Here is a 113864-nt window from a genome sequence, read left to right on the forward strand (position 1 = left end):
GGGGGGGGGGGGGGGGGGGGTCGGCGCGGGTGTGTTGGTCCGCGCCGCCCCTTCGCGTCTGCTCAGCGGCCGAGCGCGCGCCGGCCGCGGCCCTGGGAGAGGACCGGCAGATTGCGCGACGGCGCCTGCCCGCGCGTGTCCTCCTCGATGCGCAGGGCGAGCGCCGGGCAGCGGCGCACCGCGCGCAGCGCCTTGGCCTCCGCGTAGCGCGGCACCTGTGCCTGGGCGACGGTCGGGAAGCCGTCGGCACCGAGCTCGAACACCTCCGGGAGGATGTCCGCGCACAGCCCGTGGCCCCGGCACAGTGTCCAGTCGACGTAGATCTTCTGGCGGCTGGCGCCGGTCTCCGCGGGCTCTCCGCCGCCCGGGACGCCCGTAGGGGCCCTGCCTCCCTCGAAGAGCGGCAGAACGCCCTCCACGGGCCGTCCGCAGCCGTTGCCGAGGACGTGCGCGGCCAGGTCGTCGGTGAACGCCTTGATGGTCGACTCCAGGAACATCGCCGAGCCGTCCGGGTGCGAACACGCCCCGCGCCGCTTCACGTTCTTCGCGACCTGCTTCAGCGCCTCAAGGGCGGCCGGTCCGCCGCCGTTCAGGATGTCCTCCATCCCGCGCGCGGCGGCGGGCAGTCCCAGGTAGCACGGCCCGCACTGGCCCGCGCTCTCCTCGGCCAGCCACTGGGCGACCCGCAGCGACTCACCCAGCGGGCACGTCTCCTGGCTGATCGGCAGGATCGCGCCCGCGCCCAGCGAACCGCCCACCGCGTCCAGCGAGTTACGGGAGACGATCGCCTCGTTGACGGTCGCCGCGTCGATCCACTTGCCGTGATAGCCGCCGGTCAGCACGCCCTGCGGCACCGGCGGGGCGCCGGCCAGCTGCAACACGTAGCGCAGCGGCACACCCGTGGGGACCTCGATCACCATCGGGCGGGCGACCGCGCCGGACACCGTGAGCATCACGGTGCCCGGTTCGTCGTACAGGCCGGTGTTGCCGTAGCGCTCCGGGCCGATGCGGGCGGCGATGGCCAGTTGCGCGAACGTCTCCGCGTTCGACAGCAGCGTGGGCGCGCCGCCGACGCCGCTCTGCGAGGCGCTGATCTTGCGGCCGGGCGGGATCCCCGGGCCGCCGTCGACGGAGCGGATCAGCGAGGCGGCGGCGCCGGTGACCATGCGCACCGGATTGCGCTGCACCCACGCGCGCAGCGCCGATCTACGGCTGTTGCTCAGCCCCCGTTCGGCGAGCGCGGCCTCCATGGAGCGTTGCGTGGACTCACGGGTGACGCCGATGACGAGCGTGCGCGCCCCGAGCGCCTCGGCGCACAGCAGCGCGCCGTCGAGGATGAGGTGCGGGGCACGGTTGATCAGCACCGTGTCCTTGCGGCAGGCCGGTTCGTCCTCGCTGCCGTTGACCACGACGACCGGCCGCACCCCGCGCTTGATCGCCGACTCGGCGACCGAACGCAGCTTCTTGTGGAAGGGGAAGCCGGCGCCGCCGCGGCCCCTGAGGTTGATGCGTTCGGCGAGCTGGGCGAGCTGTTCGCCGCCCAGCGGGTCGAGCGGCCCGTGCACCTTCAGATGCATGGCCAGATCGAGCCGCTCCACAAGGTCGAAGCCCGACGTGAGCTGGGGAAGCCCGACCACGCGGACTTCTGGGACGTCGGGCAGGGCCTCGTTCACTTAAAAGCCTCCGGAAGGCGTGTTCCAAGGTTCGCCCGAACCCGGTGTCTCGTAGGACGAGCCGGGCAGCGTTTCGGTGGCGGGACCGCTGTTGAACGTGTCACTCGGGTTGTACGTGCCGTAGAGGCCGTTTGTCTCACCGGTGTCGTACACGTCACTTCCGCTGTATCCGGGCGTGCCCGGATTGCCGTAGACAGGGATGGTGTATCCGGTGTCCTGGAGCGGGTCGTACGCGGACGGCGGGGCCTCGCCGACCGGTGGCGGGGACGGGATCGGCCAGCTGCCCGAGGTGCTCGAGGGGCCGTCCACGCGCGGGACGGCCTCCGTGGGCCGCAGATCCAGCGGCACGTCCATACGGGCGGTCTGGTCGGCCATGAAGGGCTGCTGGGGGCGACCCGGTGTGGAGACCGCGCGGTAGGCCGCCGCGAAACCGGGCGCGGGCTCGCCGGCCGGGGCGGCCGGGGTCTGGTAGAGCGGGGACGCCGCCGTGTCGGCGGACGCCTGGCGTCGGTCCCGGCGGCTCTCGAAGCCGGGCAGCGCCGACTCGGCCACCCGCGAGCGGCTCGCGTCCAGCTCGTCGAGTCCGGGCCGCTCCGAGCTGCCGAACAGGGCCACCAGCCGGTCGGCGACCCTGCGCTTGACCGGGCGCGGCGCGGCGCGCAGGGCGAGGGCGCCCATCACACCGAGCAGGGACAGGCTGTAGAGGATCACGAAGATCGGCTTGGCCGAGCGACCCGCGTAGAGGCCGTGGACCAGCGCCGCGCACCAGGCCGGATAGGCCAGCATGTGCATGGCCCGCCAGCGGGCGGCGACCGGGGCCGGGGTGGCGAAATTGCTGCGCAGGGCGCCGGTGACACCCACGAAGATCATCAGCAGGCCCGCGAGCGAGCCCAGTCCGATCAGGCCGGCGATTCCGGTGACGCCGAGCGAGAACGGAATGATCGCGGCGATCAGCTTCGTGTGGCCGAGCGCGATCTTCGTGGTGATGTGCAGCAACAGGAACGCGATCGAGGCGACCGCGGTCGTCCGGTGCACCGCCTGGCCGATGATCCGCTGCCGTGTGTTGAGGAAGATCCGGTCCTGGGCGAACAGGCCCCAGATCACCGAGCAGCTCAGCGAGACGAGGGACAGCACGCCCGCGCCGAAGTTCAGGAACTCGCGGAACTGGCTGCCTCCGACCAGCACGATCACGGGTATGAGCAGCAGGACGACAGCGGACGCCACCCCATAGGCCGAGCGGCCCGGTTTGGGGAGCGAGCTGGTACTACGACGAGGGTTCATGGGGGCAACTCCGAGCAGTTTCGGGAAAGCGGTCCCGCTGCCGCACTCTAAGTGGCGCCATACCGATCAGTACGGGGTTTGAGTTATTGCGTTGTTATCAACGGACAATGCGACTGGGGGAGGTGTCCCATAGGGGACGTTACGCGAAGTAATCGTTGACCTTCGTTCAGTTGCGGGCGGGCTTCGTGACATGTCCACCAGGGATACGGAAGCGCCTCGCCGCTTGCTCAAGGGCTGCGGTACCCTAACGCCATGCGTGCCGTACGCCTTCTGCTTAGCGGGCCGCGCTGATCAGTACCGACCCCGGTCCACCCGTGAGGTCGGCATCGGCGCGGCGTCCCCTCCTGTGTGAGGGGCTTTTTCGTTTCTTTGGATGTCACAGCCGCAGGCAGAGACGATCGATGGAGCTTTGAGGATCATGAGCGAGACGAACCCCGCTGCCACCGCCGCCACGTCGGCGGAGGCCGCGCCGCACCGCTACACGGCCGCCATGGCAGCCGAGATCGAGGCACGCTGGCAGGACTTCTGGGACGCCGACGGCACCTACGCGGCGCCGAACCCCAAGGGCGACCTGGCGGGCGATCCCGAGCTGGTCGCCAAGCCCAAGAAGTTCATCATGGACATGTTCCCGTACCCCTCCGGTGCGGGCCTGCACGTCGGCCACCCGCTGGGCTACATCGCCACCGACGTCTACGCCCGGTTCCAGCGCATGACCGGCCACAACGTCCTGCACACCCTGGGCTTCGACGCCTTCGGCCTGCCCGCCGAGCAGCACGCCGTGACGACCGGCGAGCACCCGCGGATCACCACCGAGGCCGCCATCAACAACATGAAGTCCCAGCTGCGCCGGCTGGGCCTGGGCCACGACAAGCGCCGGTCGTTCGCCACGATCGACCCGGACTACTACAAGTGGACCCAGTGGATCTTCCTCCAGATCTTCAACTCCTGGTACGACGAGGAGGCGCGGAAGGCGCGCCCGATCTCCGAGCTGATCGCCCAGTTCGAGTCCGGTGAGCGCGCGATTCCGGGCTCCACGCGCGCGTGGAGCGAGCTGACCGCCACCGAGCGCGCCGACGTCCTGGGCGAGTACCGCCTGGCCTACGCCTCCGACGCGCCGGTCAACTGGTGCCCGGGCCTGGGCACCGTGCTGGCCAACGAGGAGGTCACCGCCGACGGCCGCTCCGAGCGCGGCAACTTCCCGGTCTTCAAGGCCAAGCTGCGCCAGTGGAACATGCGCATCACCGCCTACGCCGACCGGCTGCTGGAGGACCTGGAGGAGCTGGACTGGCCGGAGGCCATCAAGCTGCAACAGCGCAACTGGATCGGCCGCAGCGAGGGCGCCCGCGTCGACTTCCCGATCGACGGCGAGCGGATCACGGTCTTCACCACCCGCCCGGACACCCTGTTCGGCGCGACCTACATGGTGCTGGCGCCCGAGCACCCGCTGGTCGAGAAGTTCACCCCCGAGGCGTGGCCCGAGGGCACGCACGAGGTGTGGACCGGTGGCCACGCCACCCCGGCCGACGCCGTCGCGGCCTACCGCGCGCAGGCCGCCTCGAAGTCCGACGTCGAGCGGCAGGCCGAGGCCAAGGACAAGACCGGCGTCTTCACCGGCGCGTTCGCGACCAACCCGGTCAACGGCGAGCGGGTCCCGGTCTTCATCGCCGACTACGTCCTGATGGGCTACGGCACCGGCGCGATCATGGCCGTCCCGGCACACGACAGCCGCGACTTCGCCTTCGCGCGCGCCTTCGAGCTGCCGATCCGCTGTGTGGTCGAGCCGACCGACGGCCGCGGCACGGACCCGTCCACCTGGGACGACGCCTTCGTCTCCTACGACGCGAAGATCGTCAACTCCGACAGCGACGACGTGAGGCTGAACGGCCTGGGCGTGGTCGAGGCCAAGGCGCGCATCACCGAATGGCTGGAGCGCAAGGGCATCGGCGAGGGTACGGTCAACTTCCGGCTGCGTGACTGGCTGTTCAGCCGCCAGCGCTACTGGGGCGAGCCCTTCCCGATCGTCTACGACGAGGACGGCGTCGCCCACGCGCTGCCCGAGTCGATGCTGCCGCTGGAGCTGCCCGAGATCGAGGACTACAGCCCGCGCACCTTCGACCCGGACGACGCCGACACCGAGCCCGAGACGCCGCTGTCGCGCAACGAGGAATGGGTCAACGTCACCCTGGACCTGGGCGACGGCCCGAAGAAGTACCGCCGCGAGACCAACACCATGCCCAACTGGGCCGGTTCCTGCTGGTACGAGTTCCGCTACCTGGACCCGCACAACGACCAGAAGCTGGTCGACCCGGAGATCGAGCGGTACTGGATGGGCCCGCGCGAGGGCCGGCCGCACGGCGGTGTCGACCTGTACGTCGGCGGCGCCGAGCACGCCGTGCTGCACCTGCTGTACGCGCGCTTCTGGTCCAAGGTCCTGTACGACCTGGGGCACGTCTCCTCCGCGGAGCCGTTCCACAAGCTGTTCAACCAGGGCATGATCCAGGCCTACGTCTACCGCGACAGCCGTGGCATCGCGGTGCCGGCCGCCGAGGTGGAGGAGCGCGACGGCGCCTACTACTACCAGGGCGAGCAGGTCAGCCGACTGCTGGGCAAGATGGGCAAGTCCCTGAAGAACGCGGTCACTCCGGACCAGATCGCCGCCGAGTACGGCGCCGACACGCTGCGCCTGTACGAGATGGCCATGGGCCCGCTGGACGTCTCCCGCCCGTGGGACACGCGCGCGGTGGTCGGCCAGTTCCGGCTGTTGCAGCGGCTGTGGCGCAACATCGTCGACGAGAACAGCGGCGAGGTCACCATCACCGACGCCGAGCCCGACGAGGAGACCCTGCGCGCCCTGCACAAGGCGATCGACGGGGTGCGCCAGGACCTGGAGGGCCTGCGCTTCAACACCGCCATCGCCAAGGTCACCGAGCTGAACAACCACCTGACCAAGGCCGGCGCCGCGGTCCCGCGCTCCGTGGCCGAGCCGCTGGTGCTGATGGTCGCCCCGCTGGCCCCGCACATCGCCGAGGAGCTGTGGCGCAAGCTGGGCCACACCGACTCGGTCGTCCACCAGGACTTCCCGGTCGCCGACCCGGCCTACGTCGTGGACGAGAGCGTGACCTGTGTCGTGCAGATCAAGGGCAAGGTCAAGGCCCGGCTGGAGGTGCCGCCCGCCATCTCCGAGGAGGAGTTGGAGAAGGTGGCGCTGGCCGACGAGAAGGTCGTCGCGGCGCTGGGCGGCGCGGGCATCCGCAAGGTGATCGTGCGGGCGCCGAAGCTGGTCAACATCGTCCCGGCGTAACGGCCGGGGTCGTTTCGCCGGCTCGGGGTAGTCCCCTACGGGCAGGTTCGGGGTTCTTCCGGAACTCCGGGCCTGCCCAATGCGTTTACCGTGGAGAGCACAGCGGCTTACGCCGTACCGGCCGAGGAGGAGCGTCATGGAAGTCGTGTTGACCGTGTTCGCCCTGCTCTTCCTGCTGTTCGTCGCCCTGGGCGCGTACGCCACGGTCAAGGCGGTCGGAGCCGCCAAGCGCGGCGTGGACCGGACCATCGCGCAGGCCCGCCGCACGGTCGAGGACCACACCCTGCGCGCCAAGTCCTTCGCCCAGCTCGGACCCGCCGGCGAGATCGCCCAGCTACGGCTCGCGCTGCGCACCTCCATGCGCGCCACACAGGACGCGCTGCACGCGAGCGTGGCCGAGGACGAGTCGCTGAAGGAATCCCTCGGCCTCTTCGAGCGGCTCAGCGCGCACGGACACGAACTGGACGCCGACCTCAAGCGTCTGGAGTCCGAGCCGGACCGGGCCACGCTCACCGCGCGCCTGCCCGAACTGCGCAGCCGCACCGAGCGGATCACCAAGTCCGCGGACTCCCTGCGCTGGGCCGTCCGCGACCGGGCCCGCCGCTTCGCCGACGACGACCTGGGCACCCTCAGCGCCCAGATCGACATGGAAGCGGACGCCCTGCGCCACTGGACGCGGACCGAGCCCGGCCAGGCGCCCCCGCCGTGGCCCGAAGCGCCCGCCACCGCCGACGACCGGGCCACCGAACAGACCTGGCCCAAGGCGCCCGGGGCGAAGGCGGCCGAGGAGCCCGCTCCCGAGGCGATCGCCCCGCCGTCATGGCGTCGCGCCGCCCCGTGGCTGAAGAAGCCCCGCCCCGAGAGCACCACATGAGCGGGTCGCTCCCGGACCGCGGGACAGGGGCCGGGCTGCCGAGTGAGCGCTACGCCAGGTAACCTCCAGCTCATGTCCCGCCATGTCGCGATCGTCACCGATTCAACGGCCTACCTGCCGCCCCGGGCGATGGAGCGTCACGGCATCACCGCTGTCCCGCTGACCGTGGTCCTCGGCGACCAGGCCCTCGAAGAGGGCACCGAGATCTCGACCCGCTCCCTGGCCCAGGCACTGCACAAGCGGCGCTCCGTCACCACCTCCCGCCCCAGTCCCCAGGTGTTCGCCGAGACCTACCGCAGGGTCGCCGAGTCCGGCGCGTGCGGCATCGTCTCCCTGCACCTGTCCGCCGAGCTGTCCGGCACCTACGACGCGGCGGTCCTCGCGGCGCGCGAGGCGCCGGTGCCCGTGCGGGTGGTGGACACCGGAATGGTCGCGATGGCGCTCGGCTTCTGCGCGCTCTCCGCGGCCCAGGCCGCCGAGGCGGGCGGCACGATGGACGAAGCCGTCACGGCCGCCGAGAAGCGCGCCGCCGGCACGTCCGCCTACTTCTACGTCGACACCCTCGACTATCTGCGCCGCGGCGGCCGTATCGGCGCCGCCCAGGCACTGCTGGGCTCAGCGCTCGCCGTCAAACCCCTGCTTCAGCTGGAAGACGGCCGTATCGACCTGCTCGAGAAGGTCCGTACGGCGTCCAGGGCGATCGCGCGTCTGGAGGAGCTGGCCGCCGAGCGGGCGGGCAGCGCCGAGGTCGACATCGCCGTCCATCACCTCGCCGCCCCCGACCGCGCCGCCGCGCTCGCCGACCGGCTGCGGGTACGCGTTCCGGGCCTGGCCGACCTGCATGTCAGCGAGGTCGGAGCGGTGATCGGGGCGCACACCGGGCCCGGGCTGCTGGGCGCGGTCGTCTCGCCTCGCTGACAGCGGTGATCCCGGGTACGGCCTGTTCCCGTTGACGCCGTGGGCCGGCCTGCTTCACTCGTGCGGGTGGCGGAGTTTTCCACAACCGGGCGGATGTCCACGGTAATTCACCAAGATCATCGCGATGTGGCGGAATGCCGCATCCTCGTCGCATGGCACTTCGATCTCGCTCACGCACAGCAACTGCGACCAGCGGCCCTGGCCGTGGCCCCGCCTCCGACGGCCGCGTCCGGCATCGCCGCTCCACCGACCATCGCCGCGCCGGTCGTCGCCCGTCGGCGCCGGCGGAGGAACTGCGCCGCCGGGCGGAACTCCTCTTCGGTGAACGGGCCGTGCAGTGGCGGGAGTCGGGGAACGCGCCGCCGATCCTGGAGGAGGCCGGGGGCACAGCGACGGCAACGGTGACGGGCCTGGCACCTGGCCTGAGTGCGCGTTCGCGTTCGAGTTCGAGGCGGACGGTGACAGCGGGCCGGTCGGTGCCGGGGGTGATCCCGGAGAGGGCGGCGACTGTGGCTCCGCCTGAAGTGGCGGGTGCCGTGCGGTTGCCGCAGCGGGAGCCGGAGCCGGAGTCGGAACCGAAAGCGGAGTCGGAGTCGGAGGTGCCCGAGGCTCCGGACTGGCGGGAGCGGGCCGGGCTGGCGCTGCGCGAGCGGATGCCGGTGTGGCTTCAGACCCGGTACGGAGTGGAGCGGCGGGGAGTCGTGGCACTCGCCGTGGTCCTCGTCGCCGCCGCCGTCTTCGCCGTGCAGCACTTCTGGGCGGGCCGGCCCCAGCAGGTGAGCGCACCTCAGGTGGTGCGTGCGCAGGCGCCCGTCGCGAAGAAGGGCGAGGGACCGACCGCGGGACCAGGTGGGGGGACGTCGGCGACACCCGGCGCGGAGATCGTCGTGGACATCAGCGGCAAGGTCCGTAAACCGGGGATCCGGCGGCTGCCGGCCGGTGCCCGGGTGGCCGACGCGCTGCGGGCGGCGGGCGGGGTCCGGCCGGGCGTGAGCACGGAAGGACTGAACCGTGCCCGCTTTCTGGTCGACGGCGAACAGGTCGTCGTCGGCACCCCCGCCGGGGCCGCCGCTCTGCCCGCCCCGGCAACCGGTTCGCTCTCCGGAGCCGCCGGTACGGGCCCGACGGCGCCGGTCTCCCTGAACACGGCCACGGCGGACCAGCTCGACACCTTGCCCGGAGTCGGCCCGGTACTGGCCCAGCACATCATCGACTACCGCACCCAGCACGGCGGTTTCCGCTCGGTGGACGAACTGCGCGAGGTCAACGGCATCGGCGACCGCCGATTCACCGACCTGCGCGACCTGGTACGGCCATGAGCCGCGTGCTCGACAAGGCCGACCCGCGCCCTGAACCCGAGCGGGATGACACTGCGCGCGCCGACCGGAGCGGTCCCATGGACCTGCGATTGGTGCCGCCCTCGCTCGCGGCCTGGGCCACGGCGGCCCTGACTGTGGACGCACCGGCGGCCTGGACCACCGTGACCGCCGTTGTCTGCCTGGTCGGCGGGGTGCTCCTGCTGTCGGTGCGGCGACCGGGAAGGGGCGGGCGGGCCGGAGGAGCGGCTGGGTGGCCGGGACGGGCGGGGCACGTCGGAACGGCTGGCCTTGTCGGAAGGGATGGGCGATTGAGACCGGCTGGCCGTGTGGGACGGGCCGAGCGGGCCGGGTGGGTGTGTGCTCGGTTCGGATGGGCGCGGGCCGCCTGCGCGGCGGTGTTGCTCTGTGTCGCCGCGGCAGCCGCCTCCGCCGGGCTGCACGGGGCCGACGTGCGGCGTGGACCGGTGCCCGAGCTGGCCCGGCGGTTCGCGACCGTGACCGCCGAGGTCGAGGTGAGCGGCGATCCCTGGCTGAGCAGGCCACACGTGCGCGGTGATCACGCGGCGCCGGTGGCGGTGCTGGCCCGGGCCGAGGTGCGGAGCGTCGAGGAGGCCGACGGGAGGCGTGTGCGGACGAGGACTCCCGTGCTGTTGATCGTCGACCCGGATGTTCCAGCACCGGAGGGGAGCGGCGCGGGGAGCCGGAGTTCCGGGCCGTCACCGAACCGCGCCCGGCAGAGCGTGGCTGGTGGGCGGGCCGCCTGGCTCGGGCTGTTGCCGTCCACGCGGCTTCGGGTGGCCGGGCGGCTGGCTCCTGAGCTGACGGGAGGTGACCGGATCGCGGCCGTGCTGCGGGTGCGCGGCCATCCGGAGCCACGCATCGTGGCGGGGCCCAGCGGGCCGCAACGCTTGGCGGGGCGGCTCCGAGCAGGTCTTCGGCAAGCGACCGAAGATCTGCCGGGAGACGCGCGGGCGCTGCTTCCCGGGCTGGTCGTCGGGGACACCTCGCGGATCGCGCCCGAGCTGGACCACGCCTTCGAGGAGACGGACCTCGCGCACACGCTCGCCGTCTCCGGCAGCAACCTCACCGTCCTGCTCGCACTGCTCATCGGGCCGCCCGGCCTGGCTCAACGGGCCGAGCGCCGTGGCCTGGCGCCACACCTGGGGCTCTCCCTACGGGCGACGGCCCTGCTCGCGGGAGCGCTGACGCTGGGGTTCGTGGTCGTCTGCCGACCCGACCCCAGCGTCCTGCGGGCCGCCGCCTGTGGCGCGGTCGCGCTGCTCGCCCTGGCGACCGGGCGCCGTAGATCGCTGGTGCCGGCACTGGCCACGGCCGTCCTGCTGCTCGTGCTCTACGACCCGTGGCTGGCCCGTAGTTACGGCTTCCTGCTGTCCGTGCTGGCCACCGGCGCACTGCTGGTGCTGGCGCCGGGATGGAGCGAGGCGTTGCGGCGGCGCCGGGTGCCCCCGCGGCTCGCCGAGGCACTGGCGGCGGCCGCCGCCGCGCAGGCCGTGTGCGCGCCGGTCGTGGCGGTGCTCTCGGCCCGGGTGAGTCTGGTGGCGGTGCCGTGCAACCTGCTGGCCGAGGTGGCGGTGGCACCGGCCACGGTCCTGGGATTCGCGGCGCTGGCGGCGGCGCCGGTGGCGATGCCGGTGGCCAAGGCGTTGGCCTGGTGCGCGAGTTGGCCGGCGCGGTGGATCGCCGGGGTCGCCCGGACCGGGGCGGCGCTGCCGGGCGCGGGAGTCGACTGGCCCGGGAGCTGGCCGGGGGCACTGGCGCTGGCGGCGGCCACCGTGACCGTCGTCCTGGCCGGCCGGAGACTGCTGCGGCACCCGGGGTGGTGCGGGCTGCTGGGAGTGCTGCTCGTGCTGCTGATCACGCGGCCCGCGCCGCTGACCCGGGTGATCACGGGCTGGCCACCACCGGGCTGGCGGTTCGCGATGTGCGATGTCGGGCAGGGTGACGCGACCGTGCTGGCGGCGGGCGAGGGAGCCGGCGTGGTCGTGGACGCCGGACCCGATCCGGCCTTGGTCGACGACTGCCTGCGGCGGCTGGGCATCACCCGCGTCCCCCTCCTCGTCCTCACCCACTTCCACGCCGACCATGTGGCGGGCCTGCCCGGCGTCCTGCGGGACCGCTCGGTGGCCGCGATCGAGACGACGGCGTTCGCGGAACCCGTTGAGCAGGCGGAGTTCGTCCGAAGAGAGGCGGCCGAGCGGCACATCCCGGTCACGGCGGCGGTCGCGGGAGAGGAGCGGCGCGCCGGACCGCTCACCTGGCGGGTCCTGTGGCCACCGCCGCCACCGCTGTCACCGCCGCCACCGCAGAGCCCGCGCGTACCCCCGGTAGGGCCGGGCACGGTTGCCGGGTGGGAGCCGGAGGGGTGGGAGCCGGAAGGGCCGAACGACGCCAGCGTCGCACTGCTCGTGCGCACGGGCGGCCTGCGGCTGCTGTTGCTCGGAGATCTCGAACCTCCGGCCCAGCAGGCACTGGTGCGGTCCCCGGCGGCGGCCGACCTGGCCGGAGTGGACGTCCTGAAGGTGGCCCATCACGGCTCGGCCTATCAGGAAGCGGAGTTGTTGCGCCTCGCGGCTCCCCGGGTGGCGCTGATCTCCGCCGGAACCGGCAACCCCTATGGCCACCCCGCCCCGGCGACCATGGCCGCGCTGCGAGCCGGCGGCGCGATGGTCCTGCGCACCGACCGGGACGGGGCGCTGGCGATCACCGGGACCGGAGGAAGGAACGGGCGGATAGGGGTGGCGAGAGAGGACTGAAGACGACGAGAGACGCCAGGAGACGACCGGGGACGACCGGCGAGGACGAGAAGAGACTGGTCCAGAGAGACGAGAACAGGCTGGCTCAGAGAGGAGAAGGGGCCAGTCCAGACTGGGCCCATGACATCAGCACAGATCGACGCCTATCTCCGCCGCCTCGGGATCGCGCGCGCACCGCGACCCACCAGCGAGGCACTGCGCGAGCTGCACCTGTGCCATCTGCGGGCCGTCCCCTTCGAGAACCTGTCGGTCCACCTCGGAGAGGAGATCACGCTGGAGGAGAAGCGGCTGCTGGACAAGGTGACCGAGGCCCGGAGGGGCGGCTTCTGCTACGAACTGAACGGCGCGTTCGGGACGTTGCTCACCGCCCTCGGTTATGAGGTGGAGCTGCTCGCGGGACGCGTGTACGGAGATGACGGGCGGCTCGGCATCCCCTACGACCATCTCGCGCTGCGCGTGCGGACGGCGGACGGGCACACCTGGCTCGCCGACGTCGGGTTCGGTGCGCACAGCCACTATCCGCTGGACTGTGCGGAACGCGGGGAGCAGGACGACCCCGGCGGCAGGTTCCAGGTGGTGGAGGCAGGGCCGGACCCGGCCGGGGTGCGGGGCGGTGCCGCGCCGGGCACCGGTGACCTGGACGTCGTGCGGGACGGCAAGCCGCAGTTCCGGCTGGAGACCCGTCCCCGGGCGCTGGGGGACTTCGCGGCCGGCGCCTGGTGGCACAGCACGTCGCCGCGGTCGCACTTCACCCGGTCACTGGTCTGCTCACGGGTCACGGAGGACGGAGGGAGGACCACGCTGAGCGGGCGCAGGCTGAAGACGACCGCCGTGGACGGCACGCACGAGACGCGGGAGCTGGAGACGGACGAGGAGGTGCTGACGGTCTACCGGGAGCGCTTCGGTATCGAGTTGAGCTGTGTGCCGACTGTGCGCAACCCCGACCTGAACGGCTGACTGGGCTCAGTCCCGGCGCATGTGCTGGATACCCGTGAGCATCCGGATCGACCTCGACGTGCAGATCGTGCAGAAGGGCTGAGGGGGGCGTGTACCGAAGGGATGACGAGCGGCGCGTACCGAAGGGATGACCTGCCGAGTGCCGCCGAAGGGTCGGCGTGGGGCATGTCCCCCCAGGGCTGACTGACCTGCCCTTCGCCTCGCTCGCGGTGCCGGAGAATGGGCCCGTGAGTGATGTGAGACATGTGCTGGTGCTGCCCGACCGCGACGCCGCCGAGGAGGCGGCCGAGGTGTTCGGGGAGCGGTTCCTGATAGACGAGGAACCCCGACTGGTACGGGACGCGCTGGCCGGCGAGGACGACGCCGAGGACGCCCAGTGGCTGGTGGTCCTGCGGGACGAGGACAAGCGACTCGACCCGGCCGAGCTGGACGCGTTCGCGGGGGAGTGGGACGGCTGGCGCGAGGAGCCGTGACCCGAGCCGGGCTTGCGACCCAAGCCGGGCCCATGGCCTGAGCCGGGCCTGCGACCCGAGCCGGGCCCGTGATCCGATCCCGGCGCGTGACCCGAGCCGGGCCCGGGGCTCGCGTAGGGGCTGGTCCCCGAGGCGGACTCGGGGTCCACTCCGGGACCGGTCAGGGTGCCGGGAGCGCTTCGTTGTCAGTGCCGCGTGGGATGCTGTAAGCGATGGCCAGGAAGACTGCGAATGACGACCCTCTCGCCCCGGTGACCCTCGCCGTGGGCCAGGAGGACCTCCTGCTCGACCGTGCCGTGCAGGAGGTGGTGGCCGCCGCCAAGGCCGCCGACGCCGACACGGACGTACGTGACCTGACCCCGGACCAGTTGCAGCCCGGCACACTTGCCGAGCTGACCAGTCCGTCGCTCTTCGCCGAGCGCAAGGTCGTGGTCGTACGCAACGCGCAGGACCTGTCCGCCGACACGGTCAAGGACGTGAAGGCGTACCTCGGTTCGCCCGCCGAGGAGATCACCCTCGTGCTGCTGCACGCCGGCGGCGCCAAGGGCAAAGGGCTGCTGGAGGCCGCGCGCAAGGCGGGGGCGCGGGAGGTGGCCTGCCCGAAGATGACCAAGCCGGCGGACCGGCTGGCCTTCGTGCGGGGGGAGTTCCGCTCGTCCGGGCGGTCGGCCACACCCGAGGCGTGCCAGACGCTCTGTGATGCCATCGGGAGCGATCTGCGGGAGTTGGCGTCGGCGGTCTCACAGTTGGTCGCCGACGTGGAAGGGACGATCGACGAGGCGGTCGTCAGGCGGTACTACACCGGGCGCGCCGAGGCGTCCAGCTTCACGGTCGCCGACCTGGCCGTGGAGGGCCGCACGGCGGAGGCGCTGGAGGCGCTCAGATGGTCGCTGGCGACGGGCGTGGCGCCGGTGATGATCACCAGTGCGCTGGCGCAGGGCGTGCGGGCGATCGGGAAGCTGTCCTCGGCCCGGGGCGGCCGGCCGGCCGACCTTGCGCGTGAGCTGGGCATGCCGCCGTGGAAGATCGACCGGGTCCGGCAGCAGATGCGGGGCTGGACGCCGGACGGGGTGGCGGTGGCGCTCAGGGCGGTCGCCGAGGCGGACGCGGGTGTGAAGGGAGGCGGGGACGATCCCGGGTACGCGTTGGAGAAGGCGGTCGTGACGATCGCCCGAGCCGCCCGCTCCCGCGGACGCGGGTAAACGCCCCCGGGCCTCGGCCCCGGAAAGAAAGCCGAGCCCTGGGCCTCGCCTCTGAAGAGGGGAGCCAGGCCCCTGGCCTCCCGCTCCCGAAAGGGAAAGGCAACCAAGCCCCTGGGCTCCCCGCTCCGGAAAGAGCAGTCAAGCCCCTGGCCTCCCCGCCCCGGAAAGGGCAGGGAAACCCCTGGCCTCCCCGCCCCGGAAAAGGGCGGCCAGCCCCTGGCCTCCCGGCCCCGCAAAGACAGCCACCCCCCGCCCCTCGCCACCCGGGAGCGGGCAGCCAATCTCTGGCCCCGCCCCGGAAATGGAAGCCGAACCTCTGACCTCGCCTCGCCCTGCGCAAGGCACCCATGTCCCTGCGCCTCGCCCTGCGCAAGGCGCCCATGTCCCTGCGCCTCGCCCTGCGCAAGGCGCCCATGTCCCTGCGCCCCGCCCTGCGCAAGGCACCCAAATCCCTGCGCCTCGCCCCGGAAAAGGCAACCAAAAACCCCGGCCCCCACCCTGGGGAAGGGCGAGGGGGCCGGGGTCTCGGTTCAAGCTGGTGAGCCCGTTCCCGCGTGGCGAACGCAGGCCGCGAACAGGCTCGAGGGTGCCGGGCGGGAGCGGATGAGAGAGGGCCCGCTCTGGGTCCTTCCGGCGGTCAGATCAGAAAGGAGTTCAGCCCTTGAGGGACGCGACCTTGGAAGCAAGCGCCGACTTCTTGTTGGCGGCCTGGTTCTTGTGGATGACGCCCTTCGAGACGGCCTTGTCGAGCGCACGCGCGGCAGCGCGCTGGAGCTCGGTGGCCTTCTCGACGTCACCCGCGGCAGCGGCCTCACGGGCCTTGCGGATCGCGGTCTTCAGGGAGGACTTGACGGCCTTGTTGCGCAGCCGCGCCTTCTCGTTGGTCTTGATCCGCTTGATCTGGGACTTGATGTTCGCCACGAAGGAGCCTTTTCAGGTTCAGGCGCGGGGCCGCGGGGGTCCCGTACCGGTGATCCAAAATTACCTGTCGTGCCTCGCGCTGAGAGGGCATGAGGCACAGCCATCTACAGTACCAGTGGCCCTCCGGACGGCCCAAAACGCCCCCCGGTCCCTGCGCGTGGGACCATGGAGACTACGTAACGATCCGACCCGAGGCATAAGGCGCCTCAAGAGACAGGACCCTGCGTGCCCGCGACCCCTAACCATGTGCCCGAGCCGAGCCGTACCGACCCGGCTCTGATCCGCAACTTCTGCATCATCGCGCACATCGACCACGGCAAGTCCACGCTCGCCGACCGGATGCTCCAGCTGACCGGTGTGGTCGAGCAGCGGCAGATGCGTGCTCAGTACCTCGACCGGATGGACATCGAGCGCGAGCGCGGCATCACGATCAAGTCCCAGGCGGTGCGTCTGCCCTGGGCCCCGACCGAGGGCCCCGACCAGGGCACGACCCACATCCTCAACATGATCGACACCCCGGGGCACGTCGACTTCACCTACGAGGTCTCGCGGTCGCTCGCCGCCTGCGAGGGGACCGTTCTCCTCGTCGACGCCGCCCAGGGCATCGAGGCGCAGACCCTCGCCAACCTCTACCTGGCGATGGAGAACGACCTCACGATCATCCCGGTGCTGAACAAGATCGACCTGCCGGCCGCCCAGCCGGAGAAGTTCGCCGAGGAGCTGGCGAACCTGGTCGGCTGTGACCCGGAGGACGTGCTCAAGGTCTCGGCGAAGACCGGGCTCGGCGTGGACGCGCTGCTGAACAAGGTCGTCAAGGAGATCCCGGCGCCGGTCGGGGTCGCCGACGCCCCCGCCCGCGCGATGATCTTCGACTCGGTCTACGACTCCTACCGGGGTGTCGTGACGTACGTCCGTGTCATCGACGGCCAGCTCAACAAGCGCGAGCGCATCAGGATGATGTCGACCGGCGCCACCCACGAGCTGCTGGAGATCGGCGTCAACTCGCCCGAGATGCTGCCGGCGGACGGCCTGGGCGTGGGTGAGGTGGGTTACCTCATCACCGGTGTGAAGGACGTCCGGCAGTCCAAGGTCGGTGACACGGTCACCAGCCAGCACAAGGGCGCGACGGAGGCGCTCGGCGGTTACAAGGACCCGAAGCCGATGGTCTTCTCGGGTCTGTATCCGCTGGACGGCTCGGACTACCCGGAGCTGCGCGAGGCCCTGGACAAGCTCCAGCTGAACGACGCCGCGCTGGTCTACGAGCCGGAGACCTCCGCCGCCCTCGGCTTCGGTTTCCGTGTCGGCTTCCTCGGCCTGCTGCACCTGGACGTGATCCGGGAGCGGCTGGAGCGGGAGTTCGGTCTCGACCTGATCGCCACCGCCCCGAACGTGGTCTACCGCGTGATCATGGAGGACGGCACTGAGGCCACCGTCACCAACCCGAGCGAGTTCCCCGAGGGGAAGATCGACGAGGTCTTCGAGCCGGTCGTGCGGGCGACGATCCTGGCGCCCACCGAGTTCATCGGCGCGATCATGGAGCTGTGCCAGACCCGGCGCGGCACCCTGCTCGGCATGGACTACCTGTCCGAGGACCGGGTCGAGATCCGTTACACGCTGCCGCTCGCGGAGATCGTCTTCGACTTCTTCGACCAGCTGAAGTCCAAGACGCGCGGGTACGCCTCGCTGGACTACGAGCCCACGGGCGAGCAGTCGAGCAGCCTCGTCAAGGTCGACATCCTGCTGCACGGCGACAAGGTGGACGCGTTCTCGGCGATCACCCACAAGGACCAGGCGTACGCGTACGGCGTGCGGCTCGTCGCCAAGCTCAAGGAGCTGATCCCGCGGCAGAACTTCGAGGTGCCGGTGCAGGCCGCCATCGGCTCCCGGGTGATCGCCCGCGAGACCATCCGCGCCATCCGCAAGGACGTCCTCGCCAAGTGCTACGGCGGTGACATCTCCCGTAAGCGGAAGCTGCTGGAGAAGCAGAAGGAAGGCAAGAAGCGGATGAAGATGGTGGGTTCCGTGGAGGTTCCGCAGGAAGCCTTCATCGCCGTGTTGTCCAGCGATGACAGCGCGGGGTCGGTCAAGGGCAAGAAGTAACCAGGGGTAACAACTGGTGACGTCCGTAAACCGGGCATGTGGGGGCCCGTCGTGCGAAAGTGCGACGGGCCCCTACGCGTGCGTAACGTCGCTCTGAGTGGAAAGTGACAGGCCGAGGCCCCTTACGCAGCGGGCGGTCGCCCCTTACCCTGATCCCTGCTCGATAGTTACTCGCGAGTTAAACAACAGCCCGAAACCCCACCGTGAGTTAACCCAGCCGCACCGAGTCAGCCGCACCGTCGCGGGCCCCGGAGGATGTCGTGACCGACACACAGACCCTGATCGAGAACCGTCCGCCGTCCGTGGCGGCCCTCTTCCTGGAGCGCGTGGCGGCGACACCCGACGCCGAGGCCTACCGCTACCCCGTCCCCCCGTCCGCCGGGCAGGGCCCCGACGACTGGAAGTCGCTGAGCTGGGCGCAGGCGGCCGACCGCGTGTACGCGATCGCGGCCGGGCTCATCGACCTGGGCGTCCAGCCCGAGCAGCGGGTGGCGCTCGCCTCCTCCACCCGCGTCGAGTGGATCCTCGCCGACCTCGGCATCATGTGCGCCGGCGGTGCCACCACCACCGTCTACCCGCAGACCAACGCCGACGAGTCCGCGTTCATCCTCTCCGACTCCCAGAGCCGAGTGCTGATCGCCGAGGACGCGGCCCAGCTCGCGAAGGCCGTCGAGAAGCGGGCCGAGCTGCCGGATCTGACCCAGGTCGTCGTCATCGACCCGGCCGGCGTGGAGGCGAACGACTGGGTGATCACCCTCGCCGAGCTGGAGCGGCGCGGCGCCGCCTATCTGGAGCAGCACCCGCAGCTGATCAAGGAGCGGGTCGGCGCGATCACCAAGGACCAGCTCGCCACCCTGATCTACACCTCCGGCACCACCGGCCGCCCCAAGGGCGTGCGGCTGCCGCACGACAACTGGGCCTACATGGCGAAGGCGATCGCCGCGACCGGCCTGATCAGCGGCGAGGACGTGCAGTACCTGTGGCTGCCGCTCGCGCACGTCTTCGGCAAGGTGCTCACGTCCGGGCAGATCGAGGTCGGGCACGTCACCGCCGTGGACGGCCGGGTCGACAAGATCATCGAGAACCTGCCGGTGGTGCGGCCGACGTACATGGCGGCCGTGCCGCGCATCTTCGAGAAGGTCTACAACGGCGTCGCGGCCAAGGCCCGTGAGGGCGGCGCGGCCAAGTACAAGATCTTCCAGTGGGCCGCCGAGGTCGCCCGCGAGTACGCCAAGGCCAGCCAGGACAACTTCCGGCGCACCGGCACCGCCTCCGTGCCGTTCGGACTCGCCGCCAAGCACAAGGCCGCCGACGCCCTCGTGTACGGCAAGCTCCGCGAGGCCTTCGGCGGCCGGCTGCGGGCCTGTGTCTCCGGCGCCTCCGCGCTCTCCCCGGAGATCGGCTACTTCTTCGCCGGCGCCGGCATCCACATCCTGGAGGGCTACGGCCTCACCGAGACCTCCGCGGCCTCCTTCGTCAACCCGGGTGAGGCCTACCGGACCGGCACGGTCGGCAAGCCGCTGCCCGGCACCGAGGTCCGTATCGCCGACGACGGCGAGATCCTGCTGCGCGGCCCCGGCATCATGGAGGGCTACCACAAGCTGCCCGAGAAGACCGCCGAGGTGCTGGAGTCCGACGGCTGGTTCCACACCGGGGACATCGGCGAGCTGTCCCCCGACGGCTACCTGCGCATCACCGACCGCAAGAAGGACCTCATCAAGACGTCCGGCGGCAAGTACGTCGCTCCGGCCGAGGTCGAGGGGCAGTTCAAGGCGGTGTGCCCGTACGTCTCCAACATCCTGGTGCACGGCGCCGACCGGAACTACTGCACCGCCCTCATCGCCCTGGACGAGATCGCGATCCAGGAGTGGGCGAAGGAGAACGGCCTGGAAGGGAAGTCGTACGCCGAGATCGTCGCCGCGCCGCAGACGGTGGAGATGGTCGACGGGTACGTGCGGCAGCTCAACGCCGGGCTCCAGCGCTGGCAGACCATCAAGAAGTTCCGGCTGCTGCCCCGGGACCTCGATGTGGAGCACGGGGAGATCACGCCGAGTCTGAAGCTGAAGCGGCCGGTGGTGGAGCGGGAGTACAAGCACCTCATCGAGGAGATGTACGCCGGCACGAAGGAGGCGTAGCGCGGTTTCGGAGGGGTGGCGGGGAGCCTCGGCGGCTGCGGGTCGTCCGTGGTTTCTCGCGCCCCGCGGCGAAGCCGCATATCGACACAGCCCCGCGCCCCTTAAGGAGTTTGTGCTCAGCGGCGCTCGAAAGTGTCCGCATTCCGGCCACTTGAGTAACTCCACGCGTATGGGTGCCCCCTGTCTGTCACCCTGACCGCATGGATATGGCGGCCATACCCACGCAGCGGGAGAGCGGCGTCCAGCCCGGTGAGACGCGGGGGCGGGCCACGCTGGCCGGGAGCCCTCTCGCCCCGGGCTCGGCCCGCGCGCTCGTGCGGGCCGCGCTGGACGGGATGCCCGGGGTCTGCGCACGGCTCGCCGACGACGCCATGGCCGTCGTCAGCGAGCTGGTCACCAACGCCGTCGTGCACGCCGGCACCGAGGTGCAGGTCGAGTGGCAGCTGGAGGACACCGGCGCGCTCGTGGTCGAGGTGCGCGACCAGCACCCCTCCCGCGCGCCGCGCGACGCCACGAGCGGCGAGGGGTCGTACGACACCCCCGAGTACGGGCGCGGCCTGCGCCTCGTCGCCACGCTCGCCGAGTCCTGGGGCGTCACCTATCGCACCGGTGCCAAGACCGTCTGGGCGCGGCTGCCCCCGGGCGGCAGCGAGGCCCTGGACGGCCCCGGCCCGGACCCCGCCCTGGAGGTCGCCGAGGACCTGGCCCCGCAGCCGCACCGCGCCGAGGGCGACCGGGACTGGCTCGGCCGGGGCGCCCTGTCCTTCCTCGCCGAGGCCTCCGACCTGCTCGCCGGTCAGCTGGACGAGAACCTGGTCGCCGCGCTCACCGGCCAGCTGATCGTGCCCCGGCTCGCCGACTGGTGCGCGGTCTGGCTGGAGGACGAGGCGACCGTCCGCGGCGGCGCCGGCGGCGGACCGGCCCGGGTCTGGCACGCCAGCGAGGCCCGCATCGAGGAGCTGCGGTGCGCCCTGGAGAAGGAGCCGCCGTGCCCGCCGGACGGGCTGCGCTCCGGCCCCGAGCCCTACCCCTGGCCCGGCCACGCGCTCGGCCCGCAGGGCGCCGACGGCACGGCGCTGTCGTACCGGCTCATCGCGGGCGGCCGGCCGCTCGGCACGCTGGTCATCGGCCGGTGCGGGCTGATGGGCTTTCCCGACGAGGTGACCGGGCTGGTGGAGGACCTCAGCCGCAGGGTGGCGCTGGCCATCGGCGCGGCCCGCCAGTACGCCCGCCAGGCCACCATCAGCGCCGTCCTCCAGCGTGGCCTGCTGCCCGGCGCCGTCGCCGAGATCCCCGGCGTGCGCAGCGCGCTCGTCTACGAGCCGTGCGACAAGGGCGGCCCCAGCGGCGACTTCTACGACCTGTTCCCGGCGGGCGACGGCCGCTGGTGCTTCGCCGTCGGCGACGTCCAGGGCAAGGGCCCGGAGGCCGCCGTGGTGATCGGCCTCGCCCGCCCCTGGCTGCGCCTGCTCGCCCGCGAGGGCTACCGGGTCGCCGACGTCCTGGACCGCCTCAACCAGCTCCTCCTGGACGACGCCACCGAGGCCGCCGACGCCGCCGCCCGCGCCCTGGTCACCGTCGGCGGCCGGCCCCTGGCCACCGGGGAGGGCCCGCAGACCCGCTTCCTCTCCCTCCTCTACGGCGAGCTGACGCCGTACGAGGGCGGGGTCCGCTGCACCCTCGCCTCCGCCGGCCACCCACTGCCGCTCGTCCTCAGCCCCGACGGCAGCGTGCGCACCGCCGCCCGCCCGCAGACCCTCCTCGGCGTGGTCGAGGACGAGACCTACACCAGCGAGACCCTCGACCTGCGCCCCGGCGACAGCCTGCTCTGCGTCACCGACGGCGTGACCGAGCGGCGCTCCGGCACCCGGCAGTTCGACGACGGCGACGGCCTCGCCCGCGCCCTGTCCGGCTGCGCTGGGCTCAGCGCCGAGCTGATCGCGGAAAGGATCCGCCGCCTGGTGCACGACTTCGGCGGCGGCCTGCCCGAGGACGACCTGGCCCTGCTGGTGCTCCAGGCGGAGTGACGCCGGCGGTTGGTCCGGGCGGAGCAACGCCCACGGTGCTGGACAATGGAAGGCATGCCTTCCGCACTCCCCGACGGCGAGCCCGTCCCCGTCGACGGCGCGCTGCCCGCGCACGCGCTCGCCGGGGCCGCCGCCCGTCCGCTCGGTTTCTACCTGCACGTCCCGTACTGCGCGACCCGCTGCGGCTACTGCGACTTCAACACCTACACCGCGACCGAGCTGCGCGGCACGGGCGGGGTACTGGCCTCCCGCGACAACTACGCGGACACGCTGACCGATGAGGTCCGCCTGGCCCGCAAGGTGCTGGGCGACGACCCGCGCGAGGTCCGTACGGTGTTCGTCGGGGGCGGTACGCCGACGCTGCTGGCCGCCGACGATCTCGTACGGATGCTGGGGGCCATCCGGGACGAGTTCGGGCTGGCACCGGACGCGGAGATCACGACGGAGGCGAACCCGGAGTCCGTCGACCCCGCGTACCTGGCCACCCTCCGCGAGGGCGGTTTCAACCGGATCTCCTTCGGCATGCAGAGCGCGAAGCGGCATGTGCTGAAGGTCCTCGACCGCACGCACACCCCCGGCCGCCCCGAGGCGTGCGTGGCGGAGGCGAAGGCGGCGGGCTTCGAGCACGTGAACCTCGACCTGATCTACGGCACGCCGGGGGAGAGCGACGACGACTGGCGGGCGTCCCTGGAGGCCGCCCTGGGCGCCGGACCCGACCACATCAGCGCCTACGCGCTCATCGTGGAGGAGGGCACCCAGCTCGCCCGCCGGATCCGCCGGGGCGAGATCCCGATGACCGACGACGACGTCCACGCCGACCGGTACCTGATCGCCGAGGAGATGCTCGGCCGGGCGGGCTTCGACTGGTACGAGGTCTCCAACTGGGCCACCTCCGAGGCGGGCCGCTGCCTGCACAACGAGCTGTACTGGCGGGGCGCGGACTGGTGGGGCGCGGGCCCCGGGGCCCACTCGCACGTGGGCGGGGTGCGCTGGTGGAACGTGAAGCACCCGGGCGCGTACGCGGCGGCCCTGGCCTCCGGCCACTCCCCGGGCGCGGGCCGGGAACTGCTGTCCGACGAGGACCGGCGAGTGGAGCGCGTCCTCCTGGAGCTTCGGCTGCGGGAGGGAGTCCCGCTGTCCCTGCTGAAGGAGGAGGGGCTCGCGGCTTCCCGGCGAGCGCTGGCGGACGGGCTCCTCCAGGAGGGCCCGTACGAGGAGGGGCGGGCCGTGCTGACGCTGCGGGGCCGGTTGCTGGCGGACGCGGTGGTGCGGGACCTGGTGGACTGATCACACCGGCGAGTGAGTCCCCAGGGAGATGACCGCTGTGGACGAGCGTGGAATCCTCCCGAGGGCGTCAAGGCCGAGCTTCTCCGAGGAGTCATCGTGATGGCCCCAGCCAGGAGATCATCAAGTTCGGCGATCCGGTGCCGTTGGAGGGTTCTCGGCATCGAATTGGACACCGGCGAGTTCGGAACGTTCCCCGACGTCAGGCCCCACCGCTACCCGTGACGAAGTCGATCAGCTCCTCCACCCTCCCCAGCAGCTCCGGCTCCAGGTCCTTGTAGGACCGCACCCGCTTCAGGATCGCCTGCCACACCGCCCCGGTGTTCTCCGCCGGCCAGCCCAGTGCCCGGCACACGCCCGTCTTCCAGTCCTGGCCCTTCGGCACCGTCGGCCACGCCTCGATACCCAGCGAGGCCGGCTTCACCGCCTGCCAGATGTCGATGAACGGGTGGCCGACCACCAGCGCGTGTTCGCTGGTCACCGACTCCGCGATGCGCCACTCCTTCGTGCCCGGCAGCAGGTGGTCCACCAGGACGCCGAGGCGGGCGTCGGGGCCCGGGGCGAAGTCGGAGACGATCGACGGCAGGTCGTCCACGCCCTCCAGGTACTCCACGACCACGCCCTCGATCCGCAGGTCGTCGCCCCACACCTTCTCGACCAGCTCGGCGTCGTGCCGGCCCTCCACGTAGATGCGGCCGGCGCGGGCCACGCGCGCGCGTGCCTGCGGGACGGCGACCGAGCCGGACGCCGTACGGGTGGGGCGTACCGGGGCCGAGGAGCTGGGGCGGACGAGCGTCACCACGCGGCCCTCCAGCAGGAAGCCGCGCGGCTCCAGCGGGAACACCCGGTGCTTGCCGAAGCGGTCCTCCAGGGTCACCGTGCCCGCCTCGCAGCGGATCACCGCGCCGCAGAACCCGGTGCCGGGCTCCTCCACCACCAGGCCGGGCTCGGCCGGGACCTCCGGCACGGGCTTCGGCTTCTTCCACGGCGGGGTGAGGTCGGCGGAGTACTGGCGCATTCGGATGACGATAGGAGAAGCCGCGCCCGAAGGCCCACGACACGCCGGGTCCAGCCTTCGGGAACCGCTCAGATCACGCCGAACCGCGTTGCCAGGGCGTCCCGTTGGCGGCGGACGAACGCCGCGTCCACCACCGCCCCGTGACCGGGCACGTACAGCGCGTCCTCGCCGCCGAGCGCCAGCAGCCGGTCCAGCGCGTCCGGCCAGCGGGACGGGACCGCGTCCGGGCCCGCCTGGGGCTCGCCGGACTCCTCCACCAGGTCGCCGCAGAACACCACCTCCGGATCGCCCGGGACCAGCACGGCCAGATCGTGCGCCGTGTGACCGGGGCCCACGTTGGCCAGCAGCGCCTGGCGGCCGTCGCCGAGGTCCAGCGTCCACTCGCCGGAGACCGCGTGGCGGGGCGGGACCAGCGCGTCCACCGCCTCGTCGGCGTCGGCCACCGGCAGCCCGTTGCGGATCGCGTCCAGCCGCAGGTCCGCGCGCTCGTACGCGAACACCGCGTCCAGGCCCACCGCCCCGAACACCTCCGCCCCGGCGAACGCGGCCGCCCCGAAGACGTGGTCGAAGTGGGGGTGGGTGAGCGCGAGATGGGTCACACGTCCGCCCGCCAGCTCCTCGGCCCGGCCGCGCAGCCGGGCCCCCTCCGCCAGGCTCGAACCGGCGTCCACGAGCAGTGCCGTACCCTCCCCGAGGACCAGCCCCGCCGTGCAGTCCCAGCCCGGCAGCCGGCACCGGCCCACCCCCGGGGCCAGCCGTTCCCAGCCAAGCTCTTCCCAAGTCACGGTCATACCCGCGACGCTAGCGGTAAGAGCCGGTACGGCGGCCCGACCTTGCCCAGGCTGTACCCGGCAGCCGTACACTGGGCCGGGGAAGGCTGGCACTCGCATGGGAAGAGTGCCAGGCGGACGACCCGGAGGGACGAGGGGACGACGTGCTGGAGGTGCGCGCGAATGCTGAGTGAACGCAGGCTTCAGGTACTGCGCGCCATCGTCCAGGACTACGTGGGCACCGAGGAGCCGGTCGGTTCCAAGGCGCTCACCGAGCGGCACAACCTCGGTGTCTCCCCGGCGACCGTCCGCAACGACATGGCGGCCCTGGAGGACGAGGGGTACATCGCCCAGCCGCACACCAGTGCGGGGCGCATCCCCACCGACAAGGGCTACCGGCTGTTCGTCGACAAGCTCGCCGGCGTGAAGCCGATGACCGCGCCGGAGCGGCGGGCGATCCAGAACTTCCTGGAGGGCGCCGTCGACCTCGACGACGTCGTGGCGCGGACCGTGCGGCTGCTCGCGCAGCTGACCCGGCAGGTCGCCGTCGTCCAGTATCCGTCCCTCACCCGGTCCACGGTCCGGCACGTGGAGCTGCTCTCACTGGCTCCCGCGCGCGTGATGCTCGTGCTGATCACGGACACCGGCCGGGTCGAGCAGCGGATGGTCGACTGCCCGGCGCCGTTCGGCGAGGCCTCGCTGGCGGACCTGCGGGCGCGGCTCAACAGCCGGGTCGCCGGCCGCCGGTTCACGGACGTGCCGAAGCTGGTCGAGGACCTGCCGGAGGCCTTCGAGTCGGAGGACCGCGGTACGGTCTCCACAGTGCTCTCCACTCTTCTGGAGACACTCGTGGAGGAGAACGAGGAGCGGTTGATGATCGGCGGCACCGCCAATCTCACCCGTTTCGGACATGACTTCCCCCTCACGATCCGGCCCGTCCTGGAGGCACTGGAGGAGCAGGTCGTGCTCCTCAAGCTCCTCGGCGAGGCGAAGGACCCGGGCGTGACCGTGCGCATCGGCCACGAGAACGCCCACGAGGGACTCAACTCAACCTCCGTCGTGTCGGTCGGCTACGGTTCGGGCGGCGAGGCGGTTGCCAAGCTCGGCGTGGTCGGACCGACCCGCATGGACTACCCGGGAACGATGGGAGCGGTACGCGCAGTGGCACGGTACGTCGGACAGATCCTGGCGGAGTCGTAAGTGGCCACGGACTACTACGCCGTTCTCGGCGTGCGCCGCGACGCGTCGCAGGATGAGATCAAGAAGGCGTTCCGTCGGCTCGCGCGCGAGCTGCACCCGGACGTCAACCCGGACCCGAAGACCCAGGAGCGGTTCAAGGAGATCAACGCCGCTTACGAGGTGCTGTCGGACCCGCAGAAGAAGCAGGTCTACGACCTCGGCGGCGACCCGCTCTCCCAGTCGGGCGGCGCGGGCGCGGGCGGTTTCGGCGCCGGCGGCTTCGGCAACTTCTCCGACATCATGGACGCGTTCTTCGGTACGGCGTCGCAGCGCGGGCCGCGCTCGCGCACCCGGCGCGGCCAGGACGCGATGATCCGGATCGAGGTCGAGCTGGACGAGGCGGCCTTCGGGACCACCAAGGACATCCAGGTCGACACGGCCGTCGTCTGCAACACCTGCAACGGCGAGGGCGCGGCCCCCGGCACGTCCGCCCAGACGTGTGACATGTGCCGTGGCCGCGGTGAGGTCTCCCAGGTCACCCGGTCCTTCCTGGGCCAGGTCATGACCTCCCGGCCCTGCCCGCAGTGCCAGGGCTTCGGCACGGTCGTGCCGACGCCGTGCCCGGAGTGCGCCGGCGACGGCCGGGTGCGCTCGCGGCGGACGCTGACCGTGAAGATCCCCGCCGGTGTCGACAACGGCACCCGCATCCAGCTCGCCGGCGAGGGCGAGGTCGGCCCCGGCGGCGGCCCGGCCGGTGACCTGTACGTCGAGATCCACGAGCTGCCGCACCCGACGTTCCAGCGGCGCGGCGACGACCTGCACTGCACGGTCACGATCCCGATGACTGCGGCGGCCCTCGGCACGAAGGTGCCGCTGGAGACGCTGGACGGCCTGGAGGAGGTCGACATCCGGCCCGGCACCCAGTCCGGCCAGTCGATCCCGCTGCACGGCCGGGGCGTCACGCATCTGCGCGGCGGCGGCCGGGGCGACCTGATCGTGCACGTCGAGGTCACCACGCCGACCAAGCTGGACCCGGAGCAGGAGCGACTGCTGCGCGAGCTGGCCAAGCTGCGGGGCGAGGAGCGGCCGCAGGGCCAGTTCCAGCCGGGTCAGCAGGGGCTGTTCTCGCGGCTGAAGGACGCGTTCAACGGCCGCTGACGTGAGCCGCGGGTGGCCTTCAACGGGCGCTGAGCCGTGACGTACGGGGTGCTTCCGCACCCCGTATGCCGTTGGCCTATGCCGGCGGAAGCCCGGATTCGGACTTGTACGGAGGACGTGACAACATGCGGTCATGTCCTCCGCGCTGACCGATCTCTTCCGCTACCCGATCGTGCAGGCCCCCATGGCGGGCGGTGTCTCCGTCCCGCAGCTCGCCGCCGCCGTCTCCGAGGCCGGTGGCCTCGGGTTCCTCGCCGCCGGGTACAAGACCGCCGACGGCATGTACCAGGAGATCAAGCAGCTGCGTGGGCTCACGAGCCGCCCCTTCGGCGTGAACCTGTTCATGCCGCAGCCCGACAACGCCGAATCCGGCGCGGTCGAGATCTACGCGCATCAGCTGGCCGGTGAGGCCGCCTGGTACGAGACCGAGCTGGGCGACCCGGACAGCGGCCGGGACGACGGCTACGACGCCAAGCTCGCCGTCCTGCTCGACGACCCGGTGCCGGTGGTCTCCTTCCACTTCGGCGTGCCGCGCCGCGAGGTGTTCGACAAGCTCCGCCGCGCCGGCACCTTCACCCTGGTCACCGCCACCACCGCCGAGGAGGCCCGCGCGGTCGAGCGGGCCGGGGCCGACGCGGTGATCGCGCAGGGCGTGGAGGCCGGCGGACACCAGGGCACCCACCGGGACCTCCCGGAGAACGACGGCGCCGGCATCGGCCTGCTGTCGCTGGTCGCGCAGGTCCGGGAGGCGGTGCGCATCCCGATCGTCGCCGCCGGCGGCATCATGCGCGGCGCCCAGATCGCCGCCGTCCTCGCGGCGGGCGCGAGCGCGGCCCAGCTGGGCACCGCGTTCGTCGCCACCCACGAGTCCGGCGCGCACGACCTGCACAAGCGGGCGCTGACCGACCCGCTGTTCCCGCGCACCGAGCTGACCCGCGCCTTCACCGGCCGCCCGGCCCGCGCGCTGGTCAACCGCTTCCTGCGCGAGCACGGCCCGTACGCCCCCGCCGCCTACCCCGAGGTCAACCACCTCACCGCGCCGCTGCGCAAGGCCGCCGCCAAGGCCGGGGACGCGCAGGGCATGGCGATGTGGGCGGGACAGGGCCACCGGATGGCGAGGGAGCTGCCCGCCGGCCGGCTCGTGGAGGTGCTGGCGGGCGAACTCGCCGAGGCGCGGACAGCGTTGTCGGCCGGGGGTGGCCCCCGATGACCGCGCCGGTGTTCGTCGTCGACTCGCTGGAGGGCGTGGCCCCCGGCTCGGTCGTCGACGTCCAGGGTCCCGAGGGACGGCACGCGGTCTCCGTCCGGCGGTTGCAGCCGGGCGAGAACGTGGTGCTCACCGACGGCAGGGGCCGGGGCGCGGCCGGGGTCGTCGTCAGCGTGTCGGGGAAGGACCACCTGGTGGTCGAGCCCTTCGAGTTCCCGGTGGAGCCCGAGCCCAGCCCCCGTATCACCGTCGTCCAGGCCCTGCCCAAGGGGGACCGCGGCGAGCTGGCCGTGGAGACGATGACGGAGACCGGCGTCGACGCGATCGTGCCCTGGCAGGCCGCCCGCTGCATCACCCAGTGGAAGGGCGACCGGGGCGTGAAGGCGCTCGCCAAGTGGCGTGCCACCGCGCGGGAGGCCGGCAAGCAGTCCCGCCGCCTGCGCTTCCCGGAGGTCGCGGAGCCGGCGACGACCAAGCAGGTTGCCGCGCTGCTCGCCGAGGCCGACTTCGCCGCCGTGCTCCACTCCGACTTCGACCACGTCAGCGAGCCCCTGGCCACCGCCGAACTCCCCGGTGAGGGCGACATCGTCCTGGTCGTGGGTCCGGAAGGCGGTGTCTCACGGGACGAGTTGACGCTCTTCGAGGCTGCGGGCGCGAAGGCCTGCGTCCTCGGCCCCACCGTCCTGCGCACCTCCACCGCCGGCACCGCCGCCGTGGCCCTGCTGCTGGGCCGCACCGGCCGCTGGTCCTGACCCCCTGGGGACACCGTGGAACTCGCCCAAGTCCGGCTCCTGGTCACCGACTTCGCCGCCTGTTACCGCTTCTACGCCGACGTCCTCGGCCTCAAGCCGCAGTCCGGCGCGACGCGGGGACCGTACGAGAAGTTCAGCCCGCACGCCGGCTCCGCCGGGATCGCGCTCCAGGACCGCGCGATGATGGCCGAGATCCTGGCCGAGCTGGGAGACACCGCCACCGGCCACCGGTCCCTGGTCGTCCTGCGCGTCGACGACCTCGACGCATACTGCGCGGAGATCACCGCCCGGGGCGCGACCCTGCTGCACGGCCCCGCCCCCATGACCGACCGCATGCGCGTGGCCCACCTCAAGGACCCGGAGGGCAACCTGGTGGAACTCCAGGAGTGGCTGCTGCTGCGGGGCTGACGTGCCCTCAGCCGGGGCGTCGCGCGGTTCCCCGTGCCCTTTCTGGGCGCTGCCCCCGAACGGGTGAGTGGCCGTATCCGGGCTTCCCCGCGGTGTGGGCCGGTGGCACGCTGCCCTGTATGGGGGCTTCGAGGCGGATACGGCGTCGGGCGCGAGTGGCGGCCGTCGTGGGGCTGGTCGTGGTGGGTGGTGGGGCTGTCGTGGCCTGCCAGCCCGGTGGGGGGCTCGGGTCGGCGACCGTCGCGTACACCACCGACCAGACCGCGACCGCCGCGCTGGAGCACCGGCGGGTGAACGTCGCCTGGCTGACCTGTACCGGACGTCAGGGGGAGGAGGACGGCACGCGCGGCACCTCGCCCTCCCCGAGCGAGACCACCGTCGTCTCCGTCGACTGTCAGGGCGAGACGGACGACGGGAGGAAGATCGTCGTCGCCGGGCTGGTGACCAAGGCCGTCGACGGTGCCTGCGTGCGCGGGGATCTGACCGCCAAGGTCGACGGCAGACAGGTGTTCCGCGTCGACGGGCTCGGCAACTGCTCCGCCCGGCCGGGGCCGACGTACCGGCCGCCCACCGGGGGACAGCCCACCGCGACCGTCACCGTCACCGTCACCGTCCGGCCCGTGCCGGGCAAGTGATCCGAAACCGGGAGCGGACGCACCGGTCGCTGCGTAGAGTGACGGCGTGACTCAGGGTGCTTCCACGGGAACCACGGCAACCTCCGCCTATCTCCGATTCCCCCATCTGCGCGGGGACTTGGTGACCTTCGTCGCCGAGGACGACGTCTGGCTCGCGCCGGTCGACGGCGGCCGGGCCTGGCGGGTCAGCGCCGACAACATGCCGGTGACCCGGCCCCGGATATCGCCGGACGGCCGGCATCTCGCCTGGACCTCCACCCGGGACGGCGCCCCCGAGGTGCATGTCGCCCCGGTCGACGGCGGCCCCGCCGAGCGGCTGACGTACTGGGGCAACGGCCGTACCGAGGTGCGTGGTTGGACCCCGGACGGGCGGGTCCTCGCGCTCGGCGCGCAGGGCCGGCACAGCTTCCGGCACACCTGGGCGCACGCCGTCCCGCTGGACGGCGGACCCGCCGAGACCCTGCCGTACGGCCCGGTCGGCGACGTGGTCCTCGGCCCGGCCACCGTGCTGCTGTCCGCGCCGATGGGCCGCGAGGCCGCCCACTGGAAGCGCTACCGAGGCGGTACGGCGGGCAAGTTGTGGATCGACCCGGAGGGCAGCGGGGAGTTCGTCCGGCTGCACGAGGACCTCGACGGGAACATCGAGTGCCCGGTGTGGGCGGGTGATCGGATCGCCTTCCTCTCCGACCACGAGGGCACCGGCGCGCTCTACTCCTCCCTTCCCGACGGCTCCGACCTGCGCCGGCACACTCCCCTCGACGGCTTCTACGCCCGGCACGCCGCCGGTGACGGCACCCGCGTCGTCTACAGCTCGGCCGGTGAACTCTGGCTGCTGGACGACCTGGAGGGCGCCGAGCCGCGCCGGCTGGACGTACGGCTCGGCGGACCCCGCGTCGACCTGCGGCCGTACCCCGTCAACGCCTCCCGCTGGTTCGGCGAGGCGGCCCCCGGCCACACCGCGCGCGGCAGCGCCGTCTGCGTGCGCGGCGGCGTCCACTGGGTGACCCACCGCTCCGGCCCCGCCCGCGCCCTGGCCGCCACCCCCGGTGTCCGCGCCCGGACGCCGCGTGCCTTCCGTGCCGAGGACGAGGAGTGGGTGGTGTGGGTGACGGACGCCGAGGGCGACGACGCCCTGGAGTTCGCGCCCGCGACCGGCACCGTGCCCGGCGCCCCGCCGCGCCGGCTCGCCGCCGGACAGCTCGGCCGGGTCCTGGAGCTGGCCGTGGCACCCGACGGCAGCCGGGCCGCCGTGGCCGCGCACGACGGCCGGCTGCTGCTCGTCGAACGCGAGACCGGAGAGGTCCGCGAGGTCGACCGCAGCGACGACGGCGAGGTCTCCGGCCTCGCCTTCTCCCCCGACTCGGCCTGGCTCGCCTGGTCCCACCCCGGCCCCCGCCCGCTCTCCCAACTGCGCGTCGCCCACACCACCGACCTGTCGGTGACCGAGGCGACCCCGCTGCGCTTCCAGGACTACGCGCCCGCCTTCACCCTGGACGGCAAACACCTCGCGTTCCTCTCCAACCGCGCCTTCGACCCGGTCTACGACGAGCACGTCTTCGACCTCGCGTTCGTGGTCGGCGCCCGCCCGCACCTGATCACGCTGGCCGCCACCACCCCCTCGCCGTTCGGCCCGCAGCGCCACGGCCGCCCCTTCGAGACCCCCGACAAGGACGAGACCCCCGACAGCGAGGGCACGCCGACCACCCGCATCGACCTGGAAGGACTCGCCGACCGCATCGTCCCCTTCCCGGTCGAGGCCGGCCGCTACTCCACCCTGCGCGCCGCCAAGGACGGCGTCCTCTGGCTGCGCCACCCCGTGCAGGGCGTCCTCGGTGCCTCCCGCGCCCACCCCGAGGACCCCGACCCGCACACCGAACTGGAGCGTTACGACCTCGCCCAGCGCCGCCTGGAGCACCTCGCCTCCGACGCCGACCACTTCGAGGTCAGCGGCGACGGCAAACGCGTCCTGCTGTGGACCGACGGCCGGCTCCGGGTCGTACCGAGCGACCGCCGCACCGGCACCGACGACGACGGCGACACCAGCGTCACCGTCGACCTCGCCCGGGTCCGGCAGACCGTCGACCCGGCCGCCGAGTGGCGGCAGATTTACGACGAGACCGGCCGCCTCATGCGCGACCACTTCTGGCGCCCCGACCTCGGCGGCACCGACTGGGACGGCGTCCTCGCCCGCTACCGTCCGCTCCTCGCCCGCCTCGCCACCCACAGCGACCTGGTCGACCTGCTCTGGGAGGTGCACGGCGAACTCGGCACCTCGCACGCCTACGTCATCCCGCGCGGCGGCTCCGGCCGCCGCGCCCGGCACGGCCTGCTCGGTGCCGACATCTCCCGCCACGAGGACGGCAGCTGGCGCATCGACCGCGTCCTGCCGTCGGAGACCTCCGACCCGGACGCCCGCTCCCCGCTCGCCGCGCCCGGCGTCGCGGTCCGCCCCGGCGACGCGATCATCGCGGTCGCCGGCCACCCGGTCGACCCGGTGACGGGCCCGGGCCCGCTGCTCGTCGGCACGGCGGGCCACCCGGTGGAGCTGACCGTCTCCCCGGCCGGCGGCGGCGAACCCCGCCACACGGTCGTCGTCCCCATCGCCGACGAGGAGCCCCTGCGCTACCACGCCTGGGTCGCGGACCGCCGGGCCCATGTCCACGCGGCCTCCGCCGGCCGCCTCGGCTACCTCCACGTCCCGGACATGCAGGCCCCCGGCTGGGCCCAGATCCACCGCGACCTGCGCGTCGAGGTCGCCCGCGAAGGCCTGGTGGTCGACGTCCGCGAGAACCGGGGCGGCCACACCTCCCAGCTCGTGGTCGAGAAACTGGCCCGCCGGATCATCGGCTGGGACCTCCCGCGCGGCATGCGCCCCACCAGCTACCCGCTCGACGCCCCGCGCGGCCCGGTCGTCGCCGTCGCCAACGAGTTCTCCGGCTCCGACGGCGACATCGTCAATGCGGCGATCAAGGCCCTGGGCATCGGCCCGGTCGTCGGCACCCGCACCTGGGGCGGCGTCATCGGCATCGACAGCCGCTACCACCTGCTCGACGGCACCCTGGTCACCCAGCCGAAGTACGCGATGTGGCTGGAGGGCGTGGGCTGGGACGTGGAGAACCACGGGGTGGACCCGGACGTGGAGGTCGTACAGAGGCCTCAGGACTGGGCAGAGGGCCGCGACGCCCAACTGGACGAGGCGATCCGCCTCGCACTGGAGGCGCTGGAGGAACGTCCGGCGAAGACTCCGCCGGCCATGCCTGCCTGAGGGGCGCGGGGAACCGCGCGACAAGCCACCGACCACCCGCACCCGACCGACTACGATGCCACGGTATTGATCACCAGCGTGAGGAGGCACACGCATGGCCGGCGAACCGCAGGACGACTGCCTGTTCTGCAAGATCGTCAAGGGTGACATCCCGGCGACGATCGTCCGCGAGACAGACACGACCGTGGCCTTCCGGGACATAAACCCGCAGGCCCCCACCCACGTCCTGGTGATCCCCAAGGCCCACTACGAGAACGCCGCAGTCCTCGCCGCCGAAGCACCGCAGCTGGCCGCCGACGTCCTCGCGGAGACCCAGGCCGTCGCCGACGAGGAAAAGCTGGACAGCTACCGAACCGTCTTCAACACGGGCAGCGGCGCCGGTCAGACCGTCTGGCACGCCCACGCCCACGTCCTCGGCGGCCGTGGCCTCCAGTGGCCGCCCGGATGAGCGACCGTGTCCGTCCGTGAACTGGTGGTCCTCGGCACCGCCAGCCAGGTCCCGACCCGGCACCGCAACCACAACGGCTACCTGCTGCGGTGGGACGGCGAGGGCATCCTCTTCGACCCCGGCGAGGGCACACAGCGGCAGATGCTGCGCGCCGGGGTCGCCGCCCACGACCTGAACCGGATCTGCGTCACCCACTTCCACGGTGACCACAGCCTCGGTCTGGCCGGGGTCATCCAGCGGATCAACCTGGACCAGGTGCCGCACGAGGTCACCGCGCACTACCCGCGCTCCGGCCAGCGCTTCTTCGACCGCCTGCGCTACGCGACCGCCTACCGGGAGACGGTCGGCCTCACCGAGGCCCCGGTCGCCGCCGACGGCATCCTCGCGGTGACCTCGGCGTACACCCTGGAGGCCCGCAGGCTCTCGCACCCGGTCGAGTCCTACGGCTACCGCCTGATCGAACCCGACGGCCGCCGCATGCTGCCCGACCGGCTCGCCGCCTTCGGCGTCAAGGGCCCGGACGTGGGCCGTCTCCAGCGCGCGGGCCGGCTCGGGGACGTGACGCTGGAGGACGTCAGCGAGGTGCGGCGCGGGCAGCGGTTCGCGTTCGTCATGGACACCCGGCTCTGCGACGGCGTGCACGCGCTCGCCGAGGGCTGCGACCTGCTCGTCATCGAGTCCACGTTCCTCGACGAGGACGTGGAACTCGCCGTCGAGCACGGGCATCTGACGGCCGGGCAGGCCGCCGCCGTGGCCAGGGACGCCGGGGTACGGCACCTCGTGCTCACCCACTTCAGCCAGCGCTACACCGACCCGGAGGAGTTCGAGCGGCAGGCGCGGGCGGCCGGGTTCGCGGGGGAGCTGACCGTGGCCTACGACCTGCTGCGGGTGCCGGTTCCGAAACGGCGGTAAAACACCCGTACGATGCTTTGATGCCCCTCCCGAAAGCAGAACTGCACCTCCACATCGAAGGCACTCTGGAGCCGGAGCTGGCCTTCGAGCTGGCCGCCCGCAACGGCGTGACCCTCCCGTACGCGGACACCGACGCCCTCCGCAAGGCCTATCAGTTCGAGGATCTCCAGTCCTTCCTGGACCTCTACTACGAGCTGATGGCCGTCCTGCGCACCGAGCGGGACTTCGCCGACCTGGCGAACGCCTACCTCGCCCGGGCCGCCGCGCAGGGCGTGCGGCACGCGGAGATCTTCTTCGACCCGCAGGCGCATCTGTCCCGGGGCGTGGCCATGGGCACGGTCGTGGAGGGGCTGTGGCGGGTGCTCGGCGACAGCGAGGCCGAGCACGGCGTCTCCACCAAGCTGATCATGTGCTTCCTGCGGGACGAGTCCGCCGAGTCGGCCCTGGCCACCCTGGAGGCCGCGAAGCCGTACCTGGACCGGATCACCGGCGTGGGCCTGGACTCCGCCGAGGTCGGGCACCCGCCGGTGAAGTTCCGGGAGGTGTACGAGGCCGCCGCCGCGCTGGGGCTGCGCCGGGTCGCGCACGCCGGTGAGGAGGGGCCGCCGGAGTACATCACCGAGGCGCTGGACGTGCTCGGCGTGGAGCGCGTCGACCACGGCCTGCGCTGCGTGGAGGACCCGGCGCTGGTCGAGCGGCTGGTCCGGGAGCGGATTCCGCTCACGCTGTGCCCGCTGTCCAACGTCCGGCTGCGGACCGTCGACACCCTGGCCGACCATCCCCTCCCCGCCATGCTCGACGCCGGCCTGCTGTGCACGGTCAACTCCGACGACCCGGCGTACTTCGGCGGATACGCGGGCGACAACTTCACGGCCGTGCACCAGGCCCTTGGGCTGTCCCGGGACCGGCTGCGCGAGCTGGCCCGCAACTCCTTCCTCGCCGCCTTCCTGGAGGACGACGAGGAGCGCAGGGCCCGTTACCTGGCCGAGGTGGAGGCGTACGAGTTCGGGGACGCGGTGTCGTAAGCGCGCCGAGCGGGTACGGCGGGCGTGTCCACCCGGACTTCCACGACCGGGAGTTCCGTGACCGGGGTTTCCAGGACCGGGGCGTCGACCGGCACTTCCACGACCGGCAGGGGGCGCCTGCCCGTCCGCAGCGCCACCGCCGTCAGCGGTACGGCGATCAGCAGCAGCCCGGCGCCGAGCACCCGCCCCATCGCCGGGAAGCCCGCCCCGGCGGCCAGCACACTGCCCGCGAGCGGCCCCGCCGCCGTCCCCAGCGAGGACGCCGAGCCGACGAGGACCGTCCAGCGGCCTCGCGGGTCCAGGGACGCGGCCAGCGCGATGACGTACGACAGCACGACCGGGTAGAGCAGGTTCCAGGCGATCTCGCCGGCCGCGAACGCCGGCAGGTCCGTCGCCGACGCGCTGAGCGTGACGCAGCCCGCGATGAGGGCCGTACCGGCGCCGATGGGCAGGGCCCGGCCCAGCCGGGGGCCGAGCGCGCCCGCGCCCACGACGCCGAGGAGCCCGGCGCCGAGCGCGACCGCGAAGACCGCGCCGACGGTGACCTCGGTGAGGTGGGCCTGGTCGAGACCGATCCGGCCGCTGACGCCCCACAGGGCGTTCTGGGCGAGGGACCAGCAGGGCATCGCGGCGGCCAGCAGCAGGCCGGCGCGGGGGTGGGGGAGGCGGTCGTAGCCGACGGCCGTGCGGGCCGGGGCCGTACGACCGGACAGGCGGCCGGTGAGCGGCCAGACGGCGAGCGCGGTCAGCGCGATCGCGGCGAGCGGGAGGCCGTGGCCGGGGCCGAGGTGCGGGATCGTCAGGTACAGGGCGCCCGCGAGGGCGGAGACGCCGAGCAGGCCGAGGGTGGTGACCCGGTGCGGGTCGCGCTGACCGGCGATGCCGCTCGCCGCCACCGCCGTGACCGTGCCGGACCCCAGGCCGCCGACGATCGCGCCCGCGACGACGGCCGGTACGGCGCCGGTGAGGGCGGCGCCGCCGTAGCCGAGGGCGGCGAGCGCGAGACCGGCGCGGGCGAGGACGCGGGGGCCGGTCCGGTCGACCCGGGAGGCCAGCAGGAAGCCGGCGGTCGCCGAACTCAGCAGCAGGGCACTGCCGATGGCCCCCGCCTGGGTCGCGGTGAGCGGGAGTCCGCTGTCGAGTCTGCCGACGGTGGTGGGCAGCAGGTAGGGGGCGAGGTACCCGGCCGTGAACAGGGCGACGAGGGGCCAGGGCAGGGTGCGGGGGGCGGACACGGGCGTTCCCAGGGCAGGCGAGAAGTGCGGCTCGGAAAAAGGGGGATGGGCTGCGACCGTCGACGGACAGGAACGCGCGAGCAAGTTGTATCAAGCACGCGGTTCCGGAAGAAGTCCGGTGGGTGTGATCCGGACCACGGTTGCGTTTGGGGGTGGTGCAGGGGGGTAGGAGCGTTTAGCCTCGGTTCTCATATGTGGACGGTATTCACAAGAGGAGATGGTCAGGTGGGCGGCGACCCGGGTCCGCAGGACGTGGCGCGGCGACTGCGCGAGGGGATGGCCCGTGGCGTGCTGTCCTTCCCGCTCACCGCCTTCCACGACGACGGAACCCTCGATCCCGACGGCTTCCGCGCCCATGTCGCCGGCCGGCTGGCGGCCGGGCCCGGCGCCGTCTTCCCGGCGTGCGGCACCGGCGAGTTCTTCTCGCTGGACGAGGACGAGTACCGGACGGTCGTCACCCTCGCCGTCCAGGAGGCCGCGGGCCGGGTGCCCGTGGTGGCCGGCACCGGGTACGGATGGGCGCAGGCCGCCCGGTTCGCGCGGATCGCCGAGGAGGCCGGCGCCGACGCCCTGCTCGTGCTGCCGCACTACCTGACCGAGGCCTCGCAGGACGGCCTCGCCGCCCAGCTGGAACACCTCGCCGCCCGCACCCGGCTGCCGCTGATCGCCTATCAGCGCGGCCAGGTCGCCTACGGCGTGGGCGCGTTGCGGCGCATCGCCCGGGTCCCGAACGTCATCGGGCTCAAGGACGGCCACAGCGACCTGGACCGCCTCCAGCGCCTCACCCTCGCCGCGCCCGACGGCTTCCTCTTCTTCAACGGCGCCGCCACCGCCGAGATCCAGGCCCGCGCCTACGCCGCCGTCGGCGTCCCCGCCTACTCCTCCGCCGTGCACGCCTTCGCCCCCGAGATCGCCGGCGCCTTCTTCGCCGCGCTGCGCGACGACGACCACGCCACCGTCGACAAGCTGCTGCGCGACTTCTACGTCCCGTTCGTCGAACTCCGCGACCGCGCACCCGGATACGCCGTGTCCCTGGTGAAGGCGGCGGCCCGGCTGCGCGGGCAGCCGGTCGGACCCGTGCGCGCCCCGCTCACCGACCCCTCGCCCGCCGACCTCGCCGACCTGAAGGCCCTCCTCACCGCCGGACTCGACCTCGTAGGAGCCTCCCTGTGACCCGTGACCTGACCATCGCCGAGGTGCGGCTGACACCGATCTTGGTCGCCGACCCGCCGCTGCTCAACACCCAGGGCGTGCACCAGCCGTACACCCCGCGGCTGATCGTGGAGATCGTCACCGCCGACGGGACCACCGGGCTCGGCGAGACCTACGGCGACACCAAGTACCTGGAGCTGGCCCGGCCGCTGGCCGAGCGGCTCACCGGCCGGTCGGTCACGGATGTGAACGGCCTGTTCGGGATCGACCTCGCCGTGGACGCCTCCCGGGTCGAGGGCGAGGCGGACGCGGGCGGGCTGCGCGGGGTGCAGACCGCCGACAAGCTGCGGCTGTCCGTGCTGTCCGCCTTCGAGGTCGCCTGTCTCGACGCCCAGGGCAAGGCGCTCGGGCTGCCCGTGCACGCGCTGCTCGGCGGCAAGGTGCGGGACGCGGTCGAGTACAGCGCCTATCTCTTCTACAAGTGGGACCGGCACCCGGCGGGGGTTCCCGCCGAGCCGGACGAGTGGGGCGCCGCGCTCGACCCGGCCGGCGTGGTGGAACAGGCGCGCCGGCTCCAGGAGCGGCACGGCTTCGGCTCGTTCAAGCTCAAGGGCGGCGTCTTCCCGCCCGACGAGGAGATCGCCGCCGTCCGCGCCCTCGCCGAGGCCTTCCCCGGACACCCGCTGCGGCTCGACCCCAACGGCGCCTGGTCGGTGGAGACCTCGCTGAAGGTCGCGAAGGAACTCGGCGACGTCCTGGAGTACCTGGAGGACCCGACGCTGGGCACGCCAGGCATGGCCGAGGTGGCCGCCGGTACGGACGTGCCCCTCGCGACGAACATGTGCGTGACCACCTTCGGCGAGATCAAGGAGGCGTTCACGAAGGACGCCGTCCAGGTCGTCCTCTCCGACCACCACTACTGGGGCGGGCTGCGCAACACCCAGCACCTCGCCGCCGTCTGCGCCACCTTCGGGGTCGGGGTGTCCATGCACTCCAACACCCATCTCGGCATCAGCCTCGCCGCGATGACCCAGGTGGCGGCCACGGTCCCGAACCTCCACCACGCCTGCGACTCCCACTACCCCTGGCAGTCCGAGGACGTCCTCACCGAACGGCTCGCCTTCGACGGCGGCCGGGTCGCGGTGTCCGACGCGCCGGGCCTCGGCGTCGAGCTGGACCGGGACGAACTGGCCCGGCTGCACCGGCGGTGGGCCGAGGACGACGGCTCGCTGCGCGACCGCGACGACGCGGCGGCGATGCGCGCCGCCGAACCGGACTGGCGGACACCGGCGATGCCCCGCTGGTGAGCCGCTGGTGACCAGCTGGTGACCCGGCGCCGCGCGGCGTCCCGGTGCGTGACCTGGTGCACACTGGCCACAACCGCACCACGCCAGGGAGCGCACCGTGACGCTGTCGCACACCCTCACCGGAGAGGAACCGGAACACCTCACCCAGGCAGCGCGCTGCCAGACCCAGGTCGACCCGCTCGCCGCGCTGCGCGCCCCCGGTGACCCGCCCTGGGACGTCTACCTCACCGGTACGGTCTTCCTCGACATCATCTTCACCGGCCTGGACTCGGCGCCGGTGCGCGGCACCGAGTCCTGGGCCCGGGGCATGGGCTCCAGCCCCGGCGGGGTCGCCAACATGGCCGCCGCCCTCGCCCGGCTCGGGCTGCGGACCGCCCTCGCGGCGGCCTTCGGCGACGACCACTACGGCGAGTACTGCTGGGACGCGCTGGAGCAGGGAGAGGGCATCGACCTCTCCGCCTCGCGGACCGTGCCCGGCTGGCACTCGCCGGTGACCGTCTCCATGGCCTACGAGGGCGAGCGGACGATGGTCTCCCACGGGCACGAGCCGCCGACGGAGGCCGTGCTCCTCCAGGAGGACGCCACCACCCGGCCGCCCCGCGCGCGGGCCGCCGTCGCCTCCCTCACGCCGGGCCGCAGCGCGCCCTGGATCGCGCAGGCCGCCCGCGCGGGCACCCGCATCTTCGCCGACGTCGGCTGGGACGAGACGGGCGCGTGGGACCTGTCCGGGCTGGCCGACCTGGAGCACTGCGAGGCCTTCCTGCCCAACGCGGAGGAGGCGAAGCGGTACACCGGCACCGACTGTCCGCGGCTCGCCGCGCACGCCCTGACGGAGTACGTGCCGGTGGCCGTGGTGACGCTGGGCTCGGACGGCGCCTACGCGGTGGACCGGCGGACCGGGGAGACGGCGGAGGTGCCGGCGATCGAGGTGGAGGCGCTGGACCCGACCGGGGCGGGGGACGTGTTCGTCGCCGGGTTCGTGACGGGGTCCCTGGCGGGGTGGCCGCTGGCCGACCGGCTGGCCTTCGCCGGGCTCACGGCCGCGTTGTCGGTGCAGGAGTTCGGGGGGTCCCTGTCGGCGCCGGGGTGGTCGGAGATCGGGGCGTGGTGGCGGAAGGTGCAGTCCGTGCAGGAGCCTGCGGCGCTTCGACGGTACGCGTTTCTGGACGGGTTGGTGCCGGAGGAGCTGGATCGGGCCTGGCCGCTGCGGCGGGCCGTGCCGACGATCGGGTTCCGTCGGTCCGGCTGACGCACCAGGGGGCTCCGCCCCCTGGACCCCCGTCTCCCACCCACCCACCCGACTCGGTCGACTGGGAAGTGGCCCGCGGGGTGCGGCTCGGTCGGCTGGGAGGGGGCGTGGGGTACGGCTCGGTCGGCTGGGAGGGGCTCCGTGGGATGCGGCTCGGTCGGCTGGGAGGGGGCGTGGGGTGCGACTCGGGCGGCTGGAAGGGGCTCCGTGGGGGTGCGGCTCGGGCGGCTGGGAGGGGGCGTGGGGTGCGGCTCCGGCGGCTGGGAAGTAGTCCGCGAGGTCCGGCTCGGGCGGCTGGGAGGGCCCGTGAGGTGTGGCTCGGGCGGCTGGGAAGTGGAGCGTGGGGTGTGGCTCGGTCGGGTGGGAAAGCGGCTCGTTGGGGAGCGGTCGTATGAAAAGCCCTACGGTGTTGTCAGCCCCCCGTCGTACTCTGGATAGCGCGAGGCCGCCCTCAGCTACGCGGCCGTGACGAGGAGGAAGCGCAGGCCTTCAGAGCCGGCCCATGACACAGACACCCACAGCTCACACCCCCGCGCAGGAGCAGGCGAGAGCGCAGTTCACCGTCCCCGCCCAGCACCCCATGGTGACGGTGCTGGGTTCCGGCGACTCCCTCCTGCGCGTGATCGAGAGGGCCTTCCCGGCGGCCGACATCCACGTCCGGGGCAACGAGATCAGCGCGGTCGGCGACCCGGTCGACGTCGCCCTCATCTCGCGCGTGTTCGAAGAGATGATGCTGGTGCTCCGCACCGGGCAGCCGATGACGGAGGACGCAGTGGAACGCTCGATCGCGATGCTGCGGGCGAGCGAGGCAGGGACGAGCGACGGCCAGGAGACCCCGGCCGAGGTGCTGACGCAGAACATCCTGTCCTCGCGCGGTCGCACGATCCGCCCCAAGACCCTCAACCAGAAGCGGTACGTCGACGCGATCGACAAGCACACGATCGTCTTCGGCATCGGCCCCGCCGGTACCGGCAAGACCTACCTGGCCATGGCCAAGGCCGTACAGGCCCTCCAGTCCAAGCAGGTCAACCGGATCATCCTGACCCGTCCGGCGGTGGAGGCGGGCGAGCGGCTCGGCTTCCTGCCCGGCACGCTCTACGAGAAGATCGACCCGTACCTGCGCCCGCTGTACGACGCGCTGCACGACATGCTCGACCCGGACTCGATCCCGCGGCTGATGGCGGCCGGGACGATCGAGGTCGCGCCGCTCGCCTACATGCGCGGTCGCACGCTCAACGACGCCTTCATCATCCTGGACGAGGCCCAGAACACGAGCCCCGAACAGATGAAGATGTTCCTCACCCGCCTCGGCTTCGACTCGAAGATCGTGATCACGGGTGACGTGACTCAGGTCGACCTGCCGAACGGGCAGAAGTCGGGCCTCAGGCAGGTGCAGGAGATCCTGGAGGGCGTCGACGACGTCCACTTCTCCCGGCTGTCGTCCCACGATGTCGTACGGCACAAGCTGGTGGGCCGTATCGTCGACGCGTACGAGAAGTACGACAGCAAGTACGGTACCGAGAACGGCGGCCCCAAGGGCGGCCGTGGCAAGTCCGGCGCCAAGGGCACCAAGGGGAAGTAGACCAGCACGACCATGTCGATCGACGTCAACAACGAGTCCGGCACCGAGGTAGACGAGCAGGCGATCCTCGACATCGCCCGCTACGCGCTCGCGCGGATGCGCATCCACCCGCTCTCCGAGCTCTCGGTGATCGTCGTGGACGCCGACGCCATGGAGCAGCTGCACATCCAGTGGATGGACCTGCCGGGCCCCACCGATGTCATGTCGTTCCCGATGGACGAGCTGCGGCCGCCGTCCAAGGACGACGACGAGCCGCCGCAGGGGCTGCTCGGTGACATCGTGCTGTGCCCGGAGGTCGCCGCGAAGCAGGGGGCGGAGGCCCCGACGCAGCACTCCATGGACGAAGAGCTCCAGCTGCTCACCGTCCACGGGGTGCTGCACCTGCTCGGGTACGACCACGAGGAGCCCGACGAGAAGGCCGAGATGTTCGGGCTCCAGGCCGCCATCGTGGACGGATGGCGGGCCGAGCGCGGCCTGACCGGGCCGTCCCCGGCACCGACCGTCTCGTAAGCGGACCGTATGTCTCCGCAGATCGTGGTCGGCGCGATCGCGCTGGTCGTCGTCGCCTGGCTCGCCGCCTGCGCGGAGGCGGGCCTCGCGCGCGTCTCCAGCTTCCGCGCCGAGGAGGCCGTGAAGTCCGGCCGGCGAGGCAGCGCCCGGCTCGCCCAGATCGCCGCCGACCCCACCCGCTATCTGAACGTGGCCCTGCTGGTCCGCGTGGCCTGCGAGATGGCCGCCGCGGCCCTGGTGACGTACGCCTGCCTCCAGGCTTTCGCCGCCACCTGGCAGGCCCTGCTGGTCGCCATCGGGGTCATGGTCCTGGTGTCGTACGTCGCCGTGGGCGTGTCCCCGCGCACGATCGGCCGCCAGCACCCCCTCAACACCGCGACCGCGGCGGCGTACGTGCTGCTGCCGCTGGCCCGGATCATGGGCCCCATCCCCTCGCTGCTGATCCTCATCGGCAACGCGCTCACGCCCGGCAAGGGCTTCAGGCGCGGGCCCTTCGCCTCCGAGGCGGAGCTGCGCGCGCTGGTCGACCTCGCCGAGAAGGAGTCGCTGATCGAGGACGACGAGCGCCGGATGGTGCACTCGGTCTTCGAGCTGGGCGACACGCTGGTGCGCGAGGTCATGGTCCCGCGGACCGACCTGGTCACCATCGAGCGCTTCAAGACCATCCGGCAGGCCCTCACCCTCGCCCTGCGCTCCGGGTTCTCCCGCATCCCGGTCACCGGCGAGAGCGAGGACGACATCGTCGGGATCGTGTACCTGAAGGACCTGGTCCGCAAGACGCACATCAGCCGGGAGGCGGAGGGCGATCTGGTGTCCACGGCGATGCGCCCGGCCGTGTTCGTGCCCGACACCAAGAACGCCGGTGACCTGCTGCGCGAGATGCAGAAGGAACGCAACCACGTCGCCGTCGTCATCGACGAGTACGGCGGCACCGCCGGGATCGTCACCATCGAGGACATCCTGGAGGAGATCGTCGGCGAGATCACCGACGAGTACGACCGGGAACTCCCGCCCGTGGAGGACCTCGGCGACGACCGCTTCCGGGTCACCGCCCGCCTGGACATCACCGACCTGGGCGAGCTGTACGGCCTGGAGGAGTACGACGACGAGGACGTGGAGACCGTCGGCGGGCTGCTCGCCAAGGCGCTCGGCCGGGTGCCCATCGCCGGGGCCTCCGCCGAGGTCGAACTGCCCGACGGACGCAGCCTGCGGCTGACGGCGGAGGCCGCGGCCGGCCGCCGGAACAAGATCGTGACGGTGCTGGTGGAGCCGGTGCCCGTGTCCGTCGTCGAGGAGGAGAAGGCCGAGTGACGCCCCAGGAGCTGCGCGCCTTCTGCCTGTCCTTCAACGCGGCCGTGGAGGACTTCCCGTTCAGCCCGGAGATCTCGGTCTTCAAGGTGCTGGGCAAGATGTTCGCCCTGACGCACCTGGACGCGCGGCCCCTGACGGTCAACCTCAAGTGCGACCCGGAGGACGCGCTCCGGCTGCGTGGCGAGCACGAGGGGCTGATCGTCCCCGGGTGGCACATGAACAAGCGGCACTGGAACACCGTGACGGTCGACGGGGGGCTGCCGGACCGGCTCGTCCGGGAGCTGATCGAGGACTCGTACGACCTGGTGGTCGCCGGTCTGCCACGGGCCGAGCGGCTGCGGCTCGACCGTCCGTGAGCGCACCCGTGCCGGGTGGGCCCGCCGGGGCTTCGTATGCTCGGGGCATGACCGAGAGCAACGCGCTTGATCCCGAGGACCGCAAGATCGTCACCCTGGCCCGTTCCGCGCGGGCCCGCAATAGTGTGCCGGAGGGCGCGGCCGTGCGGGACGAGACCGGGCGTACGTATGTCGCCGGGTCGGTGGAGCTGGCTTCGCTGAAGCTGAGCGCGTTGCGTACGGCGGTCGCCATGGCCGTGGCTTCGGGGGCGCGGTCGTTGGAGGCGGCGGCTGTGGTGAGCGACGCGGAGGCCCTGCCGGCGGAGGACCTGGCCGCTGTGGCCGACCTCGGTGGTGCCGGGACGCCCGTGCTTCTGGCCTCGCCCGACGGCACCGTGCGGGTCACCGTTTCCGCCGGCTGACCGAACCGAACAGCAGGTCGGCTGGAATTCAACCTTGTTGCGGGCCTCCCGGCGCGGGTCAATGGGCCCGTACGGTCCGACGGACCGTCAGATCCGCACCCCGTGCAGCGTGCCCGCACCCGCCTGCGCAGGCCTCTCGTCCGTCGGCCGTCCCCCACGGCACTCCCCACCATGAAAGGGAAGCGGATCCCCATGAGAGGCAAGCGCACGGCAACGGGTGCGGCACTGGTGGCCGGGGCCCTCGCGGTCACCGGACTCGCCTTCGCGCCCACCGCGGCCGCCGTCACCCCCCAGTCGGCGACCATCACCGCGAACTGCGGCATCTTCGGCGGTGGCGCGGCCACGCTCACCGCCACCCAGAGCGGCGGCTCGGCCACCCTCACCCTCACCTCCACCGCGATCAAGACGCCGGTCGCGGTGGCCCAGGACTCGATCGCCTCCACGCTCACCATGGTCAGGGCGAGCGGCGGCACCACCGTCTTCAGCGGGACGAAGAACCCGGCCATGGCGAGCGGCGCCGCGGTCACCGTCGGCCCGCTCAGCGGCACCGTCGCCCCCGGTGACAGCCTGGAGGCGTACGGCGGCTCGCTGAAGATGGTCATCTTCGGCATCACCGTGACCTGTACGGCCTCGGCCAAGCAGTCACCCGGACCGTTCGTCTTCGACTGACTGAACTGAGCAATTGATTCCGGATGCCGCAGAAGCTGATGATCCGTCAGATTTCTGCGGCATCTCCATTGACTTCTCACCCCCGCTCCACATCAATGCCCCCTGTCGGCGCAGACGAGCCGCTGCGCCCGCAACCCTCAGGAGGGGGCCCATGGGTCCGACACCCCGAAGAGCCCGACGGTGGCGCTGGGCGTCACTGCTCGGGGTGACCGCCCTCGCGGTCACCGCGGGCGGCGCGCTGGCCTGTCCGGCCGGTGCCGCCGGCGCGAACGTGGACTTCGCCACGCACTGCATCCCGCCGGACATCGCCGGCATCCCGCCGATCGACGGCAACACCACCGCGAACGTCTCGGTGGACAAGACCAGTCCCAAGGTCGGCGACACGGTCACCGTGACCTACACCGTGGTCACGGCCGCCGCCGGCAACCCCACCGACCTGGCCCTGCCGGCCGACATCATGACCCCGACCGGGAAGGTGACGCTCGGCGGCGCCCAGAGCGGTGACATCACCGTCGCCGGGCCGAAGAAGAACCCGCCGGTGCCGGGGAAGGCCGCCTTCCCGTCCTTCTCCATGACCGGCACGTTCACCGTCACCAAGGCCGGGCAGATCACCCTCTCGCCCGGCGACTACACCATCCACACCAGCTACATCCTGGAGCTGGACACCCCCTGCACGGTCATCACCCCGCCCGCCCCGGTGTCGCAGACCGTCACCGCGACCGACGGCACGCCCACCAACACCCGGGCCATCTCGCTGAGTTCCGCCTCCGGTGACCCCGGGGCCGGTGTCACGGTCAGCGGGACGGACTTCACGCCGGGCGCCACCGTCACCCTGGCCGGGCGGGCCGGTGACACGCAGACCGCGGACACCGCGACCGTGACCGCGAACGCCCAGGGCTCCTTCAGCGGCTCCCTCGTCGTCAAGGACAAGGCGACGACCGGGATCGTGGCCTACGAGGGCGGCTCCTGGAACGCGGACAAGGGCGCCGGGCCCGCGGCCTACGTCGTCGTCGACACCACGCCCGTCCCGGCCGGCAGCCAGAAGCTGACCACCACCGTCAAGGCGGGCACCCTGTCCATGTCCCAGGCCGGGGACTCCGTCGCCCTGTCGGCGGTCGACTTCGGCCAGGGCGGGGCCTCGACCGGCCGCCTGAACACGGTGACCGTCAAGGACTTCCGCGGCGGCCCCGCGGGCTGGTCCCTGACCGGCAAGGTCACCGACTTCACCGGTCCCGGCGCCAGGATCGACGCCGGGAAGCTGAGCTGGACCCCTGCCTGCGCGACCAGGGCGGGCAGCCCCAGCACCTGCAAGGCCGGTTCGGCGGGCACCGTGGGCAGCGCCGGGGCGACCCTCGCGTCGACCCCCGACGGCACGCTCACCGGCGGTGAGTTCACCGTCGACGCCGGGCTGTCCCTGGACGTACCGGCGTTCACGCCTCCCGGCGCGTACTCCGGCGTGCTCACGCTGACGCTCACGTGAGCGTGCGGGCGTCCGCACCCGCCCGTTCCCCTGTCTCCCGTCCGTGGGGCTCCGCACCCATGCGCAAGCTGTACGTCCTCCTCCTGGGCCTTCTGCTGGCGTGGCAGGCCGCGCCCGCCCGCGCCGCCGACAACGGCAGCTGGTCCGTCCACCCGGTCGCCTCGAAGATCGCCGCGCGGCCCTACTTCACCCTGTCCGCCGAGCCCGGCCAGACCCTCACCGACAAGGTCGCCGTCCGGAACAGGACCGGCCGGCCGCTCACCTTCCGCCTGTACGCGGCCGACGCCTACAACACGGCCCGGGACGGCGGGTTCGCGGTGCGGACGCTGGAGGAGCGAATGCGCGGGGTGGGCGCCTGGGCCAGGCCCGCGAAGTCCCGGATCACCGTGCCCGCGCACAGGACCGTCACCGTGCCCTTCACCCTGCGCGTCCCGGACGGGGCCGAGCCCGGTGACCATCCGGGTGCCATCGTCGCCCTGGACGAACGCGTCGACCCCGGCAGCGGAAAGCTCGCGCTCGGGGTGCGGCGGGCCGTCGGCGCCCGCGTCTACCTCAGGGTCGGCGGCCCCGCGCTGTCCGCGCTCTCCGTCGAGCAGGTGCGCATCAGCCACCACCAGCCGCTGGTCCCGGGCATCGGCGACAGCACGGCGACCATCTCCTACACCCTGCGCAACACCGGGAACGTCACCCTCAGCCCCGAGGTGGAGCTGACGGCGCGCGGGCTGTTCGGCCGTACGCTGCTCGACCGGCGGCTGACCCGGGTGCCCGCCGAGCTGTTGCCGGGGCAGCGGGTGCGGCTCACCGAGACCTGGCGCGGGGCGCCCCAGTTCGACCGGGGTGACGTCACGCTCACCGCGAGCGCCCAGGACACCCGGGAGTCGGCGAGCGCCGCCTTCCTCGCGCTGCCCTGGCTGCTGGTGGCGCTGGTGTTCGCCGCCGGTGTGCTGACCGGGGCGCTGCTGGTCAGAGCGCGTCGGGCCCGCGCTCGCCGGTCCGCACCCGGACGACCGTCTCCACGGGAACGGCCCACACCTTCCCGTCCCCGATCTTCCCCGTCTGCGCGGCCCTGACGATCGCGTCGATCACGTCGTCCGCCGCCGCGTCCTCCACCACGACCTCGATGCGCACCTTCGGCACCAGGTCGACGCGGTACTCGGCCCCCCGGTACACCTCGGTGTGGCCGCGCTGCCGGCCGTAGCCGCTGGCCTCGGTCACGGTCAGCCCGTGCACCCCCAGCTCCTGGAGAGCGGTCTTGACCTCGTCCAGACGGTACGGCTTGACGATCGCGGTGATGAGCTTCATGCCTTAAGTGTTGACCTTCTGGGCGGAGGGGGAGAGGACGGACGAGCTGACCGGGGCGCCGTGGCCCAGGACGCCGTGATCGTATGCGGTCTCGGCGTGCACCGTAAGGTCGAGGCCGGTGTGCTCCTGCTCCTCGCTCGCCCGGAAGCCCAGCGCCTTGTCGAGCAGCTTGCCGAGGCCGTACGTCACCGAGAAGGCGTACACCGCGACGACGACCACGGCGAGCAGCTGCTTGCCGAGCGGGGCGAGCCCGCCGCCGTAGAACAGGCCCTCCACCCCGCCGGTCATCGCCTTCTCGGCGAACAGGCCGATCAGCAGGGTGCCGATGACGCCACCGACCAGATGGACGCCGACGACGTCCAGGGAGTCGTCGTAGTTCAGCTTGAACTTCCAGCTCACCGCGTAGGAGCAGACGACGCCGGCGGCGAGGCCCACGACCAGCGCGCCGAGCAGGGAGACCGTGCCGCAGGACGGGGTGATGGCGACCAGGCCGGCCACCGCGCCGGAGGCGGCGCCCAGGGTGGTCGGGTGGCCGTCGCGCCGCTGCTCGACGACGAGCCAGCCGAGCAGGCCGGTGCAGCCGGCGGCGAGCGTGTTGAGGAACGCGGCGGCGGCCAGGCCGTTCGCCCCGAGCGCGGAGCCGGCGTTGAAGCCGAACCAGCCGAACCAGAGCAGACCGGCGCCGAGGACCACCATGGGCAGGTTGTGCGGGCGCATGGCGTCCTTCTTGAAGCCCAGACGGGGGCCGAGGACCAGGCACAGGGCCAGTCCGGAGGCGCCGGAGGTGATCTCGACGGGCAGACCACCGGCGAAGTCCAGCGCGCCCAGCTTGTCGAGGATCCAGCCGCCGGGGCCCCACACCCAGTGCGTCACCGGAACGTATACGAGGAGCGTCCAGAGCGGTACGAAGACCAGCCACGCCGAGAACTTCGTGCGGTCGGCGACCGCGCCGCTGATCAGGGCGGCCGTGACGATCGCGAAGGTCAGCTGGAAGGTGGCGAACAGGACGGCCGGGACCGTGCCGTGCACGCTGTCCGGGCCGAGCCCGCGCATCCCGGCCTGATGGAGGCCGCCGATCAGCCCGCCGCCGATGTCGTCCCCGAAGGCCAGGGAGTAGCCGGCCGCCAGCCAGACCACCGTGACCAGGGCGATCGACACGAAGCTCATCATCAGCATGTTGAGGACGCTCTTCGTGCGGACCATGCCGCCGTAGAACAGGGCCAGGCCGGGGGTCATCAGCAGGACGAGGGCGGTCGCGGCGAGCAGCCAGGCGGTGTCGCCGGTGTTCACATGGGCTGCGGCGAGGGTCACGGGCGTCTCCAACGGGTGGGGGCTGCGTCAGAGGGTCACCGGTGTGCGTTTCCGGTCGCGTACGGGTGTGTTTCCGTGACGTTTCGTTGCGCGCGGGTTTCCGGAAGCTCACGGTCGGGGGTGCCCGGAGGCCGTGGTGCGGCGGCGCTCTGTGGATCAGGGAGAATGGGCGGCATGAGCGTTCGCAGCCAGACTTCCGAGCAGCCGGCCGAGACCGTCCACCGCGCCGGCTTCGCCTGCTTCGTGGGCCGCCCCAACGCGGGCAAGTCCACCCTCACGAACGCTCTGGTCGGGCAGAAGGTGGCGATCACCGCGAACCAGCCGCAGACCACGCGGCACACCGTGCGCGGGATCGTGCACCGGGAGGACGCCCAGCTGATCCTGGTCGACACACCGGGGCTGCACAAGCCGCGCACGCTGCTGGGGGAGCGGCTGAACGACGTCGTCCGCACGACGTGGGCCGAGGTCGACGTGATCGGCTTCTGCCTCCCGGCGAACGAGAAGATCGGGCCCGGCGACCGCTTCATCGCCAAGGAGCTGGCGGGGATCCGCAAGACCCCGAAGGTCGCCATCGTCACCAAGACCGACCTTGTCGACTCCAAGGTCCTCGCCGAGCAACTGATCGCCATCGACCAGCTGGGCAAGGAGCTGGGCATCGAGTGGGCGCAGATCGTCCCGGTGTCGGCGACCGCGAACAAGCAGGTCGACCTGCTGGCCGACCTGCTCGTCCCGCTGCTCCCGGAGGGGCCGGCGCTCTATCCCGAGGGCGACCTCACCGACGAGCCCGAGCAGGTCATGATCGCCGAGCTGATCCGCGAGGCGGCCCTGGAAGGCGTCCGCGACGAGCTGCCGCACTCGATCGCGGTGGTCGTGGAGGAGATGCTTCCCCGTGAGGACCGCCCCGCCGACAAGCCCCTCCTCGACATCCACGCCAACGTCTACATCGAGCGTCCCAGCCAGAAGGGCATCATCATCGGCCCCAAGGGCAAGCGGCTGAAGGAGGTCGGCATCAAGTCCCGCAAGCACATCGAGGCGCTGCTGGGGACGCCGGTCTTCCTGGACCTGCACGTGAAGGTGGCCAAGGACTGGCAGCGGGACCCCAAGCAGCTCCGCAAGCTGGGCTTCTAACCGACGGCTCCCGTGGGGGTCATGTCCTGCGTCCCCACCACCCGCAGCAACTGGAGCCTCTCGTGCGACTCGGTGCCGGGGCGGGCCGTGTGGATGATGAGGTGATGGTGGCTGTGGTGGCTCAGCAGGACCTCGCAGTCCAGTTCCAGCAGGCCCACCACCGGGTGCAGGAAGCGCTTCGTGCGCGGGCGGCGCAGGGAGACCTCGTGTTCCTCCCAGAGCCGGGCGAACTCCTCGCTCTCCGCGAGGAGTTCGGCCACCAGGGCCGCCGGTTCCGGGTCGTCGGGGCGGGCGGCGGCCACCGCGCGGAGGTTGGCCACATGGTCCCGGGCGTGGGCCGGAAGGTCCTCCGGCGGGAAGAGCCTGCGAGCCGTGGGATCGAGGAAGAACCGGCGGGTGAGGTTCCGCTCGCGCGGCGGGCGGGCGAGCGCGTCCCCGACCAGCGCCTTGGCCAGCGCGTTCTGCGCCAGCACCGCCCCGAAGTCCGTGACCACCTGCGCCGGTGAGTCGTACAGCCGGTCCAGGACCAGCAGCAGGCCGGGCCGGACGTGGGCCGAGGCCGCGTCCCGGCGCGGGGGCTCCTCGCCCACCAGATGGAACAGGTGGTCCCGTTCGTCGTCCGTCAGCCGCAGCGCCCGCGCCAGCGCCGTGAGCATCTGCCGGGACGGGCGCGGACCCCGCCGCTGCTCCAGGCGCGTGTAGTAGTCGACCGACATCCCGGCCAGCGCCGCCACCTCCTCCCGGCGCAGCCCGGGCGTGCGGCGGCGGGCGCCGGGCGCCAGGCCCACGTCGGACGGTTCCAGACGGGCGCGGCCACGGCGTAGGAAGTCGGCGAGTTCGGCTCGGTTCACCCCTCCAGGCTGCGGCAGCCCGGCCGGCTTATCCAGGGACTGTCGATCCCCCGATCAGGAGGTCTCTCCCGGCGGCACGGCCGGCCGCCCAGGCTGGGTGCGTCGAACGAGATGCGATCGAGAGGAACACCACCATGCTGACCCTGGTCACCGGTGCCACCGGACAGGTGGGCCGCGGTTTCGTCCCCCGGCTGCTCGCCCAGGCCCGGCCCGGCGAGCGGGTGCGGGTGATCGTCCGCGACGAGACCCGTGCCGCCGCCCTCGCCGAGCGCGGCGCCGAGGTCGTCGTCGGCGACCTGCGCGACACCGACGTGCTCGGCAAGGCGCTCACCGGAGTGGACGCCGTCGTCAACATCGCGGCCTCCTTCCGGGGCGTGACCGACGAGGAGATGCGGGCCGTCAACCGGGACGCCGCGCTGGAGCTGGCCCGGGCGGCCGTCGCCTTCGGGGTACGGCGGTTCGTGCAGGCCAGCACCATCCTGGTGTACGGCACCGGGCGCGGCCGGCCGCACGTCGAGGACGACCCGACCGTGCCCGGCGGCCCGATGTGGATGACGTACCCGGAGTCCAAGCTGGAGGCCGAGCGCGGGCTGCTGGCGCTGGACGGGCTGGACGTCCGGATCGGCCGCCTCGGCTTCGTCTACGGCGAGGGCGACCCGCACCTGCCGGGCATCACCCGCTGGACCGCGACCCAGCCGGCCACCAAGCGGCACCACCTGGTGCATGTCGCCGACACCGCCCAGGGCCTGCTGCGCCTGCTGCACGCCCCCGGCGCCGACGGCCGCGTCTACAACATCGCCGACGACGCCCCGGTCACCGTGCTGGAGATCCACCAGATCCTCGGCGCGGAACCGCCGGCGGACGGCCCCGACCCCGATCCCTGGCACGGCATCGCCTCCACCGACCGCATCCGCCGCGAACTGGGCTACCGGCCGTACTTCCCGACCCTGTGGGCCGCGCGGGACGCCGGAGCCCTATGAGGGCAGGCCCTGCGCCCGCAGCAGCTCCCGGAACCAGTGGTAGGAGGCCTTGGGCGTGCGCTCCAGCGTCTCGAAGTCGACGTGCACCAGGCCGAACCGGCGGGCGTGGCCCTCGGCCCACTCGAAGTTGTCCATCAGGGACCACACGAAGTAGCCGCGCACGTCGACCCCTGCCTCGATCGCCCGGTGCAGGGCCCGGATGTGGGCGTCCAGGTAGGCGATGCGGTCCTGGTCGTCGACGCCCTCGTAGGAGCAGCCGTTCTCGGTGACGACGACGGGCGGGAGCCGGTCGCCGTACCGCTCACGGAACCCGGTGAGCAGTTCCGTCAGCCCTTCCGGTACGACCGGCCAGCCGAAGTCGGTCACCGGCCGGCCCTCGATCTCCCGCACGGAGAAGGGGAGTCCGGCCGGCATCGTCAGTCCGCCGAACTCGGTGTCGGTGCCCTGCGGGGCGCCCACCCGCGTCGGGGCGTAGTAGTTGACGCCGTACCAGTCGACCGGCTCGGCGATCACCTTCAGGTCGGACTCGACGTCCCCCGGCATCAGGGCGCCCATGCCCTCGGGGTACGCGCCCAGGATGACCGGCTCGGCGAACAGCCGGTTGAGCAGGACGTCGTAGAAGCCGGCCGCCTCCAGGTCCGCCTGCTCCCGTGAGGCGGGCCAGGTCGGGCCGTGGGAGTTGGCGATGCCGATGTCCGTGGCGCCGGCCGCGCGCAGGGCCCGTACCGCGAGGCCGTGGGCGAGGAGCTGGTGGTGGGCGACCGGGAGGGCGTCGAAGAGCAGCTGCCGGCCGGGGGCGTGGGCGCCGATCGCGTGTCCCAGGAGGGTGTGTTCCGCCGGTTCGTTGAGGGTGATCCACTGGGTGACCCGGTCGCCGAGCCGCTCGGCGACCGCGGACACGTACTCCGCGAAGCGGGCCGCCGTGTCCCGTTCGAGCCAGTCCAGCGTGGCGGGCAGGTCCCAGTGGAAGAGGGTGGGCACGGGCCGTACGCCGGCCGCGCACAGCTCGTCCACCAGGCGGTCGTAGAAGTCGAGTCCGCCGGGGGAGTTCACCCGCGGCCAGGAGACCGAGAAGCGGTAGGCGTCCACGCCGAGACCGGCGAGGAGGGCCACGTCCTCCCGGTAGCGGTGGTAGTGGTCGCAGGCCACCGCCGCGGTCGAGCCGTCCTTCACCCGCCCCGGCTCGGCCGTGAACACGTCCCAGACCGACGGCTCCCGTTCCTCGGCCGCGCCCTCGATCTGATGCGCCGAGGTCGACACGCCCCACAGGAATCCGGCGGGGAAGCGGGGAATCGCACTGCCTGCGTCAGTCGCCATGGCCGGGATCATCCTTACCCCCGGTAACGGAAGTCAACGCCTGCGCGGGAAAGGCAGTCATGAACCCTGCCTAGGATGACCGGATGATCAACGGCAAGCTCGTACGGCTCCGCGCCCTGCGCGCCGACGACCTGGACACACAGGTGCGCTGGCGCAACGATCCGGAAGTGGCGTACTGGGCCACCGGAGGCCACCCGCACTTCGGCCCGGTCGCCCGGGAGGCCGTCCGGCGCTTCCACGAGGCCCGGCTCGGCGAGGACCCCCGCGACGGGGCCTCCTTCACCGTCGAGGAGCTGGACGGCGGGCGCCCGATCGGCATGGCCGACTACCGCGACCTCGATCCGTTCGCGGGCCGGGCCACCGTCGGGATCACCATCGGCGAGCGGGACCGCTGGGGCGGGGGCTACGGCTCGGAGGCGCTGCGGCTGCTGCTGGGGCATCTGTTCGGGGCCTGCGGACTGCGGCGGGTCGAGCTGGACACCTGGAGCGGCAACGAGCGTGCCGTGCGGACCTTCCGCCGGCTCGGGTTCGTCGAGGAGGGACGCCGGCGGGCGGCCGTGCGGGTGGGGGAGCGGTGGTACGACACCGTGGAGTTCGGGATGCTCCGGGAGGAGTGGGAGGCCGCCCGTCAGGGGACGGTGCCGGGTGCCCGGCCGGAGTCGGGAGCCACTTCCTAGGCCCCTTCCTTCAGGACGCGTGAGATCAACTCCCGCTGAGGCTCGGTCAGTCGGGGGTCGGCCGCGTACACCGTGCGGCCGTCCACCGTGATCTCGTAGCTGAAGCCGTCCGGGACGCCGGGGGCGGGTGTGTCCCGGCCGGACGCGAGGGCGCGTTCGGCCAGGGACTGCCACTCATGGGCGTCGGGCCGGCCCGAGGTGTCCACCTCGGCCCGGCGCTCGATGCCCGCGAAACCGCCCGTGCGCCGCACTCGAATACGCATGAATCTCTGTGTAGTACGGAACTACAGCGTCCGCACCCCGACCTGTTCCCACGCCTTCTGCACGGCCTGGAGTTCGTTCCCGGCGCCGTACCGCTCCCGGGCCGCCTTCACCGTCAGCGTGGCGAAGTCGGCGAAGAGGGCGTCCTCCTTCAGCTCGCCGCCGGTCAGCACGTCGTACCAGATCTGCCCGGCCTTCTCCCAGGCGTAGCCGCCGAGGGCGGTGGCGGCCAGGTAGAAGGCGTGGTTGGGGATGCCGGAGTTGATGTGCACGCCGCCGTTGTCGCGGCCGGTGCGGACGTAGTCCTCCATCTTCGCCGGCTGCGGGTCCTTGCCGAGGACGTCGTCGTCGTACGCCGTGCCCGGGGCCTTCATCGAGCGCAGGGCCGTGCCGGTGACGCGCGGCGCGAGGAGCCCGGCGCCGATCAGCCAGTCGGCCTCGGCGGCGGTCTGGCCGAGGGTGTACTGCTTGATCAGCGAGCCGAAGACGTCCGACACCGACTCGTTGAGGGCGCCGGACTGGCCGTAGTACTCCAGGTTCGCGGTGTGCTGGGTGACGCCGTGGGTCAGCTCGTGCCCGATGACGTCGACCGGGATGGTGAAGTCGAGGAAGATCTCGTTGTCGCCGTCGCCGAACACCATCTGCTCGCCGTTCCAGAAGGCGTTGTCGTAGTTCTCGCCGAAGTGCACGGTGGCGTCGAGCGGCATCCCGTTGTCATCGATGGAGTGCCGGCCGTACGCCTTCAGGTACAGGTCGAAGGTGGCGCCGAGGCCCGCGTAGGCGCGGTTGACCGTGGCGTCGGAGCCGGGCTCGGAGCCCTCCTCGCGGACCTTGGTGCCGGGCAGGTCCTGGGTGTGCTCGGCGTCGTAGATCGTCCGGTGCGGCTGGTCGGCGGCGGCACCGGCGGGCGGGGCGGCGGAGGGCGCACCGATCACCGTGGTCAGGCGGCGCTTGGTGCGCTGGAGGGCGTCGTGCTCCAGGGACCGGCGGGCCGGGCCGGAGAGCGCGGGGTCCTCGTTGCGGGCGAGCTTGTCGAGGACGTGCGGCGGCACGATCGTGCAGAAGACGGGCTCGAAGCCCCCGTTGGTCGTCATGTCCCGCACCATCGCACTCTGTGACGTGGATGTCACTAGCTGCCACCATGATTGGTGAAATACCAGGACAGGAAGCGCGACACTCCGTGACGCTGTGGTACGGCGATGTGGTCCGGCGCACTTTTTGTCCCCTTTTGCCGTGCGGTCCCGCATACTGGGACAGGCCCGCGCGCCCCGAACGGCTCGGCTAGGCTGCGGAACATCATGCGTTTCTGGCTGCTTCTTCTTAGCTGCCGCGGCGAGGGCCTGTAGTCGAGGCCGACTCCCTCCCCGCGGAGCTTGGCGTTGCGTCGTCGGCCGTCCACTCGGATATCCGGACATCCTGAGGAGCCCACGCCATCATGGCCAACCGCCAGCAGCCCAGCCCCATGCCGATCCACAAGTACGGCCGTTACGAGCAGGTCGACATCCCGGACCGCACCTGGCCGGACCAGCGCGTCACCGTCGCCCCCCGCTGGCTCTCCACCGACCTGCGCGACGGCAACCAGGCCCTGATCGACCCGATGACGCCCGAGCGCAAGCGGCGCATGTTCGACCAGCTGGTGAAGATGGGCTACAAGGAGATCGAGGTCGGCTTCCCCGCCTCCGGCCAGACCGACTTCGACTTCGTGCGCTCCATCATCGAGGAAGAGGGCGCGATCCCCGAGGACGTGACGATCTCCGTCCTCACCCAGGCCCGCGAGGACCTGATCGAGCGGACCGTGGAGTCCCTGAAGGGCGCCAGGCGCGCCACCGTCCACCTGTACAACGCCACCGCCCCGGTCTTCCGCCGGGTCGTCTTCCGCGGCTCCAAGGACGACATCAAGCAGATCGCCGTCGACGGCACCCGCCTGGTGATGGAGTACGCCGAGAAGCTGCTGGGCCCGGAGACGGAGTTCGGCTACCAGTACTCGCCGGAGATCTTCACCGACACCGAACTGGACTTCGCGCTGGAGGTCTGCGAGGCGGTCATGGACGTCTGGCAGCCCGGCCCGGACCGCGAGATCATCCTCAACCTGCCCGCCACCGTGGAGCGTTCGACGCCGTCCACGCACGCGGACCGCTTCGAGTGGATGCACCGCAACCTGACCCGCCGCGAGTACGTCTGCCTGTCCGTCCACCCGCACAACGACCGCGGTACGGCCGTGGCCGCCGCCGAGCTGGCGCTGATGGCCGGCGCCGACCGCGTCGAGGGCTGCCTGTTCGGGCAGGGCGAGCGCACCGGCAACGTCGACCTGGTCACCCTGGGCATGAACCTGTTCTCGCAGGGCGTCGACCCGCAGATCGACTTCTCCGACATCGACGAGATCCGTCGTACGTGGGAGTACTGCAACCAGATGGAGGTCCACCCGCGCCACCCCTACGTGGGCGACCTGGTCTACACGTCCTTCTCCGGCTCCCACCAGGACGCCATCAAGAAGGGCTTCGACGCCATGGAGGCCGACGCGGCGGCTCGCGGGGTCACCGTCGACGACATCGAGTGGGCGGTGCCGTACCTGCCGATCGACCCGAAGGACGTCGGCCGCTCCTACGAGGCCGTCATCCGCGTCAACTCGCAGTCCGGCAAGGGCGGTATCTCGTACGTCCTGAAGAACGACCACAAGCTCGACCTGCCGCGCCGCATGCAGATCGAGTTCTCGAAGATCATCCAGGCGAAGACCGACGCCGAGGGCGGCGAGATCACGCCGAAGGAGATCTGGGCGGTCTTCCAGGACGAGTACCTGCCGAACCCCGAGAACCCGTGGGGCCGCATCCAGGTCAGGACCGGCCAGTCGACCACCGACACCGACGGCGTTGACACCCTCACCGTCGAGGCCACCGTCGACGGCGAGGACCGGGTCCTGACCGGCTCCGGCAACGGTCCGATCTCGGCCTTCTTCGACGCCCTCCAGTCCATCGGCATCGACGTACGCCTGCTGGACTACCAGGAGCACACGATGAGCGAGGGCGCTTCCGCGCAGGCCGCCTCCTACATCGAGTGCGCGATCGACGACAAGGTCCTGTGGGGCATCGGCATCGACGCGAACACGACGCGTGCGTCGCTGAAGGCGGTCGTCTCCGCGGTCAACCGCGCGACCCGCTGACCGGACGACCCGCCGGGGGCGGGTGGGCCCGCACCCCTTCGGGGCGCGGGCCCACCCGTCGTTTTCCGGCCAATGGGCAGCACAGGTCACAGAAAGGTCTCTTACGGGGTACTGACTCCACCTCGGTGATGTGGCTAACATCACGCCAGCACGGCGATGTTGCCGTGCGGTTACGGAGGTGCGACGTGCTGCCAGTACGGGGACGAGACGGCCGTGCCACCAGGGCTGTGCGCATCCTGGGCACCCGCACCGCGTGGACACCCGTGGGAGACGGCGAGTTCTTCTGCCCCGGCTGCGGCGGCGACCGCAACTACCAGCGGCTCACCGGACGACGCCGGCTCACCCTCCTCGGCGTGCCCGTGCTGCCGCGCGGGACGGCCGGACCGGTGGTGGAGTGCGCGGCCTGCGAGCAGCACTTCGGCACCGAGGTGCTGGACCACCCCACCACCCGCCGCTTCTCCGCGATGCTCCGCGACGCGGTGCACACCGTCGCCCTCGCCGTTCTCGCCGCGGGCGGCACCTGTTCCCGTACGGCCCTGGAGACGGCCGCCGCCACGGTCCGCGCGGCCGGCTTCGCCGAGTGCACCGAGGACCAGCTGGCCGCCCTGGTCGACGCCCTCGCCGCCGACACCGGCCGGTACTTCGAGCAGCCGTGCGGGGCCGGGCTGACCATAGAGCTGCACGAGGCCCTGGACCCGCTCGCCCCGCACCTGGCCCCGGCCGGACGCGAGGCCCTGCTCCTCCAGGCCGCCCGCATCGCCCTCGCCGACGGCCCCTACACCCCCGCCGAACGCGACGCCCTCGCCACCGTCGGCGCGGCCCTCACCATCTGCTCCGACGACGTCACCCGCCTGCTGGCCGCCGCCCGGACCCCGTCCTGACCACCCGGACGGAGTAAGACCGCCCCGGTGTTCGCGGGGAGCATCAGGGCGTGACCCCGCGCAGCCGCTCCCTCATCACCGTCCTGGCGCTCCTCACCTCGCTCACCGCCGGCCTGCCCGCCCACGCGGCACCCGCCGGCTGCGGCTCCTCCGTGCCGTACGTCTCCGGGCAGGGCGGGTACGCCGTCTACCGCGTCCCGGCCGTGGTGCAAACCCGGCACGGCACCGTCCTGGCCTTCGCCGAGGGCCGGCGCGACGGCGCGGGAGACACCGGGGACATCGACGTCGTCCTGCGCCGCTCCACCGACGGCGGCTGCACCTGGGGCCCGCTGACCGTGGTGGCCGCCGGGCGGGGGCACACCCGGGGCAACCCGGCGCCCGTGGTCGACCCGCGCACCGGCGCGATCGTCCTCGTCACCTGCGCCAACAGCGGGAGGGTGACGGAGGCGCAGATCATGCGCGGCGAGGTCACCCCGGCACAGGGCCGCCGGGTCTTCGTGCAGCTCGGCTGGGACGACGGCCGCCGCTTCACCGCCCCCCGGGACATCACCGCCCAGGTGACCCGGCCCGGCTGGCGCTGGTACGCCACCGGCCCCGGCCACGCCGTCGCCCTCACCCACGGCCCCCATGCCGGCCGCCTGCTGATCCCCGCCAACCACTCCGCGGCTCCGCCCGCCGGCTCCCGGGACACCGGCCGGGAGGCCAAGTACTACGGCGGACACGCCCTCCACAGCGACGACTTCGGCCACACCTGGCACCTGGGGTTCGTGGACGCGGGCTACGACGGCGTGACCAACGCCAACGAGACCAGCGCCGCGCAACTCCCCGACGGCCGCGTCTACTTCAGCTCCCGCGACCAGAACGGCACCGCCCCCGGCAACCGCCTCGACACCTACTCCGGCGACGGCGGCCGCACCCTGGACCGCCCCTACACCGTCCAGCCCGCCCTGAACGCCGTCCCGGTGGTCCAGGGCAGCGTGCTCCAGCCGCGCGGCCCCGGCGCGCCCCTGCTGTTCTCCGCGCCCTCCGTGCCGACCGCCCGCCGCGCCCTGGCCCTCTGGGCGAGCACGGACGCCGGCCGCGCCTTCCGCAGGCTGCTCACCCTCTCGGACCGCCGGGCCGCCTACTCCGACCTGGTCCAGCTCGCCCCCGACACGATCGGCGTCCTCTACGAGACCGGCGACCGGAGCCCGTACGAGTCCCTGGAGTTCCGCAGAATCCGCCTGTCCTGACGGACGCGGGCCGGTCGGTGACGAGGACCCCGGCCAGGCTGTCGCCGGGGCCGGCGGGTGCGCGGCCGAGCAGGATGGCGAGACCCACGGAACCGCCTAGCCGTCGAGGCCGAGCAGGCCCGCCGCCGCCAGCAGCTTGCCGATCTGTTCGACCTCCGCTCCGGACAGCGGGACCTGCGGCTCGGCGGTCACCGGGCAGTCGATGATCCCGCGCAGATGCAGCGCCGCCTTGAACGCGCCCAGCGCCGCCGAGCTGCCGCCCATCCGCGCGGGGTCCCCGACGCCGGTGATCCCGAACAGCGCGCACAGCCGCTCCTGTTCGACCCGCGCCCCCTCCCCGTCGCCCGCCCGGCACTGGCGGTAGAGGCGCACGTAGCCGTGCGGGTCGACGTTGGCCAGGCCCGGCACGGCCCCGTCGGCGCCCAGCGCCAGCGCCGCGTCGGTGATCAGCTCCGAGCCGGTCAGCACGCTGAACCCGGGCAGGGCGCGGGCACCCGTGACCACCTCCCGGAAGGCCGCCAGATCCCCGCTGGAGTCCTTGAGCCCGGCCAGTACGCCGTCCCCCGCGAGCCCCAGCACCACGTCGGCGGGGAGCTTGGTGTGCACGGCGACGGGGATGTCGTAGGCGATCACCGGGACCGGGCTGGCGGCGGCGATCCGGCGGTAGTGGTGGACGATCTCCGACGGGTGGGTGCGGGCGTAGAAGGGCGCGGTGACGACGACGGCCCGCGCGCCGGCCGAGGTGACCGCCGCGACATGGTCCAGGACGCGCGGGGTGGTCATGTCGATGGCCCCGGCGAGGACGGGCAGCTGACCGCCCACATGCGCGGTCACGGCCGCCACCACCCGCTCGCGCTGCGCGTCCGTCAGGAAGGCCGCCTCCGACGTCGAGCCCAGCAGGAACAGCCCGTGCACCCCGGCCTCCACCAGGAAGTCCACCAGGCGCAGCAGCGAGGGCACGTCCACCTCGCATTCCGGCGTCAGGGGCGTGCAGACGGGCGGGACGACACCGGTGAGCGGGGTGGGAAGGGTCATTCACGGCTCCTGGCGCGCTAGGTCTCGGGTCGGCTGGTCCTCCTGAACAGGATGGTGGCACCGGTAGCGGTGTCCGGGCCGTGACGCGGCCGAGAAGTCCGGCATCGACTCGGCGCAGACCTCGTCGGCCTTCCAGCAGCGGGTGCGGAACGGGCAGCCGCTCGGCGGGCGGGTCGCCGAGGGCACCGGCCCGGTCAGCGGGATCGGGTCGATGGGCTCCAGCAGGCCGGGCGTGGCCGAGAACAGGGCGCGGGTGTACGGGTGCCGGGCCGCGTCGGTGACCCGGCCGGCCGGGGTCTCCTCCACGATCCGGCCGAGGTACATGGTGATCACCCGGTCGCTCATCCGCCGTACCGTCTGGATGTCGTGCGAGACGAACACCAGGGCGAGACCGAGGCGTTCCTTCAGGTCCAGCAGCAGGTTCAGGATCTGCGCGCGGACCGAGACGTCCAGGGCGCTGGTCGGTTCGTCGGCGACGACCAGGGCCGGGTCCAGGGCGAGCGCGCGGGCGATCGCGACGCGCTGCCGCTGCCCGCCGGAGAGCTGTCCGGGCAGGGCGTCGGCGAGCGACTGAGGCAGGCCGACCAGGGCCATCAACTCCCGCACCCGCTCCTCCCGTTCGGCCCGCGTGCCGCGCTGGTGGACGTCCAGCGGGTCGCGCAGGACACGGCGGACCGTCAGCCGGCGGTTCAGCGCGGTCGACGGGTCCTGGAAGATCATGCCGGTGCCCGCGCCGACCGTGGTCCGGCGCTCGGCGGCCGGCATCGTCCACAGGTCCCGGCCCCGGAACGTCACCGTCCCGGACACCGGCCGCTGGATGCCCACCAGCACCTTCGCCAGCGTCGACTTCCCGCACCCCGACTCGCCGACCACGCCGACCGTCTCACCGGGTGCCACGGAGAGACCGGCGCCGGTCAGGGCGTACACCCGGTCCCGCCGGAACAGGCCGCCGCTGCGCGCCTTGTGGACGACATGCGCGTCCCGCACCTCCACGACAGCGGTCACTGCAAGGCCTCCTCGCTCTCCGCCGATGTCAGCTCCACCGCCGGGTGGTGGCAGGCGGCCGTGTGGGTGGGGGTGCCCGCGAGGACCGGGGCGGTGGTGTGGCACACCTCGGTGGCGAGCGGGCAGCGGTCGGCGAACCGGCAGCCCGCCGGGAAGTCGGCCGGGGCCGGTACGACCCCCTTGATCTGGGTCATGCGTTCCTCGGCCGACTCCAGCGAGAGCACGCTGCCGAGCAGCCCGCGCGTGTAGTGGTGGGCCGGTGCCGCCACCAGGTCGGCGGTCACCCCGGTCTCCACGATCTGCCCGCCGTACATCACCACGACCCGGTCGGTGATGTCGGCGATCAGCGCGAGATCGTGCGAGACCAGGATCAGCGCGAAGCCCAGCTCCGCCCGCAGCCGGAGCAGCAGCTCCATGACCTGGGCCTGCACGGTGACGTCCAGGGCGGTGGTCGGCTCGTCGGCGACGATCAGCTTCGGGTCGCGGGAGAGGGCCATGGCGATGAGCACGCGCTGGCGCTGCCCGCCGGACAGCTCGTGCGGATAGCTGCGCAGGGTGCGGTCGGGGTCCAGGCCGACCAGCTCCATCAGCTCGCGCGGACCGCGCCTGCCCCCGCGCCGGACGAGCTGCCCCAGCTGGGCCCGGATGGTCATGGCCGGGTTCAGGGAGGACAGGGCGTCCTGGTAGACCATGGCCATCTCATGGCCGAGCAGCCGCCGCCGCACCCGCGTCGGCTCGGCCAGCAGGTCCCGCTGCCGGAACCGCACCTGGCCGCCGACCCGGGCGCCCTTCGGCTGGAGCCCCATGACGGTCAGCGCGGTCAGCGACTTCCCGCAGCCCGACTCGCCCACCAGTCCGAGGACTTCACCGGGATACACCTCGAAGCTGACCCCGGCCACGATGTCCACGCCCCGGTGCCGGTCCGGGAAGCCGATGGCGAGGTGCTCCACGGCGAGCACCGGCTGCCCGCTGTGATCCGGCAGCGGCCGGGCCCGGGAGCGCAGCCGCCGGGCGGCCTCGGCGAGACCGGGCAGCGGCAGCACCTCGCCGGTGCCGGGTTCCGGGGTCTCCAGCCGGTCCGCCGGCGCCGGAACCTCGCGGGGCGCGGGCGCCGCCCACGCGTCCGAGACGCCCTCGGAGAGGATGTTCAGCGCCAGCACGGTGAGCAGGATCAGCAGCCCGGGGAACACGGTCGCCCACCAGCCGCCGGTCAGCACCATGTTCTTGCCGTCGGCGATGACACTGCCCCAGGACGGGTCCGGGGGCCGGACGCCCGCACCGATGAAGGACAGCGAGGCCTCGAACACGATGGCCTCGGCGACCTGGACCGTGCAGAACACCAGCACGGGCGCGGCGCAGTTGACGGCCACGTGCCGCAGCACGATGTGCGGGGTGCGGGCGCCGATGACCCGCTCGGCGGTGACGTAGTCCTCGCCGTACTGGTCCAGCACGTTGGCCCGTACGACCCGGGCCACGGGCGGGGTGAAGAGGAAGGCGATGGCGCAGATCAGTACGCCGATGCCGCCGCCGAACACGGCCACCAGCACGGCGGCGAGCGCGATGCCCGGCAACGCCATCACCACGTCCAGGCAGCGCATCAGCGTCTCGTCGACCGCCTTGCGGGAGGTGGCGGCCAGCGCCCCGACGACGGCGCCGACGACGAGCGCGAGCCCGGTCGCGCCCAGCCCGATGGCGAGGGACCAGCGGGCGCCGTACATCAGCCGGCTGAGGATGTCCCGGCCCAGGCTGTCCTGCCCCATCCAGTGCGCGGCCGACGGCGCCCCGGTCCCGCCGGCCGGGTCCTGCTGGTCGAGCGGATCGTGCGGGGCGAGCACGGGGGCGAGTACGGCGACGAGGAGGACGACGGCCAGGAAGCAGACGGCGGCCCGGGACAGCGGCGGCAGCCGGCGCCGGCCGCGCAGCCGGACGCCGCCCGGCCGGGAGAGCCGCTTGCCGAGGTTCGCGCGCGTGACCATCAGGCCGCCCTCAAGCGTGGGTTGACCAGCAGATACAGGATGTCGATGACGAGGTTGACGACGACGAACCCGGTGGCGGTGGTCAGCACGACCCCCTGCACGACGGCCGGATCGCCGTTCTGCACGGCGTCGATCATCAGCTTCCCCATGCCGGGCAGCGAGAAGATCGTCTCGATGACGACGGCACCGCCGAGGAGATAACCGACCCGCAGCCCGAGCACGGTGAGGGGATTGACGAGCGCGTTGCGCAGCACGTTCCGGCCGACGACGACCCGGGGCGGCAGCCCGTTCCCGATCGCCGTCCGGACGTAGTCCCTGTCCAGCTCCTCCACCACGGAGGTCCTCACGATCCGGGTCAGCTGCGCGGCGACCGGCAGGGACAGCGCGAACGCGGGCAGGGCCATGGTCCTCAGCCAGCCGGTGACGGAGTCGGCGGGGTTGATGTAGCCGCCGGTCGGGAACCAGCCCCGGTCCACGGCCAGGTACTGGATCATCAGCAGCGCCAGCCAGAAGCCGGGCGCCGCCACCCCGACCAGCGAGACCACCCGGATGACCTGGTCCGGCAGCCGGTCCCGGTACACCGCCGCCGTCACCCCGCCCGCCAGCGCCAGCACGACCGCGAGGGTGAGACCGAGGAAGGTCAGCTGGAGGGTGAGCGGCAGCGCGGTGGTGACCTGGTCGACCACGGGCGCGCGGGTGAGGGCGCTGGTGCCGAGGTCGCCGTGGAGCAGGTCGCCGACGAAGTGGACGTACCGCAGGGGCAGTGGGTCCAGCAGCCCGTTGCGCTCCCGGAAGTCGTGCAGCTGCCCGGGGGTCGGGTTGGCGCCCTGGAAGAACGCGGACGCCGGGTCGACGTCCGAGAACCGCATCACCAGGAAGACGAACAGCACGATGCCGAGGAGCAGCGGCACGAGCAGGGCGACCCGGCGGAGGAGAATCCGTACGACGGCCGTCATGCCGTCAGATCCACTTGGCCTGGAGCAGGTTGATCCCCGGGTACGGCTGGGCCCTTATCCCGCTCAGTTCGCGCGGGTCCCATGCGGTCATCAGCTCGTTGTGGACGACCGGGTAGAGCACGGCCTGTTCGGCGACGACATCGATGTAGTCCTGGATCATCGCCTTCTTCTTCGCGGGATCGGGCTCCCGGGTCGCCCGGTCCATGTCCTTGAAGAGCCGCTGGGCGACGGGGTGGCCGGCCCACCGCGTGTACCGCATCCACAGGTTCTCGGGGCCGTAGTTGTAGTGCATGATCAGGTCGGCGTCGAGCCCGAACTGGTTCGGGTTGGAGGCCGCCGCGACCACCTGGTAGTCCTGCTTCTGGTCCATCTTCGTGAAGACGGCCGTGGTCTCCTGCGGCGCCAGGGTGGTCCGCACGCCGATCGCGTCCCAGGAGGACTTGATGGTCGGCAGACAGTCCACGATCCAACTGACGTTGACGGCGAGGATGTTCACCTCGAGGTCGGTGACCCCGGCGGCCTTCAGCAGGGCCTTCGCCTTGCCGGGGTCGTAGTCGTAGACGGTCTTGGCCCGGCGGTAGCCGGGATTGCCCTCGTCGAGGAACGAGGACGCGGGCCTGCCGTGGCCCTTCAGCGCGACCTGCACCATCTTCTCGGTGTCGATGGCGTGGTGCAGCGCCTGGCGGACGCGGACGTCGTCGAAGGGCTCGTGCCGGGTGTTGAACATCAGGAAGAGGTTGTTCATCCCGGCCCCGCCGGCCACCTTCAGCCCGCCCTGCTCCAGCCGCGGGATGTTGGCGTAGGGGATGTTGTCGGCGATCTGCGCGCCGGCGCCGGTCCCGGAGATCTTCGCGACGCGCGGTGCCGCGTCCACGATGGTCAGCCAGTTCATCTTCCGGAAGGCGGGCTTGCGCGGGCCGTTGTAGGCGGCGAACGCCTCGAAGGTGGTGTTCGACTTCGGGTGGTGCGCGGTCTGCCGGTACGGCCCCGAGCCCACGGCCAGCCCCTTGATCGCGTCGTCCCAGGCACCGGGCCGGGAGAAGACGTGCTGGGGCATGATCTTGGCGAGGGTGAGCCGGGAGAGACCGTCGGGGAAGGGGAACTTGAGGACGAGCTCGACCGTCCGGGAGTCGACTTCGCGTACGTGGTCCAGCCAGGAGGCGAAGAATCCCTTGGCGAGCGTCTGGGTGCCCGGATCGAGAATCCGGTCGAAGACGAACACGACGTCGCCGGCGGTGACGGGCTTGCCGTCGTGGAAGGTGGCACCGGAGCGGAGCGTGAACCGCCAGGTGGTGGCGGACGGGTCGCCGGGGATCGCGGTGGCCAGCGCCGGATACGGCTCCCGGGTGATCGGGTCCGTGTCCAGCAGCCCCTCGTAGATGTGGTTGTTGGCGGCCATCGCGAACGCCGACGCGGTCTGTGTCGGGTCCCAGCTGCCGTCGTTGCCGTAGCCGATCACGGCGGTCAGCGTCCGGTCCTTGCCGCTGCCACCGCCTCCGGTGTCGTTCGTGGACTCCGGCCCGGCGGAACAGGCGGCCAGGGCGGGCGACAGAGCGGCGGTCGCGCCGAGCGCGCCCGAGTACTTCAGGAACTGCCGGCGGCGAGGTGCCGGTACGTCGGGGTTCACGTCGTCGTCGCGCACGGGTCCTCCAGCGGGTGGATGGGGGAGGGATGGGAGGTGGGATACGACGTCCTACGTCCTACGTCCGGTCGGTAGCGCGACCATAGGAGGGCCCCAGGGGGTGGTCAAGACGGCACACACGAATGGCCCAGCCGCCAAAGGTCGCACCACTGGATGGTCCGCGCCGGGGCGGTACGACGCAGCAGACCGACAGCGCCCGTCCGGGATCGCTGTCGGTCTGGGGTGGGTGGGGGAGCGGCTCGGTGGTCAGACCGTCCGCGTCTCGCGGGCCTCTCGTGCGCGGCGGGCCTCGGTGTGGGGGAAGATGTGGCGGTTGTCGACGCTCCACTGGACGGACTCGTCACCGCGTGCGGTGGAGCCGGAGAAGCGCGGGGCCACCTGTTCGGCCAGCAGCGCGTAGCTGCGCTTCGTCTTCTCGAAGGACGCCCAGTTCATGGCGTAGACGAGGAACGTGCCGAAGCCGCCCGTCTGCTCCTGGAGCCGCTCGATCGCGGCGACGGCGTCCTCGGGGGAGCCGACGATCGCCAGACCCTGCTCGACCCCCGCCTCCAGCTCCTGCGAGGACTTCACGCCCTCCATGCTCGCGGCGACGTCGAAGCCGGCGGCCTTGCCCCAGTAGCCCCACAGCCACTCGGAGAAGCCCTGCCGCACGTCCTGGTAGGCCTGCTCGCGCGTCTCGGCGATGTACAGCGGTACGACGACCCGCCAGGTCGCCCGGTCCATCGTGTTGCCGTGCTCCTCGGCGGACTCCTCGGCGTAGCGCCACTGCTGCGCCAGGTCCACGGCCGGCAGCCCGGGCGGCGGGGCGCCCCAGGACACCAGGCTCAGCCCGAACTGCCCCGCCACCCTGGGGCTGTTGGGGGTGCCGATGCTGGAGATCGCCATCTCGATGCCCGGCTTGCTGTAGCGGGGCAGCTGCATCTTGGCGTCCTGGAGGACGAACCAGTCGGTCTTGGCGCTCACCCGCTCCTCGCCGTTGACCAGCTCCTGGACGGCGGGGATCGCCTCGCTCGCCATGCGCTTCAGGTCGTCCTGCGCCACCCCGAACTGGTGCGAGTCGTTCGGGGTGGCGCCGGGGCCGACGCCGAGGATGTAGCGGCCCCGGGTGAGGTGGTCGAGCATCAGGGCACGGGTGGCGACGTTGTACGGGTGGTGGAAGGGCAGCGGGACCACGCCGTTGGCCAGCTTGATCTGCCGGGTCCGCTCGGCGGCCGCGGCGATGATGGTCTCCGGGGCACCGATCGTCGGCCAGGCCAGGGAGTGGTGCTCGCCGAACCAGCACTCGTCGTAGTTCAGCTCGTCCAGGTGCTCGACGAGCTGGAGGTCACGCCGAATGGTCAGGTGGGGGTCCTGACCCGGGGCGTGGAGGGGGGAAAGGAACACTCCGATTCCGCTGTGCACGGTGCTCTCCTTGCCGTGAACGGGGCAGCCAAAGGGGCTGGAGGGGGCTGGAGGGGGGAATGGGGGCGTCGCCCGGAGGTGGACGGAGGTGGACGACGCCGGCGGGTGGGCCTGCTACCGGTCGGGCCTGCTACCGGTCGGGTCCGCTACGCGGTCTGCGGCAGGCCGGCGATCTTCAGGACCTGCTCGATCCGCTCCTCGAGACTTCCCGTGACGATGTGCAGCGGGATGTCGAGCGTCTTGACGATCTCCAGCATCAGCTCGTCGGACAGGGTGCGGAAGCGCTCGCTGATCGGGTCGACGCCCTCCGGCAGCGGGAACTCCACCGGGCAGTGGATGATGACGTCGTAGTTCGCCGTGGCGTGCTCCTTGCCCAGCAGGGCGAGCTGGTCCACGACCTCCTCGTAGGGGCCGGTCGAGGCGTGCACGTCGGCGAGGGTGACGGACGGCTCCGGGTAACGGCCCACGGCGAGCCGCACCTTGCTGTACACCCACTCGTGGAGCACCGAGCCGTCCGAGAGGAAACCGTCCTGGAGCCGGGCCTCGTCGACCGCGCGCTCCGTGAAGCGGCGCACCGCGAGCTGGATCAGCTCGGGTTCGTTGGTCTCCTCCAGCGCCTTGGGCGTGCCGCCGGCCGGGTCGCGCATGGCGCTGCCGTGGACCCGCTCCAGACCGAGCCGCTCGGACAGTTCGGTGGTGAGGGTCGTCTTGCCGTTTCCGTAGGCGCCGACGAATGCGATTCTCATGTGGTCTCTCTCCTTCTTCTGCGATGCGCTTCTACGCGGGGCGGTCACGCGGCGACGTCGGCCAGCCGCTCCAGCTCGTTACGGGTGTCGATCTTGGAGTACTCGTCCTCGGCCCGGTCGATGGCCTCTTCGATGCTCATGACGGGCTTGAACCCGAAGATGTCCACGATCTTGGCCAGCCGCTCCGGAATGGTTCCGCCGACCACGTGCACCGGAATTTCCAGCTCCTCCAGCGTCTTCAGCAGGAGTTCCTCCGCGAGCTGCCGGAAGCGCTCGTTCACCGGGCGGTGGCCGTCCTCGACAATGGGGAATTCGATCGGCAGGTGCACGAACGCGTCGTACGACTGCTTGGTGTGCTGCTTCGCCGGAATGGCGATCTGCTTCATCACCTCGGCGTAGAACCGGACCTCGTCGGTCATCTCGACGTTGTCCAGGTCCACGGACTCGTTCGGGTTGATGCCGACCTTGACGCGCACGGTCGCGTAGGACCACTCGTGCAGGGCGGACCCGTCCGAGATGAATCCGTTCGGCAGGTGGCTCTCGGCGACCGCCCGGCCCTGGATCCGCCGCGTGATCAGCATGATCAGCTCCGCGCCGTTGCACTCCTCCAGGGTCTTGCCGGGGAGCGATATGGGGAGCAGTTCCCGCATGGTGGGGGCGGAGGTGCGCGGAATGCCGGTGAGGTGCGCGAGCGCCATGCTGGTGAGCGTCTTGCCGACGGAATAGGTACCGGAAATGGACAGATTCATCTCTGTCTCCTCGTGGGAATTCGGGTCGGGCTGAGCGGGACACGAGAATCATGGCAACAGCCGCCGGAGTTACCCAGACTCCACATTCAACAGCGTCGGGGAGCCCATCACCGCAAACACGATTGCTGTCACCAACAAGCAGCTGAGCCGCCCTGTGGTCCGGATCGGGCCCGGAAAAACCGGATCGGGCCCGGAAAAAGGGCAAGCCGCGGTGGCGTGGAGCCACCGCGGCTTTCCGGGTGTGGGTGTGCTGTGCCTGGGTTCAGCCGGCGACCGTTCCGGTCCGCCGGCCGTGGGAGAGCGGTGCCTGGTCCGGGACGATGCTGGTGATCAGCGTGGTGAAGGCTGTCTGCCCGTCCTGGACGCCGCTGATACGCCGGCGCTGGCGGCCGGGCTCGTCCGTCCCGGTGTCGTCCGTGACGATGGCGCACGGCAGGTCGAACTCGACGTAGCGGTGGAAGACGGTGTCGAGTTCCACCGGGACGGCCGGCCGTGGGGCCGCGTCGGCGTGGGCGGCCTGGATCGCGGCCTCCAGCAGGACCATGCCGGGTATGTGGTCGTGGGGGTGGTCGAAGAGGATGCGGTGACTGGTGTCGCTGCGCAGCGCCCACCGGCGCGGTGTGCCGCCCGGCCCGGCGGAGGTGTCCGGCCCGGCGGAGGTGTCCGGCCCGGCGGAGGTGTCCGGGGCGAGCGTCACGTCGCGTGCGTCGGTACGGCCCACCAGTGCGGGCTCGACGGCGGGCCCCGGTGGCAGGGCGCGGGCGAAGGCCGCCTTGGCGTCGGCGCGAGCGCCGCGCAGTCTGTCGTACAGGGCGGGTGGATAGGCGGTGTAGCCGATCTGGGCGGTGCCCAGTGGCAGTCCGTTCCGAGTGGCCCGCACCCGGGCGGTGAGCCGGCACACGCCCGACTTGCGCCGGACGACGTCGTCGTGCGTGATCGTCAGCTGGACGACGGACGGGTCCGGGCCGGTGGCCAGGGCCTCGGGCGAGGCCGTGCAGGTCAGCCTCTCCCAGCCCATGCGATAGCCCCGGGGCACGCCGAGTCCGAGATGGCTCGCCACGGCCAGGGCCTGGCGGACGCTCTCGATGAAGAACGGCAGGCCGTGCCGGTGCGGGGTGGTGGTGTAGAAGGGGTGGTGCGCGGGCCATTCGACGGTCACCGCGTGGGTGCGATCGGTCACCGGGTGCCAGTCGGCGACCAGTACTTCGGTGAGGTCGACCTTGCCTGCGTACTGCTTGACGTCGGAGGCGGAGAAGCGGGACGAAACGATTCTCTGCCTGGTGAGCGTAGCCATCGGAGTCCCCCGAACAAGGTGTCGGCGCGAGGTTGCGCAAAGGTGGGTGACAGCGTGGTGCCGGCCGGAGCCACGTCGTAAGATAGAGATAGTTCTTTTTTTTGTCGAGGGTGACTTCGGAGGGCTGGTCGATGGCTGAACTCACGGGCAAGCGGGAGGTCAAGCAGGAGCGTGCGGTGCGCACCCGCGCGCTCGTCGCGCGTGCCGCCGCCGAAGTGTTCGCGGAGAGCGGCTTCGCCGGCGCGAGCGTCACCAAGATCACGCAGCGCGCCGGCCTGACGCTCGGGGCGATGTACTTCCACTTCGAGAACAAGGAGGCCCTGGCCCGGGAGATCGTGCGCAGCCAGCCGGACCGTGTGACGCCGCCGCACGAGTCCCGGGGCCTCCAGCATGCGATCGACATCACCTTGACATGGGCTCACAGGCTCCTTGACGATCCCTTCCTGCTGGCCGGCGCTCGACTCGTCATGGAGCAGGACCTGTTCATCGGTCCCGAGGAGAACTCGCACCAGCAGTGGACCGAGGTGATGGCGCAGGACCTGGCCCTCGCCCAGAAGGAGCGTGAGGTTCGCGCCAACGTCGACGTGAACGCGGTGGCACGCCTGATCGTCAACGCGTGCACCGGCGCACAGATGCATGCCCACCTGGAGAGCGGTCGTCGGGACCTGCCCCAGCGAGTGACGGAGATGTGGAACGTGCTGCTGCCCACCATCGCCACCCCGAGCGCGCTGAACCGCATGCGACTCGACGAGTCGCGCGGGAAGTCCGCGTGACGGCGCCGGGTACGCCCGCCCCGTCCCGCACCGACGAACCCGCCACCGGGACCTCCGGCCCGAGAATCGTCGTCACCGGTGCCACCGGAGCCGTCGGGCGCCATGTGGCGCGGCTCCTGGGGGAGCGCGGAACGGTGGGGCACCGCCTGTTGGTACGGGACCCGGGCAGGGCCTCGACACTCAGGCTGCCCGGCCCGGCCGTCCAGGGTGACTACACGGACCCGGAGTCGCTGCGCCGCGCGCTCGACGGCGCCGACGCCGTCTTCGTGGTCACGGCGAACCCGCTGCGGCCCGAGGACGACGAGAACGTCCTGGCCGCCGCCCGCGCCGGCGGAGTACGGCACGCCGTGAAACTGTCCTGGTGCGGCGTCGCCGACCCGGGCGCCGACGACCTGGTCGCCCGCTGGAACCGGCGGAGCGAGGAGCTGCTGCGCGACAGCGGAATGTCCTGGACCGTGCTGCGCATCCGCACGCCGATGTCCAACGCGCTCGCCTGGGCGCCGTCCCTCCGCGACCGGGGCGTCGTACGGGCCTTCGGCGGCGCGGCCCGCACGGCCTGTGTCGACCCACGGGACGTCGCCGCGGCGGCGGTGGCCGCGCTGACGGAGCCTCAGCACGCGGGCCGCACCTACGCGTTGGCGGGACCGGAAGCGCTCTCGCCGCGCGAGCAGACCGGTGTCCTCGCCGAAGTCCTCGGCAGGCGCCTGGTGTTCGAGGAGATCACGGAGGAAGAGGCCCGGGCCGGCTGGAGCCGCCGGTACGGGGAGCGGATCGCCGAGGCCCTGGTGTCCGGCGCACGGCGGCGAGCCGGGGGAGCGGCCGCCGCCTGTGACGACGGCACGCTGGCGCGGCTGCTCGGAAGGCGACCGCGGACCTTCGGGGAATGGGCCACCGATCACGTCCGGGAGTTCATCTGACTCGGGCATGACAGGGAGGGGCCGGTTCGGCGGGACCGAACCGGTTGTCCGGAAACAACGGGGAGGGGAACAACGTGTTCACGGGCAAGACGGTCATGATCACCGGGGCGTCGAGCGGCATCGGCGCCGCCACGGCCCGCCATCTCGCGGCGCAGGGGGCGGCGGTCGTCCTCATGGCGCGGCGCGAGGAGAAGCTGGAGAAGCTGGCGGCGGAGATCGGCGCGGAGGGGGGCCGGGCGCTGCCGTGCCCGGGGGGACGTCACATCGGCGGAGGACGTGCGCCGCGTCGTCGACACCGCCGTCTCCTCCTTCGGTTCCCTGGACGCGGCGTTCAACAACGCCGGCTGGGGGACGGCGGGCGTGCGGCTGCACGAGCTGCCCGACGACGTCTACGACCAGATCATGGACGTCAATGTGCGCGGCGGGTGGAACTGCATGCGCTACCAGATCCCGGCGATGCTGGCCCACCAAGGCGGCACCATCCTCAACACCTCCAGCACGGCAGGGCAGTTCGCCACCGGGGCCGCGGCCCCGTACGTCGCCGCCAAGCACGCGCTGATCGGTCTGACGAGGGCGGCCGCGGCCGAGTACGGCGACCAGGGGATCCGGATCAACGCCCTGGTCGTCGGCACCACGCGGACGGAACTGATGGAGGCGGTGATCGCCCGGCACCCCGAGGTGGAGACCCAGGGCGTCTCCCGCGCCATCCAACGGCGCATGGCCGACCCCCTGGAAATCGCCCGAGCCGCCGCCTGGCTCCTCAGCGACCAGTCCTCCTTCGTCACAGGCGCGGCAGTCCCGGTGGACGGAGGGTGCAGCGCGGTCTGACGGGCCCGCACCCGACTCGCCCGACGAGGGGTCTTCCAACGGGCGCCCTGCGCACGGCGGTTGAGGTCGACCGCCGTGCGCGGGGCGCTGCCCGACGGCGGCTGCGGCGGGCAGCGGCTGCCGGGGCGGGGCTGTGGTGCGGGTGCCGCCGGCTGCGGCGGGCGGGTGCCGTGGTGCCCGGGCCGCCAGTTGCTCAGTCCGCCTCCGCCCGGCGGGCCCGACCGGGGCCGCTCACCCCGCCCCGTCCCGCACCCCCGCCGGACCCGTCGCGTTGCCGATCAGGCCGGTCAGCAGGACCGCCCAGACCGCGTTGAGCTGGGACAGGTGGGAGGCGCAGCCCTCGGTGGGCTGGGGGGAGTCCAGCACGCCCAGGACCAGGTACCGCAGGAGCAGCGCCACGATCTCGGGGTCGACGCCGGTGCGCAGCTCCTTCTCCCGGCTCGCCCGGTCCAGCAGGCCGCGCACGTCGGGCAGCCAGGAGTCGGTCCAGTCCGCCGGCCCGGGCGCCCGTTCCCGGGTCAGTCGGCCGGCGGCCCGCACGGTCGGCTCCTCGCACAGCAGGGCCGCCACGGCGTGCGAGATGCGGATGACCCGTTGGAGGAGCGGGAAGTCGGGCTCGTCCACGGGCTCGGCGGCCGTACGCGCCACCGCCTCGCGGGTGATCTCGGACCCCCGGGCGTGCACGGCTTCCGCGAGGGCCGGCTTGGTGGGGAAGTGGAAGGTCAGGGCGCCCATGGTGACACCGGCGGACCTGCTGACGCGCTGGAGCGACGTGCCGCTGTACCCCTGTAGCGAGAACTCCCTGGCAGCAGCCTCCAGCAGACGTCCTCGCGTCCGCTCGGCCCGCTCCTGACTGACCATGCTTCCCGGCCTCCGCACGTTCGGTGGGCTGTGCCCGCGGCTGCGGAGACCCGCACGCCCGTCTAACAATGATAGCGCTCGTTATCTTTATGTGTGGTACCTCCCCTCGCAACCCCGTGGTCAGCAAGGTGGCGCGAACGGGTCGGCTCCGACCCCCTCGCTCGACGGTCAAGGATCAGTAAAAATAAAAAAACCTACTCTCTTCAGGCCTCAAGAAAAATAACGGTACCTATTATGTTGTGAGCGCACCGAGACGGGGGGCGCGAACGTTGTACACGGAGGAGGGGCACCATGATGACTGGTACTGGATCTCCGGCATCCGGCGTCGCGTTGTCAGTGATCCGCCGCAAGCGCCGGGAGGCGGTCCCCGCCCCACGGCGGGATGTCGTCCAGGCTCCCGCGGCGGCCAAGCCGGCCGACCTGAGGTTCGCCGAACTCGGCAGCTTCCTGGCGGCCCGGCGTGCGGAGGTCACTCCGGAGCAGGTCGGACTGCCGGGCGGAGGGTCCCGCCGGCTCAGCGGTCTGCGCCGCGAGGAGGTGGCCATGCTGGCGGGTATCGGGGCGTCCTGGTACGCGTGGATCGAGCAGGGGAGGGCGAAGAACGTCTCCCCGGAGATCCTCGCAGCCATCGCCGGGGTCCTGCGGCTGGACGAGGCGCAGTGTCTGTATGTGATGCGGCTGGCCGGGTACACCGCGCCACGCCGCCCCCGGGCCGCCGTGGAGGACGACGACCTGCTCGGCGCGGAGATCGTCGACGACTTCCTGCCCGGCCCGGCGTACTTCCTCGACCGCTACTGGGACATCACGGCGGCCAACACCGCCGCCGAGCGTCTGCTGGGCGTCGAAGGAGGGCGCTCGAACTACTTGGAGATGCTCTTCCTCGACCAGAGCGCCCGCAGCCGGTTCCCCCTGTGGGAGCGGGACGCGGCCGACGCGGTGGCCCGGTTCCGCACGCGGAGCGGCGAGTTCCTGGGCGATCCCCGGCTCGCCTCCCTCGTCGGCCGCCTGCGCGAACGCAGTCCGTTCTTCGCCGACCTGTGGGACCAGCACCGCATCAGCGACGGGTCGGGCATCACCCAGGTGGTGCGCCATCCGGGGCTGGGCCAGGTGTCCCTGAACCAGGTCTGTCTCGATCTGTCCTGCCGGCCCGGTCGTCAGCTGATCCTGCTGCGGCCGCACTCGGGCGGCGATGCCGAACGGATCGGCGACTGGATCCGGGAGGTGTCACCGGCCTTCACCGTCTCCAGGGTGCCTGCCTGAGCGGCCGCCCGAGCGGCCGTCCCGGCGGTGCCCGCCCGGGCCCGGGGCGCGGTCGCTCAGTCGGCGGCCCGGGCCAGCAGCTCGCGCAGGGTCGTCTGCTCCTCGTCGGTGAGCCGCCCGATCGGCGAGTCCACCGAGAGCTGCCTGACGACCTTCCTGCGCAGCGCGGCCCCCTCGGGCGTCAGATGCAGCAGCTTGGCGCGCCGGTCGGTCGGGTGCGGCCGGCGCTCCAGCAGGCCCATGGCCTCCAGCCGGTCCGCGACGAACGTCGCGTTCGACGCCTCGCAGTGCATCCGCTGGGCCAGCTCGCGCAGGGTCCGCGGCTCGGGCAGCTCGCGCAGGGCGACCGCCTGCGCCGAGGTGAGCCCGAACCGGTCGGAGACCTGCCGGGTGTGCCGTTCGATCGCCTGTGACAGGGCGTTGACCAGGCTGCACACGTCGCCGTCTGCGATCCGGCCGGGTGTGTTCGAGTGCGCCATGTCGTCATCGTACCCGGCGGCCTCGCACACCCGGGCGGTCAGATCGTGCGAGTTGAAATCATTCGAACTCGATCTTCCCTTGCGGAAGTCGCCCACCAAGCCCTAGCTTCGGACTCGGATAGTTCGAGCTAGTAGTATCCGAGCTAGAAGTATTGCTGGCTCGGTGGCCCGCCGGACGGATGTGCCGTCCGGTCCGGCCCGTCCCTTCCCTGCCTTCCGCTCTATTCAGAGAGGTACACAGAGCCATGACTTCGTCTGGTTCCGCGCGCCACAAAGGGCTCATCCTGGCGGCCCTGGCGCTGGCCCAGCTGATCATCGCCCTGGACTACAGCATCGTGTTCGTCGCCCTTCCGGACATCGGTTCCGGCGTGGGCTTCTCGGACCAGCAGCTCCAGTGGGTGATCGGCGCGTACGCCGTCGCGTTCGGCGGCTTCCTGCTGCTCGGCGGTCGCATGTCCGACCTGCTCGGCCGGCGCCGGATGTTCCTGACCGGCCTGGCGCTCTACGCGCTCGCCTCCGTGCTCGGGGGTCTGGCCTCGGACCCCTGGGTCCTGGTCGCCGCGCGAGCGGTGCAGGGCATCGGCGGCGCCTTCCTCGCGCCGGCCACCCTGTCCCTGCTCACCAGCAACTTCGAGGAGGGGCCCGAGCGCAACCGGGCCCTGGGCGTGTGGGGCGCCACCGGCAGCAGCGGCATGGTGGTCGGCTCGCTGCTGGGCGGTGTGCTGACGCAGGCGTTCGGCTGGGCCGCGGTGTTCTTCGTCAACGTCCCCCTCGCCCTGGGTGTCGCCCTGCTCGGACTCCAGGCGATCCCCGCCGACCAGCCGACCGAGCGCCGTCAGGGCTTCGACCTGCCCGGCGGCATCACCGTCACCGGCGGCGCGCTGCTGCTGGTCTTCGGCCTGGTGCAGGGGCCGGAGGCCGGCTGGGCCGCGCCCGTCACCCTGGTCAGCTTCATCGCCGCGGCGGCCCTGATCGTCGGCTTCGTCGTCATCGAGTCGCGCACCGCCGACCCGCTGGTGCCGCTGCGGGTGTTCTCCTTCCGCAGCCTGCGCCTCGGCTCCATGATCACGTTCGCGTTCATGGCGACCTTCGGGGCGAGCGCGTACTTCATCACGCTCGCGCTCCAGACCGTGCGCGACTGGAGCGCCCTGGCCACCGGTCTGGCCTTCATCCTGCCGTGCGCCTGCATCCTGGTCGGCACCGTTATCGGCGGCAGGATGTCCACCGCGATCGGCGTGCGCAGCACCCTGGTGATCGGCCTGGTCGTCGGCGCCGTCGGTACGGCCGTGTTCGCCGCCTTCCTCGGCAACGGCTCGACGTACGCGCAGATGGTCCCCGGCATCGTGATCTTCAGCATCGCGCAGGGCGTCATCTGGACCGCCATGTTCTCCGCGGCGACCACGGGTGTCGAGGAGAAGCTCCAGGGCCTGGCGTCCGGCCTGGCCACCAGCGGCCAGCAGGTGGGCGCCGCCGTGGGCCTGGCCGTCCTGGTCGCCGTCTCCAACGCGGTCAGCGGCTCCGACCCGGCCCCGGCCGAGCTGTCCGACGGGCTCCAGGCGGCCACCTTCACCTCGGCCGTCCTGATCCTCCTCACCGTCGGCCTGGCGCTGGCCCTGCCGAAGCCGGCCGCGGCCGTCAAGGAGACGCCGGTACCGGCCGAGACCCCCGTCCGGGCCAACGAGGCGGTCTGACGGTCCGCCCGGGAAGCCGGACCCACCTTCCGGCTTCCCGGGCGGCCATGACGACGTCACCCACCGAAGGATCACCATGACGCTCCCCACGGGGCTCAACTCCTCACCCGCCGCGCTCCGTTCCCTGCGTTTGGGCGACCACACCGTCACGGTCGTCCCCGACGGCGCGGTGCAACTGCACCCGCGGCGCTGGCTGCCCGACTCGACGGACCGCGACTGGGCGGGCGACCACGCCGGGCTCCTGGACGACCAGGGCTACCTCGGGACGTCCGTGGCGAGCCTGCTCGTGGAGTACGACGGCCGGGCCCTGCTCCTCGACGCCGGCTTCGGCCCGCACGACATCCCGGCCGGGGACACCATCGACACCATCGGCGCCCTCCACGGCGGACGGCTCCCCGGCGCCCTCGCCCTGGCCGGCCGTGACCCCGCCGACATCGAGGCCGTCGCCTTCACGCACCTGCACGACGACCACATCGGATGGGCGTTCCGGCCCGGCCCGGACCGCCCCTCCCCGTTCGCGCGGGCCACGCTGCTGGCCTCCGCCGACGAATGGGCCGACTGGCCGGCACCGCCTGAGGCCGCCGGCCTCCCGGTGACCCCGGGCGCGGAGATCTTCCCCGGCGTCACCGCGTGGCCCACCCCCGGACACACGCGCGGTCACACGTCGTACGTCGTCTCGGCCGGCGGCCGGCGGCTGATCGCGTTCGGGGACGTCTTCCACAGCCCCGCCCAACTGGCCCGCCCCGACTGGCGGGTGTCGATGGACGCCCTGCCGGAGCGGGCGGTGCGCACGCGGCACGAGACGCTGGCCGAACTGACGCGCCCGGACACCCTGGCCTTCGCCAACCACTTCGCGCAGGGGCAGCTGGGACGGGTCGTCCACAGCGGGGGCGTGGCGCGCTGGGAGCCACTGCCGGAAGAAACCGCGTAACGCGTTCCCGCCGAAAGAGCGGGCCTGGCACCGGGTAATCCGGGTGCCGGGCCCGCTTTTTCGCGTCGGCCGGTGGTGAAGTGCCGCGATGAACGTGTTGGTGTGGGCGGCAGCATCTTCGGTGATGGCGTCGGGGAAGCCGGTGACATTGAAGTCTGGGGCCCGGAGGCCGCCGGTGAAATGATTCCTGACATGAGCCAGAACATCGCCGTGACCGGCGCTCACGGACCCGGCAACACCCCGCTGTCCAGGGCGCTTTCCCGCCGTCTTCACCCGGCATAAACGTTTCCGCGATGACGTCACCGCAGCCCTCGAAGAAGTCGCCGGTCGAATTCCCTCCAGCCCAGGAGAACCGGCCCGTCGACGGGAATGCGAGCGGAAGCCCCGAAAAGCGGGCGGAGAAGATCCTCGGCGCGCGGCCGGCCCATTCGCCCCCAGACCTCAGGAGCGTACCGACCCATGAACCGCACGCGCATCGCCTTCTTCGACGTGGACGGCACCCTGACCACGTCCGGCAGCATGTTCCGTCTCCTCGCCTTCTACCTCGCCGCCCTGGGCCACCCGCCGCGCGTGTACGAGGAGCGGCGCCGTGAGCTGAAGGCCATGGCCGCGATCGGCTGCCCGCGAGAGGCCACCAACCGGGCCTACTTCAGGGGCCTCCAGGGCGTGGACGCCGCCGTCCTCGCCGGTGTCGCGGACGCGTGGTTCGCGGCCGAGCTGTCCACCGGCGGCTACTACCACGAGCCGGCCCTGGCCGCGCTGCGCCGCCATCAGGAGCGGGGCGACCAGGTGGTCCTGGTGTCCGGGTCGTTCCCGGCACCGCTCCGCCCGATCGCCGCCGACCTGGGCGTCGAGGACGTCTGGTGCACCGAGCCGGACATCGCCCACGGGCGCTACACCGGCGACCTCAAGGGCCCGCCGATGATCGGCGCCGCCAAGGCCGAGGCCGTACGGACCGTCCTCGCCCGGCGCGGTGCGGCCACGGGCGACTGCGTCGCGTACGGCGACCACATCTCCGACCTGCCGATGTTCAAGGCCGTCGGCTCCGCCGTGGTCGTCGGCGGCGACGAGCGGCTGCGCACCTCGGCGCGCGCCCACGGGTGGCCCCTGCTGCCCGGCACCCTTCCCCCGCCCGCGCTGCCGCTGCCGCGGACCGGCCCCGCCCCGGCCCGTACCCACCCGACCTTCAACTCCCCCTACTCGTCCTTCGCCCCCACCTCACCCGCCCGCTACGAGATGCCGGAGACCGCATGACTGCCTGGTTCTTCGAACGGATGCACAGCTTCGGTGACGCCGACGCGATCGTCTTCGACGGCCGGAGCCACAGCTACGCCCAGGTGCTGAAACTGACCGACCAGTGGAAGGCCTTCCTCGACGCGCAGGAGGTGCGGCCCGGACAGGTGGTCGCGCTGGAGGGAGCCAGCAGCGTCGAGGCCTGCGCCGGGCTGCTCGCCCTGATCGACCGCGGCGCCGTCGTCGTACCCCTGACCCGGCTGCCCCCGGCCAAGCGGTCCGAATTCCTGGACATCGCGGAGGTGGAAGCCGTCATCACCGTCGACGCCCTGGGCGGCCGGCACCGGTTCGAGGCCACCGGCCGCACGGCCGACCACGAACTGTACGGCCGGCTGCGCGCGGCGCGGACCCCCGGCCTGGTGCTGTTCAGCTCCGGCACGACCGGCCGCAGCAAGGCGACGGTCCTCGACTTCGCCAAGGTGCTGGGCAAGTACGGCGAGGCCCGCAAGCCCAAGCGGACCCTCGGCTTCCTCAACCTGGACCACATCGGCGGCATCAACACGCTGCTGCACACGCTCAGCCAGGGCGGAGCCCTCGTCACCATCGACGACCGCACCCCCGACACCGTGTGCGCCGCGATCGCCGCCCACCGGATCCAGGTGCTGCCCACCACGCCCACGTTCCTGAACATGCTGCTCATCTCGCGCGCCTACACGCGCCACGATCTCAGCTCCCTGCAACTGATCACCTACGGCACCGAGCCCATGCCGCTCGGGGTGCTCCAGCGGCTCGACGCGACGCTGCCCGGCGTCCGCCTGAAGCAGACCTACGGCCTGTCCGAGCTGGGCATCCTGTCCACCCGGTCCCGTGACAACGACAGCCTCTGGGTGAAGCTCGGCGGCGAGGGCTTCGACTACCGGATCCGCGACGGCATCCTGTGGATCCGCTCCGACATGGCCATGCTCGGCTACCTCAACGCACCCGCGCCCTTCGACGACGAGGGCTACTTCAACACCCAGGACGCGGTGGAGACCGACGGCGACTACGTCCGCATCCTCGGCCGCAAGTCCGAGATCATCAACGTGGCCGGGGAGAAGGTCTACCCCAGCGAGGTCGAGAACGTCCTGCTGGAGATGGACATCATCGCCGACGCCACGGTCTCCGGCCGGCACAGCCACATCACCGGCCAGGTGGTGCAGGCCCGGGTGAAGCTCACCGAGCCGGCGGACCCCCGGGAGGTGGCCCGCCGCGTCCGGAGGTATTGCAGCCGGCGGCTGGAGGCCTACAAGGTGCCGCTGCTGGTCGAGGTCACCGACGACGACCAGCACTCCGACCGCTTCAAGAAGATCCGGAGCGCGGTGTGAACCCGGCCACCGACCCCGCCGGGCCCGCGCCCGGCGGCCCCGACGCCCCCGTCGCCGTCGTCAGCGGCGGAAGCAGGGGACTGGGCCGCGTCCTGGTCGAACGGCTCCTGGCCGACGGCCGGCGCGTGGCCACCTTCAGCCGCACGCCCAACGAGTTCACCGAGGCGATGGCCGACAAGCACCCGGACTCCTTCCACTGGGCGGCCGTCGACCTGACGGACTTCACCGGGCTGCGGGAGTTCGCCCGCGACAGCGCCCGGCGCTTCGGCCGGATCGACCTGCTGGTCAACAACGCGGGCGTGCTCCACCAGGAGCTGTTCCTGACCGGCGCCCCCGGCCGGATGAACGACCTCGTCGGCGCCAACCTCCTGGCGCCCATGCACCTGGCGCAGGCCTGCGCCCGCGTCATGACGCGAGGCGGTGGCGGCACCGTCGTCAACGTCTCGTCCATCAACGCCATCCGCGGCTACCGGGGCGTCGCCGTGTACGCCGCGGCCAAGGCCGGCCTCGAAGGACTCGGCCGCGCCCTGGCCCGCGAACTCGGCCCCCTGGGCATCCGGGTCAACACCGTCACGCCCGGCTTCTTCGACAGCGACATGACCGCGGACGTCACCTCGCGCAACCGCGAGAAGATCCAGCACCGCACCCCGCTGGGCCGCCTGGGAACCGTGGACGAGATCGCCGAGGCGGTCCTCTTCCTCGCCTCGCCCGAGGCCCGGTTCATCACCGGACACACCCTTGTCATCGATGGAGGCATCACATGCTGAACAACACGCGGACACCGGCGGCCCAGATCCGGGCGGCCATCCAGCGCGAGATCGACAGCGTCCTGCTCGACGAGGAGGGCGGCGCCGGCTACTCCCTGGACGACCCGCTGCTGACGGCCGGCCTCAACTCCCTGCTGCTGGCACAGCTGTTGCTCCAGCTGGAGGCCGAACTCGGCGTCGACCCCTTCGGTGCGGACCGCTCCATCACCGACGTCCGTACCGTCGGCGAGCTGATCGACGTCTACGAAGAGGCGATACGCGCCGCGTCGGCGGGGGTGTGACCGTGGGAACCGGCCAGCAGCTGTCGCTCACGTCCATCGACGACTACCTCGGCCCGAGCGAGACCCGCTTCTTCTCCCGTGGCTACCAGCGCGCCGGCTACCAGGTCAGGGACGTCGTCGTCACCCCGGCCGACGCCCCCGACGCGGGCGTGCGGGCCACCGTGGACGTCACCTATCCCGCCGACTGGTCCCGCAAGAAGGACGGCACCGACCTACGGCCCCACCTGAGCACCGTCGACGCGCTCGTCCTCGGCGTCCAGCTCGCCGAACTCCACCTCGCCCACGGCTACGGACTCGACGGCGCGGCCCGGACCCGGATGCGGCTGCGCAAGGTCGTCCTGCGGGCCGGCGGCGCGCCCCAGGAGGAGCTGACGGACATTCCGCTCGCGGCCCGCCTGGTGAAGACCGAGGAGGTCCCCGGGCCGTCCGCCCGGCACCTGTCCGTGCACGACTGCACTGTGGGCAATCTGCGCGTGCGGTGCGAGATCGAGCACGACATCACCACCCGCACCGTGGAGGAGGCGCGCCACGAGAGCCTGGAGAAGGCGCTCGGCCCCGGCACGGAACGCTTCTGGGGCGAGGGGTTCAAGAACCGGCGGCACTTCATCCGCGACGTCCGCGTCGACCTGGACGCCCTCGCCGCGCGGGCCGACGTGCACTTCGCACCGGAGCCGGACGGCGGCCGGGAGGGCATCGAGGGCGACACCCAGCCGTCCGTCTCCCTCATCGACGCCTTCGTGGTCAATCTCCAGCTCGTCCAGGTCCTGATGTACGAGCTGGACTCGATCAGCCGGGCCGAGAGCAACACCCTGTGGATGATGCAGACGGTCCTGGAGGCACCCGCGGACGGCTCCCCGGTGCCCGACCGCCCGGACGCGCCGGTCGTCGCCGAGGCCGCCCTCACCGGCAAGCGGCTGCTGCCCCTGCGCGGCGGGATCTGGCGCAGCGTCGAGATCAAGGCGGGCCTGGCCGGCGTCCGGCTGCGCTGCGGCTTCGCCCATGAGCTGCCGGCGCAGGCGGCCGCCACCGCGGCCTGACGCCCAGCGGCACCGACCCCCCCCGTGTGCGCCGCCGTGTCCCTCCTGGACGCGGCGGCGCACCGCTCACCGACACCCTGAAACGGAGGTCGCAGCACAGTGGACCAGGCACTGCTCGACTGGTTCCGGACCGCCCCCGGCGACCCGGACGAGTCCGGCGCACCCGACGACGACACCCTCCCGGTCGACGTGACGCCGCCCCCGCGCACCGAACTGGCGGCCGCGAGCCCCGCCCGGCGGGAGCGCCTGATCGGCGACTACCTGTGCCAGGAGATCGGCCGCGTCCTGCACTGCCCGGCCGAGAAGGTCGACCGGCACCAGACCATGACCGACCTCGGCGTCGGCTCCATGACCGGCCTCGAGCTGCAACGGCGGATACGGGCGGCCCTCGGCGTCGCACCCGACCTCCCCACGATCCTGCGAGCCGAGAACACCCACACGCTGACCCTGCGTCTCGTGGACCTGCTCGGCGCGACCACGGCGGGAGCCCTGTCAGCGTGAAACTGCCCATCCCCGCCGCGGGCGACGCCGATCTGTGGCTGCTGCGCCAGCCCCGGCCCGGCACCTGCACCGGCGAACTCGACCTGACCGAACTCGACGAGGCCGAACGGCAGCGGGCCGGCAGCTGCCGCCGCGAGGCCGGCCGCCTCCTGTACTCGTCGGTGCACATCGCGCTGCGCCGGCTGCTCGGCGCCTACCTGGACACCGGGCCACGACAGCTGCGCTTCGGCCGGGCACCCTGCCCGTGCTGCGGGGAGCCGCACGGCAGGCCCGTACTCGAAGCGCCCGAGTCCCCGCTGCACTTCTCGCTGTCCCACAGCGCCGGCATGGCCCTCATCGGTGTGTCCACCGTGCCGATCGGCGTGGACGTCGAGAAGATCCCCTCCCGCGGCACCGTCCGCGTGTGCACCCCCGCGCTGCACCCCGACGAGCGGAGCGAACTGCTCGCCCGCCCCGACGGCGTCGGCGCCGTCGCCTTCGGGCAGCTGTGGACGCGCAAGGAGGCCTACCTCAAGGGCATCGGCACCGGGCTCGCCCGGGACCTGTCCGCCGACTACCTCGGCGCCGACAGCGCCCGGCACCCCGCCCGGTGGACCCTCCACGACGTGCCCTGCGGCCCCCGCCACACGGCCGCCGCCGCGCTCCACGAGCAGCCCCCGGGCGCCCGGCTGAGGGTGCACTGGCTCCCCATGGACTGCCTGTACAAGGAGAGGCCCATGCCCCTGGGCGAGCAGGACACCTTCCTCGGAGAGCTGGTCGCCTGAGATGCCCGTCTACGACGTCACCACCCCGTCCGGCCAGGAGCCGCCCTTCACCCTGGTGCTGCTGCACCACGCGGGCGGCTCCGCCCGGGGCTTCGCGCCGCTCCTGCCCCATCTGCCGGGCCAGTGGCGGGTGCTCGGCGCCGACCTGCCGGGCCGGCTGCTGGACCGCGCCCGCCCCCGGTGCCGTACCGCCCAGGAGGCCGTGGACCACCTGTGCGACGCGCTGCGCCCCGAACTCACCGGCCCCTACGCCGTGTTCGGCCACAGCATGGGGGCCCTGCTGGCGTTCGAACTGGTACGGCGGCTGGAGGCCGAGGCCCGCGAACCCCGCTGGCTCGGGGTGTCGGCCGTCCCGCCGCCGGTGAGCGAGGGCACCGCCCGCGCCGCCGCCCCGGCCGGCTGGCCGGCCCACCGCGTGCTCCGGTATCTGCACGGCCTGGGCGGCACACCCGCCGGGACCGACCACCGCACGGCTCTCGCCGAACTCGTGGCGCTGACCGTGCGCCAGGACCTGGAGGTGCTGGGCAGCTACGCGTACGACGGCGGCCCGCCGCTGCGTACGGCCCTGTCGGTGTTCGGCGGGGAGGACGACCCGCTGGCTCCCCCGCACCTGCTCCGCCGGTGGTCGGCGTACACCCGCCGCCCGATGGGCTGTCACCTCTGGCCCGGCGGGCACTTCTACCTCTTCGACCACGCCGAGGACGTCTCGGCGCGCCTGGTGCGCGCCTGCCGGACGCTGCTCGCCGGCGACCGCGCGGCACCCTGACCCGCCCCGGCGTACGCGAGGTCCCCCGGACCCGACGGCCCGGGGGACTTGCGTGTATGCGGTGCCGTTACTGACGGACGCCCGTTTCGGCGGCGCGCGCGATCCGGTCCAGGAGCCGGTGGTGCTCGACGGCGTGCGCGAAGTCGGGCACGGTCCGGGTGCCCTCCTCGATGTCGGTGCGCAGCTGGGCGTAGGCGTGCGCGACCGGCGACGCCGGCCCGCTCACCCCCGGCACGAGCTGGTACTCCTCGGGGACGGGCAGCACGGACAGCTCCTCGTCGCCACGGGCGCCCCGGAGCGTGAACTGGCCGAACTGAAGGTGCCCGGTGTCCCCGGTGACCACCAGGTCGCCCTCGGTGCCGTTGATCTCCCACAGCAGGTTGGTGGACCGGCTGGAACCGCCCCGGTAGTGCAGGGAGGCGACCGCGCCGCTCTCCAGCACGCCGGACACGGCGATCTGGTCCTCGGCGGTCTGCGGCAGCGACTCCCCGGTCTCCGCCACGCGCACCTTGGCGCGGCGCGTGGCCGTGGTGGCCGTGAGCCCGGCGAAGCCCGACAGGCACATCGTCAGCGCGTCCAGGGTGTGCCCGAAGGGGATCGTCATCAGCGTGGCCCCGTTGGCGCGGTCGGCCGTGTACGCGCCGCGGGAGCCCACCACCGGGCCCCAGCCGCCGCCGGAGCCCACCAGGGTGGTGGACAGCACCTCGCCCACATATCCCTGGGCGATCAGGTCCCGCAGGTACCGCACGGCCGGGGCGGAACGGGACTGGAGACCCACCGCGGTGCGCACCCCGCGCCGCTCGGCGAGCGCGGCCAGCGCCTGCGCCTCCTCCGCCCCGACGGCCAGCGGCCACTCGCTCAGCACCATCGTGCCCGCCTCCAGCGCGGGCTCGATCAGTTCGCGGTGACGGGGCACCTTGACCGCCACGACGACCAGGTCGATGTCGTCATGGGCGGCCAGCTCGGCGACGTCGGTGAAGGCCAGCGGCACCCCGTACTTCTCGGCGGACCGCCGCGCGGCCTCGGGCGAGGACGCCGTCAGACCGCGCAGCTCGAATCCTTCCACCGCGGCGAGCGCGGGCAGGTGACCGCGGGCGGCCCAGCCGCCGTCGGCGCTGAGACCGACGATGCCGACTCCGAGGGGCCTGCGGGAACCGGTGCTCTGTGTCATGAAGGGTCAACCCACTCACTGTTGGTCCGGAGAGATGATCGGGCCGCGCCGCGTCAGGCGGCCAGCCGCTCGTACGACCCGCGGTAGAAGACCAGCGGCGCCCCGTCCTCACGGCTGCTGAGCCGGTGGACCCGGGCGATGACGACGTCGTGGTCCCCGGCCGGGTACTCGGCCTCCACCGAGCACTCCAGCCATCCGATGGCGCCGTCCAGCACGGGCGTCCCGGCCGGTGTGGCGCTCCACCGGACGCCCCGGAACTTGTCGGCGCCGCTCGTGGCCAGGCGGCTGCTCAGCTCGCGCTGGTCCGCGCCGAGGATGTTGACGCAGAAGCGCTCGGCGGCCCGGACCTGTGGCCAGCTGGTGCTCGTCCGGGCGATGCAGAACAGAACGAGCGCGGGATCGAGGGACACCGAGGTGAAGGAATTCACCGCGAGACCGACCGGTGCGGCATCGCCCGCGCGAACCGCGGTCACCGCCACGACGCCGGTGGTGAACCGGCCCAGCGTGGCGCGGAATTCCTCGTGGCTGACCTGGCTGACGTCGCTGACGCGGCTGACGGAATCTGTCGACGAGGGCATGCGTCCATCCTTGGTCCCCCGACAACCCGTAACAAGTGCGTACGCAAAGTAGTGGTGTCACCAATACCGGCGGCGGCACCGTCCTCGGCATGGGCGAGAATGGAGCCATGAGTCTGTTCCGCGACGACGGCATCGTGCTGCGCACCCAGAAGCTGGGTGAGGCGGACCGGATCATCACGCTGCTCACGCGCGGCCACGGCCGGGTGCGGGCCGTCGCCCGGGGCGTGCGGCGTACGAAGTCCAAGTTCGGCGCCCGGCTCGAACCCTTCTCCCACGTCGACGTGCAGTTCTTCGCGCGGGGCAGCGAGCTGATCGGGCGCGGCCTGCCGCTGTGCACGCAGAGCGAGACCATCGCTCCCTACGGCGGCGGGATCGTCACCGACTACGCCCGCTACACCGCCGGGACCGCCATGCTGGAGACGGCCGAGCGGTTCACGGACCACGAGGGCGAGCCGGCCGTCCAGCAGTACCTGCTGCTGGTCGGGGCCCTGCGGACGCTCGCCCGGGGCGAGCACGCGCCGCACCTCGTCCTCGACGCCTTCCTGCTGCGCTCCCTCGCCGTCAACGGCTACGCGCCCAGCTTCGGCGACTGCGCGAAGTGCGGGATGCCCGGCCCGAACCGGTTCTTCTCCGTGGCCTCCGGCGGCTCCGTCTGCGGGGACTGCCGGGTGCCCGGCAGCGTCGTACCGTCCCCGCAGACCCTGGTGCTGCTGGGGGCGCTGCTTACGGGAGACTGGGAGACGGCGGACACGTGCGAGGCGCGGTACGTCCGCGAGGGCAGCGGGCTGGTGTCCGCCTACCTGCACTGGCATCTGGAGCGCGGGCTGCGTTCCCTGCGGTACGTAGAGAAGTAAGCACGGCACGGTAGAGGAGACGAGAAGCACATGGTCGTACGCGGGATCCTGGGGCGCCAGCGGCGCGAGTACAAGGCGCCGGAGCCGCACCCGTCCGGTGCCCGCGCGCCCAAGCTGCCGGGTGAGCTGGTCCCGAACCACGTGGCGATCGTCATGGACGGCAACGGGCGGTGGGCCAAGGAACGGGGGCTGCCGCGCACCGAGGGGCACAAGGTCGGCGCCGAGCGCGTGATCGACGTGCTCCAGGGCTCCATCGAGATCGGCGTCCGCAACATCTCCCTGTACGCCTTCTCCACCGAGAACTGGAAGCGGTCCCCCGACGAGGTCCGCTTCCTGATGAACTTCAACCGCGACTTCATCCGCAAGACCCGCGACCAGCTCGACGAGCTGGGCATCCGGGTGCGCTGGGTGGGCCGGATGCCCAAGCTGTGGAAGTCGGTGGCGAAGGAGCTTCAGGTCGCCCAGGAGCAGACGAAGGGCAACGACCTGCTCACCCTGTACTTCTGCATGAACTACGGCGGCCGGGCGGAGATCGCCGACGCGGCGCAGCGGCTCGCCGAGGACGTGAAGGCGGGCCGGCTCGACCCGTCCAAGGTCAGCGAGAAGACCATCCAGAAGTACCTGTACTACCCGGACATGCCGGACGTCGACCTGTTCCTGCGGCCGAGCGGGGAGCAGCGCACCTCCAACTACCTGCTCTGGCAGAGCGCGTACGCCGAGATGGTCTTCCAGGACGTGCTGTGGCCCGACTTCGACCGCCGTGACCTGTGGCGGGCCTGCGTCGAGTTCGCCTCCCGCGACCGCCGCTTCGGCGGCGCGATCCCGAACGAGGATCTGCTGGCGATGGAGGGCGAGCGGAGCTGATTCGACGCCGGGTGCTGCCGCGCCCGAAGGGGCGCGGGGAACTGCGCGACCAGCCACAACAGACCGGCACCCGGCAACGGGCTCGCACGCCTACGGCGAGCAGCCCCCGGCGCAGTCGGAACACGTGCCGAAGATCTCCACCGTGTGGGCCACGTTGACGTAACCGTGCTCGGCGGCGATGGCCTCGGCCCACTTCTCCACCGCCGGGCCCTCCACCTCCACCGCCTTGCCGCAGGCGCGGCAGACGAGGTGGTGGTGGTGTTCGCCGCTGGCGCAGCGGCGGTAGACGGACTCGCCGTCGGACGTGCGCAGGACGTCGACCTCGCCGGCCTCGGCGAGGGACTGGAGGGTGCGGTAGACCGTGGTCAGGCCGACGGAGTCGCCCTTGTGCTTGAGCATGTCGTGCAGTTCCTGCGCGCTGCGGAACTCGTCGACCTCGTCCAGGGCCGCCGCCACGGCTGCACGCTGGCGGGTCGCGCGGCCCTTCACGGGCGGTCCAGCGGTCGTCACCGTTGCCTCCTCACGTCTGCTGCTGCCCGGGCCATTGTGCCAGCCCGGGCTGTCGGCGGTCAGACGCCGACCTCGTCCCCGGCGCCCCGCGCGGCCGGAATCGCGCACTCCGCAGGGTCCCCGGCGGGCTGGGCGGCGGCTGCCGCGCGGGCGCGTCGCCGGGCCAGCGGGCCGGCCAGCGTGGTCAGCGCGAGGAACGCGGCGATGGTCAGCAGGACGATCGTGGCGCCCGGCGGGACGTCCTGGTAGTACGACGTGATCGTGCCGCTGACGGTCACGGCCACCCCGATCGCCACCGCGATCACGAAGGTGACGGTGAAGCTGCGGCTGAGCTGCTGCGCCGCCGCCACGGGGACGACCATCAGCGCGGACACCAGCAGCAGGCCGACGACCCGCATGGCGACCGTGACGGTGACCGCCGCGGTGACCGCCGTCAGCAGGTTCAGCGCGCGCACCGGCAGGCCCGTGACCCGCGCGAACTCCTCGTCCTGGCTGACCGCGAACAGCTGGCGGCGCAGGCCCAGCGTGACCACCAGGACGAACGCGGCGAGCACGCAGATCGCGGTCACGTCGGACTCGGACACCGTCGACAGGGAGCCGAACAGGTACGACGTCAGGTTGGCGTTGGACCCGCCCGGCGCGAGGTTGATCAACATCACACCGCCGGCCATACCGCCGTAGAACAGCATGGCCAGGGCGATGTCGCCGCGGGTCTTGCCGTACCAGCGGATCAGCTCCATCAGGACCGCGCCGAGGACGGAGACGGCCGTCGCCATCCACACGGGGGACGTGGACAGCAGGAAGCCGAGGCCGACGCCCGTCATGGCCACGTGTCCGATGCCGTCGCCCATCAGGGCCTGGCGGCGCTGGACCAGGTAGATGCCGATCGCGGGCGCGGTGATGCCGACCAGCACGGCGGCCAGCAGCGCCCGCTGCATGAAGGCGTAGTTCAGGAAGTCCATCAGCTCAGCAGTCCCGTGCGGATCGGTTCGGCGCCCGCCGGTGCGTGCGGGTGTACGTGGTCGTGGCCGGGCAGCGCGTGCTGGCCAACCGCGCGCGGCGGCGGGCCGTCGTGCAGCACGCAGCCGTCGCGCAGGACGACCGCCCGGTCGATCAGGGGCTCCAGCGGGCCCAGCTCGTGCAGCACGAGCAGCACCGTCGTACCGGTGTCGACCTGCTGCCTCAGGGTGCGCGCCAGGATCTCCTGGCTGGCCAGGTCGACGCCCGCCATCGGCTCGTCCATGATCAGCAGCTCGGGCTCGGCGACCAGTGCCCGGGCGATCAGCACTCGCTGGTGCTGGCCGCCGGAGAGCGCGTTCACGGAGTCCTTGGCCCGGTCCGCCATGCCGACCAGTTCCAGGGCCCGGCGCACGGCCTCCCGGTCGGCCTTGCGGAAGACGCCGAAGCGGGTGCGGGACAGGCGGCCCGAGGAGACGATCTCGGTGACCGTCGCCGGGACCCCGCCCGCGGCCGTCGTCCGCTGCGGTACGTAGCCCACGCGCGCCCAGTCCCGGAAGGACCGGCGCGGGGCGCCGAACAGCTCGATCGTGCCGCCGCTCACCGGCACCTGGCCGATGATCGTGCGGATCGCCGTGGACTTGCCGGAGCCGTTCGCGCCGAGCAGCGCGACGACCTCGCCGCGGCCGACGGTGAGGTCGATGCCGCGCAGCACGGGGCGCGCGCCGAGTTCGGCGGTCACGCCGCGCAGGGCTATGACAGGCTCGCTGGTCATCTCGTCTCCTGTCACTGGGCGCCCAGCGCCTGCTGGAGCGCCTTGAGGTTGGCCCGCTGGACCGCGAAGTAGTCCGTGCCGCGGGACTTGTCGGTGATGCCCTCGATCGGGTCGAGGACGTCGGTCTTCAGGCCGGCGTCGTGGGCGATGGTCCTGGCGGTCCTGTCGCTGACGAGCGTCTCGTAGAAGACCGTGGAGACGCCGTCGGCCTTGGCCATCTTCTCCAGCTCCTTGACCCGGGCGGCGCTCGGCTCGGACTCGGGGTCGAGGCCGTTGATGGCCTCCTCGGTGAGGCCGTAGCGCTCGGCGAGGTAGCCGAAGGCGGCGTGCGTGGTGATGAAGACCTTGCTCCTCGTGTGCGCGAGGCCGTCCTCGAACTGGGTGTTCAGCTCGTCCAGCTGCTTGACCAGGGCCGCGGTGTTCTTCTTGTAGTCGGCCGCGTGCTTCGGGTCGGCCTTCTCGAAGGCCTTGCCGACGCCCTCGGCGACCTGGGCGTAGCGCACCGGGTCGAGCCAGACGTGCGGGTCCTTGCCGGCGGACTCCTCGCCCTCGTGGCCGTCGTGCTCGGCCGCGTGGCCGCCGACCTCGTTGCCGTGGTCCTCCAGCGTGGTCAGGGAAGCCGCGTCGATCTTGGTCTTGACCGGGGACTGGGCCACCGCGTCGTCGACGGACGGCTGGAGGTTCTTCAGGTACAGGACCGCGTCGGACTCCTGGAGGGAGGCGATCTGCTGGGGGCTGATCTCCAGGTCGTGCGGCTCCTGACCGGGGGAGGTGAGGGTGGTGACGTGGACGTGGTCCCCGCCGATCCGCTCGGCGAGGAAGGTCATCGGGTAGAAGGACGCGACGACGTCGAACTTGCTCGTGTTGGCCGCGACCGCCTTGTCGCCGGAGCAGGCGGAGAGCGTGCCGATCCCGAGGGCGGTGGCCGCGGCGACCGCGGCGGCGGATATGAGGCGCTGCGCGCGGGGCCGGGTGCGTCGTCGTACGTTCATGACAGTCATTTTCAACAAATATGGAAACCGTTGTCAACAACGCTCGTCAGACGGTCTGGGCAGGGGCCGATTTGGTCGTGGGGGAGCATGCGCCGGTAACCTGAATCATTCGCTGGAAGCATCTCGCTTCAACGCCCGTCGTCGTAATGAAGAGAGCACCGTGGCCGCCGACAAGATCGACACCATCGTCAGCCTGAGCAAGCGCCGTGGCTTCGTTTTCCCGTGCAGTGAGATCTACGGCGGACAGCGTGCCGCCTGGGACTACGGACCGCTGGGTGTCGAGCTCAAGGAGAACATCAAGCGCCAGTGGTGGCGCTACATGGTGACGTCGCGCGAGGACGTCGTCGGTATCGACTCGTCCGTCATCCTGGCCCCCGAGGTCTGGGTGGCCTCCGGCCACGTCGCCACCTTCACGGACCCGCTGACCGAGTGCACCGCGTGTCACAAGCGGTTCCGCGCCGACCACCTGGAGGAGGCGTACGAGGAGAAGAAGGGCCACGCCCCGGCGAACGGCCTCGCCGACATCAACTGCCCGAACTGCGGCAACAAGGGCCAGTTCACCGAGCCCAAGCAGTTCTCGGGCCTGCTGTCGACGCACCTCGGCCCGACCCAGGACTCCGGCTCCGTCGCCTACCTGCGCCCCGAGACCGCCCAGGGCATCTTCACCAACTTCGGCCAGGTGCAGACCACCTCGCGCCGCAAGCCGCCGTTCGGCATCGCCCAGATGGGCAAGTCGTTCCGCAACGAGATCACTCCGGGCAACTTCATCTTCCGCACCCGCGAGTTCGAGCAGATGGAGATGGAGTTCTTCGTCAAGCCGGGCGAGGACGAGCAGTGGCAGGAGTACTGGATGGAGCAGCGCTGGAACTGGTACACCGGCCTGGGCCTGCGTGAGGAGAACATGCGCTGGTACGAGCACCCGAAGGAGAAGCTCTCCCACTACTCCAAGCGCACCGCCGACATCGAGTACCGCTTCCAGTTCGGCGGCTCGGAGTGGGGCGAGCTGGAGGGTGTGGCCAACCGCACCGACTACGACCTCTCCGCGCACTCCAAGGCCTCCGGCCAGGACCTCTCCTACTTCGACCAGGAGGCCGGCGAGCGCTGGACGCCGTACGTCATCGAGCCCGCGGCCGGTGTCGGCCGCACCATGCTGGCCTTCCTGCTCGACGCCTACGTCGAGGACGAGGCGCCGAACGCCAAGGGCAAGATGGAGAAGCGCACGGTGCTGCGCCTGGACCACCGTCTGGCTCCGGTGAAGGTCGCCGTGCTGCCCCTGTCGCGGAACCCCGAGCTGTCCCCGAAGGCCAAGGGTCTCGCCCAGGCGCTGCGGCAGAACTGGAACATCGAGTTCGACGACGCCGGCGCCATCGGCCGCCGCTACCGTCGCCAGGACGAGATCGGTACGCCGTACTGCGTGACCGTCGACTTCGACACGCTGGACGACAACGCGGTGACCGTGCGTGAGCGCGACTCGATGAAGCAGGAGCGCGTGTCGCTCGACCAGATCGAGGGCTACCTGGCCCAGCGCCTGCTGGGCGCCTAGTCGCAACGCCGGATGCCGGGCGAGCCGCCAGCGCGGACTCGTCCGGCATTCGTGTGTGCGCCCCCTGTCCGCCCCCGCTCAGCGGCCCTGGAGCGCCTTGACGTTGTCGCCGAACGTCCAGTTCTTCGCGCCGTCCCAGTTGACCGACCACGTCATCAGGCCCTTGAGCGACGTGCCGTAGTGCGTCCAGGCCTGGGAGACCAGGGACGGGGACATGTAGCCGCCGCCCGCGCCGGACTGGGCGGGCAGGCCGGGCACCTGCTTGTCGTACGGCACCCTGATCGTCGTGCCCTGCACCACCAGGCCCTTGGCGAGGCAGTCGGTCTGGGCGGTGAAGCCCTGCACGGTGCCGGCCGCGTAGGAGTCGCCGGAGCAGCCGTACATGCTGCCGTTGTAGTACTGCATGTTCAGCCACCACAGGCGGCCGTTGTCCGCGTACTTCTTGATGATCGGCAGGTAGGCGCCCCAGATCGATCCGTAGGTGACGCTGCCGCCGGTGACGTACGCCGTCTCGGGGGCCATCGTCAGGCCGAAGCCCGCCGGCATCCGGTCGAGGATGCCGTCGACGATGCGGATCAGGTTGGCCTGGGACGGGGAGAGCCGGCCGATGTTCCCGCTGCCGACCAGGCCCGTCTCGATGTCGATGTCGATGCCGTCGAAGTTGTACTTCTTCAGGATGGGCACGATCGTCGCCACGAAACGGTCGGCCACGGCGGACGAGCTGAGGTCGATACCGGCCGCCGCGCCGCCGATGGACAGCAGGATCGTCCGGCCGGACGCCTTGGCCGCGCACATCTCGGCCGGCGTGGCCACCTTCACGCCGGCGTCCATGCCGTCCTCCCACAGGGCCGTGCCGTCGGAGCGGATCACCGGGAAGGCCGCGTTGATCACGTTGTAGCCGTGGGCGGGGATGCGGGAGTCGGTGATCGGGGTCCAGCCGAAGGGCGGGTGGACGCCGTTGGCGGCGCCGTCCCAGTTCTCCCAGTAGCCCTGGAGCACCTTGCCCGCCGGCTTCGACTTCACCGCGCAGGTGTCGGCGGCGGAGGCGGCGGGCGCGGTGGCGATCGCGAGCGGGGCGAGAACGGCCGCGGCGAGCGCGGCGGTGAGGACGCGCAGGGTACGGCGGAGCATGGGGCCTCCCGGTGGGGGTCGGTGAGGTGTCGCGTGTCGTAGACATGACAGTGCGCTGGTCCAGACCTCTCGTCAATAGGTCTGGACCAACCACCTCGACCGGCGCGCGCGCCGCCTGGCCGACGGCGCCGCGACCCCCGGGACTCAGCCAACCGCCCGCGGCAACCGCAGACTCAGCAGACCGGTCAGCACCACCCCGCCCAACTGCACCAGCAACGTGCTGACCAGCGCGTCCCGCATGCCCAGATGCGGCACCAGGGTCAGGAACAGCGTGCCCAGCGTGGCCACCCCCAGCGCCAGCGCCGACTGCTGCGTGGTGACCATCACCCCGCTGCCGACCCCGGCCCGCGCCGGCGGCACCTCGGACATCACCAGCCGCATGATGTTGGGCAGTTGGAGCGCCTGACCCGCGCCGGCCACCGCCGCGCCCGGCAGCAGGGAGACGATGTCCAGCCGTGGCCAGTCCCGCCACGCGGCCAGCACGATCAGCAGCACGCCCACGCCCTGGAGCACGGACCCGGCGGTGACCACCCGCGTGCCGAAGCGGGCGATCAGCCGGGGCCCGGCGAGGGAGACGAGCAGGAACGCGACGGCCATCGGCGCCAGCGCGAGCCCGGCCGGCACCGGACCGAGCCCGGCACCCTGCTGCAACGCCAACGCGATCATGAACATGAACCCGCTGAAGCCGATGGAGAACGGCACCATCAGCTCCAGACCGCGCCGCATGGACGGCACCTGGAACAGGCTCGGCGGCACCAGCGGGGTCCGCCCCGCCCGGTCCGCCCGCCGCTCCACCACCCAGAACGCGCCCGCCGCGAACGGGAACGCGGCCAGCGACAGCCAGGTCCACAGCGGCCAGCCGGCCGCCCGGCCCTCGGTGAGCGGCGCGAGCAGTGTCAGCAGGGACACCGCGAGCAGCACGGTGCCCGGCCCGTCCACGGGCTCCGGGTGCTGCGACCGGGTCTCCGGCACGTACCGCGCGCCGAGCACGAGCCCCAGCACGACCACCGGCACATTGACGAGGAAGATCGCCCGCCACCCGGTCCCGGCGAGGTCGGCGGCGACCAGCACCCCGCCGAGCATCTGCCCCGCCACCATGGACAGCCCGGCCGTGGCGCCGTAGAGGCTCATGGCCTTCGCCCGGCGCGCGCCGCTCGTGGCGGACTGGATGGTGGCGAGCACCTGCGGCAGCATCGCGGCGGCCGAGGCGCCCTGCGCGACCCGGGCGGCGACCAGGCTCCAGGCGCCGGGCGCGAGTCCGCAGGCCAGGGAGGTGAGCCCGAAGGCGGCCATCCCGGCGAGGAACAGCCGGCGCCGGCCGAACAGGTCCCCGAGCCGCCCGCCGAGCACGAGCAGCACGGCGTACGCGACCCCGTACCCGGCGACGACCAGCTCCAGCACGGCCTCGCCCGCGGCGAGATCGGCGCCGATGGTCGGCAGGGCGACATTGACGATGAAGAAGTCGACCAGCGGCAGCGCCGCGGCCAGCAGGACGGTGAACAGCCCGGGCCCGCCGAGCGCGGGCGGAGCCGCCGTCGGCCGGACGGCGGGGGCGGTGACGGTTTCCCTCATGCTCCCGAGCCTGGAACACCGCCCAAGCTGGTACCAGAGTCTCCTCATCCTGGTAGCGGAACTACCCGGAACCAGTCGGCGACAGGGCCGGATTCCGGTTCATGCTGGTGGTCGGCGCTCCTCGTCCTGGTACTGGAAGCACCTGGAAACAGGCTGTCCCGCCCGGCACCCTGGACGTATGACGACCTCGGTCCAGGAAACCCGGGCGCAGCCGGCCCGGGGAGCGGAGATCCGTCGGCACGAGCTGGCCGCGTTCCTGCGCAGCAGACGGGAACGCATCACGCCGGAACAGGTGGGCCTGCCGCGCGGGGCCCGCCGCCGTACCCCCGGGCTGCGCCGCGAGGAGGTCGCCCACCTCTCCGCGGTCGGCGTCACCTGGTACACCTGGCTCGAACAGGCCCGTGACATCCAGGTCTCCGTCCAGGTCCTGGACGCCCTCGCGCGCGCCCTGCGCCTGGACGCCAGCGAACGCGCCCACCTCTTCCAGCTGGCCGGCGCGACCGACCCGACCCCCGCCGCGACCTGCCCCAGCATCACCCCCGCCCTGCGCGAGATGCTGACCCGGCTGGAGCCGATCCCGGCCTGCATCCAGAACAGCCGGTACGACATCCTCGCCTACAACCGCACCTACGGCCGTCTGCTGGGCGACCTGGACGCGATCCCGCCCGAGGACCGCAACTGCATGCTGCTCGTCCACACCAACAAGGAGTGGCAGGCGGCGGTCGTCCACCTGGAGGAGACCCAGCGCCTGATGGCCGCCCGGCTGCGTGCCTCCCTCGCCGGTCACCTCGGCGAGCCCGCCTGGAAGGTGCTCCTGAAGCGGCTGGAGGAGTCACCCGCCTTCCACGAGAACTGGCAGCGCTACGAGGTGGTCGACACCCGCTCCAAGACCAAGGAGTTCCTCAACCCCCACGTGGGCCACCTGACCCTGGAGCACACGGACCTGTGGCTGGCCCCCGAGGTGGGCGCCCGGGTGGTGACGTACACGCCGAGGAACGAGGAGACCCGGGAGCGGCTGGAGAAGCTGCACGAGATCGCGTGCGGGCGGTGACCCTCAGCCCTCCACCCCGGTGGACGTGTGCGCCGCGCCGACCGGCTTGGACTCGGGGGAGCCGCGCTGGCGCAGATAGACGGAGAGGATGGCCATCGAGGCGACGGCCAGGAGTTCGGACTGCCAGTTCTGGAGGGTGCGGTCCCAGAAGTCGGCGCAGCCCAGGTAGGCCCACCAGGAGACCGGTGCCTGGAGCTGGCGCAGGTGCTCCTCGTTGTAGGCGGCGGCGCCGGTGATGGACTGCGCGAGCCAGGACCAGGCGAAGATGGCCGCCATGACGACGCCCAGCGAGCGGGAGTACATCCGCTGCCGCCAGCCCGTGGCGGCGGCCCAGCGCGGGGATTCCGGACCGGCGTGCTCACCGACCTTCTGCTCCTGATCGCTCTCCACCCCGGCCTTGTGCAGCTCCTTGGACTCCGGTGAACCGTGCTGGAGCAGCCAGACGGTGCCGAAGACGTAGAGGAAGAACTGGAGGTACTCCGACTGCCAGTTCTCGGTGACGTCCACGGCGAAGTCGGAGGTCGCGAGGTAGTCGAGGAAGCCGATCGGGTGCAGGCCGTCGGTGGTGAGCCGGTTGTTGAAGTCGGCGTGGCCGGCCACCGCCTGCCCGGCGAGGGTGAGCAGGAAGGCGGTGAAGAAGGCGAGGGTCAGGCCGTTGTGCCGGAGGAAGCGGGTGAGGCGGTTCACCGTTGCATCAGCCCCACGGCGGTGAAGTAGCCGAGCCCGGTGCCCACGGTCAGCAGGACCAGGGTGAACAAGGTGCGCATGACCTGCTCAGCCCCCTTTCACCTGGCACTGGTACGGCTGCTCGGGCCGCGGCACACAGCCTGCCGCGGTGACCAGCCAGCCGGCCGGGAAGGCCGACAGGAAGAGGGTGTCGCCGTCCAGGACGACCTGTGCCTGCCGGCCGTGGACCCGGACGTCCCGTACGGCACGCCCGTAGGGGAGCTGTTCCTTGGGGAGGGCCTTGGCGCAGGGCGACTCGGCGGACTGCTCGACCTCCTGCCGGGTCTCCGGGGCGAGTGCCGCGCAGCCACGGGGCCCGTCGGCCCGCCGGACGCTCTCCTCGAAGCGCACGGCGGCCCGGGACGCGGCCGTCTCCCGCTCGCCGAGGGTGGCGCAGCCGGTGAGGCAGACGGCGCAGACGAGCGCGGTCAGGCCCGCACGCCTCCAGCACGGCAAGGAAACCTCCACGGGGTCGGCACAACCGCTGCCGGACATCGTGAGGCCGGCACCCTGCCGGGCCAGGGAGCCGCGCCGCGCCCCGGACGGACAACAGAGCGTTCGGGCTAGGGGCGAGCGCGGCGGGGCCGACCGCCGCGGCTCGGCCGGGGGCCGGGACCGGACCTACGCCCGGTCCGCGGTTCCCACGACGTGGCGTACCTCTGGTGACTTCAGGTTCTCGGCTGTGCGTTCGGCGGTTCGGCGGGCCCAGTGGCCGCTGGTCAGGAGGCCCAGGATGAGGACGGCGAGGCCGCAGACGGTGAGGATCCACCAGCCGGGGCGGGCCGCCGAGACGAACGCCTGCCGGTACGGGGACGAGCCGATGCCGGAGGCCAGGACGGCGCCGATCACCGCGACGCCGAGGGTCTGGCCCAGCTGCCGGCTGGTGGAGGCGACGGCGGCGGCGACACCGGCCTGGGCGCGGGGCATGCCCGAGACGGCCGTGTTGGTGATCGGCGCGTTCACGAAGCCGAAGCCGATGCCGAAGAGGACGTAGCCGAGGAGGAGGGTGGAGTCGGAGGTCTCCGCCTCGAACGCGGCGAACAGGACGCCGCTCGCGGTCATCGCCGTACCCGCCACCAGCAGGGGCAGGCGCGGGCCGCGGCTGCCCACCAGGCGGCCGGACAGCGGGGCGCACAGGAACGTCGGCAGGGCCATCGGGAGCATCCACAGGCCCGCGTGCAGGGCGTCGAGGCCGCGCACGTTCTGGAGGTACAGCGTGGACAGGAACAGGAAGCCGCCCAGGGCCGCGAACGCGCTGATCGCGATCACCGTGGCACCGCTGAACGGGGCCGAGCGGAAGAAGCGCAGGTCGATGAGGGGTTCGTCGCGCCGGGGCTCGTACCAGAGGAGGGCCAGCAGGGCGGCCACGGCGACCACGGCGAACGGCGTCACCGGGCCGGCGCCCGCCTCGGGGGCCTCGATGATCGCGTACGTCAGCGAGCCGAACAGGGCGATCACCAGCAGCTGTCCGACCGGGTCGGGCCGGCGGGCCCTGGGCGCGCGGGACTCGGGGACGAAGCGGAGGGTGAGCAGCAGGGCCGCGAGGCCGACCGGGAGGTTGACCCAGAAGATGGAGCGCCAGCCCACCGACTGCACCAGCAGCCCGCCGACCAGCGGACCCGCCGCCATGGAGATGCCGACCACCGCACCCCACACGCCGATCGCGCGGGCGCGTTCCCGGGCGTCGGTGAAGGTGTTGGTGATGATCGACATGGCGACCGGGTTGAGCATCGAGCCGCCCACCGCCTGGACCATGCGGAAGACGACCAGCAGTTCCAGGTTCGGGGCGAGGGAGCAGAGCAGGGAGCCGGCGGTGAACACCACGAGGCCCGTCATGAAGACGCGTTTGCGGCCGATCCGGTCGGCCGTGGAGCCCGCCAGCATCAGCAGCGAGGCCAGGACGAGCGTGTAGGCGTCGATCGTCCACTGGAGACCGGAGGTGGTGGCGTGCAGGTCGCGCTGCATGGACGGCAGGGCCACGTTCAGGGCGGTGTTGTCGAGGCTCACGATCAGCAGGCTCATGCAGCAGATCGCGAGCACGAGCAGGCGTCGGCGAGGGCTCAGCTCTGGCATGCGCTCCATCGTACGCCGAACTCAATAGTGCGTCTAACTAATGAGTCATGCATGATGTGTGCCGGGCCGTCGCGGCCCGAGCCGGCTGGGGCGGCCGGCGGAGATCACCACCGAGTGAGGGACAATGGTCCTTTGTCTGCTGTCGTACGTCCGTCCCGGAGCCGTCTGATGACCCACCCGCTCTCCATCGGCCCGCACGCCGTGACACCGCCCGTCGTGCTCGCACCCATGGCGGGGATCACGAACGCGCCCTTCCGCACGCTGTGCAGGGAGTTCAGCGGCGGCAAGGGGCTGTTCGTCAGCGAGATGATCACGACCCGGGCGCTGGTCGAGCGCAACGAGAAGACCATGCAGCTGATCAGGTTCGACGCGAGCGAGCAGCCGCGCTCGATCCAGCTGTACGGCGTCGACCCCGCGACCGTCGGCAAGGCCGTCCGCATGATCGCGGAGGAGGGCCTGGCCGACCACATCGACCTGAACTTCGGCTGCCCCGTGCCGAAGGTCACGCGCAAGGGCGGCGGCTCGGCGCTGCCGTTCAAGCGGAACCTGCTGCGGGCCATCCTGCGGGAGGCGGTCAGCGGGGCCGGTGACCTGCCGGTGACCATGAAGATGCGCAAGGGCATCGACGACGACCACATCACGTATCTGGACGCCGGTCGCATCGCCGTGGAGGAGGGGGTGACCGCCATCGCCCTGCACGGCCGCACCGCCGCCCAGCACTACGGCGGCACCGCCGACTGGGACGCCATCGCGCGGCTGAAGGAGCATGTGCAGGAGATCCCCGTGCTCGGCAACGGTGACATCTGGTCGGCCGAGGACGCGCTGCGGATGGTGCGGGAGACCGGGTGCGACGGGGTGGTCGTGGGGCGCGGGTGCCTGGGGCGGCCGTGGCTGTTCGCGGACCTGGTCGCCGCGTTCGAGGGGCGGAACGACTTCCTGCGGCCCACGTTGCGTGAGGTCGCCGACGTCATGGTGCGGCACGCCACGCTGCTCGGGGAGTGGATCGGTGACGAGTCCAAGGGCGTGGTGGACTTCCGTAAGCACGTCGCCTGGTATCTGAAGGGGTTCGCGGTCGGGTCCGAGATGCGCAAGCGGCTCGCGATCACGTCGTCTCTGGAGGAGTTGCGGGCGGGGCTGGACGAGCTGGATCTGGATCAGGCGTGGCCGGTCGGGGCGGAGGGGCCGCGGGGGCGGACGTCCGGCAACAACCGGGTGGTGTTGCCGGATGGGTGGTTGAAGGATCCGTACGACTGTTCCGGGATCACCGAGGAAGCGGAGCTCGACACGTCGGGTGGCTGACCGTTCCTGGGGCTCCGCCCCAGACCCCGCCAGGGGCTCCGCCCCTGGACCCCGGCCTCGCCCACCCACCACCCGACTCGGTCGGTCGGCAGGGGGCGTCAACCCTTCTTCGGGTGGGGAGTCGAGCCGTAGGCCGTCAGGAAGCGGTCTCGGAAGGCGCTCATCTTCCATACCGGCGCGTCATGGGCGGGGCGGAGCCCGTCCGTCCAGTTCCAGTCGGCGATCTTGTCCAGCATCTTGGGGTCCTTGGCGACGATCGACACCGGCACATCACGGCTGGCGTGGTTGCCGCTGACCCGGGCGATCGGCTGGTGGTCGCCGAGGAACACCAGCACGGTGTCCTTGGTGCCGTACCGCTCCAGCCACTCGGTCAGCGCGGTCACCGAGTACTGGACCGACTTGCCGTACTCCTCGCGGGACCTGGTCGTGTCGGCGATGACGTCGGCCGGCTTGTTGCCCGCCGCCTCGATGCCCTTGAAGACCGAGCCGTCACCGAGCTGGTCCCAGTCCACCATCTTCGGGATGGGCGCCCAGGGCTGATGGCTCGACGTCAGGATGAGCAGTGACATCCGTGCCTTGCCGTCGGCCGGCCGCTTGCTGTGCACCCGCTCCTGGTACTGCTGGAGCGCATACTGGTCGGGCATGGTCGACCAGCTGAACTTCGGCCCCTGATAGCCGAGTCGGAAGGCGTTGTAGACCTTGTCCAGGCCGTACCACTTCTGCTCCGGCCACCCCTTCTGCACGCCCGGCATGACCCCGACGGTGTCGAACGCGCCGGTCTTCTTGAACGCCTCCGTCAGGCTCAGGTGATCGCTGGCCATCACCGTGCGATAGCGCTGCTGGTTGCTGATCCACAGGCCCGACATGGTGGTGGAGTGGCCGAGCCAGCTGCTGCCGCCGTAGGTCGCCGAGGTCAGCCAGCCGCTCTTCGCGTGGAAGCCGGCCCTGGCCAGTGCCTTGGTGCGGACGTCGAGCGTCCGGTCCACGCCGGGCGCCATGACCGGGTCCTCGATCGCACTGCGGCCGTAGCTCTCGATGAAGGTGAAGATCACGTCCTTGCCGCGCAGGTCGGGGACCAGCTGACTGCCCGGCGTGTTCCCGAACGCGTCGACCCGGGCCACCTTCCGGAACTCCGCCTCGTCCTTCAGCGTGTCCGAGACCCGGCGGGCCTGGACCTTCAGCGCGGTCGCGGTGCGGTCGGAGGCGATCGGCACGCCCGCCATCTGGAGCCCGAGCGAGGAGCACGTGATCCAGACGACCCCGGCGACCAGGGTGCCGCGGGTCGCCGTGCCGGGGTGCCGGGCGAGGAGGTTGCTCAGCCGCACCATGGCCAGCGCCAGCAGCACGAAGAGCAGCAGGACGACCACGATCAACCCGGTCACGGCGGCGAGAGTGGCCGTACGGCCCAGGGAGTCCTCCAGATACGACTCCGCGTCCCCGAACAGACTCCAGTCCAGTACGACGTTGAAGCTGCGGCCCAGATACTGGTTGAACCCCATGTCGAGCGCGTTCAGCACGGTCATGGCCCCGAGCAGCACCCCGGACACCGCCGCCACCACCACCCGGGGCCGCCGCGGCAGCGCGAGCAGCACGGCCGCCCCGATGACGGCCTCGGCGGGTATGCGGAAGAACTTCGCGGGACCCAGCCGGACGACCGTGTTCGGCATCACCAGCGCCGCGACGACCAGCGCGGCGGCGAGCAGGGTGACGGTGACGGACAGGGCCCGCGCGACCTCCGGATGCCTCTCGCGCCAGCGCCTGCGCCACGCCGACCACGCGGTCCAGGGACGGCGGAACGTACGTACGGCGGGTTCGCTGATCTCTTCGGCCACGTCCTCGGCAGAGGCAGACTGGAGCGCGCTCATGCCCTCCCGTACGGCCCACGGGGAAGCGCCGTTCACCAGGGCCGGGCAAACACCTGGTCAACACAGCCGACGGCACGTCAGCGCCCTGAAGGGCGCGGGGAACCGCGCGATCAACCCCCGCAGACCCGCACTCGCCCCACAGCCGGACTCCCCACCCCCTCAGGCACCCCCCACAGCCGTCAGCAAGGCAAGCGGCGCGGCGGCGGACCGGGCCCCCCGCCCACACGCGTGCGGATACGGCACCGGCGAACCGTGCGGAGTACGCCCGTACCCCGCCAGCACCTCCGGCAACCGATGCCCACCCGCCGTCGCCGCGTCGATCAGCGCATGGGCGACCGTACGGGCCTCGTCATGCAGCCCGTACCGCGCCAGACCCAGGGCGATCAGCGCGTTGTCATGGGGCCAGACGGACCCCCGGTGACAGGACAGCGGATGGTACGCGGCCTGGCCGGAGGCCACCGTGCGGACGCCCCAGCCGGAGAAGAAGTCCGGCTCCAGCAGCCGTCGGCCCACCACCTCGCCGTACTCCTTGTCCAGCAGCCCCGACCACAGCAGATGCCCGGCGTCGGACGCCAGCGCGTCGATCTGCCGGCCCTGTCCGTCCAGCGCCAGCGCCGGGAAGGACCGCTCCCGCATCCAGAAGTCCCGCTGGAAACGGTCCCGGAGATCGGCCGCCGCCTGTTCCAGCAGCGCGGCGTACGTCTCGTCGCCCCACACCGCCCGCGCCACCCCGGCCGTGCGGCGCAGCGCGTCGTACGCGTAGCCCTGGGCGCCCGCCGCCATCACCGCGCCGGTGGGCCGGGTGCCGTCGGCGCAGCAGATCGCGCCGGGGGAGTCCTTCCAGTTCTGGTTGGCGAGGCCGCCCTCGTCGGCGCGGTAGACGAGATAGCCGCGCGAGGTCAGGCCGCCGTGGTCGAGCATCCAGCCGACGGCGGCCCGGGCGTGCGGCTCCAGGCGCCGGGCCGGCTCCGTGTCCCCGGTCTGCTCGACGTACGCGCCGAGCAGGATCAGGAAGAGCGGGGTGGCGTCGACCGAGCCGTAGTAGCGGCGGAACGGCACCTGGCCGAAGTGGGCCAGCTCGCCGTGCCGTACCTCGTGCACGATCTTGCCGGGCTGGGCGACCGGGGACCCTCCGGTGCCGGTGGCCTGGGTGGCGGCCAGGGCGAGGAGCGTGGCGGCGGCCGAGCGGGGGTGGTAGGGCAGGACGAACAGGGAGGTGAGCAGCGCGTCGCGGCCGAGGAGGGTGAGGAACCAGGGGGCGCCGGCCGCCGGTACGCGCAGGTCCTCGCCGTCCGGTCCGGTGGCCGGGACCTGGAGCGCCGCGAGGTCGGCGAGGCCCCGGGCGCAGGCGGCGGCCAGCTCCGGCCAGCCGGTCGGGAAGGCCACGCCCTCCATGAACTCCGCCTCCCGTGCCAGGAGTTGTTCCTGTACGGCGGCGGGGTCGCGGGGTACGCGCAGGGCGCGCTTCTCGCCGTGCGGGCGGGCGATCACCCGTAACAGCAGTTCGGTCGTGCCGTGCGGTGCGAGGTCGAGGGTCCACACCAGGCGCCGGGCGCCGGTGCCCGTCTCCTCCACGGCGTCGGGGGCCGGGTCGGCCGTGATCGTCGTACGGGACCGCCATTCGGCGCGCCGGTAGGTGAACTCGATGCCGTCGGGGAGGACTTCGCGGGAGCGTACGGCGCCGGCCTTGACGTAGGTGCGGTGGTCGGAGCGGAGTTCGAACTGGTCGGTGAAGTCGGCGTCGACGGTGAGCGCGAGCCGCAGGGTGGTGGGCACCGGACGGTTGCTGGTGACCTTCAGGGACTCCACGAACGAGCTGTCCCCGACGGCCTGTTCACGGAAGAGCGTGTACGCCGGGGGCTCCTGCCGGCCGCTGCGCGGGACCAGCACGCAGCGGGCCTCGTCCCCGTCCGCGACCGGGGTGAGCACCTCGGGCACCGTGCCGTCGAGGGTGAGTTGCCAGCGGCTGAGGTGCCGGGCGTCCCGCACGAACAACCCGTCCGGGGGGCTGCCGCCCCGGACCCCGCTGATGTCGCCACCGTCGCCCACGGCGGCGAAGGTGGCGCCGTGCACGAGCAGATGATGCCGGTCCGTCATCCCCGGTCCCCTCCTCTGTCACTCCTGTCGAACGTTCCGCTGTCCGTGGGGGGTACGTCTCTTTGTGCGCTCTTGTCCAGCTTTTGACGCTCTTGGTGCGCGGGCGGCCGGTGGCACAGGTCGAGCGCGAGGGCCGCCGTCCAGCTGAAGCCGGTGGCTCCGCAGGGCGCGCCGGTGTACGGGTCGACGTACTCCGCGAAATCGGTGGCGTCGGCGAGGTCCAGCACCGCCGCGCGCAGGGCGTCGGCCGCCGCCGTCTCGCCGTGGACGCGCAGGCCGCGCTCCAGCAGCCAGCTCGTGTTGAACCAGGCCGGTCCGCGCCAGTAGCGGTGCGGGTCGAAGGCCTCGCCGAGGAGGTCGTAGCTCGGCACGAGCCGGGTGCGGTCCCCGACCGAGAAGTGCGGCCCGCGCAGGGTACGGACGAGGGCGGCGGCGATGTCACGGGGGAGCCCGGGCAGGATCAACGGCACCAGACCGGAGACACCGCGCTCGGGGAGGAGGCGGGAACCGGAGGCGCGTGGCTCGCCACCGGCACCGGAACGGGAGGTGCCGCGCTCGGGGACGAGGCCGGAACCGGAAGCACCCCGCCCGGAGGCGGAGCCACCGCGCCCGGAGGCACCCCGCCCGGTACCGGAGGCCCCGTGCCCGGAGGCAGAGGCGTCGCGCCCGGAGGTGCCCCGTCCCGAACCGGAGGCCCCGTGCCCGGAGGCGGAGCCACCGCGCCCGGAGGTACCCCGCCCGGTACCGGAGGCGTCCCACCCGGAGGCAGAGACGTCGCGCCCGGCGGCAGATGCGTCGCGCCCGGAGGTGCCCCGTCCCGAACCGGAGGCCGCGTGCCCGGAGATGGCGTCCTCGCCCCGCAGGTCCCGGCACAGGAACATCCCCGCCTCCGCGTCCCACAGCCGCTCCACCAGCGTCGCCGTCAGCCGCTGCGCGCGGGCCCTGCGGGCGGCGCCGTTCGCGCCCAGTTCCTCGGCGATCCGCGCGAGCGCGTCCTCGGAGGCGATGAGGAGGGCGTTGAACGCCGGGTCCTCCACGGCGAACTCCCCGCCCCCGTCGGCGTACCCGGTGTCCCGGTAGTCCGCGGCCAGCCGTACGTACCGCCCGTAGTCCAGATCCGTCGGCCGGTCCTCGGCCGCGCCGTGGTCGAGGTCGGCGCGGCGGAAGGAGCGGGCCGGGGCCGGGGTGATCCCGGCGAGCGGGGCGTCCCAGCAGGGGCTGTTGTCCATGCCCTGCTCCCAGGGGTGGACCACGGACACCAGTCCGGCGCCGCCCAGGTCCCGGCGGTGCAGCAGATACCGGTGCCAGGCGGCCAGCCGTGGGTGGACCCGGGCCAGGAAGCCGCGGGCCCGGGACAGCTCGGGGTCGGCGCGGTGCACCAGCCAGGCCGCCAGCGCGTGCACCGGTGGCTGCACGATGCCGGAGGTCTGTAGCGTGCGCGGGGCGCCCGCCGCGCGTCCGGCGGTGGCGGAGCGCCAGAAGTCGGGGCTCGGGAAGTACGCGTCGAGGGGTACGGAGGGGTTGAACACGATGTGGGGGACGCGACCGTCGGCCCACTGCGCCGCGAGCAGCGTCTCCAGTTCCGTCTGGGCCCGCGACGGCGAGACGTGCCGCAGCCCGATGGCGATGAACGCGGAGTCCCAGGACCACTGGTGCGGATACAGGTTGCGGGAGGGCACCGTCGACGCGCCCGTCCAGTTCGCCTCCAGCACCCGGGCGGCCCTGACGTGCGGGGACGTGGGCGTGGGCGTGGCCGGTGGATCGTATGCGATCTCGTACGCGGTGGAACGGGCAGTGAGCTGGGCGGTGCGGTCCACTCGGGGCTCCCCGAAGACGTCCGGCCGACGCGGTTCGACCCCGGCCACCGTAGGGTTACGTCTATTTAACACGCAAAACTCAATATGTAAGGCAAACTGGAGAAACACAAGGGGGTGCGCATGACCGGACGTCCGGGGAGGACCGGCAAGAGCGGAAGCCAGGCGGGTGCCGGCGATCTGCTCGAACTGGTGCGCAGCGGACGGGCCGTGACGCGCGGCGCGCTCCAGCAGGCGACCGGACTGTCCCGGGCCACCGTCGGCCAGCGCCTGGACCGGCTGTTCCGGGCGGGCTGGCTGCGCGAGGGCGCCGGCGGCCCGGTCGACTCGCCGCTCGGCGGACGCCCTTCCATCACCCTGGAGTTCGACGACTCCCACGCGGTGGTCCTCGCCGCCGACCTGGACACCCGGCACGCCCGCGCGGCCCTTCTCACGCTGACCGGTGAGATCCTCGCCGAGCAGGCCGGCACGCTGGCGGTCGAGGACGGCCCGGACGCCGTCCTGGGCGAGCTGGGCCACTGGTTCGCCGAACTGCTGACCAAGGCCGGGCACCGGCCCGAGGAGGTGTGCGGGATCGGGCTCGCGGTGCCGGGCCCGGTGGACAGCGAGACCGGCCGGGTGGTCCAGCCGCCGATCATGCCGGGCTGGGACGGCTACGACATCCGGGGCCGCCTCTCCCGCGCCCTCACCGACCACACCGGGGCGCCGGCGGTCCCGGTCCTGGTCGACAACGACGCCAACCTCATGGCGTACGGCGAACAGCGCACCGGACACCCCGACTGCACGGCCTTCGTGCTGGTCAAGGTGTCCACGGGCATCGGCGCCGGGGTGGTCGTGGGCGGCTCGATCTACCGGGGCGTGGACGGCGGCGCGGGCGACATCGGACACATCCGGGTCGGTGCCGACGCGCTGTGCCGGTGCGGCTCGTACGGCTGTCTCGCGGCGGTCGCGAGCGGCGGCGCCGTGGCCCGGCGGCTGGCCGCCTCCGGGGTGCCGGCCGCCTCCGGCTCGGACGTGCGGGACCTGCTGGCCGCCGGGCACCCGGAGGCCGCCGCGCTGGCCCGGGAGGCAGGGCGGCAGGTCGGGGACGTGCTGGCGACGGTCGTGACCCTGCTCAACCCGGGTGTGCTGATGATCGCGGGCGACCTGGCCGGAACGTCCTTCCTGACCGGCGTGCGCGAGCTGCTCTACCAGCGGGCGCTGCCCCGCTCCACGGCCCACCTGGACGTCGTCACCTCGCGGCTCGGCGACCGGGCCGGGCTGATCGGCGCCGGGGCGCTGGTGGTGGAGCACCTGTACGCGCCGGACCGGGTGGAGCAGCGGCTGTCGGAGATGGGTGTGTGACAGGGGCGTTTCCGCTGCCTGCCGGTGTCCGCCAAGGGGTCCGCATGGTGAAACGGAGCGGTCTGTGGCAGCGTGATTCTCGCCACCCTTGATAAGGGTTGCGCTCAGATGAGCGGATCAAGCGCGGCTGCACTTTTCCAAGGGGTGGCACTCGGTGCCACCCCTTGATCGTTCATCGACCGAAATCAGTCGTGCCGTGACCCGCTCATCTGAGCGGAAAACCGCACCTGTGGGCGGCTGTTGTCTTCAAGAAGTGAAAACATACGGCTGGCTTCGCTTACCAAGCCTTGACTTTCGATCCGCTGGCGGACGGGTGGTTACAGGCGCATGACGCGCAAGTGGACGTCCCTAGGAACCTTCGATCTGGGTATGTTCCTCGCCATCAGGGCAGCCACCGTGGCCTCAAGGAGTCGAGACCCGTGTCGGAAAACAAAGAACCCCACGTAGCGAAGTTCGTTTACGACTTCACCGAGGGCAACAAGGACCTCAAGGACCTGCTCGGCGGCAAGGGTGCCAATCTCGCCGAGATGACCAACCTGGGTCTCCCGGTCCCTCCCGGCTTCACGATCACCACGGAGGCCTGCAAGGTCTACCTGGAGAGCGGCGAGGAGCCCGCGGCACTCCGTGACGAGGTGAGTGCGCACCTCGAAGCCCTCGAAGCGAAGATGGGCAAGAAGCTCGGCCAGGCCGACAACCCTCTGCTGGTCTCCGTCCGCTCCGGCGCCAAGTTCTCCATGCCCGGCATGATGGACACGGTCCTGAACATCGGCCTGTCCGACAAGTCCGTGCAGGGCCTCGCCGCCCAGGCCGGCGACGAGCGGTTCGCCTGGGACTCCTACCGCCGCCTCATCCAGATGTTCGGCAGGACCGTCCTCGGCGTCGACGGCGACCTCTTCGAGGAGGCCCTGGACAAGGCGAAGACGGCCAAGAAGGTCACGGTCGACACCGACCTGGAGGCCGCCGACCTGAAGAAGCTGGTCACCACCTTCAAGAAGATCGTCAAGAAGGAGGCCGGCCGGGACTTCCCGCAGGACCCGCGCGAGCAGATGGACCTCGCCATCAAGGCGGTCTTCGACTCCTGGAACGGCGACCGCGCCAAGCTGTACCGCCGCCAGGAGCGCATCCCGCACGACCTGGGCACGGCCGTCAACGTCTGTTCGATGGTCTTCGGCAACCTGGGCCCCGACTCCGGCACCGGTGTCGCCTTCACCCGGGACCCCGCCTCCGGCCACCAGGGCGTCTACGGCGACTACCTCCAGAACGCGCAGGGCGAGGACGTGGTCGCGGGCATCCGCAACACCGTCCCGCTCGCCGAGCTGGAGCAGATCGACAAGAAGTCGTACGACCAGCTCATGCAGATCATGGAGACCCTGGAGAACCACTACAAGGATCTCTGCGACATCGAGTTCACCATCGAGCGCGGCCAGCTCTGGATGCTCCAGACGCGCGTCGGCAAGCGCACGGCGGGCGCGGCCTTCCGCATCGCCACCCAGCTGGTGGACCAGGGCCTCATCGACGAGACGGAGGCGCTCCAGCGCGTCACCGGCGCCCAGCTCGCGCAGCTGATGTTCCCGCGCTTCGACGAGCAGGCGAAGGTCGAGCAGGTCGCCCGGGGCATCGCGGCCTCGCCGGGCGCGGCGGTCGGCAAGGCGGTCTTCGACTCGTACACGGCGGTGAAGTGGTCCCGCTCGGGCGAGAAGGTGATCCTGGTCCGCCGGGAGACCAACCCCGACGACCTGGACGGCATGATCGCGGCCGAGGGCATCCTGACCTCGCGCGGCGGCAAGACCTCCCACGCGGCCGTCGTCGCCCGCGGCATGGGCAAGACCTGTGTCTGCGGCGCGGAGGAGCTGGAGGTCGACACCAAGCGCCGCCGCATGACGGTCCCCGGCGGACACGTGGTGGAGGAGGGCGACCTGATCTCCATCGACGGTTCGAGCGGCAAGGTCTACCTGGGCGAGGTCCCCGTCGTCCCCTCTCCCGTCGTGGAGTACTTCGAGGGCCGGATGCACCCGGGCGCCGACGACGCCGACGAGCTGGTCGAGGCGGTCCACCGCATGATGGCCTTCGCCGACCGCAAGCGCCGCCTGCGGGTGCGCGCCAACGCGGACAACGCCGAGGACGCGCTGCGGGCGCGTCGCTTCGGCGCCCAGGGCATCGGCCTGTGCCGCACGGAGCACATGTTCCTCGGCGACCGCCGCGAGCTGGTCGAGCGCCTCATCCTGGCCGACACCGAGGAGGAGCGCGAGGATTCCCTGAAGGCGCTGCTGCCGCTACAGAAGAAGGACTTCGTCGAACTCTTCGAGGCGATGGACGGCCTCCCGGTGACGATCCGTCTCCTGGACCCGCCGCTGCACGAGTTCCTCCCGGACATCACGGAACTCTCCGTCCGCGTGGCCCTCGCGGAGTCCCGCCAGGAGCCGCACGAGAACGAGCTGCGCCTGCTCCAGGCCGTGCACCGGCTGCACGAGCAGAACCCGATGCTGGGCCTGCGCGGCGTACGCCTCGGCCTGGTCATCCCCGGCCTGTTCACCATGCAGGTCCGGGCCATCGCGGAAGCGGCGGCCGAGCGCAAGGCGGCCAAGGGCGACCCGCGCGCGGAGATCATGATCCCGCTCGTCGGTACGGTCCAGGAGCTGGAGATCGTCCGCGACGAGGCGGACCAGGTCGTCGCCGAGGTCGAGGCGGCGACCGGTACGAAGCTCAAGCTGGCGATCGGCACGATGATCGAGCTGCCGCGAGCGGCCCTCACGGCCGGTCAGATCGCCGAGGCGGCGGAGTTCTTCTCCTTCGGCACGAACGACCTGACCCAGACGGTGTGGGGCTTCAGCCGGGACGACGTGGAGGCCTCGTTCTTCACGGCGTACCTGGAGAAGGGCATCTTCGGCGTCTCCCCCTTCGAGACGATCGACAAGGACGGCGTCGGCTCCCTGGTGAAGGCGGCGGCCGAGGCGGGCCGTCGTACCCGCCCCGACCTCAAGCTCGGCGTCTGCGGCGAGCACGGCGGTGACCCGGAGTCGGTCCACTTCTTCCACGAGGTGGGTCTGGACTACGTCTCCTGCTCCCCGTTCCGCATCCCGGTCGCCCGCCTCGAGGCCGGTCGCGCGGCCACCCAGTCGGCGGGCAGCGACCACCGCTGACCTGGCCAGACCCCGGAGCCGCCGTCGGTCCCCGACCCTCACCGATCGACGGCGGCCCCGGCGCACGAAAGAGGAGGGGCGACATCCCGTGCGGGGGGTGTCGCCCCTCTGCTGCTGTGGTTCCCTGTTGTGCCGAGCCCAGGACGAAGGAGCAGCCCATGACCAGCGCCCCTGTCCCCTTCCAGGTGTACGAGGCGGGAACCTACCTGCACGGTACGAAGGCGGACCTGCTGCCGGGGGATCTGCTGATCCCCGGCCACGCCTCCAACTTCGAGGAAGGGCGCACGTCCCGACACGTCTACGTGTCCGAGACCCTGGATGCCGCCGCCTGGGGTGCCGAACTCGCGGCCGGCGACGGACCGGGCCGGATCTACGTGGTGGAGCCGACGGGCGATCTGGAGGACGATCCCAACGTCACCGACAGGAAATTCCCGGGCAACCCCACCCGCTCCTATCGCACACGCGAGCCCGTGCGCGTCGTGTCGGAGCTGAAGGACTGGGTCGGGCACACCCCCGAGCAGATCGAGGCCATGCTGAACGGGCTGGCCGACCTTCGCCGCCGCGGCATCGCCACGATCCTGGACTGACGAGGACCCCAAAACCCTTCGCACCCGCTCGCCGCGCCCGGTACCGTCTCGGGCATGGCATGTCGTATCAGTGAACTCGTGCTCGGTTGCCGCGACCCCGAGGTGCTGGCGCGGTTCTGGTGCGAGGTTCTGGACTTCGTCGTGCTCGATCGCGAAGGGGACGACTGCATCGAGATCGGGCCGCGCGAAGGGTTCGGCGGCCCGCAGCCGACGATCATCCTCAGCCGCAGGGACGAGCCGGAGCCGGGGAAGTCCCGGCTGCACATCGACGTCAACGCCACCGACCGCGATCAGGACGCCGAACTCGAACGCCTCCTGAAGCTCGGGGCGCGCCCGGCCGACATCGGCCAGACCGGCGAGGAGCAGTGGCACGTTCTCGCCGACCCCGAGGGAAATGAGTTCTGCCTTCTCAAGGCGCGCCTCAACCCGCTCTGACACACGGCCGCAACTCGCCTTTCGTAATCGAGGCGCATGGTTGATCGTTGGGCCGTGCATCGATGACGGACGTCAGGGGGCACACGATGACGATCAGGCGCAGAGATCTGCTGGCCGCGGGTGTGGGCGCCGGGCTGCTCACCGCCTGTGGGTCCAACACCGGCCGGGGCGGCGGCGGTTCGGGGCCGGAGCTGACGCAGTGGTACCACCAGTACGGCGAGCCCGGCACCGAGCGGGCCGTTCAGCGGTACGCAGCCGCCTTCAAGAAGGCGCGGGTCTCGGTGCAGTGGCGGCCGGGGAACTACGACCAGCAGACCGCCGCCGCGCTGCTCACCGACTCCGGGCCCGATGTCTTCGAGGTCAACGGGCCCACCCTCGACCAGATCCGGGGCGGGCAGGTGCTCGACCTCACCGAGCTGGTGGCGCAGGTGAAGGACGACTTCCATCCGGCCGTGCTCACACCGAAGACCCACGAGGGGCGGATCTACGGCATTCCGCAGGTCGTCGACATGCAGATGCTGTACTACCGCAAGAGCCTGCTGAAGGACGCCGGTGTCGAGCCGCCCGCCACCCTCGACGCCCTGGTCGACGCCGCGCACCGGCTCACCAGCGGCAGGGTGAAGGGGCTCTTCCTGGGCAACGACGGGGGAGCGGGGGTGCTCGGGGGAACTCCCCTGTACGCGGCCGGACTCCAGCTGGTCACCGACGACGGCGAGGTCGGCTTCGACGACCCCGCCGCCGCCCGCACCCTCGGCAAGCTGCACCGGCTGTACGCCGACAAGTCCCTGCTGCTGGGCGCTCCCAGTGACTGGTCCGACCCGTCCGCCTTCGTGCAGGGGCTGACCGCGATGCAGTGGACCGGGC

100 protein-coding genes and 1 pseudogene (1 of these 101 running past the window's edge) are annotated in these 113864 nt (G+C 72.0%); 64 read left to right on the plus strand and 37 right to left on the minus strand.

The features are described from left to right. Window positions 1–62 precede the first annotated feature (62 nt). Together ACZ4WH_RS10320 and ACZ4WH_RS10325 are read right to left on the minus strand one after the other, a co-directional pair. A complete protein-coding gene (locus tag ACZ4WH_RS10320; protein ID WP_468178654.1) occupies window positions 63–1673 on the minus strand; it encodes an NADH-ubiquinone oxidoreductase-F iron-sulfur binding region domain-containing protein in 1611 nt (536 codons plus the stop codon). Further along, the gene (locus tag ACZ4WH_RS10325; protein ID WP_468178656.1) at window positions 1674–2954 is read right to left on the minus strand and encodes a cytochrome b/b6 domain-containing protein; all 1281 of its coding nucleotides are present in this window, start codon (window positions 2952–2954) and stop codon (window positions 1674–1676) included. A gap of 418 nt (window positions 2955–3372) precedes the next feature. On the opposite strand from ACZ4WH_RS10325, the gene leuS reads away from it, so the two are divergent. The 8 genes from leuS to holA all read left to right on the plus strand — a co-directional run bounded on the left by leuS (window position 3373) and on the right by holA (window position 14772). Further along, window positions 3373–6255 carry a leucine--tRNA ligase gene (leuS, locus tag ACZ4WH_RS10330; RefSeq protein WP_468178658.1) on the plus strand — a complete coding sequence of 961 codons (2883 nt, stop codon included), beginning with the start codon at window positions 3373–3375 and terminating at the stop codon, window positions 6253–6255. 136 nt (window positions 6256–6391) lie between these two features. Beyond that, on the plus strand, window positions 6392–7129 hold the full coding sequence (locus ACZ4WH_RS10335; RefSeq protein ID WP_468178660.1) for a hypothetical protein: 738 nt from the start codon (window positions 6392–6394) through the stop codon (window positions 7127–7129). A gap of 72 nt (window positions 7130–7201) precedes the next feature. Beyond that, the gene (locus tag ACZ4WH_RS10340) at window positions 7202–8047 is read left to right on the plus strand and encodes a DegV family protein (protein WP_468178662.1); all 846 of its coding nucleotides are present in this window, start codon (window positions 7202–7204) and stop codon (window positions 8045–8047) included. Window positions 8048–8181: 134 nt separating this feature from the next. Beyond that, window positions 8182–9366: a ComEA family DNA-binding protein gene (locus tag ACZ4WH_RS10345; protein WP_468178664.1), complete on the plus strand. Its 1185-nt coding sequence runs from the start codon at window positions 8182–8184 to the stop codon at window positions 9364–9366. Continuing rightward, entirely contained in the window at window positions 9363–12140 is a 2778-nt protein-coding gene (locus ACZ4WH_RS10350) for a ComEC/Rec2 family competence protein (protein ID WP_468178666.1), read from the plus strand. Before ACZ4WH_RS10345 ends, ACZ4WH_RS10350 begins: the two co-directional genes overlap by 4 nt. Before the next feature lie 120 nt (window positions 12141–12260). After that, window positions 12261–13097 (plus strand): arylamine N-acetyltransferase family protein, encoded by an 837-nt coding sequence (locus ACZ4WH_RS10355; protein ID WP_468178668.1) that lies wholly within the window; start codon window positions 12261–12263, stop codon window positions 13095–13097. Between the two features lie 227 nt (window positions 13098–13324). After that, complete coding sequence (locus ACZ4WH_RS10360; RefSeq protein WP_468178670.1) at window positions 13325–13570, plus strand: hypothetical protein; 246 nt, start codon at window positions 13325–13327, stop codon at window positions 13568–13570. A 212-nt stretch (window positions 13571–13782) separates the two neighbouring features. Beyond that, complete coding sequence (gene holA, locus ACZ4WH_RS10365) at window positions 13783–14772, plus strand: DNA polymerase III subunit delta (protein WP_468178672.1); 990 nt, start codon at window positions 13783–13785, stop codon at window positions 14770–14772. Window positions 14773–15426: 654 nt separating this feature from the next. Here holA and rpsT read toward each other — a convergent pair. Then, entirely contained in the window at window positions 15427–15693 is a 267-nt protein-coding gene (gene rpsT, locus ACZ4WH_RS10370) for a 30S ribosomal protein S20 (RefSeq protein ID WP_004001350.1), read from the minus strand. A 225-nt stretch (window positions 15694–15918) separates the two neighbouring features. On the opposite strand from rpsT, the gene lepA reads away from it, so the two are divergent. The 4 genes from lepA (at window position 15919) to hemW (ending at window position 23242) form a co-directional block, all read left to right on the plus strand. Then, entirely contained in the window at window positions 15919–17793 is a 1875-nt protein-coding gene (lepA, locus tag ACZ4WH_RS10375) for a translation elongation factor 4 (RefSeq protein WP_468178675.1), read from the plus strand. 260 nt (window positions 17794–18053) lie between these two features. Beyond that, a complete protein-coding gene (locus ACZ4WH_RS10380; RefSeq protein ID WP_468178677.1) occupies window positions 18054–19928 on the plus strand; it encodes an AMP-dependent synthetase/ligase in 1875 nt (624 codons plus the stop codon). Between the two features lie 206 nt (window positions 19929–20134). Next, a complete protein-coding gene (locus ACZ4WH_RS10385; RefSeq protein ID WP_468178970.1) occupies window positions 20135–21955 on the plus strand; it encodes a SpoIIE family protein phosphatase in 1821 nt (606 codons plus the stop codon). Window positions 21956–22009: 54 nt separating this feature from the next. Next, window positions 22010–23242: a radical SAM family heme chaperone HemW gene (gene hemW, locus ACZ4WH_RS10390; protein ID WP_468178679.1), complete on the plus strand. Its 1233-nt coding sequence runs from the start codon at window positions 22010–22012 to the stop codon at window positions 23240–23242. Window positions 23243–23441: 199 nt separating this feature from the next. Here the strand turns inward: hemW and ACZ4WH_RS10395 are convergent, their stop codons facing one another. Further along, a complete protein-coding gene (locus ACZ4WH_RS10395; RefSeq protein ID WP_468178681.1) occupies window positions 23442–24257 on the minus strand; it encodes a DUF3097 domain-containing protein in 816 nt (271 codons plus the stop codon). Between the two features lie 68 nt (window positions 24258–24325). Beyond that, a complete protein-coding gene (locus ACZ4WH_RS10400; protein WP_468178683.1) occupies window positions 24326–25048 on the minus strand; it encodes an MBL fold metallo-hydrolase in 723 nt (240 codons plus the stop codon). 162 nt (window positions 25049–25210) lie between these two features. Here ACZ4WH_RS10400 and hrcA point away from each other — a divergent pair, with 162 nt between their 5' ends. The 10 genes from hrcA to ACZ4WH_RS10450 all read left to right on the plus strand — a co-directional run bounded on the left by hrcA (window position 25211) and on the right by ACZ4WH_RS10450 (window position 36016). Next, a complete protein-coding gene (gene hrcA / locus ACZ4WH_RS10405) occupies window positions 25211–26227 on the plus strand; it encodes a heat-inducible transcriptional repressor HrcA (protein WP_468178685.1) in 1017 nt (338 codons plus the stop codon). Then, on the plus strand, window positions 26228–27364 hold the full coding sequence (gene dnaJ, locus ACZ4WH_RS10410; RefSeq protein WP_030653759.1) for a molecular chaperone DnaJ: 1137 nt from the start codon (window positions 26228–26230) through the stop codon (window positions 27362–27364). It abuts the gene before it with no gap. A 133-nt stretch (window positions 27365–27497) separates the two neighbouring features. Beyond that, a complete protein-coding gene (locus ACZ4WH_RS10415) occupies window positions 27498–28574 on the plus strand; it encodes a nitronate monooxygenase (RefSeq protein WP_468178688.1) in 1077 nt (358 codons plus the stop codon). Next, on the plus strand, window positions 28571–29323 hold the full coding sequence (locus tag ACZ4WH_RS10420) for a 16S rRNA (uracil(1498)-N(3))-methyltransferase (protein WP_468178690.1): 753 nt from the start codon (window positions 28571–28573) through the stop codon (window positions 29321–29323). The genes ACZ4WH_RS10415 and ACZ4WH_RS10420 overlap by 4 nt, the downstream gene beginning before the upstream one ends. Window positions 29324–29338: 15 nt before the next feature. After that, window positions 29339–29731, plus strand: a complete 393-nt coding sequence (locus ACZ4WH_RS10425) for a VOC family protein (protein ID WP_468178692.1) — start codon at window positions 29339–29341, stop codon at window positions 29729–29731. A 119-nt stretch (window positions 29732–29850) separates the two neighbouring features. After that, window positions 29851–30366 (plus strand): hypothetical protein, encoded by a 516-nt coding sequence (locus tag ACZ4WH_RS10430; protein ID WP_468178694.1) that lies wholly within the window; start codon window positions 29851–29853, stop codon window positions 30364–30366. 118 nt (window positions 30367–30484) lie between these two features. Further along, window positions 30485–33631 carry a S41 family peptidase gene (locus ACZ4WH_RS10435; protein ID WP_468178972.1) on the plus strand — a complete coding sequence of 1049 codons (3147 nt, stop codon included), beginning with the start codon at window positions 30485–30487 and terminating at the stop codon, window positions 33629–33631. A gap of 94 nt (window positions 33632–33725) precedes the next feature. After that, the gene (locus tag ACZ4WH_RS10440; protein WP_468178696.1) at window positions 33726–34079 is read left to right on the plus strand and encodes a histidine triad nucleotide-binding protein; all 354 of its coding nucleotides are present in this window, start codon (window positions 33726–33728) and stop codon (window positions 34077–34079) included. Window positions 34080–34085: 6 nt separating this feature from the next. Continuing rightward, window positions 34086–34991 (plus strand): ribonuclease Z, encoded by a 906-nt coding sequence (locus ACZ4WH_RS10445; RefSeq protein ID WP_468178698.1) that lies wholly within the window; start codon window positions 34086–34088, stop codon window positions 34989–34991. Window positions 34992–35011: 20 nt separating this feature from the next. Next, complete coding sequence (locus ACZ4WH_RS10450; protein WP_468178700.1) at window positions 35012–36016, plus strand: adenosine deaminase; 1005 nt, start codon at window positions 35012–35014, stop codon at window positions 36014–36016. Here the strand turns inward: ACZ4WH_RS10450 and ACZ4WH_RS10455 are convergent. Then, a complete protein-coding gene (locus ACZ4WH_RS10455; protein ID WP_468178702.1) occupies window positions 35968–37251 on the minus strand; it encodes an MFS transporter in 1284 nt (427 codons plus the stop codon). The genes ACZ4WH_RS10450 and ACZ4WH_RS10455 overlap by 49 nt on opposite strands. A gap of 192 nt (window positions 37252–37443) precedes the next feature. Here ACZ4WH_RS10455 and ACZ4WH_RS10460 point away from each other — a divergent pair, with 192 nt between their 5' ends. From ACZ4WH_RS10460 to ACZ4WH_RS10510, 11 genes are all read left to right on the plus strand, one after another. After that, on the plus strand, window positions 37444–38424 hold the full coding sequence (locus tag ACZ4WH_RS10460) for a 5-dehydro-4-deoxyglucarate dehydratase (RefSeq protein WP_468178704.1): 981 nt from the start codon (window positions 37444–37446) through the stop codon (window positions 38422–38424). Beyond that, on the plus strand, window positions 38421–39710 hold the full coding sequence (locus ACZ4WH_RS10465; protein ID WP_468178706.1) for a glucarate dehydratase family protein: 1290 nt from the start codon (window positions 38421–38423) through the stop codon (window positions 39708–39710). Before ACZ4WH_RS10460 ends, ACZ4WH_RS10465 begins: the two co-directional genes overlap by 4 nt. Window positions 39711–39813: 103 nt before the next feature. Continuing rightward, window positions 39814–40959: a carbohydrate kinase family protein gene (locus tag ACZ4WH_RS10470; protein WP_468178974.1), complete on the plus strand. Its 1146-nt coding sequence runs from the start codon at window positions 39814–39816 to the stop codon at window positions 40957–40959. A gap of 502 nt (window positions 40960–41461) precedes the next feature. Further along, on the plus strand, window positions 41462–42541 hold the full coding sequence (locus ACZ4WH_RS10475) for a PhoH family protein (RefSeq protein ID WP_468178708.1): 1080 nt from the start codon (window positions 41462–41464) through the stop codon (window positions 42539–42541). A gap of 12 nt (window positions 42542–42553) precedes the next feature. Continuing rightward, window positions 42554–43051 (plus strand): rRNA maturation RNase YbeY, encoded by a 498-nt coding sequence (ybeY, locus tag ACZ4WH_RS10480; RefSeq protein ID WP_030657030.1) that lies wholly within the window; start codon window positions 42554–42556, stop codon window positions 43049–43051. A gap of 9 nt (window positions 43052–43060) precedes the next feature. Continuing rightward, a complete protein-coding gene (locus ACZ4WH_RS10485) occupies window positions 43061–44362 on the plus strand; it encodes a hemolysin family protein (protein WP_468178710.1) in 1302 nt (433 codons plus the stop codon). After that, window positions 44359–44718, plus strand: a complete 360-nt coding sequence (locus ACZ4WH_RS10490; protein WP_468178712.1) for an MmcQ/YjbR family DNA-binding protein — start codon at window positions 44359–44361, stop codon at window positions 44716–44718. Before ACZ4WH_RS10485 ends, ACZ4WH_RS10490 begins: the two co-directional genes overlap by 4 nt. 47 nt (window positions 44719–44765) lie before the next feature. Further along, complete coding sequence (locus ACZ4WH_RS10495; protein WP_468178714.1) at window positions 44766–45119, plus strand: cytidine deaminase; 354 nt, start codon at window positions 44766–44768, stop codon at window positions 45117–45119. Window positions 45120–45311: 192 nt separating this feature from the next. Further along, a complete protein-coding gene (locus tag ACZ4WH_RS10500) occupies window positions 45312–45788 on the plus strand; it encodes a hypothetical protein (RefSeq protein WP_468178716.1) in 477 nt (158 codons plus the stop codon). A gap of 151 nt (window positions 45789–45939) precedes the next feature. Beyond that, entirely contained in the window at window positions 45940–47268 is a 1329-nt protein-coding gene (locus ACZ4WH_RS10505) for a WxL domain-containing protein (protein ID WP_468178718.1), read from the plus strand. 59 nt (window positions 47269–47327) lie between these two features. Continuing rightward, window positions 47328–48338 (plus strand): DUF916 domain-containing protein, encoded by a 1011-nt coding sequence (locus ACZ4WH_RS10510; protein WP_468178720.1) that lies wholly within the window; start codon window positions 47328–47330, stop codon window positions 48336–48338. On the opposite strand, the gene ACZ4WH_RS10515 is transcribed toward ACZ4WH_RS10510, so the two are convergent. Together ACZ4WH_RS10515 and ACZ4WH_RS10520 are read right to left on the minus strand one after the other, a co-directional pair. Next, a complete protein-coding gene (locus ACZ4WH_RS10515) occupies window positions 48232–48570 on the minus strand; it encodes a P-II family nitrogen regulator (protein WP_030657043.1) in 339 nt (112 codons plus the stop codon). The genes ACZ4WH_RS10510 and ACZ4WH_RS10515 overlap by 107 nt on opposite strands. Before the next feature lie 3 nt (window positions 48571–48573). After that, window positions 48574–49881, minus strand: coding sequence for an ammonium transporter (locus tag ACZ4WH_RS10520; protein ID WP_468178722.1), 1308 nt, complete (start codon window positions 49879–49881; stop codon window positions 48574–48576). Window positions 49882–50055: 174 nt separating this feature from the next. Here ACZ4WH_RS10520 and era point away from each other — a divergent pair, with 174 nt between their 5' ends. Further along, on the plus strand, window positions 50056–51009 hold the full coding sequence (era, locus tag ACZ4WH_RS10525; protein ID WP_468178724.1) for a GTPase Era: 954 nt from the start codon (window positions 50056–50058) through the stop codon (window positions 51007–51009). Here the strand turns inward: era and ACZ4WH_RS10530 are convergent. Beyond that, window positions 51006–51860: a helix-turn-helix transcriptional regulator gene (locus ACZ4WH_RS10530; protein WP_468178726.1), complete on the minus strand. Its 855-nt coding sequence runs from the start codon at window positions 51858–51860 to the stop codon at window positions 51006–51008. The genes era and ACZ4WH_RS10530 overlap by 4 nt on opposite strands. A 134-nt stretch (window positions 51861–51994) precedes the next feature. On the opposite strand from ACZ4WH_RS10530, the gene ACZ4WH_RS10535 reads away from it, so the two are divergent. Further along, window positions 51995–52840, plus strand: a complete 846-nt coding sequence (locus ACZ4WH_RS10535) for an NAD-dependent epimerase/dehydratase family protein (RefSeq protein ID WP_468178728.1) — start codon at window positions 51995–51997, stop codon at window positions 52838–52840. Here ACZ4WH_RS10535 and ACZ4WH_RS10540 read toward each other — a convergent pair. Then, window positions 52835–54157: a GH1 family beta-glucosidase gene (locus ACZ4WH_RS10540; RefSeq protein ID WP_468178730.1), complete on the minus strand. Its 1323-nt coding sequence runs from the start codon at window positions 54155–54157 to the stop codon at window positions 52835–52837. The two genes, ACZ4WH_RS10535 and ACZ4WH_RS10540, sit on opposite strands and share 6 nt — an antisense overlap. Before the next feature lie 83 nt (window positions 54158–54240). Between ACZ4WH_RS10540 and ACZ4WH_RS10545 the strand changes: the two genes are divergently transcribed. Beyond that, on the plus strand, window positions 54241–54834 hold the full coding sequence (locus tag ACZ4WH_RS10545; RefSeq protein WP_468178732.1) for a GNAT family N-acetyltransferase: 594 nt from the start codon (window positions 54241–54243) through the stop codon (window positions 54832–54834). Here ACZ4WH_RS10545 and ACZ4WH_RS10550 read toward each other — a convergent pair. Further along, window positions 54831–55097 (minus strand): protealysin inhibitor emfourin, encoded by a 267-nt coding sequence (locus ACZ4WH_RS10550; protein WP_468178734.1) that lies wholly within the window; start codon window positions 55095–55097, stop codon window positions 54831–54833. The two genes, ACZ4WH_RS10545 and ACZ4WH_RS10550, sit on opposite strands and share 4 nt — an antisense overlap. 21 nt (window positions 55098–55118) lie before the next feature. Continuing rightward, the gene (locus ACZ4WH_RS10555) at window positions 55119–56189 is read right to left on the minus strand and encodes a M4 family metallopeptidase (RefSeq protein WP_468178736.1); all 1071 of its coding nucleotides are present in this window, start codon (window positions 56187–56189) and stop codon (window positions 55119–55121) included. 341 nt (window positions 56190–56530) lie between these two features. Here ACZ4WH_RS10555 and leuA point away from each other — a divergent pair, with 341 nt between their 5' ends. From leuA to ACZ4WH_RS10570, 3 genes are all read left to right on the plus strand, one after another. Further along, on the plus strand, window positions 56531–58252 hold the full coding sequence (gene leuA / locus ACZ4WH_RS10560; protein ID WP_468178738.1) for a 2-isopropylmalate synthase: 1722 nt from the start codon (window positions 56531–56533) through the stop codon (window positions 58250–58252). Window positions 58253–58437: 185 nt separating this feature from the next. Then, window positions 58438–59133 carry a tellurite resistance TerB family protein gene (locus tag ACZ4WH_RS10565; protein WP_468178741.1) on the plus strand — a complete coding sequence of 232 codons (696 nt, stop codon included), beginning with the start codon at window positions 58438–58440 and terminating at the stop codon, window positions 59131–59133. Window positions 59134–59183: 50 nt separating this feature from the next. Continuing rightward, complete coding sequence (locus ACZ4WH_RS10570) at window positions 59184–60365, plus strand: sialidase family protein (RefSeq protein WP_468178743.1); 1182 nt, start codon at window positions 59184–59186, stop codon at window positions 60363–60365. Window positions 60366–60461: 96 nt separating this feature from the next. On the opposite strand, the gene ACZ4WH_RS10575 is transcribed toward ACZ4WH_RS10570, so the two are convergent. The 9 genes from ACZ4WH_RS10575 to ACZ4WH_RS10615 form a co-directional block, all read right to left on the minus strand. Beyond that, window positions 60462–61400, minus strand: a complete 939-nt coding sequence (locus ACZ4WH_RS10575; RefSeq protein WP_468178745.1) for a dihydrodipicolinate synthase family protein — start codon at window positions 61398–61400, stop codon at window positions 60462–60464. Further along, on the minus strand, window positions 61401–62405 hold the full coding sequence (locus ACZ4WH_RS10580) for an oligopeptide/dipeptide ABC transporter ATP-binding protein (RefSeq protein WP_468178747.1): 1005 nt from the start codon (window positions 62403–62405) through the stop codon (window positions 61401–61403). Next, window positions 62402–64381 (minus strand): dipeptide/oligopeptide/nickel ABC transporter permease/ATP-binding protein, encoded by a 1980-nt coding sequence (locus ACZ4WH_RS10585; RefSeq protein WP_468178749.1) that lies wholly within the window; start codon window positions 64379–64381, stop codon window positions 62402–62404. The genes ACZ4WH_RS10580 and ACZ4WH_RS10585 overlap by 4 nt, the downstream gene beginning before the upstream one ends. Continuing rightward, entirely contained in the window at window positions 64381–65337 is a 957-nt protein-coding gene (locus tag ACZ4WH_RS10590) for an ABC transporter permease (protein ID WP_468178751.1), read from the minus strand. Before ACZ4WH_RS10590 ends, ACZ4WH_RS10585 begins: the two co-directional genes overlap by 1 nt. Before the next feature lie 4 nt (window positions 65338–65341). Further along, window positions 65342–66979, minus strand: coding sequence for an ABC transporter substrate-binding protein (locus tag ACZ4WH_RS10595; RefSeq protein WP_468178753.1), 1638 nt, complete (start codon window positions 66977–66979; stop codon window positions 65342–65344). A gap of 246 nt (window positions 66980–67225) precedes the next feature. Continuing rightward, a complete protein-coding gene (locus ACZ4WH_RS10600) occupies window positions 67226–68380 on the minus strand; it encodes an LLM class flavin-dependent oxidoreductase (protein ID WP_468178755.1) in 1155 nt (384 codons plus the stop codon). A gap of 146 nt (window positions 68381–68526) precedes the next feature. Continuing rightward, window positions 68527–69126 carry an ATP/GTP-binding protein gene (locus tag ACZ4WH_RS10605; protein WP_468178757.1) on the minus strand — a complete coding sequence of 200 codons (600 nt, stop codon included), beginning with the start codon at window positions 69124–69126 and terminating at the stop codon, window positions 68527–68529. A 44-nt stretch (window positions 69127–69170) separates the two neighbouring features. Then, a complete protein-coding gene (locus ACZ4WH_RS10610) occupies window positions 69171–69875 on the minus strand; it encodes an AAA family ATPase (protein ID WP_468178759.1) in 705 nt (234 codons plus the stop codon). 262 nt (window positions 69876–70137) lie between these two features. Then, window positions 70138–71169, minus strand: coding sequence for a ScbA/BarX family gamma-butyrolactone biosynthesis protein (locus ACZ4WH_RS10615; RefSeq protein WP_468178761.1), 1032 nt, complete (start codon window positions 71167–71169; stop codon window positions 70138–70140). 131 nt (window positions 71170–71300) lie between these two features. Between ACZ4WH_RS10615 and ACZ4WH_RS10620 the strand changes: the two genes are divergently transcribed. The 3 genes and pseudogenes from ACZ4WH_RS10620 (at window position 71301) to ACZ4WH_RS10630 (ending at window position 73687) form a co-directional block, all read left to right on the plus strand. Next, window positions 71301–71942 carry a ScbR family autoregulator-binding transcription factor gene (locus tag ACZ4WH_RS10620; RefSeq protein WP_468178763.1) on the plus strand — a complete coding sequence of 214 codons (642 nt, stop codon included), beginning with the start codon at window positions 71301–71303 and terminating at the stop codon, window positions 71940–71942. Continuing rightward, the gene (locus ACZ4WH_RS10625) at window positions 71939–72859 is read left to right on the plus strand and encodes an NAD(P)H-binding protein (protein WP_468178765.1); all 921 of its coding nucleotides are present in this window, start codon (window positions 71939–71941) and stop codon (window positions 72857–72859) included. The genes ACZ4WH_RS10620 and ACZ4WH_RS10625 overlap by 4 nt, the downstream gene beginning before the upstream one ends. 95 nt (window positions 72860–72954) lie before the next feature. After that, a pseudogene (locus tag ACZ4WH_RS10630) lies at window positions 72955–73687 on the plus strand (SDR family NAD(P)-dependent oxidoreductase). A 231-nt stretch (window positions 73688–73918) separates the two neighbouring features. Here the strand turns inward: ACZ4WH_RS10630 and ACZ4WH_RS10635 are convergent. After that, window positions 73919–74548: a TetR family transcriptional regulator gene (locus ACZ4WH_RS10635; RefSeq protein WP_468178767.1), complete on the minus strand. Its 630-nt coding sequence runs from the start codon at window positions 74546–74548 to the stop codon at window positions 73919–73921. Between the two features lie 291 nt (window positions 74549–74839). On the opposite strand from ACZ4WH_RS10635, the gene ACZ4WH_RS10640 reads away from it, so the two are divergent. Next, window positions 74840–75808, plus strand: coding sequence for a helix-turn-helix domain-containing protein (locus tag ACZ4WH_RS10640; protein WP_468178769.1), 969 nt, complete (start codon window positions 74840–74842; stop codon window positions 75806–75808). Window positions 75809–75864: 56 nt separating this feature from the next. On the opposite strand, the gene ACZ4WH_RS10645 is transcribed toward ACZ4WH_RS10640, so the two are convergent. Next, the gene (locus tag ACZ4WH_RS10645; RefSeq protein WP_468178771.1) at window positions 75865–76287 is read right to left on the minus strand and encodes a MarR family winged helix-turn-helix transcriptional regulator; all 423 of its coding nucleotides are present in this window, start codon (window positions 76285–76287) and stop codon (window positions 75865–75867) included. A gap of 245 nt (window positions 76288–76532) precedes the next feature. Between ACZ4WH_RS10645 and ACZ4WH_RS10650 the strand changes: the two genes are divergently transcribed. From ACZ4WH_RS10650 to ACZ4WH_RS10700, 11 genes are all read left to right on the plus strand, one after another. Then, complete coding sequence (locus ACZ4WH_RS10650) at window positions 76533–77978, plus strand: MFS transporter (RefSeq protein WP_468178773.1); 1446 nt, start codon at window positions 76533–76535, stop codon at window positions 77976–77978. Window positions 77979–78054: 76 nt separating this feature from the next. Then, the gene (locus tag ACZ4WH_RS10655; protein ID WP_468178775.1) at window positions 78055–78909 is read left to right on the plus strand and encodes an MBL fold metallo-hydrolase; all 855 of its coding nucleotides are present in this window, start codon (window positions 78055–78057) and stop codon (window positions 78907–78909) included. Between the two features lie 102 nt (window positions 78910–79011). Continuing rightward, window positions 79012–79191, plus strand: a complete 180-nt coding sequence (locus ACZ4WH_RS10660; RefSeq protein ID WP_468178777.1) for a hypothetical protein — start codon at window positions 79012–79014, stop codon at window positions 79189–79191. A 177-nt stretch (window positions 79192–79368) separates the two neighbouring features. Further along, window positions 79369–80163 carry an HAD family hydrolase gene (locus ACZ4WH_RS10665; protein ID WP_468178779.1) on the plus strand — a complete coding sequence of 265 codons (795 nt, stop codon included), beginning with the start codon at window positions 79369–79371 and terminating at the stop codon, window positions 80161–80163. Further along, window positions 80160–81506 (plus strand): class I adenylate-forming enzyme family protein, encoded by a 1347-nt coding sequence (locus tag ACZ4WH_RS10670; protein WP_468178781.1) that lies wholly within the window; start codon window positions 80160–80162, stop codon window positions 81504–81506. The genes ACZ4WH_RS10665 and ACZ4WH_RS10670 overlap by 4 nt, the downstream gene beginning before the upstream one ends. Next, entirely contained in the window at window positions 81503–82273 is a 771-nt protein-coding gene (locus tag ACZ4WH_RS10675) for an SDR family NAD(P)-dependent oxidoreductase (RefSeq protein WP_468178783.1), read from the plus strand. The genes ACZ4WH_RS10670 and ACZ4WH_RS10675 overlap by 4 nt, the downstream gene beginning before the upstream one ends. Then, window positions 82267–82554: a phosphopantetheine-binding protein gene (locus ACZ4WH_RS10680; protein WP_468178785.1), complete on the plus strand. Its 288-nt coding sequence runs from the start codon at window positions 82267–82269 to the stop codon at window positions 82552–82554. The genes ACZ4WH_RS10675 and ACZ4WH_RS10680 overlap by 7 nt, the downstream gene beginning before the upstream one ends. 2 nt (window positions 82555–82556) lie before the next feature. Continuing rightward, complete coding sequence (locus tag ACZ4WH_RS10685) at window positions 82557–83591, plus strand: AvrD family protein (protein WP_468178787.1); 1035 nt, start codon at window positions 82557–82559, stop codon at window positions 83589–83591. Between the two features lie 99 nt (window positions 83592–83690). Beyond that, window positions 83691–84092: an acyl carrier protein gene (locus tag ACZ4WH_RS10690; RefSeq protein ID WP_468178789.1), complete on the plus strand. Its 402-nt coding sequence runs from the start codon at window positions 83691–83693 to the stop codon at window positions 84090–84092. Next, window positions 84089–84856 carry a 4'-phosphopantetheinyl transferase family protein gene (locus tag ACZ4WH_RS10695; protein ID WP_468178791.1) on the plus strand — a complete coding sequence of 256 codons (768 nt, stop codon included), beginning with the start codon at window positions 84089–84091 and terminating at the stop codon, window positions 84854–84856. The genes ACZ4WH_RS10690 and ACZ4WH_RS10695 overlap by 4 nt, the downstream gene beginning before the upstream one ends. A gap of 1 nt (window position 84857) precedes the next feature. Continuing rightward, window positions 84858–85622, plus strand: coding sequence for a thioesterase II family protein (locus ACZ4WH_RS10700; protein WP_468178793.1), 765 nt, complete (start codon window positions 84858–84860; stop codon window positions 85620–85622). Between the two features lie 67 nt (window positions 85623–85689). Here ACZ4WH_RS10700 and ACZ4WH_RS10705 read toward each other — a convergent pair whose 3' ends face one another. Next, on the minus strand, window positions 85690–86793 hold the full coding sequence (locus ACZ4WH_RS10705; RefSeq protein ID WP_468178795.1) for a Gfo/Idh/MocA family protein: 1104 nt from the start codon (window positions 86791–86793) through the stop codon (window positions 85690–85692). Window positions 86794–86846: 53 nt separating this feature from the next. Then, a complete protein-coding gene (locus ACZ4WH_RS10710; protein ID WP_468178798.1) occupies window positions 86847–87371 on the minus strand; it encodes a flavin reductase family protein in 525 nt (174 codons plus the stop codon). 107 nt (window positions 87372–87478) lie between these two features. Here ACZ4WH_RS10710 and recO point away from each other — a divergent pair, with 107 nt between their 5' ends. Further along, window positions 87479–88225 (plus strand): DNA repair protein RecO, encoded by a 747-nt coding sequence (recO, locus tag ACZ4WH_RS10715; protein ID WP_468178800.1) that lies wholly within the window; start codon window positions 87479–87481, stop codon window positions 88223–88225. A gap of 30 nt (window positions 88226–88255) precedes the next feature. Further along, window positions 88256–89089, plus strand: coding sequence for an isoprenyl transferase (locus tag ACZ4WH_RS10720; protein WP_468178802.1), 834 nt, complete (start codon window positions 88256–88258; stop codon window positions 89087–89089). Between the two features lie 90 nt (window positions 89090–89179). Here the strand turns inward: ACZ4WH_RS10720 and ACZ4WH_RS10725 are convergent, their stop codons facing one another. The 4 genes from ACZ4WH_RS10725 to ACZ4WH_RS10740 are packed head-to-tail and all read right to left on the minus strand — an operon-like array spanning window position 89180 to window position 92323. Then, window positions 89180–89599, minus strand: coding sequence for a Fur family transcriptional regulator (locus ACZ4WH_RS10725; RefSeq protein ID WP_468178804.1), 420 nt, complete (start codon window positions 89597–89599; stop codon window positions 89180–89182). 59 nt (window positions 89600–89658) lie between these two features. Continuing rightward, a complete protein-coding gene (locus tag ACZ4WH_RS10730) occupies window positions 89659–90561 on the minus strand; it encodes a metal ABC transporter permease (RefSeq protein ID WP_468178806.1) in 903 nt (300 codons plus the stop codon). Further along, window positions 90561–91331, minus strand: a complete 771-nt coding sequence (locus ACZ4WH_RS10735; RefSeq protein ID WP_468178809.1) for a metal ABC transporter ATP-binding protein — start codon at window positions 91329–91331, stop codon at window positions 90561–90563. Before ACZ4WH_RS10735 ends, ACZ4WH_RS10730 begins: the two co-directional genes overlap by 1 nt. Window positions 91332–91342: 11 nt before the next feature. Beyond that, on the minus strand, window positions 91343–92323 hold the full coding sequence (locus tag ACZ4WH_RS10740) for a metal ABC transporter substrate-binding protein (RefSeq protein WP_468178813.1): 981 nt from the start codon (window positions 92321–92323) through the stop codon (window positions 91343–91345). A 160-nt stretch (window positions 92324–92483) separates the two neighbouring features. Here ACZ4WH_RS10740 and ACZ4WH_RS10745 point away from each other — a divergent pair, with 160 nt between their 5' ends. Then, window positions 92484–93866 (plus strand): glycine--tRNA ligase, encoded by a 1383-nt coding sequence (locus ACZ4WH_RS10745; protein WP_468178815.1) that lies wholly within the window; start codon window positions 92484–92486, stop codon window positions 93864–93866. A gap of 78 nt (window positions 93867–93944) precedes the next feature. Here the strand turns inward: ACZ4WH_RS10745 and ACZ4WH_RS10750 are convergent, their stop codons facing one another. Together ACZ4WH_RS10750 and ACZ4WH_RS10755 are read right to left on the minus strand one after the other, a co-directional pair. Then, on the minus strand, window positions 93945–94997 hold the full coding sequence (locus ACZ4WH_RS10750) for a chitinase (RefSeq protein ID WP_468178817.1): 1053 nt from the start codon (window positions 94995–94997) through the stop codon (window positions 93945–93947). A gap of 144 nt (window positions 94998–95141) precedes the next feature. Further along, window positions 95142–96569, minus strand: coding sequence for an MFS transporter (locus ACZ4WH_RS10755; protein ID WP_468178819.1), 1428 nt, complete (start codon window positions 96567–96569; stop codon window positions 95142–95144). A gap of 178 nt (window positions 96570–96747) precedes the next feature. Here ACZ4WH_RS10755 and ACZ4WH_RS10760 point away from each other — a divergent pair, with 178 nt between their 5' ends. Next, window positions 96748–97620, plus strand: coding sequence for a helix-turn-helix transcriptional regulator (locus tag ACZ4WH_RS10760; protein WP_468178821.1), 873 nt, complete (start codon window positions 96748–96750; stop codon window positions 97618–97620). A 3-nt stretch (window positions 97621–97623) separates the two neighbouring features. On the opposite strand, the gene ACZ4WH_RS10765 is transcribed toward ACZ4WH_RS10760, so the two are convergent. From ACZ4WH_RS10765 to ACZ4WH_RS10775, 3 genes are all read right to left on the minus strand, one after another. Beyond that, window positions 97624–98307, minus strand: a complete 684-nt coding sequence (locus ACZ4WH_RS10765) for a DUF6766 family protein (RefSeq protein ID WP_468178823.1) — start codon at window positions 98305–98307, stop codon at window positions 97624–97626. An 87-nt stretch (window positions 98308–98394) separates the two neighbouring features. After that, window positions 98395–98802, minus strand: a complete 408-nt coding sequence (locus ACZ4WH_RS10770; protein WP_468178825.1) for a hypothetical protein — start codon at window positions 98800–98802, stop codon at window positions 98395–98397. Window positions 98803–98967: 165 nt separating this feature from the next. After that, window positions 98968–100419 (minus strand): MFS transporter, encoded by a 1452-nt coding sequence (locus ACZ4WH_RS10775; RefSeq protein WP_468178827.1) that lies wholly within the window; start codon window positions 100417–100419, stop codon window positions 98968–98970. Window positions 100420–100587: 168 nt separating this feature from the next. On the opposite strand from ACZ4WH_RS10775, the gene dusB reads away from it, so the two are divergent. Further along, complete coding sequence (dusB, locus tag ACZ4WH_RS10780) at window positions 100588–101718, plus strand: tRNA dihydrouridine synthase DusB (protein WP_468178829.1); 1131 nt, start codon at window positions 100588–100590, stop codon at window positions 101716–101718. Between the two features lie 98 nt (window positions 101719–101816). Here dusB and ACZ4WH_RS10785 read toward each other — a convergent pair whose 3' ends face one another. The 3 genes from ACZ4WH_RS10785 to ACZ4WH_RS10795 all read right to left on the minus strand — a co-directional run bounded on the left by ACZ4WH_RS10785 (window position 101817) and on the right by ACZ4WH_RS10795 (window position 107497). Then, the gene (locus ACZ4WH_RS10785) at window positions 101817–103583 is read right to left on the minus strand and encodes an alkaline phosphatase family protein (protein WP_468178831.1); all 1767 of its coding nucleotides are present in this window, start codon (window positions 103581–103583) and stop codon (window positions 101817–101819) included. Window positions 103584–103742: 159 nt separating this feature from the next. Next, window positions 103743–105680: an amylo-alpha-1,6-glucosidase gene (locus ACZ4WH_RS10790; RefSeq protein WP_468178833.1), complete on the minus strand. Its 1938-nt coding sequence runs from the start codon at window positions 105678–105680 to the stop codon at window positions 103743–103745. After that, window positions 105677–107497, minus strand: coding sequence for an MGH1-like glycoside hydrolase domain-containing protein (locus ACZ4WH_RS10795; protein WP_468178835.1), 1821 nt, complete (start codon window positions 107495–107497; stop codon window positions 105677–105679). Before ACZ4WH_RS10795 ends, ACZ4WH_RS10790 begins: the two co-directional genes overlap by 4 nt. A gap of 120 nt (window positions 107498–107617) precedes the next feature. Here ACZ4WH_RS10795 and ACZ4WH_RS10800 point away from each other — a divergent pair, with 120 nt between their 5' ends. The 5 genes from ACZ4WH_RS10800 to ACZ4WH_RS10820 all read left to right on the plus strand — a co-directional run. Then, on the plus strand, window positions 107618–108838 hold the full coding sequence (locus ACZ4WH_RS10800; RefSeq protein WP_468178837.1) for an ROK family transcriptional regulator: 1221 nt from the start codon (window positions 107618–107620) through the stop codon (window positions 108836–108838). A 419-nt stretch (window positions 108839–109257) separates the two neighbouring features. Further along, complete coding sequence (ppdK, locus tag ACZ4WH_RS10805) at window positions 109258–111978, plus strand: pyruvate, phosphate dikinase (RefSeq protein WP_468178840.1); 2721 nt, start codon at window positions 109258–109260, stop codon at window positions 111976–111978. A 158-nt stretch (window positions 111979–112136) separates the two neighbouring features. Next, entirely contained in the window at window positions 112137–112565 is a 429-nt protein-coding gene (gene arr, locus ACZ4WH_RS10810; protein WP_468178842.1) for an NAD(+)--rifampin ADP-ribosyltransferase, read from the plus strand. Between the two features lie 54 nt (window positions 112566–112619). Further along, window positions 112620–113000: a VOC family protein gene (locus tag ACZ4WH_RS10815; protein WP_111004697.1), complete on the plus strand. Its 381-nt coding sequence runs from the start codon at window positions 112620–112622 to the stop codon at window positions 112998–113000. Window positions 113001–113086: 86 nt separating this feature from the next. Then, window positions 113087–113864: the 5' portion of an ABC transporter substrate-binding protein gene (locus ACZ4WH_RS10820; protein ID WP_468178844.1), read on the plus strand. The gene runs 470 nt beyond the window's last position; only the first 778 of its 1248 coding nucleotides appear in the window; the start codon lies at window positions 113087–113089; its stop codon lies beyond the right edge, outside the window.

It is taken from the genome of Streptomyces sp. NPDC029138 (assembly GCF_055564375.1).

Bases quoted from the DNA above. Each gene is read 5' to 3' on its own strand.
- ACZ4WH_RS10355 (WP_468178668.1), top strand. From the start codon at position 12,261: ATGACATCAGCACAGATCGACGCCTATCTCCGCCGCCTCGGGATCGCG.
- ACZ4WH_RS10680 (WP_468178785.1), top strand. From the start codon at position 82,267: ATGCTGAACAACACGCGGACACCGGCGGCCCAGATCCGGGCGGCCATC.
- dusB (WP_468178829.1), top strand. From the start codon at position 100,588: ATGACCCACCCGCTCTCCATCGGCCCGCACGCCGTGACACCGCCCGTC.
- ACZ4WH_RS10415 (WP_468178688.1), top strand. From the start codon at position 27,498: ATGTCCTCCGCGCTGACCGATCTCTTCCGCTACCCGATCGTGCAGGCC.
- ACZ4WH_RS10620 (WP_468178763.1), top strand. From the start codon at position 71,301: ATGGCTGAACTCACGGGCAAGCGGGAGGTCAAGCAGGAGCGTGCGGTG.
- ACZ4WH_RS10500 (WP_468178716.1), top strand. From the start codon at position 45,312: ATGAGAGGCAAGCGCACGGCAACGGGTGCGGCACTGGTGGCCGGGGCC.
- arr (WP_468178842.1), top strand. From the start codon at position 112,137: ATGACCAGCGCCCCTGTCCCCTTCCAGGTGTACGAGGCGGGAACCTAC.
- ACZ4WH_RS10340 (WP_468178662.1), top strand. From the start codon at position 7,202: ATGTCCCGCCATGTCGCGATCGTCACCGATTCAACGGCCTACCTGCCG.
- holA (WP_468178672.1), top strand. From the start codon at position 13,783: ATGGCCAGGAAGACTGCGAATGACGACCCTCTCGCCCCGGTGACCCTC.
- ACZ4WH_RS10585 (WP_468178749.1), bottom strand. From the start codon at position 64,381: ATGGTCACGCGCGCGAACCTCGGCAAGCGGCTCTCCCGGCCGGGCGGC.
- ACZ4WH_RS10645 (WP_468178771.1), bottom strand. From the start codon at position 76,287: ATGGCGCACTCGAACACACCCGGCCGGATCGCAGACGGCGACGTGTGC.
- ACZ4WH_RS10420 (WP_468178690.1), top strand. From the start codon at position 28,571: ATGACCGCGCCGGTGTTCGTCGTCGACTCGCTGGAGGGCGTGGCCCCC.
- ACZ4WH_RS10640 (WP_468178769.1), top strand. From the start codon at position 74,840: ATGATGACTGGTACTGGATCTCCGGCATCCGGCGTCGCGTTGTCAGTG.
- recO (WP_468178800.1), top strand. From the start codon at position 87,479: ATGAGTCTGTTCCGCGACGACGGCATCGTGCTGCGCACCCAGAAGCTG.
- ACZ4WH_RS10610 (WP_468178759.1), bottom strand. From the start codon at position 69,875: ATGAATCTGTCCATTTCCGGTACCTATTCCGTCGGCAAGACGCTCACC.
- ACZ4WH_RS10615 (WP_468178761.1), bottom strand. From the start codon at position 71,169: ATGGCTACGCTCACCAGGCAGAGAATCGTTTCGTCCCGCTTCTCCGCC.
- ACZ4WH_RS10395 (WP_468178681.1), bottom strand. From the start codon at position 24,257: ATGCGCCAGTACTCCGCCGACCTCACCCCGCCGTGGAAGAAGCCGAAG.
- ACZ4WH_RS10350 (WP_468178666.1), top strand. From the start codon at position 9,363: ATGAGCCGCGTGCTCGACAAGGCCGACCCGCGCCCTGAACCCGAGCGG.
- ACZ4WH_RS10575 (WP_468178745.1), bottom strand. From the start codon at position 61,400: ATGACCCTTCCCACCCCGCTCACCGGTGTCGTCCCGCCCGTCTGCACG.
- ACZ4WH_RS10590 (WP_468178751.1), bottom strand. From the start codon at position 65,337: ATGACGGCCGTCGTACGGATTCTCCTCCGCCGGGTCGCCCTGCTCGTG.
- ACZ4WH_RS10325 (WP_468178656.1), bottom strand. From the start codon at position 2,954: ATGAACCCTCGTCGTAGTACCAGCTCGCTCCCCAAACCGGGCCGCTCG.
- ACZ4WH_RS10815 (WP_111004697.1), top strand. From the start codon at position 112,620: ATGGCATGTCGTATCAGTGAACTCGTGCTCGGTTGCCGCGACCCCGAG.
- hemW (WP_468178679.1), top strand. From the start codon at position 22,010: ATGCCTTCCGCACTCCCCGACGGCGAGCCCGTCCCCGTCGACGGCGCG.
- ACZ4WH_RS10550 (WP_468178734.1), bottom strand. From the start codon at position 55,097: ATGCGTATTCGAGTGCGGCGCACGGGCGGTTTCGCGGGCATCGAGCGC.
- era (WP_468178724.1), top strand. From the start codon at position 50,056: ATGAGCGTTCGCAGCCAGACTTCCGAGCAGCCGGCCGAGACCGTCCAC.
- ACZ4WH_RS10515 (WP_030657043.1), bottom strand. From the start codon at position 48,570: ATGAAGCTCATCACCGCGATCGTCAAGCCGTACCGTCTGGACGAGGTC.
- ACZ4WH_RS10650 (WP_468178773.1), top strand. From the start codon at position 76,533: ATGACTTCGTCTGGTTCCGCGCGCCACAAAGGGCTCATCCTGGCGGCC.
- ACZ4WH_RS10670 (WP_468178781.1), top strand. From the start codon at position 80,160: ATGACTGCCTGGTTCTTCGAACGGATGCACAGCTTCGGTGACGCCGAC.
- ACZ4WH_RS10400 (WP_468178683.1), bottom strand. From the start codon at position 25,048: ATGACCGTGACTTGGGAAGAGCTTGGCTGGGAACGGCTGGCCCCGGGG.
- ACZ4WH_RS10735 (WP_468178809.1), bottom strand. From the start codon at position 91,331: ATGACCAGCGAGCCTGTCATAGCCCTGCGCGGCGTGACCGCCGAACTC.
- ACZ4WH_RS10760 (WP_468178821.1), top strand. From the start codon at position 96,748: ATGACGACCTCGGTCCAGGAAACCCGGGCGCAGCCGGCCCGGGGAGCG.
- ACZ4WH_RS10755 (WP_468178819.1), bottom strand. From the start codon at position 96,569: ATGAGGGAAACCGTCACCGCCCCCGCCGTCCGGCCGACGGCGGCTCCG.
- ACZ4WH_RS10460 (WP_468178704.1), top strand. From the start codon at position 37,444: ATGTGGACGGTATTCACAAGAGGAGATGGTCAGGTGGGCGGCGACCCG.
- ACZ4WH_RS10785 (WP_468178831.1), bottom strand. From the start codon at position 103,583: ATGAGCGCGCTCCAGTCTGCCTCTGCCGAGGACGTGGCCGAAGAGATC.
- ACZ4WH_RS10440 (WP_468178696.1), top strand. From the start codon at position 33,726: ATGGCCGGCGAACCGCAGGACGACTGCCTGTTCTGCAAGATCGTCAAG.
- ACZ4WH_RS10555 (WP_468178736.1), bottom strand. From the start codon at position 56,189: ATGACGACCAACGGGGGCTTCGAGCCCGTCTTCTGCACGATCGTGCCG.
- ACZ4WH_RS10790 (WP_468178833.1), bottom strand. From the start codon at position 105,680: ATGACGGACCGGCATCATCTGCTCGTGCACGGCGCCACCTTCGCCGCC.
- ACZ4WH_RS10540 (WP_468178730.1), bottom strand. From the start codon at position 54,157: ATGGCGACTGACGCAGGCAGTGCGATTCCCCGCTTCCCCGCCGGATTC.
- ACZ4WH_RS10505 (WP_468178718.1), top strand. From the start codon at position 45,940: ATGGGTCCGACACCCCGAAGAGCCCGACGGTGGCGCTGGGCGTCACTG.
- ACZ4WH_RS10710 (WP_468178798.1), bottom strand. From the start codon at position 87,371: ATGCCCTCGTCGACAGATTCCGTCAGCCGCGTCAGCGACGTCAGCCAG.
- ACZ4WH_RS10740 (WP_468178813.1), bottom strand. From the start codon at position 92,323: ATGAACGTACGACGACGCACCCGGCCCCGCGCGCAGCGCCTCATATCC.
- hrcA (WP_468178685.1), top strand. From the start codon at position 25,211: ATGCTGAGTGAACGCAGGCTTCAGGTACTGCGCGCCATCGTCCAGGAC.
- ACZ4WH_RS10700 (WP_468178793.1), top strand. From the start codon at position 84,858: ATGCCCGTCTACGACGTCACCACCCCGTCCGGCCAGGAGCCGCCCTTC.
- ACZ4WH_RS10510 (WP_468178720.1), top strand. From the start codon at position 47,328: ATGCGCAAGCTGTACGTCCTCCTCCTGGGCCTTCTGCTGGCGTGGCAG.
- ACZ4WH_RS10345 (WP_468178664.1), top strand. From the start codon at position 8,182: ATGCCGCATCCTCGTCGCATGGCACTTCGATCTCGCTCACGCACAGCA.
- ACZ4WH_RS10775 (WP_468178827.1), bottom strand. From the start codon at position 100,419: ATGCCAGAGCTGAGCCCTCGCCGACGCCTGCTCGTGCTCGCGATCTGC.
- ACZ4WH_RS10655 (WP_468178775.1), top strand. From the start codon at position 78,055: ATGACGCTCCCCACGGGGCTCAACTCCTCACCCGCCGCGCTCCGTTCC.
- ACZ4WH_RS10635 (WP_468178767.1), bottom strand. From the start codon at position 74,548: ATGGTCAGTCAGGAGCGGGCCGAGCGGACGCGAGGACGTCTGCTGGAG.
- ACZ4WH_RS10450 (WP_468178700.1), top strand. From the start codon at position 35,012: ATGCCCCTCCCGAAAGCAGAACTGCACCTCCACATCGAAGGCACTCTG.
- ACZ4WH_RS10485 (WP_468178710.1), top strand. From the start codon at position 43,061: ATGTCTCCGCAGATCGTGGTCGGCGCGATCGCGCTGGTCGTCGTCGCC.
- ACZ4WH_RS10545 (WP_468178732.1), top strand. From the start codon at position 54,241: ATGATCAACGGCAAGCTCGTACGGCTCCGCGCCCTGCGCGCCGACGAC.
- ybeY (WP_030657030.1), top strand. From the start codon at position 42,554: ATGTCGATCGACGTCAACAACGAGTCCGGCACCGAGGTAGACGAGCAG.
- ACZ4WH_RS10730 (WP_468178806.1), bottom strand. From the start codon at position 90,561: ATGGACTTCCTGAACTACGCCTTCATGCAGCGGGCGCTGCTGGCCGCC.
- ACZ4WH_RS10475 (WP_468178708.1), top strand. From the start codon at position 41,462: ATGACACAGACACCCACAGCTCACACCCCCGCGCAGGAGCAGGCGAGA.
- ACZ4WH_RS10495 (WP_468178714.1), top strand. From the start codon at position 44,766: ATGACCGAGAGCAACGCGCTTGATCCCGAGGACCGCAAGATCGTCACC.
- ACZ4WH_RS10385 (WP_468178970.1), top strand. From the start codon at position 20,135: ATGGCGGCCATACCCACGCAGCGGGAGAGCGGCGTCCAGCCCGGTGAG.
- ACZ4WH_RS10720 (WP_468178802.1), top strand. From the start codon at position 88,256: ATGGTCGTACGCGGGATCCTGGGGCGCCAGCGGCGCGAGTACAAGGCG.
- ACZ4WH_RS10750 (WP_468178817.1), bottom strand. From the start codon at position 94,997: ATGCTCCGCCGTACCCTGCGCGTCCTCACCGCCGCGCTCGCCGCGGCC.
- ACZ4WH_RS10705 (WP_468178795.1), bottom strand. From the start codon at position 86,793: ATGACACAGAGCACCGGTTCCCGCAGGCCCCTCGGAGTCGGCATCGTC.
- leuA (WP_468178738.1), top strand. From the start codon at position 56,531: ATGGCCAACCGCCAGCAGCCCAGCCCCATGCCGATCCACAAGTACGGC.
- ACZ4WH_RS10665 (WP_468178779.1), top strand. From the start codon at position 79,369: ATGAACCGCACGCGCATCGCCTTCTTCGACGTGGACGGCACCCTGACC.
- ACZ4WH_RS10430 (WP_468178694.1), top strand. From the start codon at position 29,851: ATGGGGGCTTCGAGGCGGATACGGCGTCGGGCGCGAGTGGCGGCCGTC.
- ACZ4WH_RS10800 (WP_468178837.1), top strand. From the start codon at position 107,618: ATGACCGGACGTCCGGGGAGGACCGGCAAGAGCGGAAGCCAGGCGGGT.
- ACZ4WH_RS10335 (WP_468178660.1), top strand. From the start codon at position 6,392: ATGGAAGTCGTGTTGACCGTGTTCGCCCTGCTCTTCCTGCTGTTCGTC.
- ACZ4WH_RS10535 (WP_468178728.1), top strand. From the start codon at position 51,995: ATGCTGACCCTGGTCACCGGTGCCACCGGACAGGTGGGCCGCGGTTTC.
- ACZ4WH_RS10605 (WP_468178757.1), bottom strand. From the start codon at position 69,126: ATGAGAATCGCATTCGTCGGCGCCTACGGAAACGGCAAGACGACCCTC.
- leuS (WP_468178658.1), top strand. From the start codon at position 3,373: ATGAGCGAGACGAACCCCGCTGCCACCGCCGCCACGTCGGCGGAGGCC.